The 113,963-nt window shown below is 52.0% G+C and carries 132 protein-coding genes, 1 tRNA gene and 4 pseudogenes (1 of these 137 running past the window's edge); 26 read left to right on the top strand and 111 right to left on the bottom strand.

The window, feature by feature from the left end; genetic code table 11:
- Positions 1-272: the 3' portion of a TetR/AcrR family transcriptional regulator gene (locus SD70_RS02925; protein WP_041045483.1), read on the top strand. The gene continues 328 nt to the left of window position 1, outside the view; only the last 272 of its 600 coding nucleotides appear in the window; the start codon falls outside the window, past its left edge; the stop codon is at positions 270-272.
- Positions 273-420: 148 nt separating this feature from the next.
- Here the strand turns inward: SD70_RS02925 and SD70_RS02920 are convergent, their stop codons facing one another.
- The gene (locus SD70_RS02920; protein WP_041045620.1) at positions 421-897 is read right to left on the bottom strand and encodes a divergent PAP2 family protein; all 477 of its coding nucleotides are present in this window, start codon (positions 895-897) and stop codon (positions 421-423) included.
- A gap of 201 nt (positions 898-1,098) precedes the next feature.
- Here SD70_RS02920 and SD70_RS02915 point away from each other — a divergent pair, with 201 nt between their 5' ends.
- On the top strand, positions 1,099-1,977 hold the full coding sequence (locus SD70_RS02915; RefSeq protein ID WP_041045481.1) for an aldo/keto reductase: 879 nt from the start codon (positions 1,099-1,101) through the stop codon (positions 1,975-1,977).
- Between the two features lie 86 nt (positions 1,978-2,063).
- Here SD70_RS02915 and SD70_RS02910 read toward each other — a convergent pair whose 3' ends face one another.
- The 11 genes and pseudogenes from SD70_RS02910 to SD70_RS02860 form a co-directional block, all read right to left on the bottom strand.
- Complete coding sequence (locus tag SD70_RS02910; protein WP_041045479.1) at positions 2,064-2,327, bottom strand: HPr family phosphocarrier protein; 264 nt, start codon at positions 2,325-2,327, stop codon at positions 2,064-2,066.
- A complete protein-coding gene (ptsP, locus tag SD70_RS02905; RefSeq protein ID WP_041045618.1) occupies positions 2,324-4,051 on the bottom strand; it encodes a phosphoenolpyruvate--protein phosphotransferase in 1,728 nt (575 codons plus the stop codon). The genes SD70_RS02910 and ptsP overlap by 4 nt, the downstream gene beginning before the upstream one ends.
- A 29-nt stretch (positions 4,052-4,080) precedes the next feature.
- A complete protein-coding gene (locus tag SD70_RS02900) occupies positions 4,081-5,244 on the bottom strand; it encodes a mannitol-1-phosphate 5-dehydrogenase (RefSeq protein WP_041045477.1) in 1,164 nt (387 codons plus the stop codon).
- Positions 5,241-5,678, bottom strand: a complete 438-nt coding sequence (locus SD70_RS02895) for a PTS sugar transporter subunit IIA (protein WP_041045475.1) — start codon at positions 5,676-5,678, stop codon at positions 5,241-5,243. Before SD70_RS02895 ends, SD70_RS02900 begins: the two co-directional genes overlap by 4 nt.
- Entirely contained in the window at positions 5,675-7,741 is a 2,067-nt protein-coding gene (locus SD70_RS02890) for a BglG family transcription antiterminator (RefSeq protein WP_041045473.1), read from the bottom strand. Before SD70_RS02890 ends, SD70_RS02895 begins: the two co-directional genes overlap by 4 nt.
- A 75-nt stretch (positions 7,742-7,816) precedes the next feature.
- Entirely contained in the window at positions 7,817-9,253 is a 1,437-nt protein-coding gene (locus SD70_RS02885; RefSeq protein ID WP_041045471.1) for a PTS mannitol transporter subunit IICB, read from the bottom strand.
- 170 nt (positions 9,254-9,423) lie between these two features.
- Positions 9,424-10,065, bottom strand: coding sequence for a CBO0543 family protein (locus tag SD70_RS02880; RefSeq protein WP_156157866.1), 642 nt, complete (start codon positions 10,063-10,065; stop codon positions 9,424-9,426).
- The gene (locus SD70_RS32765) at positions 10,014-10,457 is read right to left on the bottom strand and encodes a CBO0543 family protein (protein ID WP_052486993.1); all 444 of its coding nucleotides are present in this window, start codon (positions 10,455-10,457) and stop codon (positions 10,014-10,016) included. The genes SD70_RS02880 and SD70_RS32765 overlap by 52 nt, the downstream gene beginning before the upstream one ends.
- 178 nt (positions 10,458-10,635) lie before the next feature.
- A pseudogene (gene bluB / locus SD70_RS02870) lies at positions 10,636-11,280 on the bottom strand (5,6-dimethylbenzimidazole synthase).
- Positions 11,281-11,461: 181 nt separating this feature from the next.
- Entirely contained in the window at positions 11,462-12,394 is a 933-nt protein-coding gene (locus SD70_RS02865) for a manganese-dependent inorganic pyrophosphatase (RefSeq protein ID WP_041045467.1), read from the bottom strand.
- 163 nt (positions 12,395-12,557) lie between these two features.
- Positions 12,558-13,966, bottom strand: a pseudogene (locus SD70_RS02860) (MATE family efflux transporter).
- A gap of 211 nt (positions 13,967-14,177) precedes the next feature.
- Here SD70_RS02860 and SD70_RS02855 point away from each other — a divergent pair.
- Positions 14,178-15,689: a sulfatase family protein gene (locus SD70_RS02855; RefSeq protein WP_041045465.1), complete on the top strand. Its 1,512-nt coding sequence runs from the start codon at positions 14,178-14,180 to the stop codon at positions 15,687-15,689.
- Between the two features lie 255 nt (positions 15,690-15,944).
- Here the strand turns inward: SD70_RS02855 and SD70_RS02850 are convergent, their stop codons facing one another.
- Positions 15,945-16,814: an RNA polymerase sigma-70 factor gene (locus SD70_RS02850; RefSeq protein WP_156157871.1), complete on the bottom strand. Its 870-nt coding sequence runs from the start codon at positions 16,812-16,814 to the stop codon at positions 15,945-15,947.
- Between the two features lie 40 nt (positions 16,815-16,854).
- Positions 16,855-18,153: a phytoene desaturase family protein gene (locus tag SD70_RS02845; RefSeq protein WP_041045461.1), complete on the bottom strand. Its 1,299-nt coding sequence runs from the start codon at positions 18,151-18,153 to the stop codon at positions 16,855-16,857.
- A 252-nt stretch (positions 18,154-18,405) separates the two neighbouring features.
- On the opposite strand from SD70_RS02845, the gene SD70_RS02840 reads away from it, so the two are divergent.
- Positions 18,406-19,812, top strand: coding sequence for a SpoVR family protein (locus tag SD70_RS02840; RefSeq protein ID WP_041045459.1), 1,407 nt, complete (start codon positions 18,406-18,408; stop codon positions 19,810-19,812).
- Positions 19,813-19,943: 131 nt separating this feature from the next.
- Here SD70_RS02840 and SD70_RS02835 read toward each other — a convergent pair whose 3' ends face one another.
- The 5 genes from SD70_RS02835 to SD70_RS36745 all read right to left on the bottom strand — a co-directional run bounded on the left by SD70_RS02835 (position 19,944) and on the right by SD70_RS36745 (position 26,170).
- A complete protein-coding gene (locus tag SD70_RS02835) occupies positions 19,944-20,825 on the bottom strand; it encodes a carbohydrate ABC transporter permease (RefSeq protein WP_052486992.1) in 882 nt (293 codons plus the stop codon).
- Between the two features lie 13 nt (positions 20,826-20,838).
- Positions 20,839-21,807 (bottom strand): ABC transporter permease, encoded by a 969-nt coding sequence (locus SD70_RS02830; protein ID WP_041045457.1) that lies wholly within the window; start codon positions 21,805-21,807, stop codon positions 20,839-20,841.
- An 81-nt stretch (positions 21,808-21,888) separates the two neighbouring features.
- Complete coding sequence (locus SD70_RS02825; RefSeq protein ID WP_041045455.1) at positions 21,889-23,535, bottom strand: extracellular solute-binding protein; 1,647 nt, start codon at positions 23,533-23,535, stop codon at positions 21,889-21,891.
- A 233-nt stretch (positions 23,536-23,768) separates the two neighbouring features.
- Positions 23,769-24,017, bottom strand: a complete 249-nt coding sequence (locus SD70_RS36750) for a helix-turn-helix transcriptional regulator (protein WP_197080917.1) — start codon at positions 24,015-24,017, stop codon at positions 23,769-23,771.
- Positions 23,909-26,170, bottom strand: a complete 2,262-nt coding sequence (locus SD70_RS36745; RefSeq protein ID WP_052486991.1) for a PDC sensor domain-containing protein — start codon at positions 26,168-26,170, stop codon at positions 23,909-23,911. The genes SD70_RS36750 and SD70_RS36745 overlap by 109 nt, the downstream gene beginning before the upstream one ends.
- A 252-nt stretch (positions 26,171-26,422) precedes the next feature.
- On the opposite strand from SD70_RS36745, the gene SD70_RS02815 reads away from it, so the two are divergent.
- Positions 26,423-26,881 carry a RidA family protein gene (locus SD70_RS02815; protein WP_041045453.1) on the top strand — a complete coding sequence of 153 codons (459 nt, stop codon included), beginning with the start codon at positions 26,423-26,425 and terminating at the stop codon, positions 26,879-26,881.
- 215 nt (positions 26,882-27,096) lie between these two features.
- Here the strand turns inward: SD70_RS02815 and SD70_RS02810 are convergent, their stop codons facing one another.
- From SD70_RS02810 to SD70_RS02780, 6 genes are all read right to left on the bottom strand, one after another.
- Complete coding sequence (locus tag SD70_RS02810) at positions 27,097-27,486, bottom strand: DUF350 domain-containing protein (protein WP_041045451.1); 390 nt, start codon at positions 27,484-27,486, stop codon at positions 27,097-27,099.
- Positions 27,486-28,169, bottom strand: a complete 684-nt coding sequence (locus tag SD70_RS02805) for a hypothetical protein (RefSeq protein ID WP_052486990.1) — start codon at positions 28,167-28,169, stop codon at positions 27,486-27,488. Before SD70_RS02805 ends, SD70_RS02810 begins: the two co-directional genes overlap by 1 nt.
- Positions 28,166-29,383 (bottom strand): glutathionylspermidine synthase family protein, encoded by a 1,218-nt coding sequence (locus SD70_RS02800; protein ID WP_041045449.1) that lies wholly within the window; start codon positions 29,381-29,383, stop codon positions 28,166-28,168. Before SD70_RS02800 ends, SD70_RS02805 begins: the two co-directional genes overlap by 4 nt.
- A gap of 863 nt (positions 29,384-30,246) precedes the next feature.
- The gene (locus tag SD70_RS02790) at positions 30,247-30,459 is read right to left on the bottom strand and encodes a hypothetical protein (protein ID WP_041045447.1); all 213 of its coding nucleotides are present in this window, start codon (positions 30,457-30,459) and stop codon (positions 30,247-30,249) included.
- 166 nt (positions 30,460-30,625) lie between these two features.
- Complete coding sequence (locus SD70_RS02785; protein ID WP_041045445.1) at positions 30,626-30,853, bottom strand: hypothetical protein; 228 nt, start codon at positions 30,851-30,853, stop codon at positions 30,626-30,628.
- A gap of 118 nt (positions 30,854-30,971) precedes the next feature.
- Entirely contained in the window at positions 30,972-31,238 is a 267-nt protein-coding gene (locus SD70_RS02780) for a hypothetical protein (RefSeq protein ID WP_041045443.1), read from the bottom strand.
- Positions 31,239-31,609: 371 nt separating this feature from the next.
- On the opposite strand from SD70_RS02780, the gene SD70_RS02775 reads away from it, so the two are divergent.
- A complete protein-coding gene (locus SD70_RS02775; protein WP_041045441.1) occupies positions 31,610-32,380 on the top strand; it encodes a DUF2087 domain-containing protein in 771 nt (256 codons plus the stop codon).
- Between the two features lie 57 nt (positions 32,381-32,437).
- Here the strand turns inward: SD70_RS02775 and SD70_RS02770 are convergent, their stop codons facing one another.
- The 4 genes from SD70_RS02770 to SD70_RS02755 form a co-directional block, all read right to left on the bottom strand.
- Positions 32,438-33,238, bottom strand: coding sequence for a DUF817 domain-containing protein (locus SD70_RS02770; protein WP_041045438.1), 801 nt, complete (start codon positions 33,236-33,238; stop codon positions 32,438-32,440).
- Complete coding sequence (locus SD70_RS02765) at positions 33,235-33,831, bottom strand: TetR/AcrR family transcriptional regulator (RefSeq protein WP_231571013.1); 597 nt, start codon at positions 33,829-33,831, stop codon at positions 33,235-33,237. The genes SD70_RS02770 and SD70_RS02765 overlap by 4 nt, the downstream gene beginning before the upstream one ends.
- 130 nt (positions 33,832-33,961) lie before the next feature.
- Positions 33,962-35,500: an ATP-binding protein gene (locus SD70_RS32755; RefSeq protein ID WP_052486987.1), complete on the bottom strand. Its 1,539-nt coding sequence runs from the start codon at positions 35,498-35,500 to the stop codon at positions 33,962-33,964.
- 181 nt (positions 35,501-35,681) lie between these two features.
- Complete coding sequence (locus tag SD70_RS02755) at positions 35,682-37,631, bottom strand: DUF2334 domain-containing protein (protein WP_041045436.1); 1,950 nt, start codon at positions 37,629-37,631, stop codon at positions 35,682-35,684.
- 441 nt (positions 37,632-38,072) lie between these two features.
- Here SD70_RS02755 and SD70_RS37480 point away from each other — a divergent pair, with 441 nt between their 5' ends.
- Both SD70_RS37480 and SD70_RS02745 read left to right on the top strand, forming a co-directional pair.
- Positions 38,073-39,125: a M15 family metallopeptidase gene (locus SD70_RS37480; protein ID WP_041045435.1), complete on the top strand. Its 1,053-nt coding sequence runs from the start codon at positions 38,073-38,075 to the stop codon at positions 39,123-39,125.
- 854 nt (positions 39,126-39,979) lie between these two features.
- The gene (locus SD70_RS02745; RefSeq protein ID WP_041045433.1) at positions 39,980-41,527 is read left to right on the top strand and encodes an ATP-binding protein; all 1,548 of its coding nucleotides are present in this window, start codon (positions 39,980-39,982) and stop codon (positions 41,525-41,527) included.
- A gap of 190 nt (positions 41,528-41,717) precedes the next feature.
- Here the strand turns inward: SD70_RS02745 and SD70_RS36740 are convergent, their stop codons facing one another.
- Positions 41,718-42,167 (bottom strand): hypothetical protein, encoded by a 450-nt coding sequence (locus SD70_RS36740; RefSeq protein ID WP_052486986.1) that lies wholly within the window; start codon positions 42,165-42,167, stop codon positions 41,718-41,720.
- A gap of 159 nt (positions 42,168-42,326) precedes the next feature.
- Between SD70_RS36740 and SD70_RS02735 the strand changes: the two genes are divergently transcribed.
- Entirely contained in the window at positions 42,327-43,277 is a 951-nt protein-coding gene (locus SD70_RS02735; protein WP_041045431.1) for an AraC family transcriptional regulator, read from the top strand.
- On the opposite strand, the gene SD70_RS02730 is transcribed toward SD70_RS02735, so the two are convergent.
- A complete protein-coding gene (locus SD70_RS02730) occupies positions 43,278-44,168 on the bottom strand; it encodes a sensor histidine kinase (protein WP_052486985.1) in 891 nt (296 codons plus the stop codon).
- The gene (locus tag SD70_RS02725; RefSeq protein WP_041045429.1) at positions 44,165-45,421 is read right to left on the bottom strand and encodes a 7TM-DISM domain-containing protein; all 1,257 of its coding nucleotides are present in this window, start codon (positions 45,419-45,421) and stop codon (positions 44,165-44,167) included. The genes SD70_RS02730 and SD70_RS02725 overlap by 4 nt, the downstream gene beginning before the upstream one ends.
- A gap of 178 nt (positions 45,422-45,599) precedes the next feature.
- On the opposite strand from SD70_RS02725, the gene SD70_RS02720 reads away from it, so the two are divergent.
- Positions 45,600-46,334 carry a response regulator transcription factor gene (locus SD70_RS02720; protein ID WP_041045427.1) on the top strand — a complete coding sequence of 245 codons (735 nt, stop codon included), beginning with the start codon at positions 45,600-45,602 and terminating at the stop codon, positions 46,332-46,334.
- Positions 46,335-46,506: 172 nt separating this feature from the next.
- Here SD70_RS02720 and SD70_RS37475 read toward each other — a convergent pair whose 3' ends face one another.
- Together SD70_RS37475 and SD70_RS37470 are read right to left on the bottom strand one after the other, a co-directional pair.
- Entirely contained in the window at positions 46,507-47,457 is a 951-nt protein-coding gene (locus tag SD70_RS37475) for an MFS transporter (RefSeq protein ID WP_231571000.1), read from the bottom strand.
- Positions 47,448-48,116 carry an MFS transporter gene (locus SD70_RS37470; protein ID WP_231570999.1) on the bottom strand — a complete coding sequence of 223 codons (669 nt, stop codon included), beginning with the start codon at positions 48,114-48,116 and terminating at the stop codon, positions 47,448-47,450. The genes SD70_RS37475 and SD70_RS37470 overlap by 10 nt, the downstream gene beginning before the upstream one ends.
- Before the next feature lie 229 nt (positions 48,117-48,345).
- On the opposite strand from SD70_RS37470, the gene SD70_RS02710 reads away from it, so the two are divergent.
- A complete protein-coding gene (locus SD70_RS02710; protein WP_041045425.1) occupies positions 48,346-48,990 on the top strand; it encodes a TetR/AcrR family transcriptional regulator in 645 nt (214 codons plus the stop codon).
- Between the two features lie 57 nt (positions 48,991-49,047).
- Here SD70_RS02710 and SD70_RS40160 read toward each other — a convergent pair.
- The 4 genes and pseudogenes from SD70_RS40160 to SD70_RS02685 form a co-directional block, all read right to left on the bottom strand.
- Positions 49,048-49,434 (bottom strand): annotated as a pseudogene (locus SD70_RS40160) (protein prkA); the annotation flags it as partial.
- A 15-nt stretch (positions 49,435-49,449) separates the two neighbouring features.
- Positions 49,450-50,910 carry an S-layer homology domain-containing protein gene (locus SD70_RS40155; protein WP_052486984.1) on the bottom strand — a complete coding sequence of 487 codons (1,461 nt, stop codon included), beginning with the start codon at positions 50,908-50,910 and terminating at the stop codon, positions 49,450-49,452.
- Positions 50,911-51,154: 244 nt separating this feature from the next.
- The gene (locus SD70_RS02695; RefSeq protein ID WP_041045421.1) at positions 51,155-51,490 is read right to left on the bottom strand and encodes a YolD-like family protein; all 336 of its coding nucleotides are present in this window, start codon (positions 51,488-51,490) and stop codon (positions 51,155-51,157) included.
- A 250-nt stretch (positions 51,491-51,740) separates the two neighbouring features.
- Positions 51,741-51,947, bottom strand: coding sequence for a hypothetical protein (locus SD70_RS02685; protein ID WP_041045416.1), 207 nt, complete (start codon positions 51,945-51,947; stop codon positions 51,741-51,743).
- A gap of 170 nt (positions 51,948-52,117) precedes the next feature.
- Here SD70_RS02685 and SD70_RS02680 point away from each other — a divergent pair, with 170 nt between their 5' ends.
- The 13 genes from SD70_RS02680 to SD70_RS34465 all read left to right on the top strand — a co-directional run bounded on the left by SD70_RS02680 (position 52,118) and on the right by SD70_RS34465 (position 58,434).
- Positions 52,118-52,345, top strand: a complete 228-nt coding sequence (locus tag SD70_RS02680) for a hypothetical protein (protein ID WP_041045414.1) — start codon at positions 52,118-52,120, stop codon at positions 52,343-52,345.
- A gap of 26 nt (positions 52,346-52,371) precedes the next feature.
- Positions 52,372-52,716, top strand: coding sequence for a hypothetical protein (locus tag SD70_RS02675; protein ID WP_041045412.1), 345 nt, complete (start codon positions 52,372-52,374; stop codon positions 52,714-52,716).
- 18 nt (positions 52,717-52,734) lie between these two features.
- Complete coding sequence (locus SD70_RS35730; RefSeq protein ID WP_156157864.1) at positions 52,735-52,884, top strand: hypothetical protein; 150 nt, start codon at positions 52,735-52,737, stop codon at positions 52,882-52,884.
- 43 nt (positions 52,885-52,927) lie between these two features.
- A complete protein-coding gene (locus tag SD70_RS35725) occupies positions 52,928-53,086 on the top strand; it encodes a hypothetical protein (protein ID WP_156157863.1) in 159 nt (52 codons plus the stop codon).
- A 132-nt stretch (positions 53,087-53,218) separates the two neighbouring features.
- The gene (locus SD70_RS02670; protein WP_041045410.1) at positions 53,219-53,536 is read left to right on the top strand and encodes a hypothetical protein; all 318 of its coding nucleotides are present in this window, start codon (positions 53,219-53,221) and stop codon (positions 53,534-53,536) included.
- A gap of 24 nt (positions 53,537-53,560) precedes the next feature.
- Positions 53,561-53,743, top strand: a complete 183-nt coding sequence (locus SD70_RS02665; RefSeq protein WP_041045408.1) for a helix-turn-helix domain-containing protein — start codon at positions 53,561-53,563, stop codon at positions 53,741-53,743.
- Complete coding sequence (locus tag SD70_RS02660) at positions 53,740-55,614, top strand: DNA cytosine methyltransferase (RefSeq protein ID WP_082053084.1); 1,875 nt, start codon at positions 53,740-53,742, stop codon at positions 55,612-55,614. The genes SD70_RS02665 and SD70_RS02660 overlap by 4 nt, the downstream gene beginning before the upstream one ends.
- Positions 55,615-55,806: 192 nt before the next feature.
- On the top strand, positions 55,807-56,082 hold the full coding sequence (locus tag SD70_RS02655) for a hypothetical protein (RefSeq protein WP_041045407.1): 276 nt from the start codon (positions 55,807-55,809) through the stop codon (positions 56,080-56,082).
- Between the two features lie 15 nt (positions 56,083-56,097).
- On the top strand, positions 56,098-56,289 hold the full coding sequence (locus SD70_RS02650; protein ID WP_041045405.1) for a hypothetical protein: 192 nt from the start codon (positions 56,098-56,100) through the stop codon (positions 56,287-56,289).
- An 84-nt stretch (positions 56,290-56,373) separates the two neighbouring features.
- Positions 56,374-56,607: a hypothetical protein gene (locus tag SD70_RS02645; protein ID WP_041045404.1), complete on the top strand. Its 234-nt coding sequence runs from the start codon at positions 56,374-56,376 to the stop codon at positions 56,605-56,607.
- Positions 56,608-56,784: 177 nt separating this feature from the next.
- Positions 56,785-57,015: a hypothetical protein gene (locus SD70_RS02640; RefSeq protein ID WP_041045402.1), complete on the top strand. Its 231-nt coding sequence runs from the start codon at positions 56,785-56,787 to the stop codon at positions 57,013-57,015.
- 698 nt (positions 57,016-57,713) lie between these two features.
- On the top strand, positions 57,714-58,037 hold the full coding sequence (locus SD70_RS02630) for a hypothetical protein (protein ID WP_041045398.1): 324 nt from the start codon (positions 57,714-57,716) through the stop codon (positions 58,035-58,037).
- Entirely contained in the window at positions 58,015-58,434 is a 420-nt protein-coding gene (locus SD70_RS34465) for an ASCH/PUA domain-containing protein (protein ID WP_082053083.1), read from the top strand. The genes SD70_RS02630 and SD70_RS34465 overlap by 23 nt, the downstream gene beginning before the upstream one ends.
- Before the next feature lie 77 nt (positions 58,435-58,511).
- On the opposite strand, the gene SD70_RS02620 is transcribed toward SD70_RS34465, so the two are convergent.
- The 3 genes from SD70_RS02620 to SD70_RS40150 form a co-directional block, all read right to left on the bottom strand.
- Positions 58,512-58,913, bottom strand: coding sequence for a phage holin (locus SD70_RS02620; protein WP_052486983.1), 402 nt, complete (start codon positions 58,911-58,913; stop codon positions 58,512-58,514).
- A 105-nt stretch (positions 58,914-59,018) separates the two neighbouring features.
- Positions 59,019-59,885, bottom strand: a complete 867-nt coding sequence (locus tag SD70_RS02615; protein WP_041045397.1) for a glycoside hydrolase family 25 protein — start codon at positions 59,883-59,885, stop codon at positions 59,019-59,021.
- On the bottom strand, positions 59,872-60,441 hold the full coding sequence (locus SD70_RS40150) for a hypothetical protein (protein WP_394297931.1): 570 nt from the start codon (positions 60,439-60,441) through the stop codon (positions 59,872-59,874). The genes SD70_RS02615 and SD70_RS40150 overlap by 14 nt, the downstream gene beginning before the upstream one ends.
- A gap of 138 nt (positions 60,442-60,579) precedes the next feature.
- On the opposite strand from SD70_RS40150, the gene SD70_RS40145 reads away from it, so the two are divergent.
- On the top strand, positions 60,580-61,170 hold the full coding sequence (locus tag SD70_RS40145) for a DUF559 domain-containing protein (protein ID WP_394297932.1): 591 nt from the start codon (positions 60,580-60,582) through the stop codon (positions 61,168-61,170).
- 478 nt (positions 61,171-61,648) lie between these two features.
- Here the strand turns inward: SD70_RS40145 and SD70_RS02605 are convergent, their stop codons facing one another.
- The 43 genes from SD70_RS02605 to SD70_RS02405 form a co-directional block, all read right to left on the bottom strand.
- On the bottom strand, positions 61,649-61,891 hold the full coding sequence (locus tag SD70_RS02605; RefSeq protein WP_041045393.1) for a hypothetical protein: 243 nt from the start codon (positions 61,889-61,891) through the stop codon (positions 61,649-61,651).
- Positions 61,892-61,896: 5 nt separating this feature from the next.
- Complete coding sequence (locus tag SD70_RS02600; protein WP_041045391.1) at positions 61,897-62,250, bottom strand: hypothetical protein; 354 nt, start codon at positions 62,248-62,250, stop codon at positions 61,897-61,899.
- A gap of 25 nt (positions 62,251-62,275) precedes the next feature.
- A complete protein-coding gene (locus SD70_RS02595) occupies positions 62,276-63,226 on the bottom strand; it encodes a C1 family peptidase (RefSeq protein ID WP_082053082.1) in 951 nt (316 codons plus the stop codon).
- Positions 63,227-63,703 carry a hypothetical protein gene (locus SD70_RS02590; protein ID WP_041045389.1) on the bottom strand — a complete coding sequence of 159 codons (477 nt, stop codon included), beginning with the start codon at positions 63,701-63,703 and terminating at the stop codon, positions 63,227-63,229. It lies immediately after the preceding gene.
- A gap of 15 nt (positions 63,704-63,718) precedes the next feature.
- Positions 63,719-64,306, bottom strand: a complete 588-nt coding sequence (locus SD70_RS02585; protein WP_041045387.1) for an XkdW family protein — start codon at positions 64,304-64,306, stop codon at positions 63,719-63,721.
- A gap of 19 nt (positions 64,307-64,325) precedes the next feature.
- Positions 64,326-68,258 (bottom strand): hypothetical protein, encoded by a 3,933-nt coding sequence (locus tag SD70_RS02580; RefSeq protein WP_041045385.1) that lies wholly within the window; start codon positions 68,256-68,258, stop codon positions 64,326-64,328.
- Positions 68,259-68,280: 22 nt separating this feature from the next.
- The gene (locus tag SD70_RS35720) at positions 68,281-68,760 is read right to left on the bottom strand and encodes a hypothetical protein (RefSeq protein ID WP_156157862.1); all 480 of its coding nucleotides are present in this window, start codon (positions 68,758-68,760) and stop codon (positions 68,281-68,283) included.
- 5 nt (positions 68,761-68,765) lie between these two features.
- Positions 68,766-69,587: a hypothetical protein gene (locus SD70_RS02575; RefSeq protein WP_041045383.1), complete on the bottom strand. Its 822-nt coding sequence runs from the start codon at positions 69,585-69,587 to the stop codon at positions 68,766-68,768.
- Between the two features lie 20 nt (positions 69,588-69,607).
- Positions 69,608-70,723 carry a baseplate J/gp47 family protein gene (locus tag SD70_RS02570; RefSeq protein ID WP_041045381.1) on the bottom strand — a complete coding sequence of 372 codons (1,116 nt, stop codon included), beginning with the start codon at positions 70,721-70,723 and terminating at the stop codon, positions 69,608-69,610.
- Between the two features lie 2 nt (positions 70,724-70,725).
- Positions 70,726-71,577: a hypothetical protein gene (locus SD70_RS02565; RefSeq protein ID WP_041045379.1), complete on the bottom strand. Its 852-nt coding sequence runs from the start codon at positions 71,575-71,577 to the stop codon at positions 70,726-70,728.
- Positions 71,574-72,005: a hypothetical protein gene (locus tag SD70_RS02560; protein WP_041045377.1), complete on the bottom strand. Its 432-nt coding sequence runs from the start codon at positions 72,003-72,005 to the stop codon at positions 71,574-71,576. The genes SD70_RS02565 and SD70_RS02560 overlap by 4 nt, the downstream gene beginning before the upstream one ends.
- 13 nt (positions 72,006-72,018) lie before the next feature.
- On the bottom strand, positions 72,019-72,762 hold the full coding sequence (locus SD70_RS02555; RefSeq protein ID WP_041045375.1) for a LysM peptidoglycan-binding domain-containing protein: 744 nt from the start codon (positions 72,760-72,762) through the stop codon (positions 72,019-72,021).
- A gap of 13 nt (positions 72,763-72,775) precedes the next feature.
- Complete coding sequence (locus tag SD70_RS02550; protein ID WP_041045374.1) at positions 72,776-73,513, bottom strand: hypothetical protein; 738 nt, start codon at positions 73,511-73,513, stop codon at positions 72,776-72,778.
- A complete protein-coding gene (locus SD70_RS02545; RefSeq protein WP_041045372.1) occupies positions 73,510-74,985 on the bottom strand; it encodes a hypothetical protein in 1,476 nt (491 codons plus the stop codon). Before SD70_RS02545 ends, SD70_RS02550 begins: the two co-directional genes overlap by 4 nt.
- A gap of 21 nt (positions 74,986-75,006) precedes the next feature.
- Complete coding sequence (locus SD70_RS02540; protein ID WP_041045370.1) at positions 75,007-77,733, bottom strand: glucosaminidase domain-containing protein; 2,727 nt, start codon at positions 77,731-77,733, stop codon at positions 75,007-75,009.
- Between the two features lie 23 nt (positions 77,734-77,756).
- Positions 77,757-78,077, bottom strand: a complete 321-nt coding sequence (locus SD70_RS02535) for a hypothetical protein (RefSeq protein WP_156157860.1) — start codon at positions 78,075-78,077, stop codon at positions 77,757-77,759.
- 55 nt (positions 78,078-78,132) lie between these two features.
- On the bottom strand, positions 78,133-78,492 hold the full coding sequence (locus tag SD70_RS02530) for a hypothetical protein (protein ID WP_041045366.1): 360 nt from the start codon (positions 78,490-78,492) through the stop codon (positions 78,133-78,135).
- Positions 78,493-78,547: 55 nt separating this feature from the next.
- Positions 78,548-78,979 (bottom strand): hypothetical protein, encoded by a 432-nt coding sequence (locus tag SD70_RS02525; RefSeq protein WP_041045364.1) that lies wholly within the window; start codon positions 78,977-78,979, stop codon positions 78,548-78,550.
- Between the two features lie 17 nt (positions 78,980-78,996).
- Positions 78,997-80,739 carry a hypothetical protein gene (locus SD70_RS02520; RefSeq protein ID WP_041045362.1) on the bottom strand — a complete coding sequence of 581 codons (1,743 nt, stop codon included), beginning with the start codon at positions 80,737-80,739 and terminating at the stop codon, positions 78,997-78,999.
- Between the two features lies 1 nt (position 80,740).
- Positions 80,741-81,031: a hypothetical protein gene (locus SD70_RS02515; RefSeq protein WP_041045360.1), complete on the bottom strand. Its 291-nt coding sequence runs from the start codon at positions 81,029-81,031 to the stop codon at positions 80,741-80,743.
- 12 nt (positions 81,032-81,043) lie between these two features.
- Positions 81,044-81,685 carry a hypothetical protein gene (locus tag SD70_RS02510; protein WP_041045358.1) on the bottom strand — a complete coding sequence of 214 codons (642 nt, stop codon included), beginning with the start codon at positions 81,683-81,685 and terminating at the stop codon, positions 81,044-81,046.
- Between the two features lie 5 nt (positions 81,686-81,690).
- On the bottom strand, positions 81,691-82,092 hold the full coding sequence (locus tag SD70_RS02505; RefSeq protein ID WP_041045356.1) for a hypothetical protein: 402 nt from the start codon (positions 82,090-82,092) through the stop codon (positions 81,691-81,693).
- Positions 82,089-82,517, bottom strand: coding sequence for a hypothetical protein (locus SD70_RS02500; protein ID WP_041045354.1), 429 nt, complete (start codon positions 82,515-82,517; stop codon positions 82,089-82,091). Before SD70_RS02500 ends, SD70_RS02505 begins: the two co-directional genes overlap by 4 nt.
- A gap of 11 nt (positions 82,518-82,528) precedes the next feature.
- Positions 82,529-83,692 (bottom strand): hypothetical protein, encoded by a 1,164-nt coding sequence (locus SD70_RS02495; RefSeq protein WP_041045352.1) that lies wholly within the window; start codon positions 83,690-83,692, stop codon positions 82,529-82,531.
- On the bottom strand, positions 83,659-84,012 hold the full coding sequence (locus SD70_RS02490; protein ID WP_041045351.1) for a hypothetical protein: 354 nt from the start codon (positions 84,010-84,012) through the stop codon (positions 83,659-83,661). Before SD70_RS02490 ends, SD70_RS02495 begins: the two co-directional genes overlap by 34 nt.
- A gap of 34 nt (positions 84,013-84,046) precedes the next feature.
- Entirely contained in the window at positions 84,047-84,916 is an 870-nt protein-coding gene (locus tag SD70_RS02485) for a hypothetical protein (RefSeq protein WP_041045349.1), read from the bottom strand.
- 29 nt (positions 84,917-84,945) lie between these two features.
- Positions 84,946-85,704, bottom strand: coding sequence for a hypothetical protein (locus tag SD70_RS02480; RefSeq protein ID WP_041045347.1), 759 nt, complete (start codon positions 85,702-85,704; stop codon positions 84,946-84,948).
- Positions 85,705-85,722: 18 nt separating this feature from the next.
- A complete protein-coding gene (locus SD70_RS02475; RefSeq protein WP_041045345.1) occupies positions 85,723-86,043 on the bottom strand; it encodes a hypothetical protein in 321 nt (106 codons plus the stop codon).
- A 63-nt stretch (positions 86,044-86,106) separates the two neighbouring features.
- Entirely contained in the window at positions 86,107-86,922 is an 816-nt protein-coding gene (locus SD70_RS02470; protein WP_041045343.1) for a hypothetical protein, read from the bottom strand.
- Positions 86,923-86,926: 4 nt separating this feature from the next.
- Positions 86,927-87,628, bottom strand: coding sequence for a hypothetical protein (locus tag SD70_RS02465; RefSeq protein WP_041045341.1), 702 nt, complete (start codon positions 87,626-87,628; stop codon positions 86,927-86,929).
- A gap of 3 nt (positions 87,629-87,631) precedes the next feature.
- Positions 87,632-87,961, bottom strand: coding sequence for a hypothetical protein (locus SD70_RS02460; RefSeq protein ID WP_156157859.1), 330 nt, complete (start codon positions 87,959-87,961; stop codon positions 87,632-87,634).
- Between the two features lie 13 nt (positions 87,962-87,974).
- Positions 87,975-89,333 carry a hypothetical protein gene (locus SD70_RS02455; protein WP_156157858.1) on the bottom strand — a complete coding sequence of 453 codons (1,359 nt, stop codon included), beginning with the start codon at positions 89,331-89,333 and terminating at the stop codon, positions 87,975-87,977.
- Positions 89,334-89,342: 9 nt separating this feature from the next.
- A complete protein-coding gene (locus SD70_RS32740; protein WP_052486982.1) occupies positions 89,343-91,313 on the bottom strand; it encodes a zeta toxin family protein in 1,971 nt (656 codons plus the stop codon).
- A 41-nt stretch (positions 91,314-91,354) separates the two neighbouring features.
- Positions 91,355-92,023 (bottom strand): AP2 domain-containing protein, encoded by a 669-nt coding sequence (locus SD70_RS34460; RefSeq protein ID WP_041045335.1) that lies wholly within the window; start codon positions 92,021-92,023, stop codon positions 91,355-91,357.
- A 75-nt stretch (positions 92,024-92,098) separates the two neighbouring features.
- A complete protein-coding gene (locus tag SD70_RS02440) occupies positions 92,099-92,701 on the bottom strand; it encodes a hypothetical protein (protein ID WP_041045333.1) in 603 nt (200 codons plus the stop codon).
- Positions 92,694-92,936: a hypothetical protein gene (locus tag SD70_RS02435; RefSeq protein WP_041045331.1), complete on the bottom strand. Its 243-nt coding sequence runs from the start codon at positions 92,934-92,936 to the stop codon at positions 92,694-92,696. Before SD70_RS02435 ends, SD70_RS02440 begins: the two co-directional genes overlap by 8 nt.
- Positions 92,926-93,441, bottom strand: a complete 516-nt coding sequence (locus SD70_RS34455) for an HNH endonuclease (protein WP_082053079.1) — start codon at positions 93,439-93,441, stop codon at positions 92,926-92,928. Before SD70_RS34455 ends, SD70_RS02435 begins: the two co-directional genes overlap by 11 nt.
- Before the next feature lie 60 nt (positions 93,442-93,501).
- The gene (locus SD70_RS35715; protein ID WP_156157857.1) at positions 93,502-93,657 is read right to left on the bottom strand and encodes a hypothetical protein; all 156 of its coding nucleotides are present in this window, start codon (positions 93,655-93,657) and stop codon (positions 93,502-93,504) included.
- Positions 93,650-94,849 carry a hypothetical protein gene (locus SD70_RS02425; RefSeq protein WP_041045329.1) on the bottom strand — a complete coding sequence of 400 codons (1,200 nt, stop codon included), beginning with the start codon at positions 94,847-94,849 and terminating at the stop codon, positions 93,650-93,652. The genes SD70_RS35715 and SD70_RS02425 overlap by 8 nt, the downstream gene beginning before the upstream one ends.
- A gap of 35 nt (positions 94,850-94,884) precedes the next feature.
- Positions 94,885-95,451: a hypothetical protein gene (locus tag SD70_RS02420; RefSeq protein WP_041045327.1), complete on the bottom strand. Its 567-nt coding sequence runs from the start codon at positions 95,449-95,451 to the stop codon at positions 94,885-94,887.
- A gap of 60 nt (positions 95,452-95,511) precedes the next feature.
- Positions 95,512-97,140, bottom strand: coding sequence for a hypothetical protein (locus tag SD70_RS02415; RefSeq protein ID WP_041045325.1), 1,629 nt, complete (start codon positions 97,138-97,140; stop codon positions 95,512-95,514).
- A gap of 396 nt (positions 97,141-97,536) precedes the next feature.
- Complete coding sequence (locus tag SD70_RS02410; RefSeq protein WP_156157856.1) at positions 97,537-97,848, bottom strand: hypothetical protein; 312 nt, start codon at positions 97,846-97,848, stop codon at positions 97,537-97,539.
- Positions 97,849-97,869: 21 nt separating this feature from the next.
- Entirely contained in the window at positions 97,870-99,009 is a 1,140-nt protein-coding gene (locus SD70_RS02405; protein WP_052486981.1) for a DNA-methyltransferase, read from the bottom strand.
- 120 nt (positions 99,010-99,129) lie between these two features.
- Between SD70_RS02405 and SD70_RS02400 the strand changes: the two genes are divergently transcribed.
- Positions 99,130-99,669, top strand: coding sequence for a hypothetical protein (locus SD70_RS02400; RefSeq protein ID WP_041045321.1), 540 nt, complete (start codon positions 99,130-99,132; stop codon positions 99,667-99,669).
- A gap of 630 nt (positions 99,670-100,299) precedes the next feature.
- Here SD70_RS02400 and SD70_RS35710 read toward each other — a convergent pair.
- From SD70_RS35710 to SD70_RS35690, 27 genes and pseudogenes are all read right to left on the bottom strand, one after another.
- Positions 100,300-100,408: transfer RNA gene (locus SD70_RS35710), tRNA-OTHER, on the bottom strand.
- Between the two features lie 469 nt (positions 100,409-100,877).
- A complete protein-coding gene (locus tag SD70_RS02395) occupies positions 100,878-101,138 on the bottom strand; it encodes a hypothetical protein (protein ID WP_041045319.1) in 261 nt (86 codons plus the stop codon).
- Entirely contained in the window at positions 101,122-101,367 is a 246-nt protein-coding gene (locus SD70_RS02390) for a hypothetical protein (RefSeq protein ID WP_041045317.1), read from the bottom strand. The genes SD70_RS02395 and SD70_RS02390 overlap by 17 nt, the downstream gene beginning before the upstream one ends.
- A 14-nt stretch (positions 101,368-101,381) precedes the next feature.
- On the bottom strand, positions 101,382-103,070 hold the full coding sequence (locus SD70_RS02385) for a hypothetical protein (RefSeq protein WP_041045315.1): 1,689 nt from the start codon (positions 103,068-103,070) through the stop codon (positions 101,382-101,384).
- A 21-nt stretch (positions 103,071-103,091) separates the two neighbouring features.
- On the bottom strand, positions 103,092-103,259 hold the full coding sequence (locus tag SD70_RS35705) for a hypothetical protein (RefSeq protein ID WP_156157855.1): 168 nt from the start codon (positions 103,257-103,259) through the stop codon (positions 103,092-103,094).
- Positions 103,260-103,263: 4 nt separating this feature from the next.
- Positions 103,264-103,929: a hypothetical protein gene (locus tag SD70_RS02380; protein WP_041045313.1), complete on the bottom strand. Its 666-nt coding sequence runs from the start codon at positions 103,927-103,929 to the stop codon at positions 103,264-103,266.
- Positions 103,930-104,296: 367 nt separating this feature from the next.
- Entirely contained in the window at positions 104,297-104,680 is a 384-nt protein-coding gene (locus tag SD70_RS02375; protein ID WP_156157854.1) for a hypothetical protein, read from the bottom strand.
- A 162-nt stretch (positions 104,681-104,842) separates the two neighbouring features.
- Complete coding sequence (locus SD70_RS35700) at positions 104,843-105,001, bottom strand: hypothetical protein (protein WP_156157853.1); 159 nt, start codon at positions 104,999-105,001, stop codon at positions 104,843-104,845.
- An 18-nt stretch (positions 105,002-105,019) separates the two neighbouring features.
- Positions 105,020-105,241, bottom strand: a complete 222-nt coding sequence (locus SD70_RS36725) for a hypothetical protein (RefSeq protein ID WP_197080914.1) — start codon at positions 105,239-105,241, stop codon at positions 105,020-105,022.
- Positions 105,163-105,605 (bottom strand): annotated as a pseudogene (locus SD70_RS02370) (XF1762 family protein). Before SD70_RS02370 ends, SD70_RS36725 begins: the two are co-directional and overlap by 79 nt.
- 4 nt (positions 105,606-105,609) lie before the next feature.
- Positions 105,610-105,870 carry a hypothetical protein gene (locus SD70_RS02365; protein ID WP_041045309.1) on the bottom strand — a complete coding sequence of 87 codons (261 nt, stop codon included), beginning with the start codon at positions 105,868-105,870 and terminating at the stop codon, positions 105,610-105,612.
- Entirely contained in the window at positions 105,871-106,614 is a 744-nt protein-coding gene (locus SD70_RS02360; protein WP_041045307.1) for a metallophosphoesterase family protein, read from the bottom strand.
- Positions 106,615-107,005: 391 nt separating this feature from the next.
- Entirely contained in the window at positions 107,006-107,422 is a 417-nt protein-coding gene (locus SD70_RS02350; RefSeq protein ID WP_041045303.1) for a LytTR family transcriptional regulator DNA-binding domain-containing protein, read from the bottom strand.
- A gap of 75 nt (positions 107,423-107,497) precedes the next feature.
- Positions 107,498-107,746, bottom strand: a complete 249-nt coding sequence (locus tag SD70_RS02345) for a helix-turn-helix transcriptional regulator (protein WP_041045301.1) — start codon at positions 107,744-107,746, stop codon at positions 107,498-107,500.
- Positions 107,747-107,851: 105 nt separating this feature from the next.
- Positions 107,852-107,977: an AgrD family cyclic lactone autoinducer peptide gene (locus SD70_RS34450; RefSeq protein WP_082053077.1), complete on the bottom strand. Its 126-nt coding sequence runs from the start codon at positions 107,975-107,977 to the stop codon at positions 107,852-107,854.
- Positions 107,978-107,981: 4 nt separating this feature from the next.
- Positions 107,982-108,506 (bottom strand): accessory gene regulator ArgB-like protein, encoded by a 525-nt coding sequence (locus SD70_RS02340; protein ID WP_041045299.1) that lies wholly within the window; start codon positions 108,504-108,506, stop codon positions 107,982-107,984.
- Positions 108,503-109,162: a hypothetical protein gene (locus tag SD70_RS36720; RefSeq protein WP_052486980.1), complete on the bottom strand. Its 660-nt coding sequence runs from the start codon at positions 109,160-109,162 to the stop codon at positions 108,503-108,505. The genes SD70_RS02340 and SD70_RS36720 overlap by 4 nt, the downstream gene beginning before the upstream one ends.
- Positions 109,163-109,641: 479 nt before the next feature.
- Positions 109,642-109,902, bottom strand: coding sequence for a hypothetical protein (locus SD70_RS02330; protein WP_041045297.1), 261 nt, complete (start codon positions 109,900-109,902; stop codon positions 109,642-109,644).
- A gap of 17 nt (positions 109,903-109,919) precedes the next feature.
- Positions 109,920-110,048, bottom strand: coding sequence for a hypothetical protein (locus SD70_RS39095; protein WP_269432401.1), 129 nt, complete (start codon positions 110,046-110,048; stop codon positions 109,920-109,922).
- 107 nt (positions 110,049-110,155) lie between these two features.
- Positions 110,156-110,674, bottom strand: a complete 519-nt coding sequence (locus SD70_RS02320) for a hypothetical protein (RefSeq protein ID WP_052486979.1) — start codon at positions 110,672-110,674, stop codon at positions 110,156-110,158.
- 297 nt (positions 110,675-110,971) lie between these two features.
- Entirely contained in the window at positions 110,972-111,259 is a 288-nt protein-coding gene (locus SD70_RS36715) for a hypothetical protein (RefSeq protein WP_197080912.1), read from the bottom strand.
- Positions 111,256-111,522: a hypothetical protein gene (locus SD70_RS36710; RefSeq protein WP_197080911.1), complete on the bottom strand. Its 267-nt coding sequence runs from the start codon at positions 111,520-111,522 to the stop codon at positions 111,256-111,258. The genes SD70_RS36715 and SD70_RS36710 overlap by 4 nt, the downstream gene beginning before the upstream one ends.
- Entirely contained in the window at positions 111,506-111,682 is a 177-nt protein-coding gene (locus tag SD70_RS35695) for a hypothetical protein (protein WP_156157852.1), read from the bottom strand. The genes SD70_RS36710 and SD70_RS35695 overlap by 17 nt, the downstream gene beginning before the upstream one ends.
- Entirely contained in the window at positions 111,675-111,929 is a 255-nt protein-coding gene (locus SD70_RS02310; RefSeq protein WP_041045292.1) for a hypothetical protein, read from the bottom strand. The genes SD70_RS35695 and SD70_RS02310 overlap by 8 nt, the downstream gene beginning before the upstream one ends.
- A 207-nt stretch (positions 111,930-112,136) precedes the next feature.
- Positions 112,137-113,087 carry a DEAD/DEAH box helicase gene (locus SD70_RS02305; RefSeq protein WP_156157851.1) on the bottom strand — a complete coding sequence of 317 codons (951 nt, stop codon included), beginning with the start codon at positions 113,085-113,087 and terminating at the stop codon, positions 112,137-112,139.
- 143 nt (positions 113,088-113,230) lie between these two features.
- On the bottom strand, positions 113,231-113,674 hold the full coding sequence (locus SD70_RS02300; protein ID WP_041045290.1) for an XF1762 family protein: 444 nt from the start codon (positions 113,672-113,674) through the stop codon (positions 113,231-113,233).
- Positions 113,675-113,737: 63 nt separating this feature from the next.
- Positions 113,738-113,896 (bottom strand): hypothetical protein, encoded by a 159-nt coding sequence (locus SD70_RS35690; RefSeq protein WP_156157850.1) that lies wholly within the window; start codon positions 113,894-113,896, stop codon positions 113,738-113,740.
- Between the last annotated feature and the right edge of the window lie 67 nt (positions 113,897-113,963).

Genomic DNA, 113,963 nt, shown 5'->3' with positions numbered 1-113,963 from the left:
TTTATTTGCATCTGCAATCTCTGCCGGAAGAAGACAAAGTGCTGTCCAAATACAGCGAAATGCTCAATCGGGAAATGGCGGACCAATTCGAGGTGCAATGCGGGATGTTCGCCGAACTTGGGACCGAGGAGCCGCGGCTAAGGTCGCTGTACTTCTCCTCCACTCTCCATGGAGCAATGCTCATGATTACCACCTATCCGGAGCATTACCCTGTCCAGGAAATAAAGGAACAAATGATTTGCGAATATTGCTCCGTTCCCCCTCCGCGCTGAATGCGGATCCCGGAAGCTGCGGCGCAAACCCGGCAAAAACGGGCCTATGTGAGGAGGCGGCCGCCTTCCCCGGCTTCCGCCTCCTTCGTTCCATTCGATGGCGCGGCCCGGCGCTTCGCCATCGGCGGAATGCCGGACCGTGCTCAACTTACCGGCGGGGGCGCAGCGTGCCCGTCTCCGCCCAGTAGCTGGCGATGCCGGTCGCGGCCCCGACCAGAGCGCTGGCAAGCACTTCGCGCGGCAAATGGCCAAGCCTCTCCTTTAGCGCTTCTTCGCGGCGGCGGTGGTAGACGCCCGGATGCAAGTTAGCCAGCTTCTCGACCTGGGCGTCGAGACCGTTGAGCTCTACGGCCATTTCCCCGGCATGCCGCCGGATGCCCATGGCATCGTACATCACAATAAGGCCGAACACCGTACTTATGGCAAAATCGGCCGACGACACTCCTTTCTTCATGGCGAGGTAGGCGGCGAGCGCCGCAGCTCCGGCCGAATGCGAACTCGGCATGCCGCCGCTCGAAAACATTTGCGACCAGTCCCATTCCCCTCGGCTCCAGTAATGAATCGGAAGCTTCAGCACCTGCGCCAGTCCTACGCCGACGAGACCCGTAACGAGAGCTCTGCCCAAGCCGACCATCCTTCCCTGTTGAAAATGTCCATCGGGATTAGAATGCAGATTCCGGTTCCATTTTATTGCATTGGGCTTTGGCAGTTTTCGCCAACGGAGATGTCCGGGCGGAAGCTACATATTTTTATGAAAAATCGGCACCTGCTTTTCTCCAATAAATGGGTTATACTGGACGTAAAATAACGAAAGGAGATGGTGCGTATGTTGACACGTCCGTTAGGCCGGCTCGGCCGGGAAAGCTCGGTTGTCATGTTCGGCGCTGCCAGCCTCGGCTCGGTCACGCAGGAGGAGGCCGACGCATCGATCCGTCTTGCGCTCGAGCAGGGCGTCAACCATTTTGACACTGCGGCCAGCTACGGCGATGCCGAGCTCAGGATGGGTCCGTGGATGCCCAAAATTCGAAGTGACATCATCCTTGCGACGAAGACGGGCGAACGCTCCAAGGAGAAAGCGAAAGCGGAAATTCACCGCTCGCTCGAAAGGCTGCAGGTCGATTCGGTCGATCTGCTGCAGCTGCACGCCGTCGGAGATATGGAGAACCTGGACATGTGCACCCGGCCCGGAGGCGCGTTGGAAGCGCTTCTCGAGGCCAAGGAAGAAGGGCTGATCGGCGCAATCGGCATTACCGGCCACGGCCATCAGGCGCCCGCCGTCCATACGGAAGCGCTGAAGCGGTTTCCGTTCGACACTGTTCTGCTCCCGCTCAACTACTACTTGTACTCGCTACCCGACTATCGCCGTGACTTCGACATGCTCGTCCAAGCCGCCGAGGACAGCGGCGCAGCCGTGCGCGTCATCAAGGCGATCGCCAAGGGGCCGTGGGCGCCGGATCAGGCGCGCCCGTACGCGACATGGTACGAACCGTTCGATGTGCAGGAGGTGATCGACGCCTGCGTTCACTTCGTGCTATCGTTCCCAAGCGTCGTCGGCTTCGCCAGCGCCGGGGACATCCATTTGTTCCCGAAAATTTTGGATGCGGTGAAGCGTTACGGGTCCATGGACCGGGAACGCACAGAGCAAGTGCTGCAAGGCATCAGCGGCTATTCGAGCCCGTTCGGCGCACCGACGTCGATCGCATAAGCCGGTTTTCCCCATGCAAAATAGGGCCGTCACCGCGCAGCGCGCAGGACGGCCCTATTTGGGCTTCGGCAGCTTTCCGTTACCTACTATTCTTCAAAAATTTTGGTCAGCAGCTGTCCGAGCTCGGCCAGCGCTTGTTCTTCTTGCTCTCCGTCCGCTTCCAGCGTAACCACATCGTTCTGTTCGATGCCGAGCGTGAGCATGCTCAGCGAGCTTTTCCCATTTACCTTCTTATCGTTCTTGCTCACGGTGATCTTGCAAGGAAATGCGCTAGCCTGCTGCACGAACAGCTTCGTGGGGCGCGCATGAAAGCCTGAAGGATTCAATACGGTAAACGACCTGGATATCATTCGGAGGCACTCCCTTTCTTCGCTTGAACAAACTGCTCGATTTCCGTTTGGCTTCTCATCGCAAGCAGGCTGTCGATATAAGCGGCCCACTCCGTGCGGGACGTCTGCATAATGAATTCGCGGGCGGGCAAGATGAAGCCGGCGCTCATGCTGAACTCATACAGGCCCATTCCGAGCAAAATCGGAATCGCTCTCGCGTCGCCGGCCATCTCGCCGCACATGCCGACCCATTTGCCTTCCTTATTAGCCGCCTGGATGACCATGCGGATGAGCCGCAAAATCGTCGGATGGCACGGCTGGTATAAGTACGACACCGTCTCGTTCATTCTGTCGGCGGCCATCGTATATTGGATCAGGTCGTTGGTGCCGATGCTGAAGAAGTCCGCTTCCTTCGCGAACATTTCGGACGCCAGCGCCGCGGCGGGCACTTCGATCATCATGCCCACTTCGATCCGCCCCGACACTTCCACGCCTTCCTGAAGCAGCCTCTGCTTCTCTTCCTCCAGCAATCGTTTGGCTTCCATCCATTCTTCCACGACCGCGATCATCGGGAACATGATCTTGAGCTGGCCGAACCGGCTTGCCCGGAGCAGCGCCCGCAGCTGGGTACGGAACAGGTCCTGACGGCTGAGACACAGCCGGACGGCCCGAAGGCCTAGGAAGGGGTTGCTTTCCACCGGCAGCTTCATGTACGGCAATTCCTTATCTCCGCCGATATCCAGCGTCCGAATGACGACCGGCTTGTTTTCCATCTTCTCCAGAACATGTTTGTAGATCTGATACTGTTCTTCCTCCGTAGGCAAAGAGCTGCGTCCCATATACAGAAACTCCGTGCGGAACAACCCGATTCCTTCGGCGCCGTTCTCCAGCACCTTCTGCAAATCATCAACGCTGCCGATATTGGCGGCCAGTTCAACCCTATGCCCGTCTTTGGACACCGTCGGCAGTCCGGCAAGACGGCGAAGCTCTGCCCGCCGCCGCTCGTACGCTTCTTTCTTGCGCCGGTATTCCTCAAGCTCCTCCTCAGAAGGGTTTACCAGTACTCGCCCCTCTACCGCATCCAGAATAACGGTCATCCCGCTGCGGATTTCGGACGTTTCGGCTCCCGCGCCTACAATCGCCGGTATTTCCAGCGAACGGGCCATGATCGCCGAATGGGACGTGCGGCTGCCGATTTCCGTAACGAAGCCTTTCACGTAAGCCGGCTTGAGCTGAGCCGTATCCGAAGGAGTCAAATCGTCGGCAATGACGATCGTTTCTTCCACGATGTCGGACACGGCCGTATGCGTTTGTCCGCGCAGGCGGCCGATCACTCTGCCGGAGACGTCTCGCACATCGGCGGCGCGTTCCCGCAGCAGCTCGTTATCCATCGCGCTCAGAATATCAATGAAGCTTTGAGCTACTTCATACAGCGCATATTCGGCATTCACGCCTTCGTTCTCGATCTTCTCCAGCGCAGCGTCGATCAGATCGGGATCTTCCAGCAGCATGATATGAGCTTCGAAAATTTCCGCTTTCGCCGCGCCGAGCCGCTGTTCCGTCAGCTCCCTGATCTTCCCGAGCTCCACGCGCGCTTCCTCGACGGCTGTCCGAAGCCGCTCTTGCTCGCTCTTGGCATCCCCGATCTTCTCCTTAACCGGCACAAACTCCGCACGCTGCATCCTGTACGCCTTCGCAATGGCAATACCGGGGGACGCGGCCACTCCGGTCAGCACTCTCGTTATCATGTTCGCCATTGTCCCTGCTCCTTTCCTCACTTGCGAACGGCTAACCGCTGCAATCGTTCATATTCGCGAATGACACTTCGATGAATCGGATGCTCCTCGCCGATCGCAGTAAATTTACTGATCGCCGCAGCGAGTCCATTCGCCCTGATCTCAGCTTGAATTTCCTGCGCTTCCGGATCTTCCGGGTAATCAAACAACAATGCTGCAGCCATGGCCCCCGCCAAATGAACCGGCGCGGTCCCCATTTCGTACAGCTGCAGCGCCGGACGAACGAGCCGGTCGTTCGGGGAAAGCTTGCGTATCGGCGAGCGTCCGACCCGCACGACTTCGTCCGTCAAATGCGGGTTCTGGAATCTCCCCACAATTTTGGCGACGTACTGCTCGTGTTCGGTTCGGTCGAATCCGTACTTGCCGATCAGCATCGCTCCCGTTTCTTCAAGCACAGCCTGCACCTTGGCCACGATGCCGGCATCCGCCATACTATCCTGAATCGTGCCATATCCGTAAATGTACCCTAAATAAGCGGCACAGCAATGTCCTGTATTCACGGTAAATAATTTGCGTTCGATATAGGGCTCCAGCTCGTCCACATAGTGGACTCCCTGGATCGGCCGCGCGCCGGGAAGCATCCGCGACCGATCGACGACCCATTCGCAGTATGGCTCTACCGTTACCATGAGCGGATCCTCGTGGTGCTGAATCGGCACGATCCGGTCCACCGCGGCGTCCGGGAAAGCGACGATGGCGTCAGCCTTGCTGCGCAACTCTTCATTCAGCCGTTCGTACACGTGTTCCTTCAGCTGCGTGCTTCCTCCGATCGCATTCTCGCAAGCGATGACATGAAGCGGACCCGCTCCGCCGCTCTCGAGCCTCTTCTCAATGCCTCTGGCGATTCCTTCCGCAATATGCTTCAGCACATTGACGCCCACGGCCGTTGTCACCAGATCCGCCTGCGCCACAGCTTCCGCAACCCGCTCCGGCTCTTTGCCGTTGATCGCGGTCACGCCGCTGACTACGATCTGCTCTCGTTCGTCATTAGCCAGGTTGACGACATATTGCTGCTTTTCCTGCAGCCGGGACACCAACTCGTCGCTTACATCTACGAAGACGACCTCGTATCCCGATTGCGACAACAATAGCCCGATAAACCCCCGGCCGATATTTCCCGCTCCGAAATGGACCACCTTCATGCTTCCAGCCCGCTTTCGAAAATCGAAATAATCTCCTCCGCCGTGCTTGCTTTCACGATTCGCTCCATATTTTCTTCTTCCGAGCAGATCATCGCCACATTCGTCAGGATGTCCAGGTGCTCGTTCCCCGCCGCCGCTATGCCAATCACGAGGTATGCCCGCTCGCCTTCGCCGAAATCCACACCCCCCGGTATTTGCACAATCGACAATCCGGTCGAGGCAATCAACTCCTTCGAATCCTGCGTCCCGTGCGGAATCGCAAGTCCGCTTCCCATGTAGGTGGACAGCGTCCGCTCCCGCTCGAACATTTTGTCGATATATTCGGGAGCGGCGTGCCCGGCATCCACGAGCAGCTGGCCCGCCAGGCGAATCGCTTCGAATTTGTCTTTCGGTGCGGCGTTCAGTTTCAATTTATTGATCGCTAAAATACTCATAGCAGGTCTCTCCTCATATCCGTGTTTATATTTATAAAGAACGCAGCAAGCTCCTGCGACAAAAATTGCTGAATCGCCTGCCGCGTACCGGTCTCCAGCAGCAAGGCCATCTTCTCGTTCAGCAGGAACGAGCTGATCTCGCTAAGCACCTCCAGGCTTTCCCTGGACAGATCTTGCGGACCAAGCATCAGCAGCAAATGCCGGACCCCGGCGGAGCTATCGTCCTCCAAGGGAAGATCGTCGCTTAAACGGAATAAGGTGAAGCTGGGCCTGGCAATATATTCGCTTCTCGTATGAAACAGCGCAATGCGGGTGTCCGGAATGACTTGGGTGCTGAGCTTCTGCCGTTCGATGAGCAACTGTACGACCGCCTCGAAGTTCCGCATCCCGTCGCGATCGGCGATTGCCCCGCATGACCGCCGCAAAATGTCACGGAGCGAACAACCGGACGGATCCAGCTCATAGATCTCGAATTGATCGATGAGCCTCACGATCTCGTTCAAATACTTCTGGAGTCGATACAATTGTTCCAGAGCAGCCGTCCCATCCGATTTTGCCGCGTGCCGCGAGCGGTTCTCCTGCAGCGTAACATCCCGGATATACGAGCGCAATGTTTCGGCCTCATCCTTTGTCAGGAGAGGACTGAGCTTGATATAGCGGTCCGGCTCGATGGGAAGATCCACTGTCGAGATGATGAGGTCATACGATTCTTCAGGAATACGGGAAGCCTCAAACCACGAAACATGGCCGACGATTTCGATTTGCGGCAGCTCCTTGCGCAGACGCACGGCCAGCATTTTGGACGAACCGATGCCGCTGGTGCATACGATGATCGCTCTGACGCTCCGTCCGAGCTGCTTAAGCCGCTCCATCGAAGCGCCGAAATGCATAACCAGGAAGCCGATCTCTTCATCCGGCACATCGATGCCGGCCATCGAATCGTTCACCGCCCGGCGAATGCTGTCAAACAATTGTTCATAGTCTTTCTTAATTTGCGCCAGCAGCGGATTGCGGATGATCGCTCCTGCCCGCAGCCGTTCCATGGCGCTATCCATATGACTGAGCAAGCCTTCGCGCAAAGAACGATCCATGCCGAACGGCGCCTGCAATTGCTGTTCCATATGGGAAATGAGCCGTCCCGCCTGCTCCCTGCTGCTCAGCTCGTTCTTGGCCAAAAGCAGATGATGGTCCGATACGCCGGCCCGTTCGTACAGCTGGGCCAGATGACAAGCTTCGGCTTCGGGCAGCTCCAGCAGCAGCGCGTCCGACAGACTGCTCAGCCATCGCCGCTCTTCTTCGCTCAAGCTCTCCGCCTTGCATCCGTCCTCCGCTTCCATCAGCTTGCCTTGCCGCATTCGATGCACGGCTACCGTGATTCGGATCAGAAGCTCGGTATACTCGCTTTCGGACAGCTCGTTCAGGCGCTTGTCTTCCGCTTGCCAGAGAGCTTCTTCAACCGTCATCAAATGTTGTTTGCCAACAAAGCCAAGAAGCTTTGCCGTAACAAGGGACTGATTTTGTGCCGGCTTGCTGCCGAACAAATCGGAATCGTCCAGGTAATTGCCGGCCAGCTCGCAAATCGCGGACCGCACCCGCTGCTCGGGGCCGGTAATTTGGACCCCGTAGCCCCTTCTTCTCACCAGCTTCAAACCGCGCCCTGCGATCCAGCTTTCCAGCTCATCCAGATCGTGGCTGACCGTCGGCACTGCGACGCCAAGATTGTGGGCAATCGCGTACAGCTTTAACGGCTCCGACTCTTCCAGCAGCGTCATCAGAATCAGCAGCTTGCGTTCTTCCGAGGAGTAATCCGCCGCTCCTCCTGTTATAGCGAGCTGCCTCAGCTCCTCCAGCTTATTTGGCGGAGCCTCGAGCCGGATCCCCTTGCCCGATCTCTTGTGCAGAACCGCCCCGTATGCGGCAAGCATCGGCTCCAGCTCGGACAGCTCCCTATGCACGGTTCTGACGCTTACCTTGATGTCCTTGGCGATTTCTGCGGCTGTAATCTCGTCCTTGCGACGCAAGAGGAGCTCCACAATTTGGCGCTGCCTGCCTGAAACTTGCATGCGAATCTTCCTCACCGGCAAAATGGGCTTAACGCCGGCTACGGCCAGCGTTAAGGGAGAAGCTTTCTTCAGCTATTAGCTCAGACGTTTGACTAATTCGTCGTATTCCGGGCTTTTCAAGAAATTATCGATGGAAATATGTTCGGCCTGCGGCGCCTTAGCTTTGGCGCGATCGGTTAGCGATTTATGAGTTACGACGATGTCGGCGTCGCCGGGAATTTCATTGATTGCGGTATTGACGACCGTAACGTCGGATCCCGCTTCCTTCAGCTTCTTTCGCAGAATGGAAGCTCCCATGGCGCTTGAGCCCATACCGGCATCGCAGGAGAACACAATTTTCCGAACCTCCGTCTTGTTCTTCGGTTCTACAGCTGTGTTGGCGTTGGCGCTAATTGCTGCGGCAATCGGCGCGCCTTTGATCTGCTTCATTTTTTCCGTTGCAGTCTGCAGATCGTCTCCCTCTTCTTCTTTCTTGCTTGTTTTGAGAAGCAGCGCGGCGATCAGGAACGATACCGCGGCCCCGGTGACGACGCCGGTAAACACCGGCAGCAGCCCGCCCTTAGGCGCCATGGCGATGTAAGCGAAAATACTGCCGGGAGAAGGCGGCGCCACGAGTCCCGCGCCAAAAATCGAGAAGGTGAACGTGCCGACTACACCGCCGGCCATCGTCGCCAGAATCAGCCGCGGATTCATCAGGATGTACGGGAAGTAAATCTCATGAATTCCGCCGAAGAAGTGAATGATAATAGCGCCCGGAGCCGATTGCTTCGCGGAGCCTTTGCCGACCAGCCAGTAAGCCAGCAGCACGCCGAGACCGGGACCGGGATTCGATTCGAGCATGAACAGAATCGACTTGCCGGCTTTGGAAGCCTGATCCAACGCAATCGGACTAAGCACGCCGTGGTTAATCGCGTTGTTCAGGAACAACACTTTACCCGGCTCGATTAGCAGGTTGGCCAGCGGCAGCAGACCGGCGCCCACCAGCACTTGCACTCCTGACGCCAGCGCCTTGCTGATCATCTGCACCACCGGACCGACCACCGTATAGGCAAGCAAGGCGAGAATGGCGCCGATAATGCCGGCGGAGAAGTTGTTGACGAGCATTTCGAAGCCGGAACGCACTTTGCCTTCGATCGACCGGTCGAATCGCTTCAACACAAAGGCGGAGAGCGGACCTACAATCATAGCCCCAAGGAACATCGGGATATCGGTCCCTATGACGACACCCATCGTAGCAATCGTACCGATGACGCCGCCGCGAGTGCCGTGCACCATCTGCCCGCCGGTATAGCCGATCAGAACAGGCAGCAAATACGTTATTATCGGACCTACAAGCTTAGCCAGATGTTCATTCGGGATCCAACCCGTCGGAATAAATAATGCGGTAATGATCCCCCAGGCGATGAATGCGCCGATGTTCGGCATCACCATGCCACTCAAGAAGCGGCCAAACTTCTGGACTTTGACCTTCATGTCCCCGGAAGTTTGAGCTTGCGCTGCTGCTGTAGCCATCGGGATAACCTCCTTTATGTTATGTTAGTGAACCGTTTTGTAATCGACTACGTGCATATCGTACTGCAAAAGCGCTTTCACGTTCAATCAAAGGAAAACGTCATTTCGTCATGAACGATGTTGACAACAATTTAGTTTGTTTTCGGCAAGCCGCGCCCCACCCTAACACGTCAGCGTTTGCCGAAGCTGTGCAATGAACCGAACGCAAACCATTTATAGAACCAATATCCTAGCAATAATGTAAAAGCAATGGTTATCCACGAGTAATACCCGGTCCATTTGATGTAAGCAACAAGCAGCGTGTTCCTTTCCAGAATCACTTCAACTAACGTCAATATCGTGGGAAAAGCGAGAATATAAACGATCTTCGGCCAAAAGCTTCTCGTTTTGGGATAATGCAGATTGAAAACGGCGCTAATCACGGGTAAAGCAAGGAATTCGTAGGTGAAGCTTGTACTGACCGCTTTATCGAAAAACCTGCTCGGGTAAATGATCAACCCCCATTGCACGGCGGCCAAACCGAAGAACCATGTCGGAAGCTGCAGAAAAATGTAACTGATCCATGCCTCCCGAACATTGGCTCTTGGCACAAAAATAAGGAGCAGCAATACGGATATGACCCACACTGACGCTTCGATGAGCGCATTCATGTTCATCGGTTCATTTCCTCCCGGGATAAAGGCTGCCGGAAAAACCACTTGGTAAACCAGTAACAGAACATGAAAGAAGCGGCCACCAACACGAATTGATAAAAGCCGTTCTAACGAACATACTCCTGCAAATCCGTCAGCTTTTGCATGAAATAATCCCAAGCCGCCATGATCATCGAGCCGGCCAGCGTGAACCAGACTTTCCCCGAACGCGATCTTTTGGGAATAAGAAAGTAGTACAGCACCGCTACGCCGGGATAAATGAAATAGTCCCCGACGAAATCTCCCCGGGTCGCTAACGGGAATACCCGGACAGGGCATACGGTCAATCCATAGTCGACGAGCAAGGTGCCGACCGCCCATGTGATGACCTGCATGTTCAGGAAGCCGACCCATGCTTCCCGTACACGGTTTGCCGGAACTACGACGAGGAGCGCGACAACCAGCAAAGCGCACGTAACGGCATCCCATAAAAATTGATATCCGATAAAAACGAAAGGTGCATGGCCGTTCTTACTCCTGCAGTGCCCGAGAATGACTGTAATTTTTCCCACCCGAGGCTAATCCATGCATCTCGGTAACGGATGGGCCAGAGACGGCGGTGAAACTCAGGCAAGTGGGACGATCTGAATATGGATTCGAGCCAGATTCCTCCAGGGTACGCTATAGCAGCACATGCCCTCATACAAATAGAGCCGTCCCCGCGCAGCGCGGGGCGGCTCTATTTCCCGGTTATGGCTGATTTCCCCACTTGTCCTGAAAGATGAGGTTTTTCAAATTTTTCCTCTTCTCCCAATTGGCCGATTCCAATATCGGTTTCGATGGATAATGCTCCGTATACCCGACAGACAGCAAAGCAACCGGTTCAATATGCGGAGGAATACCTAAAATATCGCGCACGTCATTTTTTTTTGTAAAAGCTGACCCAGCCCATGGCCAAACCTTCCGCGCACGCGGCCAGCCACATATTTTGAATGGCGCAGGCAGTGGATAAAATGTCGGTTTCCGGGATCGAGTTTCGTCCCAGCACATGAGAACCTCCCCGTGTAGGATCGCACGTAACGCATATGGTCAGCGGCGCTTGCTTGATCCCTTCCACTTTCAGACTCAAAAACTGGTCCTGGCGATCGCTTCGTAATGAATGGCAAGCGCTCTTCTCTCTTTGTCCGCCGCCCATGCGAGCCGCGTTTTGATTTCTTCCTGCGCGACCAAAATGAAGTTCCAAGGCTGCATGAAGCCTACCGAAGGGCCATGGTGGGCTGCATCCAATATATTTTCGATAATCTCGGGAGGAATGGGATCGGATAAAAACGTTCTGATATCTCTTCTCGCATATATGATTTTGTACAGCGCTGCTTTTTCTTGTTCGTTAAACACCTTGCACACCCCGTTTGCGAAAATGCCATTCTTACTGACAATTATACAGAAGAATAAGGCGTTACGACAGGGAAAAGCGCTGCCGCTATACTTGAGAGCCACTTCTCCAAGTCCAAATGCAAAAATAGGGCCGTCACCGCGCAGCGCGCAGGACGGCCCTATTTTTGCTGATGGCTTTCCGTTACATATTGTTGAACGTTTCCGTCAGCACCGGCACGATCTGCGATTTGCGCGAGACGACGCCTTTGAGGACGGCTTTGTTGTTTTCGAGCTTGACGTTGTACGCTTTCTCGACGGCGCCTGCGGCGCGGCCGAGCGCGATTCCGACGGAGTCGTTGTTCAAAATGTCCGTGACGACGAACAGGAACAGATCGAGCCCCTTCTTCGCGATAATATCGTTCAGAGCGGCTTCCAGCTCGCTCTGGCGGCTGAGCACGTCGTTCACGTCGACGGCGTTCACTTGGGCGATCTCGACTTTGGCGCTGCCCATCGAGAACTCCTTGGCGTCGAGGGAGATGAGCTGGGCGATCGTTTTGTCGCTCAGGTCGGCGCCTGCCTTCAGCATGTCAAGGCCGTACGCTTCGGCGTTCACGCCGGCGATTTCGGCGAGCTCGCGCGCTGCGGCAACGTCTTCCGGCGTGCATGTCGGAGATTTGAACAGCAGCGAATCGGAGATGATGGCCGACAGCATCAGTCCGGCAATTTGCGGGCGGATGGCGACGCCGTTCTCCTTGTACAGCTTTTTCAAGATCGTAGCCGTGCAGCCGACCGGTTCGGCGCGATAGTAGAGCGGTGCGCTCGTCTCGAAATTGGCGATGCGGTGGTGGTCGATCACTTCGAGCACCTGCACCTGGTCGATGTCGCTGGCGCTCTGCTGGCGCTCGTTATGGTCGACGAGGATGACGCCTTTGGCTTCGTTCGCAACCGTCTCGACGAGACGGGGCGCATCGGCTCCGAACTTGTCCAGGGCGAACTGCGTTTCGCCATTGACGCTGCCGAGCCGCACCGGCTCAACATTGTGGCCGAGCTGCTTTTTCAGATCCGCATAGGCGAGCGCCGAGCAGATCGAGTCCGTGTCCGGATTTTTGTGTCCGAAAATCAGTATTTTGTCCATCGGATTACTCCCTCAATTCGAAAGTTTTGGCGAGAAAAGTATACCCCAGACGAACGCGTTAGGCAAGCGCCGAAGCAGCGGCGCGAAGGCCGGAACCCGAGCGGCCGCCCGGCGTTCGGCCCGTTCCCGCCCCGCTCCGCAGACGGCCTGCCGCAGCGTTCCTCTACGCCGTGCCGCCGCGGGGCGCGGGCCGGCCGAGCATGCACGCCTTTTTCCAGTTGCCGAACCGGTAGTACAGCAAGTTCAGTCCGGCCGCTACGGCGAAGCTGATCGGGAAGCTCCACCAGATCGGGTTGAAGCCGTAAGCGTGCCCCAAATACGTTGCCAGCGGAATGCGCACGAGCAGCAAAGTAATGAACGCGATAACGAGCGGCGCGACCACGGCTCCCGATGAACGGACGACGCCGGCCAAAACGTTGAAAATGCCGAACAGAATAAAGGACCAAAGCGAAATGTCGTTGATCTGCATGCCGAGATCGATCGCTTTGCCCGCCGGCAGGAAAAATCCGAGCACTTCGCGGTTGAACAAATGGAGCACGAGCACGAGCAGCCCGGTCAGCCCGACGTTGAAGCCGACGCCGATCCACGTAATGCGCGACACGCGCGACCACAGCCCGGCGCCGATATTTTGCGCCGCCATCGACGTGGCCGCCCCGCCGATGGCCATAGCCGGCATCTGCACGTAGCTGGAAATTTGCATCGCCACCCCGAATGCGGCGGCGGCTTCCGAACCGTAAGAGTTGATCAAATGAATGAGCAGCAAATTGCTCACGGACACGACCACCATATTGAGCCCCATCGGCACGCCCTTTTGCACGGTTGTGCGGATAATGCTCCAATCGAAGCGCAGCAAATGAACGTCGGCCCGGGTGATGCGCAGAAAATATTTTTTGCGGTACAAATGCAGGATGAGCAGCACGAAGCTGATGAATTGGGCGATGAATGTGGCGGTGGCGGAGCCGGCGATGCCCAGCCGCGGGAACGGACCGTATCCCTCGATCAGGAGCGGATTCAGCCCGACGTCGAGCACGGCCGACAGCAGCAAAAAGTAAAACGGCGTCTTCGCGTCGCCCGCGCCCCGCAGCACGGCCATCACCAGGTTGAAGCCGAACATGAACGGAACTCCGGCGAAAATAATGCGCGTGTACGAAACGGCGAACTGTTTCGCGTCGGGCGGAGTGTTCATCAAATCGAGAATCGTCCCGGAAAACAGCAGCCCGATGCCGCCGACGATGAGCGACAGCACCAGAAAGAAGACGATGCTGGTGCCGACGACTTTTTTCGCTTCGTCAACCTGCTTCGCCCCGAGATTTTGCCCGATCAAAATGACGGACGCCATCGCGAGTCCGAAAATAGCGCTGATCAGAAAAAACATAATGATGTTGCGTTCGACGTAGCGGCTACCGCCGTCTCGCCGAGAAACTGCCCGATCCACACCGTGTTGATCGAGCCGTTGAGCGATTGCAGCACGTTGCCGAACAAGATCGGCAGCGAGAACAGAAACAGCGTTTTGGCGATCGGCCCTTCAGTGAGCGAGGGACGAGCCTTTTTCGGTGGTGAAGACGGGTTCATGTACGGTCTCCTTCATTAGCCAGAAATCTGGAATATTCCTATATTATACCTCGGTCCCAACCCGATGAACAGTTGCGCCGCTCGTCCAAATCGGACGCTTCGTGCCAAGCCTCACAAATTGATAACCCCGACACAACAAACTGTTATTTCCGGCAAGATCAGCTTGCTATATGATTTGGCTATCCGCAAATAGAAGGGAGCACGAACGCGCATGCAAAAACCTAACATTCTGCTTATTACAAGCGACCAGCAGCATTGGAATACGATCGGGGCGTTCAATCCCGAAATTTCCACGCCGAATCTGGATCGTCTGGTCAAGGAAGGAACGACGTTCGCCAGAGCGTACTGCCCGAACCCGACCTGCACGCCGACCAGGGCTTCCATTATTACAGGCATGTACCCGAGCCAGCATGGCGCCTGGACGCTCGGCACGAAACTGCTGGAAGACCGCCACACGGTCGGGGAAGACTTCAAGCAAGCCGGCTACCGGACGGCGCTTGTCGGCAAGGCGCATTTTCAGCCGCTGCACGGCACGGAAGAGTTCCCGTCGCTGGAATCGTATCCGATTTTGCAGGACCTGGAGTTTTGGAAAAAGTTCGACGACGATTTTTACGGCTTCGAGCACGTGGAACTCGCCCGGAACCATACGAACGAAGCGCATGTGGGGCAGCATTACGCCATCTGGATGGAAGAGAACGGCTGCATGAATTGGCGGGACTATTTCCTCCCCCCTACCGGCACGATGGACAAATCCGTGCTGCACAAATGGCCGATTCCGGAAAAGTACCATTACAACACCTGGATATCCGAGCGGACGAACGCGCTGCTCGACACGTACAAGCAGAGCGGCGAGAACTTTTTCCTCTGGGCGAGCTTCTTCGACCCGCATCCGGATTATCTCGTCCCCGAGCCGTGGGACACGATGTACGATCCGGACAAGCTGACGATTCCGACGGTGACGCCGGGCGAACACGACAACAACCCGCCTCATTTCGGGATGACGCAGCTGGACGATCCGGACTTCTCCCATTTGCGGGAAACCGGCAGAGGCATTCACGGGTATCACTCGCATGTCAAGCTTCCACCGAGCGAGCGCAAAAAGCTCGTCGCCACGTATTACGGCATGATCAGCATGATGGACAAGTATATTGGCAAAATTTTGGATAAGCTGGACGACCTCGGGCTTGCGGACAATACGATCGTCGTGTTCACTTCCGACCACGGCCATTTTTTCGGCCAGCACGGCCTTCAATACAAGGGCGGCTTCCATTACGAGGATCTGATCCGGGTGCCCTTTCTCGTGCGCTACCCGGGCAAAGTGCCGGCCGGCCGCGTCTCCGGAGCGATCCAGTCGCTCGTCGATCTGGCGCCGACGTTCCTGACCATGACGGGCATTCCCGTTCCGCATGCGATGACCGGGGTCGACCAGAGCGGAGCATGGACCGCGCAGCAGGACAAAGCGAGAGACCATGCGATCTGCGAATTCCGGCATGAGCCGACAACGATCCATCAGAAGACGTATGTGGACGAACGTTACAAAATCACCGTCTATTACAATCAGACGTACGGGGAAATATTCGATTTGCAGGAAGATCCGAACGAGCTGAACAATCTTTGGAACAAACCGGAATTTGCCTCATTGAAAACGGAGCTGCTGCTTAAATACGCATGGGCCGAACTGGGCAAGGAATCGATGCCTATGCCGCGGATTTGGCACGCTTGATTAGGGGGACGGTGCCGTCGCGGCACCGCCTTTTTTGCCGCGACGGCAAACTGAACGCGAGTGGAGGTTCATAAACAAATAAGCTCTCCGGAAACGAATAGGGATCGTCTGGAGAGCTTATTTGTTGCAAGCTTTCTGATACAATGGATAACTCTTAGCAGGTGATCAGCTATGCAATGGGGAGAAGTTCGCAAGATATACCCCGACCAATACGCAGGTTAAACAACTTATCAAATACAATGTGAAATCATCTAACTAATGCACATGTGTCAATTTATCCGGGTTTGCAACAAAGTAGAGATTATCAATGCGGCCATCCTGAACCTTGAATGAAATGACAGCCCACGTTTTTTTATCCATATATACGACGATTCCAGGCAGGCTATTTACCATGGCGATACGGTAAGTTAAATGTTCAGTAAACTTTTTCCAAAAATCCGTTACAGAGCGGGAAATTCGTATGTGCCCATGAAGGGGTTGCAGTAGAGCTTTGCCGCCCCCGTCTGTCAAGAGTACCGCGTCCGTCGATAGAAATTTCATGATTTGGGCCGCGTTACCCGAAGCAAGGGCATACATGAATTGCTCCACCAAGCTGGTGGTTTGCTCCTGATCCAAGCGGTCCGAATGATCCGGATCATATTTGACACGAAGACTGCGTTTAGCTCGATGAAATATTTGCCGGCAGTTAGCGCTGCTCTTGCCAACGATGCCGGCAATCTCCTCATAATCGTACTGCATCGCCTCGCGCAGCAAAAATACGGCTCGCTCCACATAAGATAATTGCTGCAACAACAGCAAGTAAGCGGTCGATACCGACTCCTTCTGCAAGTATGATTGCATCGGATCCGTTTCATCACTTGCTGTTGTCACGAGAGGTTCCGGCAGCCAGGCCCCGACGTAGTGTTCCCGCTGTTTGCTCGAAGAACGAAGCAGTTCGAGACAGCGGTTCGTTACGATTTTGCACATGTATGCTTTCATATTTTGAATGTGGTCAGAACCGGATTTATATATGGTTAAAAAAGCTTCCTGAACAATATCTTCCGCATCCATGACACTGCCCAGCATTCGGTAAGCAAGGGAAAACAATACCGGTTTGTATAGGGAATATAATTGCTCGGTTTTCATGTTTTCCAAGATGACGGCCCCCCCGCTTTCTTCCTGTCACTCACACCACTATGGTTTCCCGCCCGGACTTACGGACTGCCTCCATATCCTTTAACACGCGCCGCGCCGCTCGTCTTCCGCTTGCCGCCGCAGCATCTGCCAAATTTTCTCCATGGGTAGCCCACTCTCCCGCCACGTAAAGCCCTGCAATTTCGGGTACGGCCGGGCCCGGAAATCGATCTTCCCTGCCTAAGTTCATAAAGTCGTAGGCTACCGCAATATTGGGGAGGTATTGCCTGGCGACGACTTCCTTCTGCCAGCCCGGTTGGATCAAGTCCAACGTCCGTTCGAGGAATCGCTCGTCAGCTTTTGCATCCGTTCCGCCAGTGCCATTTTGTTTCGTAATATTCACCACCGAAGTGCCATCTTCACTTAGTCGAGTAAATTTCGATTGATTAATGAAGTACACGGGTTGATCAAGACCCAAAACCGCAAAATGATCCGGTGCTGAAAGCCGCTTCAAAGAAAGAGTCAAACTTGCCGCCTCAATGACACGAGCCTGTTCTTTCCAGCGTAAAACCGACTTGCAACCCGCATCTCCCAAGAGCCGGGACGTTACTGCCGGTGGGATGGCGGAAATCACATGCGTGACGTCCATCTCCTGGCCGTCGGCAAACTTTATTTTACGAACGGCCCTATCATGCTCGATTGCCGTCACGTTTTTTCCTGTGATCATGGAGACGCCCGACCGAACCGCTTTTTCGTAAAGCTGATCAACTAAAGTTTGCCAGCCATCTTGAATATAGACAATGCTATTCTTTTTGGTCGTGCGTGCTATAGAACGTAGGGCGGGACCAGCCAGCTGGTGATCTATGGCTTGTGCGTACGAATTGGTCCTTAGCATTGCATAAATGATATGACGAGTCATCGGATCGCTAAATTCTTGTTCAATATAGCTTCGCAGACTGATCGCCGGCACTGAATCGGCATCGAATTTCGTCAACGTTTTAAAAAACTTCATAAACTGCATCTTACCTGACCAGCTCAGTTTTCGCGAGAGCAAAAAATTATACATATGGGTTACCTTATTGTCCCATAGGAAGGATACGTTCGTCCCGGGAGACCCTCCTTCCATTCTTATACCAAAATCTTGAAAGATTTCATGCAATGCCCCTCCCTTGATTATGGCATGCGAGCCAATATCGAAGATAGCCCCGTTTTTCTTGACAGATATTGCCCGACCGCCAAGCTGGCTGGACTTCTCGAAAAGGATAACGGACTTGCCTGCCTGGGCCAAATCAATCGCTGCCACCAAACCCGCAATGCCTCCACCAACGATTGCCACATCAAATTGTTTCATCGTCCATACCTTCCTTCGCTGTTTAGTCTTTCATGAACTAAGATGGAGGGTGTAGCGGATTTGTGACATGATTCGTTAATCTTTCTTTGGGGGGAAGTTCTTCCGATAGTTCAACAGTAAGCCATCCTTCGAAGAGTTGCATTCGTATTCAACAAACAGTAACCGGCGGCCATCAAAATGCCCAAAGTTGTTTTCAATTGCTCCTCCCTTCATACAAATACAATATGGCTCTATTACGGGAGGGGAAGCAGCATGAACAAGGACGAAATCGCGCAGCTCGAGCGGGCCATCGAGGAAATCACCGACATCGCCAAAGGCTTCGGGCTCGACTTCTATCCGATGCGATACGAGATTTGCCCCGCCGACATTATTTACACGTTCGGGGCGTACGGCATGCCGACACGGTTCAGCCACTGGAGCTTCGGCAAAAACTTCCACCGCATGAAAATGCAATACGATTTCGGCCTGAGCAAAATTTACGAGCTCGTCATCAACTCCGATCCGTGCTACGCCTTCCTGCTCGAGGGCAACTCGCTCATCCAGAACAAGCTTATCGTCGCGCACGTCCTCGCCCATTGCGACTTTTTCAAAAACAACGCCCGTTTCTCGCGCACGAACCGCAACATGGTCGAGAGCATGGCGGCGACCGCCGAGCGCATCCGCGGCTACGAGCTCGAATACGGCGTCGACGAGGTCGAGGCGTTCATCGACGCGGTGCTGGCGATCCAGGAGCACATCGACCCGTCGCTGACGAAGCCGTACCGCGAGTCGGAGCAGCGCTACGACAAGGCGCGCGGCCGCAGCGGCGGCAGCAAGGCAAGCGAGACGCACCAGGCGGCCAAAGCCCGCCGCACCGGCTACGAAGACTTGTGGGAGCTCGACGACCGCGCCGCCGGCAACGCGGACAAGGATGCGGAGCCGGAGAAGCGTTTTCCGCCGCAGCCGGAAAAAGACTTGCTGCTGTTCATCGAAGAATATTCGACCGTGCTGGAAGATTGGCAGCGCGACATTGTGACGATGCTGCGCGATGAGATGCTGTATTTCTGGCCGCAGCTGGAGACGAAAATCATGAACGAAGGCTGGGCGTCGTACTGGCACCAGCGCATCTTGCGCGAGCTGGATTTGACCGAGGACGAGACGATCGAATATTCCAAGCTCAACTCCGGCGTCGTGCAGCCGTCGCGCCACAGCCTGAATCCGTACTACCTCGGGCTCAAAATTTTCGAAGATATCGAGAAGCGGTGGGACCGGGACAAAATTTTCGAAGTGCGCGAGTTCGACTCCGACCAATCGTTCATTCGCAACTACATGACGAAGCAGCTCGTCGAAGACCTCGACCTGTACATTTTCGAGAAACGCGGCCCGGAATGGAAAATTACCGACAAATCGTGGGAAAAAATTCGCGACCAGCTCGTCTATTCCCGCGTCAACGGCGGCTTCCCCGTCATCTACGTCAAGGACGGCGACCATGCCCGCCTCGGCGAGCTTTATTTGATCCATTCGTACGAAGGCGTCGAGCTCGATCTCAAATACGTGGAACGGACGATGCCGTACATTTACCGCCTGTGGGGCAGGGGCATCCACCTGGAGACGGTCGTGGAAGACAAAAAAGTGCTCTTCACCTACGACGGGAAGAAGCACCAGAGGCGGTTTTTGTAAATGGAAATAACCGGGAAATTGACCTATAGCGGAACTACGTTCCGTTAAGCCTTAACCGAATATGCCGGATATGGAAAAATGGAGCGGCCCCCCCTGCCGAAAGCGGGTGCCGCTCCATTTTCGCATACAACTCAACCCTTCAGCGCCCCGACCATGACACCTTTGACGAAGTACTTCTGCACGAACGGGTATACGCACAAGATCGGCACGGTAGCGACCATGATCGTCGCGTACTTGATCGTCTCCCCGATCTGGAACCGGTCCGCGTTCGAAGCGTCGGTAGCCATGCTTTCGGTCGAATTGGAGATCAGAATCTCGCGCAAAATGAGCTGCAGCGGATACAGCTTATGGTCCTTGATGAAAATGGCGGCATAAAACCAGCCGTTCCACTTCTCGACCGCATAGTACAAAATCATAACGGCGATGACCGGCATGGAAAGCGGCACAATGATCCGCATCAGGATCGTCCAATGGTTCGCTCCGTCGATTTTGGCCGATTCCTCGAGACTGTCCGGCACAGCTTGAAACGCCGTGCGCATAATGATCAGGTTGAACGTATTGACCGCGAACGGTATAATCGTTGACCATAGCGAATCGATCAGCCCGACGCCTTTCACGATCAAGTACAGCGGGATGAGGCCGCCGCTGAAAAACATCGTGAGCACGATGACGATCATGAAAAAGTTGTTCCACAGCACGTTTTTGCGCGACAGGACGTAGGCGCCGAGGGCGGTGACGATCAGGTTGACGGCGACGCCGAAGACGAGAATGAACAGCGTGTTGCGGTAACCGGTCAGAATGCCGGGGTTTTTGAACACGCCGGCGTACGCCTCCAGGCTGAAACCGAGCGGAGCGTACAGAAAGCCGCGGTGGGCGACGAGCCGCCCGGCATCGCTGAACGAGGCGAAGGCGACGTAAAACAGCGGATACAGCGTCACGATCACCAGCACGAGCAGCAGCGCATGAATGAACCAGCCGAGCAGCGTATCGAACAAGCCGAATTCTCTTCTCATATACTCGCCCCCTTTACCACAAACTGCTGCTGCTCAGCTTGCGCGTCAAACGGTTGGCGGCGATGAGCAAGAGCAGGTTTACGACGGAATTGAACAGGCCGACCGCCGAGCTGTAGCTCCAGCCGAATTCGAGCAGCCCTTTGCGGTACACGAACGAAGCGATGACGTCGGCCGTCTCGTAGGTGACGGAATTGTACAGCAGAATGATTTTCTCAAAGCCGATATTCAGCAGGTTGCCCATGCGCAGAATGAACATAATGGCGATCGTCGGCATAATGCCGGGCAGCGTAATGTACCACATCTGCTTCAGCCGGCTTGCGCCGTCCATGCGCGCCGCTTCGTACTGCTCCTGGTCGATGCCTGTCAGCGCGGCGATATAAATAATCGACTCCCAGCCGATTTTTTGCCAAATTTCGGACAAGACGTAGATCGGGCGGAACAGTCCCGGCTTCTGCAGCATCGCTTGGCCGTCGTACCCGAAATGCGTGAGCAGATTATTGATCACGCCGTCGTTGTTCGTAAAGCTGACGATCATGCCGCAGATGACGACGAGCGAAATGAAGTGCGGAATGTAGCTGACCGTTTGCGCGAAGCTTTTGAAATAGCGGCTGCGCACCTCGTTGAGCAGCAAGGCGAGCACGATCGGCGCCGGAAAGCCGAACAGCAGCGTATAGAAGCTGATCAAGACGGTATTTTTCAAAATCCGCCAAAAATAATAGGAGCTGAAAAAGTCTTTGAAATTGGCGAGGCCCACCCAGTCGCTGCCGATGATGCCTTTGATCGGAGTGTAGTCCTTGAAAGCGATCAGCGCGCCGTACATCGGGGCGTAATGGAAGACGGCGTAATACAGGACGACCGGCAGCATCATCAGATACAAGTATTTATTTAATGCAAAATCGCGGACGAACCGCAGCCCGAAGCCGCCCTGGCGGCGGGTTCGGACTCCGGCGGAAGCCGCAGCTGGCGACGCGGTCTTGGCCATCCGTCTCTTCCGCTCCTTCCTGCTATGTCTTAGTGAGCAGCGAAGAGAGCCGGCGCTCTCCCCGCTGCTTGATGTGCTGCTTTACCGCTTGTTGTAACGGTCGAGAGCCGCTTTCTCGATTTCCAGCGCACGGGCGATTTTGAGTGATTTCATCTTGTTCACGTACGCATCGAAGCTGTCCAGCGATTCGGCGCCGAGAATGATTTTGAGCGTCATCTCGTCGACGAGCGTGTTGACGTCGTTCATAATTTTGGCGAATTCGGTGCTTTCTTCGGGCGTCGGCGTAATCGGCGGCAGCTGGTGCTTGTCGACGTCCGTCTTTTGCCACGTGGCAACGGCGTCGCGCTGCGTTTGCAAGGCCAAGTACTGCTCGATGTAGCGCTTATCCTGCACGAAAGGCCCGTTGTAGTTGCCGCGGATGTAGAGGCCCATCGCTTGCGACGGAGCCAGCTTATCAGGGTTCTTCATCAGCAGATCGGTATAGCGCGGATAGCCGTTGTCCATCTTGTAGCTGACGCCTTCCTTGCCGAAGTTGAAGAGCATGTGGCCCGCTTCCGTATACCCGTAATCGAGCATCTTAACGGCGAGCTCCGCGTTTTTCGATTTGGCGGATATCGCTACCGCACCGGCAGTGGAATAAGCGAAATCTTTTTGCCCGAACGGGGCGATATCGCCCTTTTTCAGCACCGGGTACGGAGCCCCGATGAGCACCGCCTTCGGATCTTTGCCCTGCACGATCGGCTGCCAGCGGCCGATGCCGCCGCCTGCGTTGCCGACTGTCGCTCCGGTGGCGTTGTTCGCGAAGTTGGCGTCCATCGCCTTCGTGTCGACAGTGGCGATGTTTTTGTCAAGCAGCCCTTCGGCATACCATTTGCGGAACGTCGCCAGGAAGTCTTTGTAGCCCGGCTCCATCGGTCCGAATTTGATCGTGCCGTTATCGAGGTAAAAGTCCTTGGTCACGCCGAATGCGCCGGCGAACGCCCCGTTCGTGAAATCGTTGAGAGGGCGGGGCTGGCCGACGAACGAAATAGCGGCAGTTGCTCCCTTCTTCTCCTTAAACGCCTTCAGCGCCGTATACCAATCGTCGATCGTCTCCGGCACCGGCAGCCCGAGCTCGTCGAGCCAGTCCTTGCGGATGATCGGGCCCTGGAACACTTTCAAATAATCGTCGCCGCGGATGAACGGGAACACGTAGTAGCTGCCGTTATCGGTTTTCACCATCTTGTCGACTTCCGGATGCTCCTTCAAATATTTCATCAAATTCGGCGCGTTTTTGGCCAGCAGATCGTTCAGCTTCAATATATAGCCGTCCTTGATCGCTTTCTCCGGCCCGCCGGGGAAGCCTTTCGCCCAATCGAACTCGATGAGGTCCGGCAAGTCCCCGGTGGCGAGCATAACCGTAAGCTGCTCCTTGCCCTTCGTCGCCGGTATCGTCGTGAATTTGAGCGGCACGCCGGTCTGCTTTTGCCATTCCTGGAAAAACGGCACTTCCTCCAAGGAGCCTTTCACCCCGGTCAAGTTGCCCGTGAGCTCCGCCCAATACGTTAACGTCTTGTCGGTCTTCAGCGGATACGTGACAGCCGCGGATGTCGTCCCGGCGGCTGCGGCGGGAGCGTCTTTGCTTCCGCCAGCGGACGGCTGCTCGGACTTGCCGCCGGACGAGCAAGCGGCCGTCAAGCCGCTCAGAGCCAGCGCTGCGGCGAGAACAGGGATAAGCTTCTTTCTCATGTACGGACCTCCTAGTGCGAATTTGTTTATTTTCTTATTTTCCGGAGGATGCCGGCACGCTTGCGGCCGATTTCCTCGCAGCTTTATTTTATGTTAGCGCTTACAATTCAACTATCTCGAATATCGCCAAACGAATCGCGAAAAAGAAAGAAGCCGATCGGCAAAATATCCAACCGCTTCCTTACAGTCCGTCATGAGAATCATCAATTTCGCCAATCCGATCGGCAAAATGTTCAGCCGCTGGCCGCATCCCCGCCGCTCTTCCACCCTGCAGCCGTTTCTTTATATTTGCCCGGGGTGATGCCTTCGTATTTCTTGAACGTGCGGATAAAGGCGTTGACGTCGTTAAAGCCGACGCTACCCGCTATTTCGTTTACGTGGCTGTTCTTCGCGGCGATGAGGCGCTTGGCCGCTTCGATCCGCGTTTTGTTAATAAAGTCGAGCAGCCCTTCTCCGGTATGATCTTTGAACAGCTTGGACAAGTACGTCGCTTCATATCGAAGTGGGCGCCGATCATCGAGATGTTCAGATTCGGATCGTGGTACCGCTCGCGGATGAGCGCCGCGATGTCCCCGATCCGATTGTTCAGGGCCGCTTGCCGGCTCGCCTGCAGCTGATGCTGCCGCTTCGCGGCCGTGTAGTCGCACACCGTCTTCAGAAACTGCGTCATTTGCTGCTGCATGTCGCGAATCGTCTCGCAGGCGGTAAGCCGCTTGATCAGCTGCGGATTTCGGACGAGGAAGCTGTCGTGAATGTTGCCGAGCTCGCTGACCGCCTTGATCATCGTGCTGACCATGTTCAGCATCAGGCATCTGGCGAAGGCGACGGAAACGGCCGGGCGGTCGAAATTGCCGGCAATAATTTCGTCCAGCGTCTGCTTCGCCTTGTCAAAATCGCCGATTTTCAAATAATTGATCAGCTGCTGCTCCACCTGCAGCGGGTAGTAGTAGCCGAATCCGCTCTCTTCCGACGATAACCGGCGCAGCGCTTCGTAAGACAGTATTTCCTTGCTGCCCACGACGAGCTTGTATTCCATAGCGTCCAGCGCTTCCTGATACGCTTGCGGGATCCCTTCGATGCGGCTGTGGACGGAGCTGATCGACAATGTGAGATGAATGGCGTAATGGTCGGCGAGGAAGCGCTGCGCTTCGCGCGCGATGCGCTGCAGTTCGGCCCCGCGCTCATCGCTTGGCGTTTGCCGGAAATTGACCAGACACGCGAGCGAGTCGTCGATTTCGGCCACATAGCCTTCGTTATGCTGAGCGACGATTTCTTCAACCACATTGGTAATAATAAAATGCAGCAGCCTCCGCTTGTCGCCGTACTCTACGCCTTCGACTGTGGCGTAAAATTCCTCCGCGGACTCTGCGTAAAGAAGGATGACGGCAAAATCGTCGGAGACGAAGCGCATATGGAACGCGGCGAGCGACTCGGCGACCGGAATCGAGCCGTCGGGCCTGCCCTTCAGCAGCCTCGCCAAAAAGTTGCTGCGCAAAATGTGTTTCTGGCGCTCCATCTGCAGCTGCATCGTATCCATTTTAACGAGCGTCTTGTCAAACGCCTGCTGCAAAAATTGGAACTCGTTCCCGCCCGCTCCGCCGAAGCCGAGATCGGCCTTGCCGGAGAACGCCTGAACGAGCCGGCGCACCGGGTTGTAATTGCGGCGCACGAAAAACGTCATCAGCAAGACGCCGCCAAGAATGCTGACCGCGCTGCCGGCGATCGTCAAATTGCGGATCAGCTCCGCCTTCCCCCAATACAGCGTGCTCGGAATCATGGAGACGTATTTGAGCCCCGAGCGTTGCGATTTCATGTACAGCACTTCGTAATTGCGGTCCTGGATGGTGGCGTACACGATCCCGGAGGACGACACCATTTTGTCGAAGGGGATCGCCTGTGCCGCCGCTGCATCCGAATTGGACACGAGTACGCGGTTGTTCTCGTTCAAAATGAACACGTGCCCTTCGCTGAACAGCTCCACGTTCTCGATCGCGCCAAGCATGCGCTCCTGATCGACCATGATGACGTTGGCGGCGGGAGAGCTGTTCTTGTCGAGCGTGTAGGAGCTAATGTAGGCGACGCTTTTGTGCACGGCGCCTTGATCGTCGATCCGCTCGACCGGCACGAAGCCGTGGAAATCGTTACGGCCTACGGTGCCGAGCCAATCCTCGTAAGAAAGCGATCCGCCGCCGTGCAGCAGGCTGTACGCGTAAGCGCCTTCACGAACCTTTGACGGCATAATGACGGTGTTGGATTTTTTCAAATAGATGTAGAAACTGTCGATAAGCGTGTAGGCGGATTGGTAGGTTTTGAGATCTTGCGAAATTTGGTAGGTGTCGTAATTGTAGTCGGCGGGGTGGGCCAAATATTTGTTGGAGTATAGCAAGTCTTGCACGCGGACGTTCCAGGTGATTTCGAAATTGAGGCGCTGCATCGCCTGAAAATAGTTGTCCATTCCTTCGCGCACTTGGCTGAGGAGGGAGCTGTTCGCCTGATGGATTTCGCTCTTCAGCGTGCGGCTGGACACCGTAAAGACGTAAAAACTGATCACGAGCGGAAGCAGCAATATCGCCAAATAGGAAATGAGCCAAGTAAGCACTACGCTGCGGCGGCGAACCAGCATTCTTTTGAACACGGCAGTTCCCTCCTCTTGCGAGTCTACTTGTATTTTACCTTGTCGACCCGGCGCTCGTATAGATCAATATCGAGCTATGTTGACACTGGCCCGTTTCGCGGGTATTATGTTTCTAATTATAGGAAAAGCTTCTATTCGGAGCCTTTTGCACGATGCATGACCCTGCGGAAGAGGTAGCTTTTCATGCCGAATCAGGGAGCACTTCAGAAAGTTTATACATTCTGATTCGGTTGGAAGGAGATGGTGGCGGACATGCCAGACGAATCGGTGGCGGAGAGACTGCATAGGCTTGGGATCGTGCTTCCGGAAGCGAGCAATCCCGTGGCAAATTATGCGAATTTCGTGGAGATGAACGGCTTTCTTTTCGTATCGGGCAAAGGGCCGTCCGGGAACCCGCGGGGCAAGCTCGGCAAAGAGTTCACGACCGAGCAAGGGTACCGCTTTGCTCGCATGGCCGGCATTGAGGTGCTTGCCGTCGTCCAATCCGCGCTCGGAACGCTCGACAAAGTAAAAAGAGTCGTGAAAGTGCAAGGATTCGTGAATGCCGACCCGAACTACGGCGAGCATCACATCGTGATGAACGGATTTTCGGATTTGATGGGAGAAGTGTTCGGGGAGAAGGGCGTCCACGCCCGTTCCATATGCGGGGCAGTGACGCTTCGCGACAACTTGCCCCTCGTGGTCGATACTATTTTTGCGGTGGAAGAGTAGAGAGTACGTGGAAATACTCATGGCGGCTCGGTAGGGAGCCGAAACGAGATAGGTTGATCTTTACGGAAAATGCGGAGCGGAGGGTGGAAATGATCCGAAGCGACGCAGGTCGCCTAAGAAAGTATGGCTGCGCTGCGGATTGCCCTATTTTCCCCAAAAAAAAGGCCGTCTCCATCCGGAGCCGGCCTTCCTTCGCGACAGCCGCGGCCGACGTATCAGACGATGAGGCTGGATACCGCGAAGGCGACGCCGATGTACACGCAAGCCAGCAGCAGCCCGACGGCCTTGTTGCCGTCCTTCAGCTGATCGGATAGCTTGATGCCGGGCGTCAGCCAATCGAAAATCCAGTACGACAACACCAGGCATGCGTAGCCGACCGCAAACCAAAGCGCCATATGCCCGATCGATGAGTTCGTATACGCCGCCACGCCGAGAATAATGGCGATGCCGAGAAATTGCCCGCCGAACGTCAGCCCGACGGCAACGTTGCCTTTGTTCAGCTCCTCGATATCGTTGAACGGGGTCATTTTGCTCAAAATGACCATGCCGGCGAGCTGCAGCAGCACTATGACGACAAAACTGACAAAAACGTTAACGGCCGTCATCACGACGCCCACCCCCTGAATTTCGGATACGCCTTATCGTAATCGTTGAAATCGTGCACGATTTCGAGCGACGCTTTCACCTGCTTTTTTGTCTTGAAGTCGTTGTAGCGCGCCTCGTCGATCGGCTGCTTGACGTTTTGCCCGGACGGGAGCGTGATAACCGCAAATTCGCGGTATTTGCCGTCGAGCTCGGTTTTGTATACGCCGACGAGCTCCACGTCCGTCTGCACCGTTTCCTTCAGCTTGCCGAGGTCGGCGCCCGCCGCATCTTGCTGCCGGAACGTTTTGATCGGCTTCCAGGCTGTCAGCGTGACGTCGTTCTTCCCGTCCGCCTGCGTCGTCATTACCGCGTTCATGACCGACAACACCCATACGGAATCGCCCGTTGCGTAATTGTCGTCGTTAGGCACCAGCTCGTTGTCCGGCTGCAGCGACATGTCGCCGTTAATGAGGTCGCCGACTTTTTTCTGCTCGACTTTGTAATCCCACGGAACGACCTTGCTCGCTTCCCCTTGCTTCGCCGTCTGCGAAGCCTGGACGCTCTTCGTGCCAGACGAACCGCCCGGCGGCATGGCGGCGTTCTTGCCCTTGTCCTTGGAGCCGAACGAGCTCGCCACCGCCGTAATGATGACGACGATGAGGACGCCGATCAAGACCGCGCTTACGATCCGCTGTGCATTCATTCCCTAACCCCCATCGCTACAAAATGACTCGCGTTGCCCGTAATGAGTCCGCCCGCCCGTCCGACAATGCCGCACGGCTCCCCGTCGATGACGAACATGCCGGTGAGCAGCCGCATCGGCTCGGCGTGCAGCCCCACTTCCGGCAAATCGGCCCGGGCCTGATAGACGCGCCGGAACCAGCGGCTCGTATCGTACCCGTCCGCGTCGCGCGCATCAAGCTCTCCTTTCGCGCCGTACAGCTCGACAGAGCCTCCTTCGCGGCCGAACATCGCCTTCGAAACGTAATTGCCCGCCAGCACCGGCTCGTTGTACGTGGGCAGCATGTAAGCCTCGATCGCCTCATGCTCTTCCGGGCTGAAAAGCGGTACCCCGATCTCGTGCAGCCCCCAGATGACGGCCTGCAGCCCTTTGGACTGCAGCAGCACGGCGTGATACGAGTTGGAAATCGCGACATGGCCGGTTTCCGCCGCGTAAGCGAGCGCCTCGCCGCCGTCGTCGATCCCCATCCATTCTTTCGGGTACAGCATAAATATCCGCTCGATCGGCTGTCCGTCGCCGTCCTTCAGTACGCCTTCGTCGATCGACAGCGACAGCGTGTCGAGGCAGCGCATCGCACGCCCGCTATGGCGGACGAGCATGTCGATCGTCCCCGAATCCTCGAGGTGCGTGCCGTAGCCGGCGCAGCAAGCCGCCTCCGGCTGCTCGGCCGCCCACGCCCGGCGCAGCAGCTCCGGCATGCGCCCGTTGACGCAGCGCACGCCTTCCGCGGCGTGCTGCGCGCACAGCCACGGCGTCGCTACGGACGCTTCGACGTATGCTGTCGGCGTGTCCGCGTTAAGCTCCAGCAGCCTGATGCCGCCGCCGGACGACACCGAGAAGTCGAATCTGGCGTAACGGCTCAGCCGCCCCGGCTCGCTTAGCGGCAGCCGGTCCAGGCCGTCCCACAGCACTTCGGGAACGGACAGCAGCTCGTACAAGTCACGACGTCCGTGCACGAACCGCGCCGCTTTGTCGAACACTGTCCAGAGCAGCGTCGCCGCGTGTACAAGCCGCTCGTACGTGCCCTTGTCGATTGTTACGAGCTGATCGATCCAATACGGCTGGCCATCCTGATCGGCCCATGTAAACCCGAGCTTCCGCAGTTCCTCCACTCGAGCCGGGCGATCGGCCGCGGGTTCGGAGACGACGCGGAACACATCGCCTTGCTTGCTCATCGCCGCCTCCTTTAGCCGCCGGACGACGAGCTGAAGCCGCTCGAACGGCGCCGATGCTGCCGGACGACGCCGACGAGCTTTTCGACGAGCTGGAGAAGCTGCCGCTGGACGTCGAAGTCGACGGCGCCTTCGTGACCGGATGACGAACGGAAGATGAGGAGACGGAAGTCGCGCTGCTGCCCGCTTTCGCCGCGGATCCCGTTGAAGCCTGGCTCTTGCCCGTCGAGAACGAGCCGCTTGACGCCGACGTCTGCGGCGGCCGCACCGCCGAGCCTGCGACCGGCTTGCTCCGGAACGTGTCGGAGTCGTAGGATCGCGCCTGATAAGGCTGGCTGTTGCCCGCGTACACCGTAGAGTGCGACTGGCTCCACGAGCTCGTCGAAAAGACGCCGCCGTTGCCGACCAGCAAATGGTACAGCAGCAGGTCGTCCCAGCCGATCCCGCCGCCTCCGCCGGAATGGACGATCACCGTGTTCGTTCCGCCGCTGCCGCCGCTTGACGCCGCGCCTCCGGCGCCCGCGGCTGCGCCTTGTCCCGCCGCTGCGGCGCCATCAGGCTTCTTCCCGTCCGGGAGCGCAATATTCCAGTCGATCGCCGGATCGTAATAGCTTTTGACGGCTTCCGACGACCATTCCACCAGCTTCGGCTGCGGTTTGCCGGCGCCGTCGCCGCCTTCCGCGCTGACGGCGGGCACGGCGAGCAAATTCGCCGCAAGCGCCACGCCGAGCGAGGTAGACAGCACCTTCATCGGCTTGCGGCCGGATTTCGCCGGGCCTGCGCCGGTGCCTTTTTCGCCGCGCTGCTCTTCAGGTTGCTTCATGCTTGTATCCTCCGTTCTTGTAACGCTCCGTGTCACTGCCGCCCTAATGCCGGACCTCCGCCGCCACCGGAACGACGAGCACTTCCAGCGCTCCGGAGTCGAGGTTCAAGCGGCCTTCCAACATTTCGTACTCCTGGCCGTTCACTACAATATAGTTCGCATGCTCCAAAGAAGCGAGAAGCTCCGCCGTCCAATTCCGTTCGTCGATAGCGGCCGGCTCTCCCGCCGCCAGCTTTTGCATCAGTCTGACTTTCATCGCGCGCCTCCAAATCGTTCCAGTAGTCGATTGCATACGACTTAACCTGTTATTTTCATACGAACGGAACAGCACAAAAGTTGCAGTAATTCGACTCCATTGCCCATACTACAAAAAAAATCCGCCACTCCACGAAGAAGGAGCGGCGGATTTTGTCGGCTATACTTCAATATAGCGATAACGCTACGGTATCTTGCTCGTTGAAGGCGTGCAAGATCGCTTCGTTGTCGATGATTTCAATGCTGATCAGCGTATCGAGGCACAGCTTGACAGCTTTTTTGCCGCTGACCAGCTTGCGGTTGAGCGTCTGGGTCAGCAGGTTCATTGCTTTATCGCTAAACTTGGTGAAATAGACGGGAATTTTGCGGTCTTGCACGTTAATGAGCAGCTTCATTCCGGCAACCTCCTTCACGGATCCCTTCGATACTACTACCAAAACCTAGCATCATTGTAATAGAGAAATCTTAAAAAGAGATGAAATTTTGTTATCAATTTTATGACAGTTACGACAACTACCGCTCAAGCCTGGACATCGCCGCCTGCACAAGCTCGTCGAACAGCTCGTCGTCTTCCTCCAGCGCCGCTTCCACCGCCTCGATATGCGCTTCCTCTCCGGATTCGCGGGCGAAATTCAGGCTGTATGCCCAGTCGTTGGCGTTCTTGCTCTGCAGCGTTATTTCATAAGCGTGCGGATGGCCTTCCGCCGCGAATTCGACATGTCCCAAATAGCCGTCCTGCTTCGAGTACGACATGTCCGCCGTATCGATCCGGATGTTCATGCGATGTCCCTCTTTCTCGGTTACGTTTGCTTACCATATTCTACCTAACTTTATTCTCCTCCATACACGATTTTTCCTGCCGGCGGAGCATATAAAAAAACGACAAATCGGCATACAACCGCGATTTTGACAAAAGTGGCGGCCGCTTCTTGAAGGCTGCTTTCCGGGTCGCCGGTTCGGGGCGGCTTAAGTCAGATTGCAGTACGGGTGGGCGCGATCGGTTGGCCAAGCACTATGGGCCCCCGCCCGCGGAGCGCGATCCGATGGGGGACGAAAATGGAAGCAAGGCAAACAAGTTTCCCTTTCGTTGACATTCACACAAACGAACTATATGATCGTTTATACATAAACCAAACAAGCAGGTGATTCGATTGAACGATCAAATATCGGATCTGTTCTGGTCGGCGACGGTCGAGGAATTGAAAAGGGGCTACGTTCGTGTTGCGGAGACGGACAGCTTCGTCTGCCTAGTATGCGGGCGCTCTTTTGCGCGCGGCATCATCTATAAGGATGGAGATACGTTCTACGAAGCGGAAAAATATGCCGAAGTCCACATCCGCAAAGAGCACGTCTCCATGTTCCGCTACTTGCTGCAGCTCGACAAGAAGCTGACCGGCCTTACGGACCTGCAAAAAACGCTGCTCGACTGCTTTCACCAAGGCCTCAGCGACGCGGACATCGTCAAAAAGCTGGGCGGCGGCAGCAAATCGACGATCCGCCACCACCGCTTCACGATGCGCGAGAAGGAGAAGCAGGCCAAGCTGTATCTCGCCATCATGGAGCTCGCGCAAACGAAGGCCGAGCCGTCGGGAACTTTCATCAACGTGCCAAGAACGGCAACGATGCTGGACGAACGCTATGCGATTACGGAGCAAGAGAACGAAGACATTCTCCTCTCCTATTTCAAGCAAGGGCCGGACGGACCGCTTGACCGCGTACCAAAAAAGGAAAAGCGCAAGGTGGCCGTGCTGAACCATATCGCCGGCAAATTCAAGCGCGGCGTCAAGTATTCGGAGAAGGAAGTCAACGACGTGCTGAAGCAGGTGCATGACGAGGAATACGTGACGCTGCGCCGCCTTCTCATCGAGTACGGGTTTATGCATCGCCTGGACGACGGCAGCTCGTATTGGTTGAAGGATTGACGGGAGAGCTGCCGCCGGGCGCGTATCCGGGGCCTGCGAGGCGAAGCGGGCCGGGACTCAGGCGTGCGGCGGCAGCTCCACCCCGGAGCGGCGGCTCAGCCCGCGTTTGACGTGTTTGAGCTGGGCCACGATGATGAAGCTGACGATGACGAGCAGAAACCAGGAGCTGAGCTTGCCGAGCGACACGAACGTCCACGCGGCTTCCTGATTCGGATAACGCCAGGCGCCGAGGAACGTGCCGATATTTTCGGCGAGCCAGACGAAAAAGCCGATGAGCAGAAAGCTCAGCGTAAGCGGCATGCCGTAGCGGGCGCCGCCGACCCGGAACGTTACCGACGTGCGCACAAAAACGGCGAACAACAGCGCCGTCAGCACCCACCGCAAATCGGGAATGTAATGATGGGTCATGAAGTTCAAATAAATGGCGGCGCCCAGCGGAACGGTAAAGTAAGAGCGCGGCCAGTGCAGCACCTCGACGTCGAGCCGGCGCCACGCTTGGCACAAGTAGCTGGCGACGCTGGCGTACATGAAGCCGCTGTACAGCGGAACGCCGCCGATTTTGGTGTAGGCGTCCTGCGGATAAGTCCACGAGCCCATCCGTACTTTGTATAGCTCGAGGGCAAGGCCGATCAGGTGAAAGACGCAAATCACTTTCAGCTCGTCGAGCGTCTCAAGCTTCGTGCGCACCATGAGCCACTGCAGCGCAATGCAAATGATGAGCATCGCGTCGTACCGGGGAACGTGCGGAATCGGCGCGATCTGGAGAAGGAAAAGGGCGGCGAAAATGGCGGCCGGGAACAGACAGGACAGCGCCTGCTGCATGCCGAACCGCCATAGCTGCGCGAAGAAACGGATCATTGCCGCAAATACCGGAACAGCATGTCCTCCATGCCGTTCATCAGCCCCTTGTATTCGTCCTGCTCCCCGTGGCTGAGCAAATCTAAAGCGATGCCGTCGCGCAGCGCCCAAAACATCGAGGCTGCGACACGTTCGTCGGCGTCGGCACGGAATTCGCCGTTCCTTTTGCCTTCGGCGATGAGCTCGGTCATGAACGCGAGCGCGCTTTCGGCGTGCTTTTGGATGGCGGCTTTAAGCTCTTCCTGGCGAGACGCGCGCAGCGAATATTCGATATGGAAGCTGAGCAGGCGGCGCAAATCGCCGAGCGGCTGGTCGGTCAGGCGCCGGATGAGATACCGCAGCTTCTCCGCCGCGGACGTCTCCGGCCCGAAGCTCCCGCGCAGCGATTGGGCGAACCGGTTCATGCGGCTGTCCATAATTTGCGTGTAAATGTCGTCCTTGCTGGTGAAGTAATTGTAAATGGCGCCCTTGCTGATGCCCAGGTGGCGCACAATATCGTCAATCGTCGTCGCGGCGTACCCTTTCTCCGCGAAGATGTAGAGCGCTCCTTCGAGGATGGCGGCGCGTCGTTCTTCCTTGTAGGCTTCGGTCACTCTCGGCAAGCGGTATTCCTCCTTCATTAGAACGATGCGTCCCTAATTCTGACTATACCGTGCGGCGAGGATGGAATGCAACCGGGCCCGCCCGCCGGGACGGCGCCTAAATGTTGGTTGAAGCCGTATTTTACATGGCCGCCTGATTGCTGGATTCTTTGAATATCGCTTGCTGCAAAGTGCTTTCGACCGTGATTTTGTCCGTTAACTCCTTGCCGATATTGAGGATCAGCTTGGCCAGCTTGGCCGAGATTCCGGTTAGCACGGCACTGCATCCCATCAGCTGGATGCCGTCGATAATCCTCAGCAGCAATTTGAAGATTTCCGCATCGAGCACGGTCGTTCCCGACAAATCGATAAATATTTTTTGAATGCTGCGATGTTCAAGTTCTTGAAGCAACTTGTCTTCCATGAAACGGATGCGGCTTTCATCGAGCGTTCCGATGAGGGGCAGTACGGCGATTCCATTGAAAATCGGTATGAGGGGAACGTTCAGCTCGTCAATGATGGCCTGCTTTGATTTCAGGATTTCGTCCCTGTACTTGGTGAAGCTTACGTTGAAATGGATAATGAAATTGTCCAGAGCGTCGCTGATCCGGTCGGACAATTCAAACACTTCTTCCGCCGAGATGCCTATGTATAGATGATACTGCCGCAAAAACGACCAGGTCACTTTGCGCAAGGCGTAAAACCATTCCATCTTCGTCATGATCGGCACGTCGGATTTCGCCCATGCCAGCCCGCGTTCCTGGGCAAGCTGGATGATTTCCTGGGTCAAGCCGTCATGAACCAAAGACATGATTTGATTCGCATGATCGACCAAATCCCGGGTCGTGACGAATTTGAGGCCGGCCACGATTTCGAACGTCGTTTTCGCTTCGGCTTCCAATTGCTTGTTGAACAATAGTTGATTGGCGGCAAAAAATTGCCTGACGTCCATTGATTTGTCGATGACCAAATGGGTTTGCATCCGATCCTCCAGCGTTTTATTAAGCAGCGGGATATGAAAGGTGAACTTCGTTCCCTCATTTTCGACGCTTTCGACTTGAATCGTGGCTTTATGTTCGTTGAAGGCCGCATATACTTGCGGCAATCCGAGTCCTGTTCCGATATCCGCTTTCGTGGAGAAAAACGGGGTTCCGAGCAGCTCCAGCTTGTCCTTCGGTATCCCTTTGCCGGAGTCGCGAATGCTGAAGCACACTTTATCGCCTTGTTTGAAGTGCTCGACAGTTATCGTGCCTTCGCCTTCGATCGCTTCAAACGCATTTTTAAACAAATTGAAAATGGCCCGCTTCAGCTGGTTTCGTTTGCCGTAAATCAAGCAGTTCGTATTGTAGAACCGTTTTTCGACTTTTACCCGGTACATTTCGTTGTGAAACAACGACAAGGTGCCTTCGATGAGCTGGCACAAGTTGATCTCGGAAAGCTTTTCGTCATTCATTTCGGGTTTGGCGACGACCAGCAAGTTTTGAACCGTGGAAATGGCTTGTTCCAATTCGGAGTTGATGACATCCCAATAGCGGCTCTCGTATTCTTTTTGCATCAGCTGCAGGAAGCCTTTCACTGCCGTCAGCGGATTGCGAATTTCATGAGCGATTCCCGCCGATATTTGTCCGATAGTAGACAGCCGCTGCTGCGTGTCGTCCGGTTTCTTATCGTCTTCAATCATGTGGAAAGGCTCCGTTCTTTATCATTTCTTAATGTTTATTCTAGCTGTTTATTCTAGCATATTCCGGAAAATTGCGCATTAGTACCTAAGGGACTATTTCGGCGGAGAAATGTGCCTGGCGCCGCAGGCAAAAAGGCCGCGATGACCGGGCAGGGCGGCATCACAGCCTTTTTCCATCAGCTTATTTCCCGGCCAATACCGGCGACAGCCTCGTTTCGTATGACAACGCCGCATCGGCAACGGGCTCGTCATGTTCGAACAGGGCGAGGTCGCTCTTGCCGTTGCCGTCCAGATCGGCGACCGCGAGCTTGCCGCCGACGCCGCCCCACGGGCCGAACGACGACAGCAGCGCGAAGCTGCGGTCCGGCCCTTGCAAGTAAACGGTGTACGTACGCCGCTCGGTATCGAAGCAAACGGCATCTTCGCGACCGTCGCCGTTAAAATCGCCGAGCGCCAGCTCGCCTCGTTCGGCCGGCACGCCGAGATCGGCGGTTTGCATCGTCCAGCCCAGCTCCTTGAGATCCGGAGTGAAGCCGACGAGCGTCGACGAATCCCGCCGCGACAGCACGAGCGCCGGCGCCTCCGGACGCCCCAGCCCCCCGGCGTCGCTGCTGATCATGAATCTTTTCTCATGCTTCGTTTTGAAGCGGAACGGCGTGAGCGGCTTGGCTGTGTCCCCTTTCACGTATACGCCTTGCAGCGCCGATTGGTCGGCAGCCAGCGCAGCTACGACGAAGCCGCCTTTCGTTTGCGGCAGCACAAACAGTTCCCGCGCCGCGCCCAGCGACACCTGCCACGTCTGCTTCAGCGCTAACGCTGCACCGCTATTGGCGTATCGCTCCAACACTTTGCCGGAGCCGCGCAGCACCCACAGGTCGCTGAAGCGGTCGCCCCGCGCGTCGCAGAGCGCCATGACGGAGCCTGGCGCATAAGGGATCGTGGCCCAGCGCTTCGCCTCCGGCGCCGCATCGTAACGGTTTCTCCCCAAAGCGCCGGAAGCGGCAGTTACTGCGCCGCTCGTCCGCTCCCACCGTATCAGATCGGCGGCCGCATCGCCGTCGATGTCGCCGAGCAGCGCCTGCTCGCCGCCCGGTACGCCGAGCGACGCCATCGCCGCCGGCGTAAACGGTACATAATCGTGAATGGAATAGAACAAGTAGCCTCGCGCCTTCAGCTTCGCCGCCAGCTTCTGCAGCAGCGTGCGCGCCTTGTCCGGATACCGGTACTCCGGTATTCCGTCGCGCAGCACGGGCAGTCCGGCATTATCCGTCACCTGCTCCAGATGCTTGAATTCGAGAAATGGGTGGTAGAAGAAGGAAACGATATTTTTCGATTTGCCCAGCTTGTCGAGAATCAAGTTTTCGTCTTTGTTATACGGTATATACGAAAACGGCGTCGGCACGTTCACCGCGCCGAACCCCCGCCCTTGCAGCCGCTCGCTGCGATATTGCGCCTCCGGCGCATTCCGGTTCGCGTGCACGTCGGCTTGATACAGCAGCCCGAAGTAACGGCGGAATTCGGCGTCCTGCTCGGCCGTCGTATGATAATGCGGCGCCTCCCAGAAGCGCGGCGGCAGTCCCGCAGCGTTCATAATCCGCAGCCCTTCGCGCAAGCGGGCGTCGGCGTAAGCGGCGGCGTCCGTATCTGGCAACCCCTCGACGTTGAATTCGTTGCCGATGCCCGATTCCTGAAACCCGTCCTTGCGCGGTGCGTTGCCTGCCTGGTGCGTATAGCCGTGCATCCCGACCGACGCGCCGCGCTGCACCGCGGCGCGCAGCACGCGTCCGAACGCGGCGGTCAGCGGGTCGCCCGCATCGTCCAGCGACCGGTCGTAGACGGAGCCGCCATCGCCATAGTTCAGCCAACGCGGAATAACGGCCAGATGAACGGGAATGTTCCGCGCCTGCATATATTCAATTACGGCCCGCAGCTTGCCGAGCTGCTCCAGCGAGTCATACTGCCCGCCGGGGCCGACATCCTCGAGCCGCAGCATGACAAATTTCGGCATCGTCGTCTCGCCGACGGCGGTAATCATCGCCTCGTCGGGGACGAGGAAAAAAAGCAGCAGCGCTGCAACCAATACATGCGATAGCCGACAACGATAAATCCGCGGCTTAGGGCGACGCGCCATCGGCACATTCCTCCTCTGATTGTAAGCGCTTCCGATTGCTGTAAACCGAAGCGCTGCGCTGGTCGAAGTTTGTCGTTTTTGATTCGACGCCGAAGCGGCAAGTTCCTGCTGCCATGCGTTCACACAATGTGGATTTTTATGGAACGGGAACGCGAATGCCGCCGGCCGGTTGCCTATAATCGAGAGCTGCGGCAGGACGCAGGATGGCATATGGGGCGCAGAGCGACTTTTGAACTCGCGTTCCCGCCTTTTGGTTCATTCATGGGAACGCGAGTTCAACGGAGCCGCAGCCCCATATGCCGATCCGGAGTTCTGCCGCCCTTCTCGCCGTACGCCAGGCATTTTTAAGGTAAAATTAAGGTGCCTTCGGGAAATCGTGCTATAATAAAACCTTGTCATCATGCGATCCACCGATCAACCGCACGAAAAGGAGCTGCTCCCGTGAACCGATTACCGCTCGCCCGCAGGACCGCCGCTGCTCTGCTGTTGTCTGCCGCCCTACTGGCAGGATGCAGCAAGGCGGCTCCGAGCCCGTCTGACGCAGCAGCGCCGCCCGCCGGCGCCACTAAGCCGTCGGGCTCTTATATCGCACTGGCCGTCGAGCCTGGAACGTTGTCTTTATCGCCTGGAGCGAAGAAGCAGGTAACCGTATCCGGTGTCAAAAAAGATCAGAGCAAACAGCCGCTAGCCGGCGACAAAAGCTTGACGCTCAGCTCCAGCGCGCCCGACATCGTAACGGCGGCGGCCGACGGAACAATTGCTGCATCCGCCCAAGCGAAAACCGGGCAAACGGCCATCGTCACCGTCCAATACGGCAGCCTCAAGAAAGACATTCCGGTCACCGTCAAAACGTCGCTCGACGATACGATCGCCACTGTCGGCGGGGTGCCGACCGTAACGAACCCCGACGCGCTCGACGTCGTCGTCAACAAGCAGCGCAGCATGCCGGGCACATACATACCGAAGCTCATCGAGCCGAACGTGCCGTTTACCTTCAAGGAAAAGAGCGAGAAGCGCATGATGCGTCCCGAAGCGGCCGGAGCGCTCGAGCAGCTGTTCGCCGCCGCCAAAAAGGACGGCATTCAGCTGTACGGCATCTCCGCTTACCGCTCGTATGCGACGCAAAAATCGATCTTCGGCGGAAACGTAAAATCGCAAGGCGAGCAAACGGCGTCCCAATTCAGCGCCAAGCCCGGACAGAGCGAGCACCAGACCGGCCTCGCCATCGACGTCGGCGACGGCAATCCCAAGTGCGCGGTCGAGCAATGTTTTGCCGATTCCCCTGCGGCCAAATGGCTCGTCGCTCACGCTGCCGATTTCGGCTTCATTATCCGTTATCCGAAAGGCAAGGAATCAATTACCGGCTACGAGTACGAGCCTTGGCATATTCGCTACGTCGGCGTCGACGTGGCGAAGGAGATCGCCAAGCAGGGCATTACGCTCGAGGAGTATTTCCAGGATGCCGTCGCCGCCGGTACGAAGCCGAAGCAATAGCGGAGAAGCTGGGTCCCGCAGCTGAGCAAGGATGCGACTCTAGTATGCAATCACCGCCTGCCTATAGCCGCCAGGCGCAATCGCACGCCGCATGTGCAGGGCACCGGAACGAATCTGCAGCTTTATACTGTGAGGCACAATGCTCTCCACCGCCAAATGTCGCGGAGGGGAGCATTTTTGCGACGGTCCGGTTCTCGCCCGGCAATCGCTCTAGCAGCAACTAGGAAAACTCTATCTAAAATCCCGGCTATTCTCAGAAATCCGGGAAAATGGTAAAATCATTATGAGATTGTAACAGGTTGATTGAGAGGGCGGGCAGAGGCCTGATCCGGAGGGCGGTTCCATTATTAGGATTGCATGAGCTCCATGCCCGCACGCCGCAGCGGAAATTACCTTAGCAGCGCGACCTTAGAGGAACGTTGTTCCGTTATTGCACGCATAAAGTGACACCGGCTGCACCTTAACGGAACGAGGTTCCGCTATCGGTCCGGAACAAGAGCGATTCCCGTTTAAAAGGCGGTAATAACGTACCGCTGTTCCGCTAATTTCGGGAAATCCCTGGGAAATGGAACGATAACGGAACAATTTTCCGCTATCGGACGAGCGACCAACCGAAGTTTTCCAGCTTAATAGAAATGCCAAGCAAAACTGCAAATTTGACCGGCCGACCTCGGCACCCAATGCACGCAAATATAGTACCGTATATCGTATTCACGGCCGGTCTGTCCTCATTCAAAATGTCATTTACTAGGTTGAATGCCACAGCGTATAATGATACTGTTCCACTGGGACAGTCCGATCGATGACGCTTCCGGCAGCGCAAACTATCTTCACGACAGACAGGAGCTGGGCGAATGAGAAAAATTCCGGTCACCCGAGACGGCCGCAAGGACTCGGAAATCTTGCTCATTTCGTCGAGCGATGTCGTCAAGGTTGAAAGCTTTCGCGAAAATCAACTGCTTATCCATACACTGGACGAAGTATACTATTTCAGCGCTACGCTCGACTCGTTGGAGGAGTGGCTCTATGAAGACGGCTTCCGTCTCATCGACCGCACTAACATCGTCAACATGAATTACGTCGTCAATTACGACAGCAACAGCGGTGTCGTAACGCTCGGCGTCCCTGGCCGGAAGCGGCGCAAACAAGCGTCTGCGGCGCGCATTCACCGCGACCATATCATCAATGTGATGGAAATGCTGCGCATCGCCAGCGCCGCCAAGAAGGAAGGGTATCCGGAAAACGATCCGTCGCACGATCAGCTGCGCAAACTGATTGAAGAAAGCCAGGACGATCCGTATTTGCGCTCGTATTCGATGATCCATGCGGTATACGAACGCAATCGGGCGGAAAAACGGCTGGTCGAAAGCGAGCAGCGCTACAAGTCGCTGTTCGAGAACAATCCGGACGCCGTCTGCTCGCTCGATGCCGGCGGGCGCATTATTACCGTCAACCCGGCGATGGTGAAAATCACCGGCTATGCCGCCGAGGAACTGACGCACAAGCCGATCGCCGATTTGCTGCTGCCCGGCGAGTCGACGCGGTGGGAGAAGCATTTTGCCCTGGCGCTCGAGGGACAGACGCAATATTTCGAGCAGACGTTCATCCGCAAAGACGGGCTTGCGTCGATTATGAGCTTTATTCACGTGCCGATCTATGTGGACGGCGGTATTAACGGCGTCTACGTCATCGCCAAAGACATTACCGAGCGCAAAAGGTCGGACGAGCTGCTGATCAAGTCGGAGAAGCTGTCCGTCGTCGGCCAGCTGGCCGCCGGCGTCGCCCATGAAATCCGCAATCCGCTCACGTCGCTCAAAGGCTTCGTGCAGCTGCTCAAATCGAAAGTCAACGATTACGATCACTATTTCGATATTATGCTGTCCGAGCTTGACCGCATCAACTTTATCGTCAGCGAATTTCTCGTCATCGCCAAGCCGCAAGCCGTCAAGTTTCAGGTCAAGGACACGGCTTCCATATTGCTCAGCACGGTCGCTCTCGTCAACACGCAGGCCATTATGCAAAATGTGGAAATCACTACCCGCTTGAACGAGCCGCTGCCGTCCGTGCTGTGCGACGAAAACCAGATCAAGCAAGTGTTTATCAACGTGCTGAACAACTCGATCGAAGCGATGCCCGACGGAGGCGTCATCGTCATCGAAGTGTTCGCCAAAAACGGCAATATCGTATTCCTCTTCACGGATCAAGGCGTCGGCATTCCCGAGGAGCGAATTCCCCGGCTCGGCGAACCTTTCTATACGACGAAGGAAAAAGGCACCGGCCTCGGCCTCATGGTCAGCTACAAAATTATCGAAAACCATCACGGCCGCATGTCCATCACGAGCGAGCTCGGGCGAGGCACGACGGTTGAAGTGTCGCTGCCGATCGCGCAGCCGGAGCCTTGACCCGAGGATATAGAGCGCTAAGGAGACACCGCCAAAGCCGTCCGTTCCAGGCGGCTCCCCGATTCTCGCACGGAATCGGCCCAAGTACAGGCTCAGCTGTTCCTTTCTGATGGAGCAAAGATAAACGGCAATCCCGTCCGCCTCCCCCCTGGAAGCGAACGGGATTGTTTGCTGAGCGCGGCTAGTCCGGTTAAGGCTTCGTTGTCGTCACGGTCGTACCCATCGCGGGTGTAGTCGTTACCGTCGTGGCCCCGTACGGATACATCCCCGGATAATAACCTTGATATGGCGGATAACCGGGATAGCCCGGGTTACCCGAATACGGCGGATAGCCGTAATAGGGGGCGCCATACGGGTAAGGATAACCGCTCACTGCGCCGAGCAAATACGGAACGGCCAGCCCGGCAGCGAACGGAGCGATCCACCCCCAGCCCCCGCCGTGGTGATGCCCATAGCCTCCGTGGCCTCCGTAACCGCCGTGGCCGTAGCCGCGATAGTCGTGGTAGCCGCCGGCCCCGGCGTAAGCGACTGGTGCCAGCCGCTGCGGCTGCGCAGTTTTTTTAGCGGCTGTTTTCGCGCTTTTCCCCGCTGCGCTCGCCGCCGGCTTCGCCGCTGCCGTGATCGTCTTGCGTTTCGCCATTTTCGTCTTCCCTCGCATTATGTCCATAGGATAAAAGCCTACAGTATCATATGAGCATTCGCCCGGCCGGTGAGCGCAAGGCTGCAAAATAGGCGCCTGTTCCGCCCGGGCGCCAACCGTGATATGCTTAAAGAACAAACCTGACGCGAGGTGATTTGTATGGCCGCCGCCCCTAAATCGTACCCGTACCACGCCATGGAAAAACAGCCCCACGCCCTTGACAGGCTGGAGCTGCAATTTCGCTGGGGGCGTTACGGCATCCGCATGCTTCGCTTCCACCTCGCCATGTTCCAGAAAGGGCATACGATCCCCGATCATCAGCATTCCGAATACGAGTTTCACTTCATATGCGGCGGCAAAGGCGTCGTCACGATGGGGGGCATCGACTACGAGCTGAAGGAGGGGCTATTTTACTTGACCGGTCCGGGCGTCGTTCACGCGCAATACGCCGATGCGCGGGACCCGATGCGGGAGCTGTGCCTGCACATCGACATCGACCGGCCGGAAGCCGGGGCAGCGCCTACCTCGCCGGCCGGGGAACGGAGCGGCGAGGGCGATACCGCCGAGGCCGACGAATGCATCGAGCGGCTGCTCCGGCTGCCCCCGGTGCCGATGCCGGACCGGCACGACGCCGCCGCCTGGTTCCCGGTGGCGCACCGTGCCTTGCTCAGCCACGAGCCGGGGCTGTCCGTCACGATCCGGCAATGCATTATGCAAATTATGCTGCGCGCCGCCTATGCCGGCGCCGACGAATCGGCGGCAGAGCCGCCGGCGCGCGATATGAACGAGTACCGGTTCCGGCTCGCGACCGATTTCATCCAGGACAACTTCCGCCGCTGCATTACGCTGGATACCGTTGCGGAACGCATCCATATAAGCGGCCGGCAGCTGCAGCGCATTTTCGCGGAGCGCGGAGGCACGACGTTCAGCGAATACGTGGAAGGTGTGCGGATGGCCAAAGCGTGCGAGCGGCTTGTCCAGACGAACGAGCCGATCGAGCGCATTGCGCTTGAGCACGGCTTCTCGACGAGCAACTATTTCCATCACGTGTTCAAAAAGCGGTTCGGCTGCACGGCCAAACAGTATCGCGATCGAAGCAAATTCGAATGATCAAGACTCCGTCTCCTCATACAGCAGCAAGGTGAAACCAAAAACGCTGCCCGCTCCTTCCCGGTTGTGGACCCATAAGCTCCCGCCGTGGTACGTCACAATTTCTTTGGCGATGGCAAGGCCGAGGCCGCTCCCGCCGGGCGCCCGGTCTTTGCCGCGGTAAAACCGCTCAAAAATGAACGGGAGATCTTGCTCGGCAATGCCGCTGCCCGTATCTTCCACTTCGACGACAAGCTCTTGCGCCGGCTCGCCGCCGCGCTGCCCTTGCCGGACGGCGAAGCGAAGACGAATTTCCCCGTTCGGCGGCGTGTACCGAACGGCATTCGATATCAGATTGGTAAGCACCTGATCGATGCGTTCCGGATCGAGAACGACGCTGACATGCGGGGCAAGCCCTTTCAGTCCGTCCTCGCTCCAGACGAAGCGCAAGCCGCTGTGAACGACGTCCGGCTCATGCTTCTGCCTTGTCCTCTCCAAGAAGACGGCTACCGGAACGGTGCGAAAATGCAAATCGGGCTGGCCGGACTCAAGCTTGGAAAGCTCGAACAGATCGGCGATGAGGCGGCTCAGCCCGATCATTTTGCTCAGCACCAGCTGCAAGTAGTGGCGCTGCTCCTCGGCCGTCGCGAACAGGTTGTCGAGTATCGCCTCCACGTAACCGCGAATCGAAGTCATCGGCGTCCGCAGCTCGTGCGAAATATTGCTCAGCAGCTTCCTTCTGGCAGCATCCATGCGCACGAGTTCGGCAGCTTTGCGGGCCAGGTTCTCGTTCGACTGCTTCAGCTCTTCAGTCCGGTTGGCGATGCTCGCCTCGAGACCGCGGTTCAGCTCCTGCAGACGCTCGTTAAGCATGCGCACTTCTTGCGCCTGCAGCGCCAGCTGCTGCGTCATCGATCTTCCGAGGCAAGCGCCCGCGAAAATTTCAGCGACAGCGCCGCCGAGTGCAGCATAATGAAGACGGTGAAACCGAGCGGCGCATATGACCCGGTGCGAATATAGACGTTGAAGTACATAATGTCGTTCACCACGGCCACGCCATAAATCAAGGCGCCTATCGACGAGAGCAGCGCCCCTGCCCGGCCGCGGCGCACGGCGCGCAGCAGCACCCAAATGAAGTACGCGGCTGCAATCACGATAACGGCTTGGTAAGACGGAATCGTCCGGGTAAAGACGGACGGCGGGGTCGCCATCATGACGGCAGTGTACGCGAGGCCCGCGGCCGTAATGAGCCGGACGGCCCAGACCGACATTTCGCGCGGGTAAAGCTCGCGGATAAACAAAGCAAATAACGGGAGTCCGGCAAAGGCCCCCAAATATTCGCACCGCAAGCGGCAAGCCCAAGATATTTGCGGGAACAGCCTATCGAAAAACAGCTCGCCGACGAGCGTCGTGCGCACGGCCATGATCAGGCAAAACGCCCCGAAATAAAGCGCGGAACGGTCCCGGCGGCGCATCGCGAACAGCGCGAGATGGTAAACGGCCGTCATGAACAGGCCCCCGAAAAGCGCCATATCGAGCGCCAGCCTGCGCTCGTGCGCGCCCTCAATTTGCTCCGGCGTACCGAGCTCAAGCGGCTCCCACAAGCCCCCCAGACGATGCTCGAAATTGGCCGCCTGAATGACGATTTCGGCCCCGTCCGGCTGCGCCGGAAACAAATACGTTCGCGGCCCGACGTACGGCGCGGAGGAAGCGCGGCTCGTTCCGACCTGGCCGAGCCCGCCGAGCTGGACGCCGTCCACCCAGAGCCGGTACGAAGTGTCCGCTTCCTTGACACGAAGCGCCAGCAGGCGCGGAGGGTCGTTCCAGCGGATGCGCAGCCGGAACGTGGCGTACCCTTGGGCCGGCTGCCAGCGATCGCCCGATGCGCCGTTCCAAGAGGAGGGCAAGCGGATGGTGCCCAGCTCCCCGGCCGCGGCTGCGGCGCCGAGCTGCTCCGGCGTGAGCAGCCGCCGCCAGCCCCAGTCCCATTCTCCCGCGAGCCGGACGATGCCGCCCTGCTCGAACCGCCACCCGCGCAAATCGAGTTCGCCCCGCAGCGCATGCGGGGACTCCCGGGTTGGCGGCACCCCGGCAAACAGACCGATCAGAACGAAGGCAACCGCTATCAAGCAGAAAATAGGAAGCCAGATGCGGGCTTTTCTCATAGCTCACCACCGTTCAAATGTAGTCCTATGTACCTATTAATTCGGTAGTTCTTTAAGACCATTTATCGACATCATTCTACCCCATTTTTGCATATTTTTCTTGCTTCCTCAACCGGAATTTGACATACTTGAATTATGTTGCATAAAGAGAAACAGCGGCGGAGAAATGAGGGAGATCATGGCCGGAGACAAAATTCTCGTAGTCGACGATGACGACGAAATTCGCAACCTCATTGCCATTTACTTGAACCGGGAAGGATTCGAGGTCATTGCCGCTGCGAACGGAAACCATATACGCGAGCTGTGTCTCGAGCACGAACCGCAGCTTATTATGCTCGATCTGCTGCTGCCTGGCGACAACGGCTACGAGCTGTGCCGGACCGTACGCAGCATATCGGATGCGCCCGTTCTTTTCGTCAGCTGCAAAGATGAGGAGACAGACAAGGTGATAGCGCTTGCGCTGGGCGGGGACGATTATATCACGAAGCCGTTCAGCCCCGGCGAGCTTGTCGCCCGCGTCAAGGCGCATTTGCGCCGTTACCGCAAACAGGAGCAGTCGCTTGCCGCACAAGTGCCGACGCTGCGCTTCAAAGGGCTCGAGATCGACGTTATTGCCCGCAAGGTGAAAGTTTCGGGCAAGACGGCGCCGCTCTCGTCCACCGAGTTCGAACTGCTGTACGCGCTCGCCAAACAGCCGGACCGCGTCTACAGTCCGGATCAGCTGTTCCGCCACATATGGGGAGTCGACGCGGCCGGCGACGTTCGTACGCTGCAGGTTCATATGAGCAACCTTCGCAAAAAGGTCGAGAGCGACCCGCGCAATCCGAAATACATCATCACGCTGCGCGGCATGGGATACAAATTCAACGGCCTGGCATGCGACGAAACCGTTGCCGACGCGCGGCGGCGTTAATGCCCGGCCGTCGTTCGCTTGCCGATTCAGAATGTTTAAGTTCGATAAAGCGATATAGCGAAACGGAAATCATTCTGAACGGCGATAAAAGCTTCCTTGCTTACGAAGTAAGTTTTGCTCCGCAAAACTTGCAGGTCGCTCATCTTCGAGATTACTTCGATAGGAGTTTTTCTCACGTGCCGCTCGCTGCGGGGGAACCGCCGCTAGAGCCGGATTTTGCAATATGTGGCTCCTTCTTTTTGCTGCGGTTGACAAAAAGAAAAATGGCCGGTATGCAAAGGAACAGCGGGAGCGCGGAATACAGGAACGTATCGGCAATCGCCCTGACCAAAGCTTCTTTCTGCACCATTCCCGCCAGCACATAGACGGCCGCTCCTTGCGCCGAGCCGCTGTCCATGCCGGAAACGGCGAACCCTTTGCTCATGCCGGCAATAAAATTTTTGACAGCTTCGGAATCGCCCGTCACGTTCTCCGCGATTTTGGCGTTTGTCAGCACTTGCCGGTTGACCATAATCGCGGTCAAGACGGCGATCGATAGCGAGCCCGCCACCTGCCGGATCAAATTGGACAGCGACGAGGCGCGGCCGACTTTATCTTTGGCGACGGCGGCGACGGCGTTCATGCCCACCGTAGTTAAAGGCATCATGCACAAACCGATCCCGAGCCCGCGCACCGTCAGGATGAGCTCGAGCCAATGCCTGGACGTATAAGCGGTCAGATGATGCAGCTCAAAAGTCATCGTACTCAATAAAACAAGTCCAGTCAAGCCGAGCGGAACGACGCCGACTTTGTCGAACAGCCTGCCGCTCACCGGCATCATGAACGCCATGGCCAGCGACTGCGGCAGCATCGTGAGGCCGGTCTGCACCGGCGATTCCGCCAATATGTTTTGCAAATACAAGGGCGTGAGGAAAATGCCTCCGTACAAGCCGACCGTGACGAGACAGCCTGCGATGAGACTGATCGTGAAGACGGGGTTTTTGAACAGGCGCAGGTCGAGCAGCGGCTGCTCTTTTCCGGTTTCCACCCAGATCAGAAGCAGCAAGCTGAAGAAAGCGATGAAAAACAGGCTTACGATAAAGAGAGACGTCCATCCTTCCGTCTGCCCTTTGCTCAAGGCCAAAAGGAGCGTCCCGAAGCAAATGACGGACAGCACGCAGCCGGGCAGGTCGAACTGCAGGTCGGTTTTTTCGGCAGCTCCTTCAGCGCCAGAGCGCACACCAGAACGGCGAATATGCCGACCGGAACGCTAATGAAAAACAGCAGCCGCCAATTGAAATGCTGGATCAAATAGCCGCTCAGCGTAGGGCCGATAGCCGGAGCGGCCATCATCGCGACCCCCCACAGCCCCAAAGCCATGCCGATCTTCTGACGCGGAACGATGGCATAGACGACGGTCATGCAAATAGGGCCGATAAACCCGCCGAACAAGCCTTGCAAAATGCGCAGCAAAATGAGCGACGTATCGCTCCATGCAAGCCCGCACAAGAACGACCCCAAAGTAAAGCCGATCAAGGTAATGACGAACACTCGCTTCGCGCCGAACCGGTCGGCCATATAGCCGCTCATCGGCACAACGACGGCGGATGCCAGCATATAGCCGGTGAGCACCCATTGAATCGTCTGGGTCGTCGAGCCGAACACGTTGACGAGATTCGGCAATGCGACGTTTAACAAGCTGTTGTTGAGCACGGACACGAATGTGCCCAGCACGATTGCCGCGAGCGCTACCCAATTGATCGATGCCGCCTCTTCCGAGCGCGGTACATTTGCTTCTGCCATCCTTTTGACCTCCTGCCGCTAACCGTTATGTACGTCGATGTTTACTATGTAAACATTCGAATGTAAAGAGTCGTTCAGGTTTGTTGTCAAGCAAAACCCTTTATGCTACGCTAACTTTATTATCCTTGGCAGCTACACGATATGTTTACAGCGCAAACTTATTATAGAATCCCATGTTTACGAGGTCAACATATTTTCATGCGCGTACGATCCCGGAGGTTGCATATTCATGCCGAAATCCGACCAACCGAAACCGAAAAAGCAATATCATCACGGCAACTTGCGGCAGGCGTTAATCGATGCCGGCCTGGAGCTGATTGCCGAAGGGCATGGGGCGCAAATCGACCTGCGCAAAGTGGCGCGCAAAGTCGGGGTCAGCCATACGGCCCCCTATCGCCATTTTGCCGACAGGAACGAGCTGATGGCCGCTATTGCGGAGGAGGGCTTGCGCAACTTGGCGGATAAAGTGCACCGCAAGATCGAGACCGTTCCCGACGACTTTTTATCGAAGCTGGAAGCTTTCGCCCGGGAATACGTCGAGTTCGCCATCGCTCATCCGCAGCTCATGCGGGAAATGTTCAGCGGCATCAACACCGACTACGACGCTCACCCGACGCTGCGGCAAGCGCTCCTCTATTTGTTCGAGCCGCTCGTATCGACGCTCAAGCAAAGCCAGGCCGCCGATGAAATCGCCAAGACGGAATACGTGCATTTGACGCTGATCATCTGGTCGATGATTCACGGCTTTTCCGCCCTGGTCGTGGAAAACTACGTGATCCGAAAGTCGCTGCAGGGGACCGAAGCGATCGACAACATGGTGCATTTGTGCGTGCAAACTTTGTATCACGGGTTGGCCCGGAAAGACACTTTATGAAAATGAAGCCGCAGCCCCATGCCGGGTCTGCGGCTTCATTTTGCATGTCGGGCCGTTCTAGCGGTTAAGCAGCGAGCCGACGTACCTGAGCAGCTCGTTGGCGCACACCGGGCAGTAGCCGTGCTCGTCGATCAGCTGCTTTGTCACCTCGTTAATGCGCTTCAGCTGCGTCTCGTCGGGCGTCTTCGTGGAGGTGGTGATTTTCACGATATCTTTCAGGTCGGTGAACAGCTTCTTCTCGATCGCCTCGCGCAGCCGTTCGTGGCTCGAATAATCGAACTTGCGGCCTTTGCGGGAGTAGGAAGAGATGCGGATAAGGATCTCTTCGCGGAACGCCTTTTTCGCGTTCTCCGATATGCCGATCTGCTCCTCGATCGAGCGCATGAGCCGCTCGTCGGGGTCCATTTCCTCGCCGGTGACCGGATCTTTGATCTTAACTAAGTTTCGGAGATATGTACGTCATTGATTGGCAGGAGCATTGTAATACACAGCTTTTGTTACAGTGGAAGTTTCATTCAGATTATCAACGGCTTTGACCATAATTGTGTTAGAGCCATTTTTTAAAGTCAGATATTTGGAAAATTGCCCGTAAAATAAGTCCACATTCACATCATTGAGATAAAGATAGATCTTAGGGTTGTCATCATTCTTATCTTGGGCCCTTCCCGATATAATTAAGGTTTGATTCGATGTTGTGCTTGGAATGTCACTATCGATAATTATTTTTGGACCATCCGCGTTTAGAGTTACTGTTTTAGTTATTTTATTCTCCTTACCATAACTGTTTTTCGCTCTAAGAGTAATTGTATTATCTCCACTCTGGAGTGAATAAATTTGATCAAATTTTTTCGTATATCCCTGTTTCGTTACCGTAAGGCTGTATGTGTTTAATTTATCGTTATTCAAATATAAGGCGGCATCTTGATCATATATGTCCGAAATCGTGCCCGTTATGTTTATTTGGGACGATGAGGTTGTATCTGGAATGTCAACATTGATAACCGGTGCCGGTATTGTGAAGTTTAGGTCTTTGCTTATATGTGCCGTTTTCCCGCCTTTTGAAGCGGTAATATCGAAAGTATAGATGCCCTCTTTGTCAAAATGGAACACAGCATCAAAATTACCTTTATCGTCCGCTGTAACCGTGTGATCATTGATTGCTACGGAAGCACCTGGTTCAGTCTTCCCTCCTACCTGGAAAGAACCAAGATAACCAGCCACTCCAAACACATCGGCTTGTAATTGCAAAGGTGCGTTTGCATCCGCATTTGATCCTTTTATTGAGCGATAAATAAGAGTTGCCGCTTCGGCTCGCGTTACTGGTCTATCTGGGCCGAATGTTCCGTCGTCGTACCCGTTAATTAAGCTTCTCTCCGTCGCGATCGCAACATAATTTCTGAGACTGTAAGAGATTTTATCAACGTCTGAAAATTTTTCGCTGAGGATATTTTTATCCTTCAGATCGGTGGCCGACAATCCTAGTGCCTTTACAAGGGCGACCGCCACATCTTCACGAGTTGCAAAGGCTTCTGGGTCAAAAAATGCCCTTCCGTTAGGAGGATAGTATCCGGTTAAATAATCTTTTGCCGTCTCGACATATTGATAGGACCATCGATTCGGCAATACATCCGCAAAATCCGCATGTGCCGGGTTTATAAGATCCATATTGAATGTTGCTGAAACGAGTTTCGCAAATTCTTCTCGAGTTACAGATGATTGAGGCTTGAAAGTCCCATCACTATAACCAGAGATTACTCCTCTCTTTGACAAGTCGTTAACGGCTTGGTAAGCCCAGAAATCTTGCGGGACATCTTGGTATCCATTGTTCGAGGTAGAGACGGTAGCAGCTGCAATGCCGTACGGAGAATTCATCATATTTAACATAAGACATACGGCAAGTAAAACTAAGAATTTTTTCATAAATCCTCCCATGGATATTTTTGTATTTACATATTTATTATACAACCATCGAAATTCCTTCGTCATTAGAATTCTAAGACCGAATGGATCTAAGGGTAATGGAATTCACGTGATATAAAGTGCTTACCATCTTTGTTTGATATTAAAAAGCGTATGACTTTACATCATACGCTCGTTCATCTCCTATATTGTAGCTAACGGTCGCTGGCCACAAACGTAAATAGCGTCCGACCTCACCTAAAAATTAATCCTCGACCAAGGCTTTCAGCACGTCCTCAAACGGTACCCAGGTTACTTCTTCACCATGCTCTATCTTAATCCGCCGCATCTGCTGGTCGAGTTTCGTTACGATACCAGCTAACTCATAGTCTTGAAACGGATCATATATGGTCAACATCAGGCGGCGGCCAGTATGCACCGACTCCAATATTGCACGGTTGATCTCATCTCGTTCATCCTCACCTAATATGGGACGCTCATGTCTTTCTTGCATGCGTTTCAGATTTTGAAATCCTTCTTGATACTCAGGGAGGATGAATCGAGTCCCCCATCTTCCATTGCCTTCAAGCTTTTTTCCCATAAGATCGCGCCCCTAATCGATAAATATGCTCAGATTTGAAGATGTTCTTGGTACCTGCTGTTCCCATACCTTCAAAACACGCAATTCCCCAATCCGGACCTCAATGTATTCTGCGGCGCGCAGCGCCTTTATAGCCTCCCTCACCTTCTGCTCGGTTCGGCCGGATAGCCGTGAAACCTTTAGCAAGTCTGGTCGCGACCAGGTATCTCGATAGAGATTCCAGAGGATCATCAACACTTTACGTTCCAGATCAGACAGCACGTCGAATCACCGGCTGCACCGCCAGTATGTTCTCGACCTTGAAAGTACGCGGCGCCTGCCGCACCAAGCAAAATACCTTGACGGCACCTTCGCGAACGCTATGCATTTGTACGATCCGCTTCGTAAATACGCCGCGACGGTCAATGTAGATCAACTCGACGGTCCGACCTAGATATCGTCGCAAATGTTTTTCCATATATGCACCACCTACGGAACATTTGTTCGCAATTATTGTAACAATTATATGCAAACTAGATACAAACTTCAAGTATTGTGATTTTTATTCACAATTATTATTGACAGTGTATTTTTTTCACAATATAATAGGGATAGATGCGATACCGCACTAAGATGGAGGTTAAAGTTATGGCGAATGTTATCTGTTTTCAACCCGCAGCAGCAGCAAAGCAAGAACGTCAGAAAGAAAATGCGCTCATTCAGCAGGTTATGGACTTGGTTAAAGAAATGAATCGCGATGAAATTGCGGAAATGGTTGATGCGATCGAAAACAACGATCAGGGAAGATATTTAGCGGTGACAAATCCGGTTATTGCGCGGAAAGTGATCCGTGAAATCAATACAAAAAGCATATGAGTCTGATATATGGGAGGAAATCCGGTATGTTGAACAGGGCGGGAATCAGAGCAGCTTTATTTGACTATAAGACCGCACGAACACAACATGAGATGATCCTGCAAGATGACGAAATTCAAAATCTTTTCGCCGCTGAAAACTACGAAGGCGCTAACTTCTTGATCATGAGAAGATACCCTTTTGGAAAATGGGAAACCGTCGCCGAAAGAGGTATTGAGTTAATCGAAGTAATGACTAAAGGAATCCCTGATTTTAAAGGATTTGAAGCGGTAGATATCTGGAGAATCCAAAAATATTTAAAGAGCTTCTCGAACTTGCAGAACGGGTTTAGGCAGAGGTCATCTCTACTATTTACGGCCGACGGGCCTTAAACGCGGGAGGGATTGAGGATGGCAAAAGGGTACAAAGAAAAGATGCAAGAGATAATAAGGCGTCTGGAAGATATGCGGGAACGTACCGGAGACGCGGAACAGGCGGCGTATTACTCCGGTCAGATTGAGGGATTACGTAGGGCGATCGAGATTGTCAGAGGCAAATAATCAACGGCCCCTTCGGGGGCCAGAAAGGGAGAGTGAATGAGGAATGAGCAAATTTAAAAAAGGTGATCGGGTTTTAGGCAATGATGGATATGTCGGCACAGTCGTAGACCCTAATTATCTCGGATGTGCGGTGCTTGTGCGCTATCCTGGTGGGGTTGCGACGAATAGCGAGTGGGAGTTGACATTGATTCAACCCGCCTGACGAGTCCGCGGCGGAAGCGGACGAAACCTAACGACATGTCGGCGCGACGGTCGCGGGATTCCGCTACGAGGTAGACGCGCAAGCTGCCCTTCATATAGATCACTCTTTGAAAATCGGAGGATAGATAACTGCATGGAACAAGTCAAAATCGGAACCACTACAGTGGCCGTCAAGCGCGACGGTGATGTGATCCACCTGCTCGACCTTGAAAAGCTGCATGGCGGCATGACGCTTACAAATGCCATGGACGAACGGTTCCAATCCTCTGTCCTCTCGCATCTCGGATTGAACACGGATAATCCCAATCGGTTCACCTGGGTGCTGTACCATACCGACAGTTGGATTACTCGCTACGGTGCCGGCGGTTTCGCTCCCCTGGGCGATCTGGCATATGATGCGGAATTCCGAGACGAGATGCATCGGCTTTATGGTGATGGCGACCTTTATTAAAAAGCATTGTTTGGATGTGATACCATGAGCCGACTCAATCAGATAATTATGGGTGTGGAAGAGGCCGCAAAACTGTGGGGCCTCTCACCTGGTTATATAAAAAATCTGTGTGCCAAACGGAAAATCGATGCCGTTAAGATCGGAAAAACGTGGATAATTCGCAAGGGACAATCCAGACCGGCCAAAGGGAGTAAGGTGAACGTATGAATAACAGACGGAAATGGCGGAAGCGCCAGCGATTAGCCGTAGCAGTCGGAGAATCCCGAAGGATTTGGCTACGAACCCTTGCATCAAATGAGCCTTACTGGCAGGACGAAATCGTCGTCGACAACTTCGCAGGTGGCGGTGGCGCCAGTACCGGCATCGAGCTCGCAACAGGACGCAGCGTCGACGTTGCAATCAATCATGACCGCGCCGCCATCGCCATGCATGAAGCAAACCATCCGTATACCCTTCACTATTGCGAAGATGTTTGGGCCGTAGATCCGCGGACAGTCATGCCGGGGAGGCGCGTTGGTCTGTTGTGGCTCTCTCCTGACTGTACGCATCATAGCAAAGCGCGCGGGGGCAAACCGCGGGAAAAGAAGATTCGTGGCCTCGCTTGGGTTGCACTTCGCTGGGCAGCAACTCGACGTCCGCGCGTCATCATGTTGGAAAACGTTGAGGAGTTTGTAACCTGGGGACCTCTCGACAAGAACGGGCAGCCAATCGAGAAGCAGAAAGGCCGTATCTTCCGGACTTTCGTGAACGCGCTGAAATTTCAGGGATACGACGTTGAATGGCGCGAGCTGCGCGCATGTGATTACGGTGCGCCTACGATCCGGAAACGGTTCTTTCTCGTCGCTCGCTGTGACGGCCGTCCGATCGTCTGGCCGGAGCCGACCTATGGCGCGCCAGATTCACTGGAGGTTCAGGCCGGTAAGCGCCAGCCATGGAGAACAGCGGCGGAATGTATCGACTGGTCAATTCCGGTGCCGAGCATCTTCGATACTTCTGAAGAAATCAAAGAAAAATACGGCATCAAAGTTGTTCGCCCACTTGCAGATAATACTCTACGTCGGATTGCCCGCGGGCTGGTCAAGTTTGTTATCAACAACCCGCGACCTTTCATCGCTCCGACTGAATGTATCTCCACGCCGTATATAACCCGAATCGGGCAGACAGGTTTCGGCGGTGATCGGCTCAGTTATGATCTTCGCGATCCACTAACAACGATTACAACCAAGAACGAGCACATGCTCATCGTTCCGCATATTACCAAATTTCGGACCGGAGCGACCGGCAGCGCAGTTGATGAGCCACTTCATACTATCACGTCCGGCGCCGGCTCCATTCGGCCGGCGGGCGCAGCTCATGCGATGGGACTGGTAACTGCCTTCCTCACGCAGTACCACACGGAGACGAACACCGGTAGTGTACGCGGTCAAGACATCGACAGCCCGCTGCTGACCCAGGATACGAGCAACCGTTTCGGGCTCGTAACCGCGTATATCGCCCGGCACTTTGGCGAATCGATCGGTAGCAGCATGAACGATCCTCTCGGTACAGTGACGGCGGGCGGTGGTGGAAAAAGTGCGCTCATCGCGGCCAACTTGGTCAAATTTCGCAACCAAAACGTTGGTCAACCGGTAGACAAGCCGCTGCACACCGTCACAGCAGGCGGAAACCATCACGGCCTCGTATATGCCTTTTTGACAGCTTACTACGGCGCCAGCATCGGGCAAGAGCTCAGCCAACCGATCGGCACAGTGACTACGCATGACCGCTATGGCCTCGTGTTGTTGAAGATTGACGACGTGCTGTATGAAATCGTGGACATTGGAATGCGGATGCTTGAGCCACACGAACTTTATGCGGCGCAAGGATTCCCTAAGAATTACATCATTAGCGGGTACAATGTGAACGGCAAACCCGTTACGAAAGCAGATCAAGTGGCGCGATGTGGAAACTCGGTGCCGCCGCAATTCGCCGAAGCACTGGTCCGGGCGAATCTGCCAGAGCATTGCACTGGTTCGAAAAATAGGCTTACTTTTGAGCGGTACGCTGAGCAGATTGGCCAACTGCAGCTTTCGATGTGAGGTGAGAGGAATGGATTGGGACAAATTCAAATGTGAGGAATGCGGCCGACGCTTTGCGATAGAGCAACCGAAGAATGACGAGGTTGAGGAACCGCATTGCCCAAGCTGTGGAGGTTCATATTGTCAGCATTTGGGTAGAGCGCAGGAGCCGGTAACAAAATGAATATTAAGTTTCGTGAGGAGTGATTGGAAATGCAAGCTGTAGAAGTTCCGATTGAGTATGACAAATGGGGGCGAATGAAATATCATCCAGAGTTTCATTTCAACCATAAAAAGCCGTATAGCACAAAAGAATCCGCTTATATTGTGCAGAATTATAGACGCGGTGAGGTTAAAAACCTTGCCTTGATCATTGGCCGCACCGAACACTGTATCCGATCGAAGGTTGATTACTTTCGAAAGACTGGGCAATTCGATCGCCTGATGCAATTGGATATCGGTGACTGGGAACCAAACGACCCTAACTAGGAAGGATGAAAATTCATGTTTCAAGTCGCAGAGAAACGCTGCAACGAATGCTTATTTTCAGCAAATAAGATCGTATCGGACGAGCGCAAAGCCGAGGTTTTGGCTGATTGCGCTCTTAACGATGCCCACTTTATCTGCCATAAGGCAACGCTTAAAGGAAAAGACGTTTGCTGCCGGGGTTTTTATGATGGCTATTCGGATTATTGAGTTGAAACGAAAATTTCATATTCCATTGATGTAAGTAAATGGGTGTTGCAAAGTCTACAAAAAAGCGAAGGAGAGTGAAGGAATATGAAGACAGCCAAGGTTAAATTTATACGCGAGATTGAAGCCTTACGGCAAGGCGTTGACACCGATGATGAGAGTCGGGATATGTCGCTCACAGTGTGCGAATGCATGAAATGCCACTGGACGTTTATCGGAGATTGTGAGCGGCAGGGATACGGGTTTACGGATCAGGGCGTTCAAGTGCCAAACTTCTGCCCTATGTGCGGCAGTAAGTTCGACGATGATCTACTGGAATGATTCATATTACTGGAAATTAAAGCACCCATTTCAACCCTAAAATCCGAATACCCTTTATGATCAAGATCCTGCAGCAACTAACTTGATGAGAATCGCCGAGAGATTGGGAGTAGTTAAGTTTGTATCCCTTTCTGAATAGCGAAGTCAAAGCCCCTAATAAGCCTAGGAGGTATCCATATGAATCCCTCAGTACAAGAGATACGAGAAGCGTTACAGAAAGCTACACCGGGGCCGTGGTATGCATATGGTACTGAGGTGTTTGTTGAATCGGGTGCAATTTGTAAGTTATGGGGTGAGAGACCAGGTGGCGAATTTAAGTTCGACAACTATGAAAATAATGCCCATCTCATCGCCAACGCCCCCGAATGGCTCAAGTGGCAGAATGAGAAAATCGAATCCCTCCAATAGCGATTGAAACAGGCTATAGAAGCGTTGGAGAAGATCACGGAAGGCTACCACGCGTTTACATCAGCCGGACTTATTGCACGCGAAGCTCTCTCCCTCATCCGTGGAGAAGTAGGAAAGGAGAATACGAGTGAATCCGAGTCGCTATAAAACAATTAACGGAAATCTCATTGAAGAATTTTGGTGGGCAGGGAAATACGTTGTGTACGTAAATAATCGTCGTTATGAAGGTTCATACGAGTCGGCGTGCAAACACTTTGAAGAAGCAGGAAGCCCCTCTATAAAGGGAGAGTAAACCTATATGCGGCCCCAACTTCGTTGGGCGGATTCGATCTGGGGTTTCTAAGGTGACCTCGATGAATGCTGCACTGTTGAGCCAAAGTCCATCGAGTAAGGTTTGCGCGCAGCGCAGAGGCCGATATCGGGCCAATGAAGGGAAAGGAGATAACCAATGGGATTATTCGTTTGTGACAACTGCGGATGTGTCGAGAATACGGCTCTCGGGCATTATTGGGCTAAGAACATCGTTGCCTTCCCGACGTACCCGCATGGGACTGCCCTCTGCACAGAGTGTATGCCTGATAAGTATGCGGATGGCAGACCGAATCCGGAAGGCGGAAAGTGGCACGGCAAGTTCCCAAAAGTGAAATGGGACGGTAAACGCGAGGTGTTGAATCGCACGGCTGGAAAGGAGATAACCCATGACTTGGGAAGCAATGAGTGAACAAGAACGTGATGCGTGGATTGTAAAAGCAATGGGATGGTCGGAATGGCCGCCGATCTTCCCCACATCCGACATCTCCGCAGCCATGGAAGCAGAAGAAAAGATCATGCAGGATGCTGAAACGCGCGGATATTACTTTTTGAACCTCGCCGACATATTGGACGTTGACGTTGACGTTTCGCCCTCCATTGACGACATGTTGTCCCTTATCCACGCCTCTGCAGCAGACAGATGTAAGGCAATGTTCTTAACTATACAGCATAAAGAAAGGAAAAAGTATGAATCAAACATTCACCATTGAACGTAACGATGCCGGCCACGCGCAAGCTATTTTAAGAGATGGTCGCGTTATCCTATGGCTTCATGCGGGAGCTGTAAGGAACGAGGAAGAGGTTGAGAATATAGTCGATCTTCTAAATTCCGATCAATCCAATAGGGAACAACATTACATACCTAAGTTATGGGACAATATACACGAGTTGAAAACGGGGCCTGGATATTACCGAGAAGTCGCCAGCGGAAGAAAAAAATTTGAAGTTAGGAAAAATGATCGGGACTTTAAAGTCGGTGACTTACTGTGGTTAAGAGAGTACGATCCAGCAACAGGTTATACTGGCGAGGAGACGGGGCGGTTCATCGTTTATATTCTCAACGACCCACAATTCGTGAAAGAAGGATATGTAATCTTGGGATTTTGAGGAGGGACGAGTTTCAATCATTTTTTAAAAAGAATCCCCGCCAACCACAAGGTCTGCGGGGATCACTTTTTACATAATTAAGCTGTTTGGGTCGGCGCCACTGGTGTAACTGGTACCTGTGCCGGTGCATTCGCGCCCGCTGTCTTCGCCTGATAATCTGCATACGCCTTCTCGACTGCACCGCGGAGCTCCGCTTCGGTAAACGATATGCCATAAGGCTTTAAATGAGTGTTGACATAAGACAAAGCATTATCGAGTTTCTGCTCGCCACCCTGCTCCTTGAACACCGTGCCGGCATATGCTACAGCTTCCGCTGCGACTGAGTGCAGCAGATAGCGCTGCACGGACGTCGTATGGGCGTCAATGTACGTATTCAATTTCGTACGGAGTTTAACGATCGCGGCGACAATAAAGGCGGCGACCAGACCGACGACGGCGTTGACGACATCATTCAGATACGGTTGAAGAAAGTCATGCATGAAAAAACATCTCCTTTTGATTTTTTATTTTTCTGCCCGAAGGCAAGTAAAACCGATGAAAAAAAATCCCTGCCTGCACTCAGCAAGGATCTTTTAACACAAGCCTTAAATTATATTGGCTCGGTGCAGGATCGTCACCAAGCGGTAGAAATCGTAGCTTCCACCATCCGGAGTATCGACGAGTTTCTGGCCGTTCGGCAATGTCGTATTCATCGCCGCGACAATGGCATCCTTCGCCCAATCCGGACACGACATGTTGTTTTTTTCGTTGAGTTGCTTAACGGCCCCTTCGAGTTGCACAATCCGTTCGATGTGCGCCTCCGCCGTGTTCAGCAACGTTTGACACTGTGCCTGCAGTTTATTGATTTCGTTAAACACGTCTTCCACCCTCCCGTTAAATTCGTCTAAGTCTACCGGTCCGTCTATACCCGGCACGTAACCTTTCTCCGAATATTGTAGGAACGTCCATTCCGTCCAGCCGCCCCGATCCGCCGGCGTGCCGTCGGCATTGTAATAAGCGTACCAAAGCCGGTAATCCGCCAGAGCATTACTCAGCTTCTCATCGATAAATGACGGGTAGGTGTATACCATCGGCCGGCGACCGGTTACTTTTTCAAATCGTTGAAGGAACGCGAGCGCCGCTTCTGCCGTGTTTGCTGCATCCTCGACATCGACGACCGGGTCAAGTTCGAGCGGTAATCCAGCGATGACCATCGCGAAATTTTCCGCCTCGGCGATGGCCGTCGCTTGATCACCGGCATCGAGATAATGATAGGCGCCCACCGGCAGCCCGACGGAGCGCGCACCGGCAACGTGGGTAAGAAAAGATGAATCGACCCAACTAATGCCCTGCGATGCCTTGGCATAAACGAAGTCGACAATTCCGGAATCGCGAACACGCTGCCAGGAGGAAACCGTCTGATAATGCGAAATGTCAATTCCGCGACTATTATTCGGGTTACGAGATTGCATTTATCTCATCCTTCCGCTCGTGAGCCTTCACCCGCTCAATCGCCTGTTCGAACGTCTCGCCCTTCTGCGGTACCGGGTTCGCGCCGGGGATCGCAAGCTTCTGCATAATCCACTCCGGAAATGGTAGATAATGAATGCCCTCCGCGCTGCCCCCGTCCTCATGATCGACGCCGGTGTGATGCTCCTGGCAATTATGAACAATAATCCCTCCAGCAATAAAAGAATGTGCCCCTTCAACTTCCAAATCGTATACAATAAAGTCATGGACAAACGATCTGTTAAGTTGGCCGGCCGGGACTTTGTTAAAGGAGATCTGCGATGGAAAAACTGTATCATTTGCGGCTCTCGATTCTTCTCCGTCTACTCCAAAGTTAGAACGTGCGGATATCAATGCGGAAACGAACTTAAAAAAAGGATTGCTGCCGATAAGGCTGCGGCCGCGATCCCGGAAGGAGTTGTTGACAGAAGGCCAGCCTCTAAAAAGTGGGACACTCCTGTCATCAAATCCTGCTCCATTTGCGGTCAAAGGTATGCTGTTCCTAAAAGTTTGGAACATCGATATTCCGCTTGTTCTCGTGAATGCACCTCGAAGAGACATTCCAAGGTTCATCGAAAGTTTGAGCCAGTTGCCAAAACCTGCGAACGGTGCAATAAAGTGTTTCACCCGAAACCGGGCATTATCGCCGAAAAGAGAATGTTTTGCTCTGACGAATGCCGACTGTTTACCTTGAATGAATCTAACAGAGAAAGAAGAATTCCTCGTACCGGTAACTGCGAAATTTGCGGGAGCAGTTTTCGTCAAAAGAGAGCTACGCAAAAATGGTGCTCCAGAGAATGCATGTGGAAAGACGCTTCTTACGTCGATAGGCGCTCTAAAAGTCTTGCTAAATTGGCTGAGGATAAATCGTCTACTTGTCTTGAAAAATGGCTTTACGAAGCGTTGGAAGAATGTCAGCTTAACTTCCGGAAATATGTTGCGATCGGAGCGTTTATCGCAGTTGCTTTGCTTATCGACTTCAACATCATTATCGAAGTCGATGGGGCTTACTGGCACAGAAAACATGCCTCTAAGGACGGGCTCCGAGATATGATCTTGGCTAAAAAAGGATTTACCACTGTAAGATTCTCCGACGAGATTTTGAAGAGTAAAAAACTCGCCATTCCCATCCTTTGCGACAGTATAAACGAAATCATCCGCTTGCAACTCTCCGGCGGCCACCCACCCTCGGGAAGTCCATATCGGGTGTTCTGGAGTAGCGAACGTTTCAGGAGAAATTTCGATTAGGTCTCCATCAAATAACCTGGAGAAGGTTCTTGTTACTTTGTGGGGAAGTCCATCGCCACCGATAACAAATTCTCCAGGTTTTATTTGTTCAATTAGCTTTTTCGATCCATCAGCCATCAATACCAAGGCATCCCCAGACAAACAGAGCACCATTTGATTACGCACGTCGTCGACCGTGGTCATCGGTTTGTGCTTGAGTAGGCGACCGTAGCCATAAATGTCCCACTCCTCGCAGAACGCTTTGAGTAAGTCGAAGTCGACGATATTCCCGAACATGTACTCGGCGGCCCGGTGATGTACCTGCAGGTGCGCTTCGGTAACTTCACGGCCGCAAATATAGCATTTGTAATGGCCATCCTCTCTTAACCGGCGTTTCGCGTCTTTGAATTCTTCTGACTCGACCCGGCCGGCATGATCCGGATCGACGACGCGGACCTTGATAGTTCGTGTCTCTGCATGGGCTGCGACAATTTTTTGCTCATTCACTGTTATTCATAACCTCCTTCAGCTGATCATGCTTCTCATGTAAGTGAGCGATTTGCTTTTTCAGGTGCTCGATTTCACGACGATGCCGGACAAAATACTCGTGAACTGCATAGGCCATTCCAAAGGCGCTAAGGTACTGTATGACATTGGCCCATTTATCGAATCCAAAAAGAACCGGCCCTGCCATCTGTAGCAGGACCGTTATCCATAAAACAGGACTTCTGAAAAGTTCCAATTGAATCACTTCTTTCCGATGAAACTAAATAATGCGCCTACCATGCCCACAAGTGCAGCGACTAATGCGGTAATAGCATACCTCCATAGCCATTTAATGTCGTCCTTTACATCGGCAATGTCTTTCTCGGTGTCCTTCCGATCTTCGGTGTTATCCTCGCGCATCTCGTCAATACGGTGATGGGCAGACCTGGCGTGATCCATGGCTTTGTCGGCGAGCGACCTAGCGTTTTCGGCCGTTTCCTTCACAGTCGACATTGCATCAATTTTACCTTCCATTCGCGCCATGCGATCGCGCAAATCCTGACTCTCTCGGCGAGCTTCTCTAAACTCATCCTTAAGTTCCCGGATTTCTTTCACAAGCAGATCCTCCTGCGACATACCGTTATTCACCCCTGTTCATGTCACGCGCCGCTAACTTCCGGAAGCCCAAGAACACGAATTCGAAATCGGCATTTGTGAGCTGGCCGGCTTTATACTTGGCCTCGAAGTTTTGCCAGAATGGGAGCGAGTTGAAAATACCTTCTTTGACGAATAGCTCGATCGCCTGCTCAAAGGTGATGTCGTTCTCGCCGATCCGCGTCGTGGCCGTCCACATGTCCGTAACCAGCCCGTCCGTTGTGAAGTACGTCGCTGGCAGCCAAAAGTAACCGAATTGCCCCCAATTCGCGCCCCATGAGTTCCGGCATAAAATATATTCCACACCGTCTGAAAATGTCTTATATCCGCACGCAAGGACCGCATGATAGCCGAGTAATTTCTCGCTCGCCTTCGGCATCGGAATCATTCCAGAGCTCCATACATCAAGCGATTCGAAAGACTCGTAAACGGCAATGCCAATGACGACCGGCAGTTCCTCGGCCAGTGCAGCCTTTAACGACTGGTAGTCGATGACGCGGTGATATTCGAGCACTTTATAGGCGCCGGCCGATTGCTCGGCGTCAGCCGACGGCTGGTCACGGAAGTGGGGGATGTCGTACGGGCACAGGAGTTCAGGGCTCACACCGCGCTGCTGCAGCACCTTCATGCCGTCGCGGATGTAGGCGCCGGAGTCTTCATCGATCGTCCCTTCGAGCTCACGCTCATGCCAGTATAGAAATAGACGGCTAAGCGCTGCGTAGGGCTTGGCGTCTCGGTTTAGATGGTATTCACGCAAGCCGGACACGATTGCGTTCGCTGTACAACTGCCGAGCGCGCCCTGATCGACTATGGGCGACATGTGCGGTCGGAGATCGACTTCCGGCGGTAGGTCGGCTCCGGTATCGTACCGGTTTGAGCGAAAAACAAAGTCGCGTGTGTCTGGTTTATCCGGTTTCAAATTATAAATTCTTTCCACTCAATAAGCACCTACTTTCCTTAGTTTTGGCGAATCTGCCATGTCAGCCGGTGAGGGAAAACGAACGCCGGGGCATAGATCAATGCCAGCCTTTCGATATGCCCGTACCCAAAGTGTTGAACAGATCACCGGCTGCCAATCTTTCGGTGCCAACAATGCAAGACCGAAAACATATCGGACCAGCTCCCACAGAAGCAGCAAATAGGAGTAGCGTCGCCCATCATACCTCTCGACCTCGGCTACGATTTGCACCCGCTGCTCGTCCGTCAACTCGTCGCACGTAAAAACGTCAACTCTGCCGGCATAAAAATCGAGGCCCTGGTATCCGGCGCGCCGGAATGCCTGAGCCTCGAATAGTTCGTTCGGTTTAACCACGCCCGCAACGTGGCTGTACGGGCTGTGCGTGATGAGCTCGATCGTGTTACCGATCAAGTCTTCGCCGCGGACGAGAATAAGGTCAGCAGGTCGAATGTCCATTACAGATCACGCCTCCTACGGATCGTTAATGACGACCTGAATTGCATTCACACTATCCACGGTCGCGACCGGCGCGTAAATCTGCCGGTAGTAGGCATAGCCTTGATCAAGATACCAATTAATTCGATCGAACACCGCCGTCGATATTTGCACAAATTCATCGTGAGTATGATCGATTCGAGCAAGTTCATCTTGTGGTCGATATTTCACAATTTCCGTCGGATGGTTATCCGCCCACACACGACTTGCCGTCATGTTCTGCTGGTCAACAAGATCGGTTCCGTAAAAATGCGCCTTGCCTGTGCTGGCGAGCACTACCGTCGATCGATATCCTGCCGTTATCTTTGCAGCGACGGCTGCGCTGACTTCTGCTTTCTTGGCAGCTTGAGCAGCAGCGAGTAAATCGGCTTCGGAGGGCTGCATAGACTCCCATGCAGCCTGAAGCTCTTCATCGGTTGGTTGTGGTACGTCGTTTCCGTCTGCGTCTTTCACATTCCATTGGGCGATGTATGGGCCGTTTCCGTCACTGTCGTCTTGAACCATAAAATCACGCAATGGTACGGAATTGGGATGCAGGTATTGAATAGCTTTGACAATATCCACTTTTAACTCCTCCTTACCTTTAAGCTATCTGTGTCTCCTCAAAGAAGCTGATCCTGTTATCAGGATTAGTGCTTATCGTGATAGAAGGTATTACATAAATCTCCACATAGTCGCCCGCGTTGAGACGACATTTGAATGCGGAGACAGGAAAAGTCGAATAACTTAAATTGGAGTACACACCTAGCCAAGCTACCTGATCAACCTGTGTCCCATTTACGTAAACCCACAACTGGGCGATAAAGCTCGCTGCGTTGGAAACGAACCCTAGACCAACAGTAAACAAATACTCCCCGCTGTGCTTTGCCGTGAATCTACCGTTGGAGTCGAGTTCACCGAGGTTGTCGTACTGTTTGTTAAAAACGATCTTTGTAGCAACGTTAGCTGACAAGCTTTGTTGTGCTGTATGGTTAGCCCTCGAACTGCTACGACTAGAAAGCGTGTTGTCTCCCCAAGGGTTGACGACAGGGTTTCCTACTATCATTCCACCACTGAGAGCATAACTATTATTTGTCGCCGATGCAGCCGTTGGTTGTGTCCCCGCAGTTGCGATTTTACCACCAAGGTAAGCATACAACGCATTTTGATTGTTATTACCATTGTTGTTTTCTGAGTAGAGCGTGCCACCCGAGTCTGCGATCAAAGCGATTGTCTGATTCGATATGGTATTAGCAAAAGCGTAGACCGTAGAAGCACCGCTTCTGATGCCCCATTGGGTATTGTTTGAAACCATATTGCAGTATTGCACGTTGACATATGCACAGGCAGCAGTGTCCACACAGTTCCTTGTTGTTGTGGTGAAGTTCATGCCCTTTATGGTTATTCTAGCGCCACAATTTTGCACATAAATGGACTGAACGGAACGGCTGGTCGAAACCATAGAGTCGCCTTGAATCACTAATAGGCCAGAACCAACGATTCCTACAATAAGTACATCTTCTGCGTATGTCCCCGGAGCAATACTGATCGTATACGTGTGATTCAGCACTTGGGGAATCATCGAAACAGCTTTTCCGATGGTCTTAAATGGTCTTGCTGCGCTTCCGTCCCCGCTATCGCTCCCGTTCGTGCCATCTACATAGTACGTTATGCTTTGGAGCGTCTTGAACGGCACTTGGAACGTCCGCGCTGCCAACATCTCTGCAACCGAAAGCCGCTGTCCATAGTCCGCCATAGACTGACCCAACCGATCCAGCACCGTCTTGATATTCGTGTCGTACTCAGCCGTGATCGTCGTAACAGCAGACGGTGTGATCAGGTATTGGTCGAGTGCTTGGTATGTCGCTTCGTAGGTGGCAGTTGGGTCGTATTTTGAGAACGGGATATAAGCCTGTTGTAAACCCCGAATGTTTTGATTCGCCGCCCCACTAGCTATTGCTGCTATCGTTGCCGAAGTATTGGCTCCATTTCCATATAGAGCAATTATCTTGTTGACAGGATGTTTCGGGAAGCTTTGCGTATTTCCTGAACCGTTAAAATACCCTCCAACTGTGTTATTCGTATCAAGAGCTTGTATTCGCTCCCGCAAAATCATCCCTACGCCGACTTCGACCATGTTCGGACCTTCCAGCAGGTGGATCTCGCCCTCCATGATTTCGGTTAGATCGTCCCATGTCGGCGTGGCGAGTTGGTAGGTGATCTTGTAAGGGATGTATGGCGGGCCTCCGCTCGCGTACGATGTAGGAAGCGTTAAGGTAGCCGCTTGGCCATCTGTGATTCGTACCCACGCTTTTGTTCCAGTTCCGTTATAGACGGTTGGATAAGAACCAGACAAGTACATCTTCCAGCCATAGAAATACGCCTGAATCTCTGCTGCTGTCGGCGTGTACGAGTCGCCCCAACCGGTGTCTGCGGAGGAAACTTCCACGTATAGGTAAGAACCATCCATCGCGCATTGATCACCGCTAGTAGGTGAAGAAACGTTGACTAAAATCTTACCATCGTACTTAACTACCGTCTGCTTATTTCCCGATGCTTGGTTGGTGAACGGAACTTTTACCTCTTTGTAACCGGTAGCCGTTGCACTATAAGCCCACGACAAGCTCCCATCCAGCACCATATCCTTGACGAACCGATTCTCTCGCCAGTATCGCCCGTCACGATGATAAATTTCATCTACTACAGACTGGTCTACGTTCGATCCAATCGGGAACGAAACCGGGAACACCATCATGTCATCGTTGCGCTGTTTGAATCCTTTGTCCACGGTGCCGATGTTGAGTCGCCAATTGGACCATGTGAATGTTCCTGTCGGATTTGTGCCTATGAGGAAATAAGCAAGTACAGAAACGGCACCGCTCGGAGCCTGACCGCTTGCAGTCAGCGTATAAGTACCATTCGCAGTCTGTACTGCGCTCGCTGGCTGCGTTCCAATTAGCGCACCGCTCGCGTCGTAAAAATTCAGTTGGATGTACGCGCCGCCTGATCCGCCGTAACCGCTAATCGTGAGGTTCGACGTAAACACGTAGTTTTGCCCTGCCACCACGGGAACAGACAAAGACCTCGCATCGGAACTGCTTGTCGAAGTCTTACTGATGCTCATGGTGTACGGATCGATGATTGTCTTCGTCCCGCCATTAGTGACATCAGCAACGACATTAGAATTATCAAGCAAATTTTCGCCATACCGAATCACATAAAGCCCACTCAGATGCTTCACGTCGTTCACATATGGGTACTTAGCGGCGATTTGATCTTCAGTTAAGGTCGCTATTTCGTTGTACTGCGCTTGCGTAAGTGCGAACAGCCTATACCCATTAAAGTTGGCGTTCTCGGCTGTCCCTGCCGGGATGTACTGACTTGCTCCCGACGCATTTAAAACATGCCCGCGTACTTCGAGGCTTACCGAGTTCGTCGGCGCTTGGAATGCTATATGCTTAGACGTGAATTTGGTCGTATCGGTAAAATCTGCGCTGTTGTCTAGCAGGACTGTGCCGCCACTGGCTCCATTCCAGACAATAGCCCGCATGCGGGCTTGACCAACATTCGGTTTAGCCATCGCCACAAGCAAGTAATACTGCCCTGCTGTAATTGGTACGTAGGGTGCCCCGAAGTTGAAGTAATGATCAACCGCGGTTGTGCCACTCGCTGTGTATTTTAACGAGGCAGTACCTATGGCATAGTTCGTTGTATCAAATGCTTCGGTGACGCTGGACAAGTACATCTTCCCTGTAGTCGCCATGAGGCCGAGCCGCCCGAGCAAATTCACCAACGTCCGTCCAAGCACCTTGAAATTCTGCATCATCCCGGCTTTTGTTGTGGTAATGATTTGCTGTCCGTTTGATAATGAGATGGGCGTCGGTGCGGGAATCGAATTGCTGAAGCTATCTACATACTGCTTTGTGGCGGCTTGCAAAGGCTGTGCAGGGTCGCCAGGGAGCGTAAGCGGACCGGTCATAGGAATGCTGCCATCCGGTAACACCACACCTTGCAAATTCGTAAGTCCATGACCATCACCAGAAAAATAAGATCCGGTTGTATTCGTGGTTGGCATCACTTGGGTAAGCGCGGAATCAGCGATATTATCCACCCAGGTTGTAGATACATTATCATTGATTTGCTGGAGGAAATAGAACGTTGAACCGCCGGCTTTGGTGCGATATATTGCTCTGGCGACAACACCTGTACCGCCAATTGGGATTCCACTCAAATTGACCTGCTGCCCACTTGGCGAAACCGTGTTACTTGCAGGTCCTCCACCTGTGTTTCCTTGCGTATAAAGGGTCCCTGTTCCTACTGGCCCCTTCCAATAGCCAGTAATAAATGCAACCTTATACTGATAGTCCCCTGTCAAATTACCTGTGGTCGTGTTGATTGCAGCTGTTATGGCTCCGGGAGGATTGATTTTCGGGTACGCCTGAATAACACCGACGTCGTTTTCTCCTCTTAAGGCGTCGATTATTTGATTCGCATCCGAAGGATTACCATTTCCACCGACTCGATACAGGTTCGTCAATTGGATCGTCCCTCCTTACTACTTAATTGAATGTGATTTGCCATTGGACAGTTATTGTTTGTGATGCTGAAGGTGTAAATGGTGAGGCGAATTTAGAATGAAACCATCCATTACCGTTTACATCGCTCATTAGGGCCTCAGTCACTTGCGTTGTCACTTGGCCTGCTGGGTACTGAAAAATGAATGTCGTTGTGCCGACTGCCGGCGAATCGGGAGTCGCACTAGACATGGATATCGTGCTATTGGGGATTGGTGTGAATAAACTGGTGTCTGTCTTTGCCGGCGTACCTGATCCACTACCGAGTGAGCATCTACTTGGAGGAAAAACAGGTTGGTAGCCGACGTTATTTTTTCCCGAAATCCACTGACTTAAGGCAGACAGAGTATAGTTGAGCTCGATATTATGGCAAGAAAAAACCGTCTTCTCTCCGGTAATGGTATCCGTAAGAGTGACGGTTACGTTGTCTAAAATATGGACACCTTCTCTGAATTTTTTCGTCAACTGGTTCACCCCCATGTAAATTGATCCCAAATAAATGACTCCCACACCCATGAAGAAGGTCGCAAAGTTGACGTTAAACTTTCCGATAACGTTATTCCATCCGTCAAGCCGCTCGATAGAATAATATTGGCAGTGGTGCCTGCTGCTTTTAAAAGACCAACCAAGTCTCCGATTTGCGAATACGAATATACGAAGCCTTGGGGCGGTGACGAAGGCAATACAACGTCAACGTCAAAGGTTGCAGGTCCGTTATCGGTGACGTTGGCGTTATAACCTAAATCCTGTAGCGTTTTTTTGATCGCCATATTATTGATCCGCGGCGCCAAGGCAAAATCAAATATACGTATCGCATAGAGCTCGTCTGGCTCTCCATCTTGACGATAAATCCCGAACAACGTTTCGCCGAATTCATTGAGCCATGCCCCATCGGATGAGGTTAGGACCATTTCCAATAGAGCTTGATTCTCTGCCCCAAGAGCATCGACCAGAGCGAGAGCCACCGGCTTAAAAAACTGCCAGAGAAATGATGTGAACATCGGAATCGTAAACGGCAACGAATATGTCCCATCAAGTAAAACAAGAGCGGATAATGTGCCCGGCATCAGCGTCGTCGCCGTGAATCCACCAAGAGCATTAATATCCTGAGCCAATGTCTCAAGAGTATATGACCGCAAATTAAACTGGGCCGATGTCGTCGGCCCGGTGAGTTGCATAATATCGTTTTGGATGATCGCCTTTCCACTCGCAGCAGTGATTTGGATGGCCCCCGTCTCTTGCGGATCCCTATTGATGGCTGGGTGCAAATTATTGAAAATTTCTCTTAGCATTACCGCTCAGCAGCTCCCTTCTACGCAGCTGTGACATTCGGTTGGTTTGCTCCAAGCTGCAGCAATGTTCCGGTCGAAGGGACGACATCCGCCGTCGGCGCCAAAAGCTGAAAATTAAGAACGCCCGGCGTGTTTCCGATCGCCAGATTGAGAGCATTTAAGGTCAAAGGAGATCCGATTTCAAGCGATTGCACCAGTTTCGTAACACTGTCCACGATGGACTGCTGAATCATGGCAAACGTATAACCAGGTTTTGGTGTTGCTTTAATGGCAATCGTCAACTGTTGAAGCAGGGCTTTTTGAACAGTCGTCGGTATGCCAGCAGCTTTATAGCCAATCACAATATTGCCACTTGAATCGATATATCCATCAATGACTTGTTGACACTGAGTGACAAGCGCATCAGAGGTATCATAGGTTCCGTTGTCAATATAGAGTGCATTGGAGCCGACTCCTTCCACCAACTGTGCCTTAACAACCTGCTCAGAGACATAGCCATAAGCGTCTATAATTCGGGTCGTCTTCGCCCCATAAGGAATGGAGTTTTTATCGCCGCGGTGTAACGAGTTGATATGTTGTTGGAATCGGTTAGCTCTTTGGTCTTCCGTCTCCAAGTCGGTGCCAGTAATTACTGCCTTGGGATTGGTTACGGTGACATTCTGCAGTCCGGGAATGGGCGTAACAAGATTCGTTATCGTATGGGCGCGCACATTTCCAATGGTGCCTGTTTGCGTGCACACAACACGGACCGAAACCGACGTACTATTTGCCGGCCAATTGATGACGGCAGGCGTCTTGAACTGAATGTTCGTTCCAGGTACCGAAAACGTCGTACCGCTGGGTATGGGCGTGTCCGTTGTTGGGGCTGGTGTTACGGTCAGGGTAACCATGGTATAAGCCGCCTGTGCCGGCAATAATGCAAAATTTTTGAACACCGAATACATGGCGAGATTTTGTGTTTGAGCTGCCTCGTCGGTGATGTTGGAGTAAAGTTTTTTCAGTTCCTGAGCAAATGCCTCAAAACACGAGCGCAGCACGCTTCCCGGATTGATGTCATCTGTCGTTTGAACCAAAGACACGTAAGTATTGATCATATTGGCTACGATTTGCGCCTCATCAAGCGGCGAATAAGGCATCGTTACCTGCCCCCAATCGGTATAGTGATCGGTTGGTTAATCGGGTCTTGCGACCCAACGGGAACAATCGTTGCTGTCGCAAAAAATGCTTCTGGCGTAATGATAAATTCAGATATCTTAGCACTTTGGACTCTTATGTCCTGTAAAGCGCACTGCTCTAAATAATGGCTGGCTAGCGACTTAAAGTATGGAGCCCCAGCTTCACCAAGAATCGAAAACAACGAATTTCCATAGTCAGGATGAAGATTAAGTGCTCCCAATGGAGTTTTGAAACGCATCTTTAACGCTTGGGTCAAATTGTCCGCTCCGCTTATTGTTGAAATATCCCCGTCTTGCTTTTGTAAAAAACCATTATCGTCCAATCTCCAATCAGTTCCAAAAACTAACGTATTCATGCCAGAGTTCTGTTGCGAGTTTACCGGGTATAGTAGTGTATCGCCGGTACGAAGCACCTGCGTAGTTACGTTTTCTTGATTCGCATATATAATGGCAATGGCCGACTGGTCAAAGTTACCTTGGATGGCGGAGGACAAAACAATCGTATTTCCGTTTACGGCTTCTACAATTGCGGAGCCATAGTCATCTCCTTGCAACAAAAAAACAGTATCGTTCGGAGCAATCACGATACTGTTCGAGTTATTTATACGCAACGAAGTCGGTGCACTCACTTTTTCGGTCAAAAATACATTGCCTTTTGGTCGTGCAAATTGATCGATTGGGTTATCAGAAATATAAGGATAACGCAATCGATTGATCTGAATTAGTTCAGATACGCGGTCTCTTGAGCCAAGTAGTTTTGTTGAAACAACCTCCAGCGTATCTCCTTGTGCCACGGTATAGGTCGATAATTTCACGGCGTAACGCCTCCAAGCATGTTATTTAAAAGGTCCGGTGGATTGAATGCAGGGGTTGCATTAAGCGCAATGTCCCAGTTTTGAAAGGAAGAGATACCCTGAAGAACGATAGGCTGCAATGATAATTCCCGAGTTCCAGTTGCCCTTGTTGATTGCGCATAAAAGCCGGTCCACCCTCGCCATGCGGAGTCATATAAATCGTTCATCATCCTCATGACCCGAATCACACAGGCTTTGGGTTCGTTTTGCTGGATATAATCGAATGTTTTCATGGCAGCCTGGCTTATCATGGATACCTGAGAGCAGGCCGTCGGTGAGTAGTCCAATAAATGAACAAATGCCTTCTGAGCGAATAACGTCCAAGCATTCAAGCATGGATAAATAGACAAAACGTATTGCTGCGTAAACTGGGCCGGCGTGGTCGTCAACTCTTCCACCCTCTTAATATGGAATGTTCAGAACAATCCCAGGATTAAAGATATATGGCGGCTGCAGTCCATTTGCTTGTACGATTTTCAGCGGATCGACCCCATAGGATTTCGCAATAGACTGAAGACTATCGTCTCGCTGCACCAAATATGTTCTTGGAGCCGTGCCTCCATATTGAATGAGGCTCTGGAGTGCTTGATTGATGGTATCAGCCGTGATCATCTGGTCATTAATTTGGACTTGCAAACCCAAATAATCCTTCGGGTCTCTTGCCTTTTGCTGCGTATTAATTACGGTCATGTGGAGGATATAGTGATACAATAAAGGTGTCGATCTGCTTTTGATTGCCTGGAAATCATCCAGACTAACCTCATAAACGGTATCGTAGAGATCATCGATCACCAAGCAACTGACCTGCGAAGGATCGTCCGCTTCTTGCATTAGTTTGTGGTACTGTTTATAGGTTTGATTATATAAAGCTTGGAACACTTCAAAACCGTCATTCGGTGCGTTAGGAGCTCTACGTCGCCAACCTGTGTGGCCTTGATAGGTGAGTTTTTGCACACCAAGACCTCCGAAGTCCTGATACGCTCCCTGAAGAGTCTGCGTCGTACTCATCCTCGCCGGGTGATCAGACTGAAATTCACCAGGTTTAATCGGGAAGGTAAAGGAATCAACCAATGTCCCTTTTTTTAACAATCGTATCGTTAAATTTCGATTAAACTGCGTCCGTGGCGGATCATACTGATTCGGCATAACCGTCATCCTCCTATCCGCTTATCACTTTGCTTGAACCGCCCGTAATTGTACCAGTGTAGATGGTGCCGCCAACGTTTACTTGTACCGAGTCCCCGACGCGCGCCACACCTTTCGTACCACCGGCTAATGAGAGCACACCATTTTTAATGCTGATATCGAATCCTTGTGCAAGATGTATAGTGATGTTGATATTCGGGGCACCGGTAGGAGGATTCCATGGCTGCCCTTCGCTTCCAATCGGCTTAGGAGAGGTATCCGGCGCCGCTATGATGTAGGAACCATCCGGATAGTGAGTTTCATGATGTCCCGTTTTATCGATTAAGGAGTACACCCCAGATTCATGCCGGAACATGGCCAAACCTTGCTCATTTATGTGCATTTGCGCATCCAGCGGAAATGAAAATCCAATGACGCGCGGCGATAACGTATCACCTTGAACGTAAATAATCGTTGCAATTGTGTCGGCCAGGTGCGTCAAAACCCCGTCGTCTATGACTCCCGAGGGTGTATTTTGGGGGGCATTATTTTGCACCGAAGCTAAGTATCTGAATCCTGCCACCGTATTCGCCGAATTGAATAATACCCGCACGCGGCGAAGTGGTTGTCCATTAAAAAGCCGAATGTCTACTGTCGAATCAGCCGGATTAATAGCCATAACCTTTCCTTCATAAGCAAAACCTGCTCTAGGATCAATTGGTATTCCGGAAAGAGCAGCGTGGGTATGCGCTGCCGAATCACCCATCTTCATTTCAATTCGCGCCCCCTTGTTACTCCAACCGTGGTTTGAAAATTATATACATTATCGTTCCCAATCGAATCCGTCTGCCCGATCGTAATCACGTGATCGACTGATTCGATGTAATATTCTTCATTCGTGCTCGTATTCAAAAAGTATCGGCCGATTCGCATATGCTCGTTTCCTTTCATCCGAATAGTGCCGTTATACATAAATGGCGTCCAATTAAACGCCTTCACCAGCCATCGGTTCAACTTGAGAGTTAAAGCAAGACCGGTATCAAAGTCATTCGTCTGAATGCATGGTGAGCCCAGTTCTAGTTTTTGAAAACCATATCGATATAGATGGTCTAGTACCACATGTGGATTCGTAATTGTGGTCGGATCGGCTTCTTCAGCCAATGAATCGATTCCCTCGCTTGCGATAGCTTGGGCCTTGAATGCAAACTGATCGATCAAGTACGTACTGGGATAAGTGAAGAAGTACGAGTATGTCTCACCGTCGCTTTTCCCGACATCCTCCTCGATAATGTCAATGTCCGAAATTACCGGGTAAAGGAAGTAGTCCTTATCCGGCTCCGACTCCGGGAAAATGTATTGACCGTCTTCACCTTTGAACGGCGTGTTCCGGTAGAAAAAAACAGCACCGTCAGTAAAATCGTCGATGATCCATTCACACCATGGAGCGTTACCGAACTGCTGAACCAAAGAAAACGCCTTGCCTTGAACTTGCTGAATCTGCAGCCAGTTGATTTGATATTCCGGCAGCACGGTTGGGATGCATTTTAGTAAAGGCATTTGTGGATTGATCTGCTGCATGACGCGCACTTGCGCATTGAGCATTTTATCGGTAATGCCTTGCATTAAATCCCCCGGGGCCACGGGGCCGCCAATGTCCTGTGCTCCGATGCCGTAGTTTTCAGTCAGCATAGGGAACATAAGTCCGGCGGCCGGGTCCGTATCGACACCCCCGAGGTTGGTTTGTCCGGGCAGACTCACCAAGTAATTAATATCATATTGCTTCCACAATTTTCCGTAATTCTCACCATTGATCGTAATGACCCGGTGCAGTTTACCCGACTCGTCCATGATCCTTGTCCGCCTGACGTTTGAGACTAATGCGCGCATCATAACCGGCGGCACTTTCAAATAGCGAGCGTATTGTATTTCAACATAGTCTTGTGCCTGAACGAACTTATCCCAGCGTTTTTGAAAACTAAGCAGGAGGGAGAAGCGCCCAGCCGGCTCACCAAGCCCCATATGAGTACGTAATTGCATAATGTACGGCGTAACATCGTAAGCCGTACCATTGTGATAAATCGTTACCTTCAATTTGATCGTATATTGATCAGTCCTCACATTGCTTAGCGTGCCAGCGTTAAATAGAATTCCCGGGGACTTTTTAAGCGTGACGCTCGGAAACGTATAAAAAGTATTGCTTCCTGAAGAGATTCCTGTACCAATACCAGAATCCTCAGCCGCCATAATCGTCACCCTTTTCACCGTTTAGATAGCAATTCCTGTGTAATCTGCTGAGAGTGGTGCTTTGACTTGTGTCGTACTGCCGTCTGGCTGCTTGACGTTGATCGTCACCTCGCCTTTAACCGTGATAGATCGCTGGGCGGTTCCGATCGCACCTCTTAACTTGCTTGCATAATCAGGGTCTTCAGCATATCCGGTATTGCCCATGATTTTAGCCAATTCGTCGTCACTAGCGCCATTTCTTGCTGCATCCAAGAGCCCTTTGTATCGCTTATTTTTGATTAGGAAATCGGCGTATCCGTCTGAAAAATCAGACAATGACGAGTAGCCAGCATAAGTGGAATCCGGGCCAGCTGCTGCACCGTCCCATGGCTTAATCCCGGCAAAATTCAAGTCCATTTTGGCTGCTTGTGAAGTTCCCCACCCGCTTTCATGACCCCATTGCCCCAGGATGAACTCCACAGGAAGTCCTGTTCTCATAGAGGCTTTTTGAGCATAAGGAAGCATTTTTTTCACGAATGAGCTGGCCGAACCAGTAAAAGCAGATGACCCGCCTCCGGCTCCTGCCGGTCGCATAGCCACTCCGCCGCCTGACATCGGCATGCTAACCAATTGCAGCCCGCTACCGCCTCCGCGGTAAACAAGATCGTTTGCGGTGAATCCTTGCCCCCGATAAACCAAGTCATTCATTGGCTGGGGCCCTTTGGTATTGTCTACAGCCAAATATGGCTTAAGCTGCCCCATATATGGCCCCAGTGCCACGATGGTGCTGGCTACGATTGGTGCCAGTGTGCTGCCGCTCAGTGAAACCGTGGAACCGACGACGCTCGAATTGCTTGGATTATTGGATGCCGATTCGTCCGTTTTGTTACCTTTGCCCGTTAACCGTTGCCAAAGTGAAGGTCGATCGTCCGTCCATTTCTCCATGTGGAAAGGATCATGCCCCATCTTATAACTACCCTTCGAATGGCCGAACATCCAATCCCATGCGGAATCAGCCCAGTCATTTGCCGAGAATAGTGCAGTTATTTCAAACATTCGCGACAATGCACTCGCTCCTCCGCCAAGTGGTGCCTTTGAGGTCGGAATGTTTCCTCCGGGAAGCGATGGAGTTCGTGGAGGCGTAGTGGATGGCCTCGCTGACGTTCTTGGTATATTCGGCTCCGTCGGTGCAGTTGGTCCGGTTGGACCAGCAGGACCTCCTCCGCGCTTAAAAATCTTTCGTCCAAATTTATAAGCGCCGTATCCCATGTTTAATGCCATGAGTCCTTCGGCTCCATATACCGCAGCCGGCCCGAAATGATCAAGCAAACCTCCCTGAATCGAATCTATATAACTCCTACCTTGAAGCGTTTCTTGGCCGGCCATATTACCCGCATGCGTTTCTCCTTGAGTCCGATTTCTCGCGGAGTCGACATCGTTTTGAGGCACTGGAGCCGGTGGGGTTAACGCTGACTTTGCAAAGTCATCGATCGCTTGTTGATTAAAGGTTCCGTCCGGAGTCATAGCGGAATCGAGAAATTGACGGAGTTGGTGTTGATTTCCGCCTCCCATTTGGCTCATCAGGTAGGCTAACTGATCCTTGTCTTTCGTATACTTCGAAAGCGAGCTCATTACAGATTTTAGATTGGTAGGATTGCTAAGACCTTGTGAAGCCAGATCCATAAGCTGAAAATATCCCATACCGGGGTTCGCGCGCTGCAGTGCCTGTATAATAAGACCCTGCCCGGCGTAACCTCCACCTGGGCTGGTAATCATATTGTTTAGACCCTGTATGACAGTTCCCGCATTGCTGATCAATCCCTGATTACCGCTGCGGTTAATTAGCGTCAGGAGGCCGCCAAGTTGGCGAATATCGCCGGCTTGGCCAGATTGAGAAACCCCCATCTGAATCACTTGGGAAAGCTGATTGAGGAGTTGCTGCTCCCTTCCTTGCATATTTCCGCGGTTAACTGCATTGGCAACCAGATTCGCATATTCTTGGGGACTTAATTGCTGATTCGACCCACCGGTCACGCCAGCTTGAAACATGCCCGCAAAGTTCTGAACAACCGGCGATAAATCAAGTCCAAAACGGCGTCCAGTTTGCAAGATGGACAGCATTTGCTTTTGAAATTGACCGCTATCCATTCGTCCGGTTGCGCCGCCATAAGTAGTTGCGCCTTGCAATAATGCTGTATCGTCATATCCATATCCCTGTAGGCTATTGGATAAATTGATTCCGTATTTAAGAGCACTTCCGCTTGGCGACATCCTTTTTGCTAGGTCACCATATCCGTACGACAACTGGGTGCCGGTTGAAATTCCCGATCGAAGTGTACTTAACAGATCGAACGCAACAAGCCCCGCACCGATCCGGCTTGCATATGTCATGCCTCTATCGAATGCAGACGCCGGGCCGATACCAAATCGATTATGCATCCAGCCGCTACCCGGATTTTGGTATGTTGGAACGCCAGCCAGGTCCCGTTGCATAGAACTGATTTCTCGGCTATACTGACTGAATTTGTCAGATTGAATGCCCCGAGTTCTGGCCATCCTCTCGGCCAATTGAAGCATTTGCTGCATATATCGCAGCTGTTCACGAAGTTCTTTGGTTTGTGCTTCGGACCCCCAGCCTTTTTGCTGTTGGTCTATCACCTTACCGTTCATTTCTTTCAGACTTTTAGAAACGGAATTGAGGGCGTCATCGACCTGCTTTAACCCCGTAGATTTTACGTCCAGTTTAATGCCGATTTGTTTATCAGCCATAATCTCATCCCTCTCTTCCGCCTCTAATTATCCGAGAACTCTTCTTCCAGGTTTACAGGCTCAAAGTCGGCCTCTGATGGCGAGATACCTAGCGCGCTTTCGCTCATGCGCCTACCTTCCGGTGCATTCCGCGGAATTTCAAAATCAATGAACTCATTTTGCTGTGCGAGACTAACAATGTGTTCGTATTCGTCCTTGTCCATCGAAAACGCTCTGCTGAATTTCCCGTCATCTTGCTGTAATGGCTGCATATTCCTGGCTTCTTCCAGCCAATTTTGATGAGCCTCTGAAAGCAAAAACTCATATTCAAACTCGTACTCCGTCAGGTTATTTGTCTGCTCCACAGGGAGCCGCGGGACATTATACTTGACTCGGTACAGATACCGATAAGACTTACAATCAATTTTTGCCCATTTGCGCTTGTTCTCCTGCCACATCTCTTCGAAAGGAGTTTTGCCACTCTTCCACCTTTTGGAAAGCATCGCGCAGTGCATCTTCGTCGTACAAACCATCGTAATCCCAGGAAGTCGGGTCATTTTTCACTCTGGTCAAAGAAGGGCACTTTGTCATAACCACATCCATCCTTGCGAACATGTCCGCCAGTTCAGCACCATTTTGAGAAATCACGGTCAACCCACCAGCATAAAATGAGCGTCGACGTTCTATGTCCAGCTTCTTTTGCAGCGAAGGAATCTGTACTTCGATTTCACCCAGTTTTGTCGGAAGTACAGTTGTTTGTTTTTGAGTTAAGATATCCACTTAAAAACTCCTCCCGTTTGTAAAGAATGAGCAAGGCTCCCGAGGGAGCCTGCCTTTATCCCAGTAATGTACCCGACAAATCGCGGGCTCTGAACGATGCGTCAAAGGAAACAGCGCGTCCCGTGTTGATAGCAATGTCAATCGAAGCAACACTGCAGTCACTTGCCTTTAACAACCATGCACCAGAAGTACGATTGAAAACACCGATATCGAACACTTTGCCTTGAAGAATATCACGTACGCTGGAAGAAGGTACGATGCCCGCACTCAAGAGATTTTTTTGAATCAATACGATACCTGAGGCGGATACGTTCACGTGAGCAATGCCTGGCACATATTCAACAACGACGTTATCCCCAATACCCGACTCGTCAGTAAGACCAAAATCGCCTGAAAATCGAGCAGAATTGACGATGCCAATTTGCTGGCCATCGAATTGAATCACAAGTAGGTTGGCTGACTGAACCTGTTTATTGATCGTTGCCACTTGCTATCCCTCCATCGTTAGGCCGCATTTGAGGAGTAGAGGCCGAATTTCGTTGTAATGCCTGCAAAGTTTAAGGGAGCCGGGATTGTCGCATTGAAGCTAGAAGTAACTGCGCCTTGGCTTAAATTAACTTGAATGTTTCCGTATGATTCAGCCAAAGTATCACCGACAAGGACCTGTTCTTCAAACAATTGCCGGCACTGGCTATCGATTGCAGAAGAAACCATACCTACCGTGACCGGCGCCCCGTCTTGTCCGATCAATGCATCTACCGCATCACCGACGCGGATATTGACATAATCCTCGGTACATACGCATGAGATTTCCACGTTGACAAGCTTCTTGTCCTGCAGCCAGGTGGTTACACTGCGAACAAAGCGGAATGCATTCCCTTGCGTATTCGAGAAGAACTTAATAGCCATTACGCCATTGTCCGTAAGGTTGTCGTAATCCGAATCAAGCAAAGTTTGCTGCAAAGTTCCCTCAAGCCCTTTGCACGCTATCACTTGTCGCGTCAGGGCATTTGTGATCTTCATGCTGGACAGAATGCCGGCTGCCTGCGCGGCCGCGATATACGGATCGTAGGTCGTCAATGTCAGCGTGAACGGATCGATGTCCTGAATTCCCGGCCATACCAGCGTAGTGCGACGACTATTCAGCAACTGGGCGCGGGCGAGCACTTGTGATACGGTCTCTCCTTTTACGCCGCCGACGATCTGAACACGATTTTTACGCGTCTTCGGATCGCTCATAAGCGCACAATGCGCATCGCCCATTGCATGAATCGAGGAATCGCCTGAGATTGGAGTAATAATGCGCGCTGCAGATTCATTTTGGAGCGCTTTATACGCATCCGACCAGTCCGTATTTGTAATGGTTCCGTTGGAACCGCCAGTGAAATATGCCGGCGCCGACATAGTAGAAGGCAACAGTCCGGTGTTTGCGGTGCGGGTAGCCGTTACAATACCAGTCGAATTGTACCAGTTCACAAGCGATTGCAGTGTTCCAGTAATCGTCGCAGCCGACGCTTTGCAAGGAACTGCTGTTGCGTCATCCATCCCATTCGCCGTGGCGCTATTCGGATTGGCTGTTAGCAGCGAAGCCGTCCAACCAGGCTGCGAATTGATATAATTAATTAACTGTTGGACGGTTGTGTACGTCGCAAAACTCGCCGTCCATTGAACGGTTTCCGATCCTGAAGCGCCGGAGAGACCTTGCATTTGGTTGCTGGCATTCGATACAGTCAGAAGTCCCGATGCCGCCGCGCCTGTATATTGCACACTGATAAGGGATTGATAAATATTATCCTGCGTTATCGGCACACCACCGGCCGGTGTAATAGTTGCCTTTAGTCCTTGAATGCTGCCGGCTTGCACCTGCGTCGAAATCTGCTTGGTGTAGTCGCCATAATCAACTGACGTCAGCGTTACGACCGTAGTAGCCCCATTGACCAGGTTATATGTGGATTGCAGAGCCGGATCCACGCGGACGAACTTGACCACCCCTGGAGTTCGGTTGTCATCAGTGGACGGCCTCAGAGCACGCAATACTGCGGTCAGACCTTGCCCCGAAACCAGCAGTTGCTGCGCTTGGGTAGGGTCAGTAATCGTCAAAACAGTTTTTGGCTTTCCACCGCCGGAACTCCCGATTAGAACGAGTTCCCTAATATTCGTATTCGGAGGCGCCGATATTCCGGAATTATCCGCAACGACAATCGTACCAGGCTGCGAAATGGTTTGCCCCCCGTAAGTCCACGGCATTTTACCTCACCTCCCGTTTGCTGAACTCTACAATTTTTTGATGCCAGACGGATTCCAACTCGGCGAAATTCTTTTCCTTTTCTTGCTCATGATAAAAGCCGGCCATGAGTTCGACTCCATACTTCAATCCAAATTGGTCGGCGAATACTCGAAGTGGCATGTACTCAGCATCAGCGTCCGCAAAATTCGCATTCGCATCTACACCCGCCATATCCCCAACAGCGGCGGTCTTTTGATCGGGCGAAACAGCAAGTGCCGGGTCTTCAGTCTGCTTGTTCCCTTTGACTGTCATAGCGAACCTCCCTTATCCTTGATAAGTCTCAAATGAACCGCTCACGATCGATGAGGTTATTGGTGTTGCACTGGTGGTGAAGACAATGTCAAACTCGGCGTTAAGAAAAACGCCGCGTGCAAACGTATAGGTAGGAAGGAAAATCGGCTGCGGTTCATAATCGCCGATTCGGATAACAATTTCATTCATGCCTCCACCATCATCGGAAGCGAACCAATCATATTGAGTCAAAAGTGCCCAAAGGCATACTTGTGATAGCCATATGATAAGATCCGCATTTGGAGTAAAGATGGTTGCTTTGATCGAACCGTTAAAGCGCGCGCCGCGGGCATTTACAACGTTTCCTGCATCATCCGAAACCGTGTAATATTGTAGGCCGATACCCGTTTGCCCCTCGATTTGACCACCTTCAGCGACTGTAACGCCAATAAACGGCAGTTGCTCCGGGGCCGCAGGGAAACCCGGAGCAATAATCAGCCGATTTTTATTCGCAATATTGGCCGCGGTAAGGTTCAAATTTCCAAACCAACCTTTGGCTGCAGCGAGTTCATTGGCATTTAAAGCAGAAAGAATGTCATCCAGGAGGGCAGGATTTTGCTGCACCTGCTGAAATCCGCGCTGCAACGCTTGAAGGACATATGTCTCAGCCATCATGTTGTTCACACCTTCTGACTAATCGCATAAACATCAATCGTACCGCTAGTATAGGACGAAATCGATGCGCGGATTGCTTTGTATAATCCGGAATACTGCTTTATGCCTTCAGCGTTGATGGTGTCGAGTGTAAACCATTTTTGCTCATCCAACGTTGCTTCAATCAAAACCGATGCGGAAAATGCTCCATTTGACGAACTAACTTGGATGGCCAGTTGGTTACGACCCAGCGTTTCAATGTAATCCGTGAGTGGCAAAGGCGTTACCGCAGTTGCACCTTGAATTAACTGAAATTCAAGAGGAAAGGCGGCCTGATAAAAGGCCGCCTGAGCAGTTACAGCACCGGGTCCCGGCATATACGGAAGTGTAGCACTGCGAGCGTTAGCGTTGACAGGCGTGAGGATCATTGCTGATCACCGGTCCCTCCGCCGCCTTCTCCTTGACCTTGGCCTTGAGATTTGGCCTTATCCTCGTCTTCCTTGGCCTTTTGCTCAAGGTACGCTTGAACCAGCGGAAGAACCTCGTCCTTCTTGGTTGCTTGGCCGAGATCGATGCCGTTATCTTTCGCAAACTTTTTCAATTGCGGGACGTTCATGTCCTCCGGTTTCAACTCTGGGGTTTGCTCCCCGCCGCCAGAGCCGCTTCCGTCCTTACCACCTTCTTTCGACGGCTCTGCCATAACGGCGGCTTGAAGCTGCAGGAGGTAAGTCCCTACAGCCTCATCTTCCACTTCGGCATGACCAGATTCATCGAATGTAACGGTGAACGGAGTATCAGAGCCCGGCACGGTACCGATAACTTCCTTATGATGCTTAGAGAAGAGTCTCAACATTTACGCCCCCCTTAAGCCGTATAATTGGTTTTCCCAATATTTACGACCATGAACTGACGCTCCGGGACCTTCATTGCCAAGGTGTGCAGGTACAGAAGGCCAAACGGAATTGTCGTGCTTTGAATGGCCAAAGGCAGCTTGAGCAGCGGCGCCATTTGGGCAATGACTAGGTTCTCCGGGGAGCGCTCGAAGAACACTGCAACATCCGTACCCGGCATGACGCTATTGTCGTCAATAAAGGCTGTTGTTGCGGCACCAGACTCGGCGACTTCGCCGATCCATTGCGCATCAGAGCCGTAGGATTTAAGGCCGCGGTATACGCGATATCCGATCGCACCGGTTACTTTGGTGATCGTTACCGTTACTACTTGGCCGGCCGCCACGACGACCCCGGTGCCGTAGGTGTATCCTACGGATTCGCCCTTCTCGTTGAAGGCGCCAACAGTGTAGTATACGGTACCGGCATCGGAAGACAACCAGTTCGATACTACCCCGCCTGTCGGAGCACTTGCGCTTGCTGTGACCGTCGAAACTGCGGTAGGAGAACCCGGGTCGGCCGTGGTCAGGGGAGCTTTGCCACCATCAACCGGCTCGGTAAATACGTCTTGGATGAACGGAATGAAGCCGATTTGGGTATTGTATCCGTTGATCGGCGTACCGGCAGTATAGCCACCATCCCGATTGTCGCCGAGATCACGACGCTCAGCTTGCGATTTCAGAAGCTGCAGCGTTTGCAGCGGATCTGGCGGAATGAAGCCCGCCACATTGGATGCATCGACAACAAAGACTTTCGCCAGCTCTGCGGCAATTTCCGAAATGACGTCAAAGTTCATCGGCTTGCCGTGCAAATCGATGATGTTTTTAGGAAATACCTTGCCAGAAGCCGCGCGAGCTTTCAATTTTCGGTAAGTCCCGTCGTAGAAGATGTCGTTTCCGTTCGCATCTTTGATTGTATTGTTACCCCAAATCAGAGCGCGCTCGACGCCGCCAAGCAGTTGCATCGTACCGTCATATTCTTCTTCTTCGACCGGGTTATCGAACATTCCGCCAAGCGCGCCGGCCAGGTTGGCAATCACGGTCGTCCCGCGCTGAATTCCGAAGAACCGGACGAACTCCGTGTTTCTCGCCCAGGAGGACAGCCCTACCGGACCGATGCCGCCTTCTGCGAAGCCCATGGCGCCACGGTCGACCCGTAGGTATTTCTACGGTTCCATTGATAAACCGGGTTGATAGAAGGAACCCTCTCGATCCAGCGCTGTTTGACGAGGTGCCGCTTATCGAACAGCACCGACGACATAATGCTGTCCAGATTTTGCAGTACCAGGTTGCTGCCGTCAGCAAATCCGGGGATACCGGAGGTTGCGAGAGCCTTGGCCAGCGGTTGGGACAGTTGACTCATATAATCGTCAACTCCCGACCAACGGGGGCCGAACGCCGATTTGCAAAGCTGGTTAAACGTCTTCGCTACGAACTTTTTTTCGAGAACTCCATTCATTGTTCAATCATCTCCTGTTTTTGTGGATTCGGCCTTACAGTTTTTCACGGACGCTTTGCGGAAGGCTATCGACAAATTCCCGAAGCTCGGAATCGCTCCGCAGGTAGGACAGCCGCGAAACAGTACGGGGGTCGACCATGCCCGCATTCATCAGGTCAGTAAGCGAATCCTCAATCTCGGATTTGCTCAACTTGCGTCCTTTACCGCCCTCACCTTTGTTGAGAACGACAAAGCCGGTTGCAGGGCTTGTGGCTGGCTGCTTTTTCACCAGTTCCAGGTCGGCTGCCATCGCTGCTTGAGATTTCAGCAACTCGCGAACAGCTTTCGCAAGGATGAGGTTTTGCTCTTGCACTTCCTGAATAGTGGCGACGGCGCCATTCATCGACTTGCCGAGGGCTTTCATGGATTTGGCTAGTTCTGCGAGAGCCGGTGTAGCGTCCAAGATGTCACCAAATTCATCTTCGACACTCTTCTCGAAGCGGATCTCATCGAAGTGCATGGACTTGGAAACGGCGTTTTGCAGCGAATCCTTTGGCTTGCGCTGGCCTCTATTGGAGATGATGTCGTCGCCGTTTTTATCAGCCGGATCATCCGGGTCCTCATCTTCCTCTTCGAGGTCTCCGCCGTTTGCATTTTTATCCAACTCGTCTTCATCGTCATCGTAGTCGTCGTCCTCATCGTCGACCGGTTTCTTTTTGGTCGCCGATTTAAAAAGACGGTTCAGAAAAGAGAGGCCTTTACCGCTGAATGTCACGGCGTCGTGCGCGCCGCCGGAAGTGTTTTCGCCGAGTTCTTCCAGATGCTTTTCCAACTTTGTTTTTCCTTCGCCGGCTGCGGCGAACATTTGCAAATTGAGAGCTCTCGGTTCATAACTGCCTTGAACAACCTTCAGAATCTTTTCCAATTTGGATCGCTCCTTTTATTTGGTGAGAATTAAAAAATCCCGCACTTGGCGAGATTTTTGACAAACTTATAAGCTTCATCCTCATCATGTCCATGACATTTGACGAGATGGAGATAGGCGCTTCTAGCACCCTTAACGAACCTGCCATGTTTGTCATAGCAGCCATTGTCGCATTTCCCCCATAAAATCTCGTCCAGCGGTACGCCGGTCAGCGCCTGCTTTGCTCGCTCGCCGGGATCCTGATTGTCATCGATTTGCTGCAACTGCAGAGCAGAAGCCGATTGCGTGCTCAGGGACTTAACCAGTTCCGCGAACGTATCGACGTTGGCCGGCTTCGGCGTTAATGCCACATCATCCACGCGGGTTTTCAAAAGCTTTACACCCTTAGTTTGATGAATCGCTCCCTCGACGCTAAAGCCATGATTGCGGTTCGGGTCATCCTTCTCGGCTTTCATAAGGTCCCAAGCTGCGCGTCCGGGTTCGGTATCATAAAGCTCACAGAGGTGCCAAAAGGCAGGTCCAGAAATACCCTTGCGAAGCGCGCTGCCGTCAGATACGATCTTCGCCTCGACTGGCTTGCCGAGAATGTACTGGGGGCCTTTCATATGATCCCAGTTCAAATGACCACTATCCAAATATGGACCGAAATCCATGCCGGAAAGGACCATTTCCTCCTCATGCTTGTCCAATCGTTCTGTGGCGGCCACGCCTTTCAGGAATCGTTTTCGCTCGCCCTTTACCAACTCTTCATCGCGTTCGCAAGGGACGAAAAAACGCCAGCTGTTCATATCCTCTCTTCCCCCCCTTTAGAAGACCAGCAGCGTTAAACTCGCGGAGGCGACGGTGCATTTCAGGTAAAGATTGTTGTCGTCGGCAGCTGTGCCAATGTAAACATCAGCAGCTACGTTTTTTCCGATCACGATATAGCCTTGCGGCGTATATCCGAGACCGTGCGGCACAGTATCTTGCGTATTCGCTGTGGCGTTGGAGGTATAATTTACAATGGCCCCCCCCAGCTTAAATAGGCTGTCGATGATTTCCCCTGCCGACTTCCCAGAGCCGATTGTGCCCAAACCAGGAATGCTCTGGTTGAATTTCGTTTTTTGTTCTCTTGTTAACCCTTGCATGCTTCATCACCTCCTTCGCAGGATTAAATGTATGCATAAAAATAGCCCATCCCGAAGGATGAGTTATCTAGCACCAAATGCTTTTTCTGCAAGGTCCATTAGATTTTTTTCAATCAATGGCATGCAGTAATTATAAACTGCTTCCACAACTGGATTGGGTGAGAGCCCCGGATGTATCCACGAATTCGGCGCGCTGCCGATCTGCTTGTAACCGTTTCGCGTCGGCTTCATTCGTGGTGTACTTACACGACGAAAGGTAAGGTATTGGGTCTGTCGAACGTCGCCAATACGGTACATGCCCTGATAGATGCTGCTTTGATGCTGGTACCCTGTAAAGCTTGTGTTAGGCATCATCCCCGATTCAAGCGAGTCCGCCCATTTCATGACACCATTCTCATCCGGCATGCTGCGCTTCAATTGTTTGGCCGAAGCGTAAATTTCATCCGGCATTCGCATCTTAACCGAAATCCCGCTGTTCGCCTGTGGCGTGAAATGCCGGAAGGGAACCGTATTAAACCGTCCCCGGCCGTCCGCCGTCGGCCGTGATTTGGGCCCGTTCAATAGCCCCGGCTTCATGTCATAGGGACCGTATCCCGTCTCGATCAGCTCCGCGCCGTCATCATAATTGACCGGCATAACGACGCCGTAAAAGAATTCGGGAAATTTCATCGATTCGCCCGTCGACAAGCTTTTGGCATATGCAACGTCGTTCACCGGTCGAGTCATACCGGGCAGCACAGTTCCCTGTACAGCCGATACCCAGACATCACGAACGTATTCTGCTGCCGCTACGATGCCTTGCTGCAAAATGGGGAGGTCTGGTTCCAGTTCGTCGTATATCTCGTTCCATTTGGAAAAGTCCACGTCGATCGTAAACACGGAATCACACCCCTGGGAAAACGATGTGTCTTTTCCGCAGAATAACTCTTTGCCCCAAATTGGTACCGCGTTCCCGTCGCGGCTGCGGAGGAGTAAAAACGATCCAATCGACAAGTGCCTGATATTTCAAGGAGTAGACGACGCCGGCAGCCGGCACATGAGCCCCTTGCCAGGTAATCTGATTCGCCGGCGTATTTTTGTCGTAAACAAAATCGACGCCTGAATTGTAAGCCGTGACTGTTCCGGATGCCGGATCGACGGCAATACATTGCATCACATTCATCACGCCATAGAGAGTAGAATCAGAAGCACCAGAGCCGCGGCTAATCAATTCACATTCGAACGGGATTCCTTGTGGCCAAGTTAATTGAATTTTGTCGTAATCCGAGAGAGTCACCCGGAGGTCTGGAGAAAAGACTAGATCGCCCGGCGCTGCAATACCGCTATTCAGCAAATCCTTGTGCTGGTTGATATTCTCGACAACGCCGATTATCTTCCCGCCGTCTAGCCATACCCAGCCTATGCCTTTACACGCTGCGCAGCTGACGTTTGCCCGATTCGGATCATACAGATTACTGCCTGTAGGTTGAACCGAGCTCGCGCATGTGCATTTCATGCCGGTGTAATAGTGGACCTTTTCACCATGCTTCATAATGAATTCCCGCTGAGCGCTAATGTTGAGTCCCGACGTATTATCGAACGGCATGATTTACACCTTCTTTTGATGTCTTCCAATCCATGTTTGCTTACGCTCGATTTTGCGTTGAACGGAACGGAGAGTGCGGCCGAGCTCTACCGCAATTTCTTTGTAGTACAAATCCGTTTCATAAAGAAAGTGCAGGAGTTTACGTTCCTCCCCAAGCGTCCAAGCCTTCTCCGGTTTCTTTCTTATTGGTTTGCCATGAATCTCAGGATTAAAAGTACTTACAGCAATCGTATCACCGCATTCTGGACAAAATCGTTTCCCGCGTTTGATGCGAAAGACAGCAAACCTGAGTTTGCAGTCAGAACAGTAAAAATGACGAACTTGTGGCATCATGATGCCCCCAAAATTAAATCGATACAAACTGAATCCCGCCAAAACGTGTGCGCATTTTCGGGATATTCTCAGTCAGCCATTCTTTGTAACTGCTGAAGTGTCCGCCGTAAACGCCATACATGGCCGACGACGTATATCCGGCACTTTCGCTTACGCCGTCCCTCGATGTTGCCTGCGAAGCATAGCCGGCACGATAGGCAGATCCCGCGGAGTTAAGCAATTCGAGTGTGACCTTCTTGCCAATGGCTTCCCGGATAATTTCACGATCATTGTTTAAATCCCGTAAACCGGCTGTGATCCGGTAATGCCAGAACCCCGGGATGCTCGGAAAATTGAAAAGGTACTGCAAGACGAAAATGCTGTTGTAGAATGTCCAGATGACCTGCGCACTCATTGATGGCACCAGTTCCACGATACCGGTCCGCTCATCCCATACCGTCCACGCCCGCGGCACAACGGCAGCCTGAGTTTGATTCATAAATCCGGTAACGGCCGCATCCAACACATTCGGATAGGGAATCTGAAACGACATCCATTTGTTGTAGTTCCGCGGCCGAATATAGGTCTGTGGCATACCCACATCATCGCAGTAATTGCTTCCAGGATCCGTATCGATGATCATCGGCTCGATTTTCGTTATGATGTCCTGCTGTATCGTATTGGCGGCCTTCCGAGCCGCACGTATGATGTCCCGATCGGTGATCTTGCCGTTATCGATGACCAGCGTCTCCGTTATAGGTTGTGTCCCGGCCGGCAATAACCATGGGTAGACGTTGACCATGATATAATCGCCTTTATCCGCATCCAGCAGGAGAAGGCTTTGTGGCGCCAGCCCGTTGATCGCTACCGCGGCCCCACCGTTCCATAAAATCGTTTTGGCCACCGGATCGAATGTCATATCAAAGGCGCCCTTATAATGGCCGGCCGATACCTCCGTTACTTCGACTCCGGAAATTTTCACAGGCTGTACTTTCGGTTGCAGAACTTCGTACAGCTGGAAGTTAACCCCGAACGCCCATATACCCTTGATTTCTTTCACCGGTACGATCGATACCGCGAACATGTTGGATTTGTTGATGTTCTGGTTCGGATCCGTCACCTGAACGACGTAATCGCCCGCCTTAGCCCGGTAAATGTTCAACGTATCGTAGGTATCTCGGTTGAGGTCGAACGTTACCTGGTACTGCGTGGCGGCTGTCAGGGTTAGCGTTTTTGTCACTACTACACCGTATCCGTCCAAACGAAAAAGAGCCACCGAAAGGGTGGCTCCTGCAGTCGGTGCCGTTACCAGGATGATGGCTGTTATAATGGCCAGTTCATCGTGGTAACGGCTATATTCAGTTTTATCCGTAAAAACCTGTGTGACCTGCAAGGGGTCCACCTACTTTCGTATAAAAAGTCCGCCTACGGACTTCCGGACAAATAAAAAATGCCTTCCAACGTCTCGTCGGTGAGCATCTAGGATTGTTGTTTTTCTGCTTCCTGCTTCTCTTTCAAAGCCTTTTTTAAAGTCCTCAGAATCCGTTCCTCTTGTCTGACGTCTTCCGGAGGCTGTTGCGTCAGATCCCAAGTTGGAATGCCTTTCAATGAGAATGGGTTTTTGTCCTCTTGGGACATCATTAGAGTATTTTTCATAAGAATCAAATCCTCCTTCCTTCTTTAATATATCATAGGTTTCCGAAGGTTTCCAGCCAACTCCATGTAATACATAATGAGGATCCACAAAACGCTTTTCTTCTTTGAACCGTTCAACAGCGCGCCGGGCTGCCTTTTCTGGTGAAAGTTCATTCAAATGTAAGTGGACTTCATAACCAAGCTCTTTAAATGTATTGAGTATATCTCTTAGCTTTTCGGCCCTTCTTCCTACGATGGGCAACACTATATTATCCCCATTCCGGAGAGCCTTAATCAAAACTCCTTCTTCTCCTTCGATGATTTCGGAAGATTCCTCATGAACCGCATTTGCACCAAGCCCACCTTCAAATTCTGGCAACTCTTCTTTGGCCTTGTCTGCATCAATCAATAAAGCACCATGCTGCTTGGCAAGCGGGTCAGCTAAGACTGAAGATTTTCCGGCTGCTGGTGGGCCGATCACAATATCGATTCTTCTATTTTTCTGCTTTGCTCCTTTACCATATAGTTTATCGACGATTTGCTTTCTTAGTTTGATCCGTTCAGGTGTATTGATCAAATGGGTAGAACTCAACTTCTTTACGTAATTCCGAGATGCAATGACTTCCGGCGTATCGTAAGGCGTCAGCTTCTTGCTGGCTTGAGTAACCGGACGACTCTTTAGCTTTTTCCCTTTCATCCAGTCCGGAATATTTCCCTCGATGATTTCGCCGTGGCTATTGATTTTAACGTGATGCCCGCGGATAGTCACCCACCGGCCCTCAGAATCATCCCCATTCTTTTTAATCAGCAATCGGCCGCCGGCAAAGACAGTGGACTTGCCCAGGTCATTCGAAACCGACGGCAGCAGCTTCTGGCTTTTGATCTGCTTCTCCGGATGCAGCAAGATGGTAACCGTATGGCGCCCTTCGGTTCCATCCGGCGGAAGATCGATCGTGCTATTTTTCCACACGATGGCGTCATAGCCACGCCGGACAAGATCGTTTTTGAACTCCTTGATGTACCGCGGGTTGTCCATGAGTTCCGTCATGTCTTCCCGGGTCACGTTGCTCTTCTTGCTGCCTAATTTCAAATACCGCGGGGCGATATCCGGATTGTAAAAAAACTTATCGAAATCGTCGGTATCAGCCTCGAGCGGGTTTTGGACAAGAGCCTGCACCTCATGCACATAAGGCCCATAATATTCCCGGGCCTTCTCCGGATCGCTCGTAAACCAAGAGCCGATCTGATTGTAATTCTTGATTGGCCGATCCCCGACGAACTTCAAGCTCTTTTCCCATGTGGCATGATACATGGTTAGCGTGTGCGTAGGGTCCGTCATGATTGGCGATCCTTCAGCATTCTTCCAAATGCGTCGGTACCGCTTTTCAGCTGCTTGGACACGCCGCTCGTTACGGCCGCCGACGATGCAAGGAACGTGTGTGAATTTTAATCTCTTCGATGCCTCTAATCGATGATGTCCATCATGCAAAACGTAATCTTTATAGCCAATTATGATAGGATCCAAATACTCGCCGTTATTGATTTTATCTATATTTTCTTTTACTTTTTCCTCATCAATTGCTTCATCAGTCTGGAAAGGGGTGTTAATTCGATTTACCGGAATATAAATTGGATCCTTAGAATGATGCACTTTGTAAGCGTAACGCTCAGATGGATAATATGTTTTTTCTTCTTTTTTGGATTTAACGAAAACTCGTCCCTTTCTTTTAATGAACACAAAATCACCCCTTCCCCTGAAAATAAAAAACACTCAATCACTTAATCGAGTGTTTGTTTGCCCCAATACTTGGATTCTGCAGCTAATCGCATTTCCTTGGCTTCTTCTAATGTATCCGCACATCCAAGGCTTATTCTTTTGTTTTCTACAGAAATTCTAACCCTGTACTTATTCAATCGTTTATGCCAAGTAACACCGGGAATGTTCGTTGTATTATCTCTTCGAATTCTTTGATTTCTGGTTTGCTCAGTTTGTATTGACCATTTGCAATTGGAAGGTTCGTAATTCCCATCGTTATTTTTCCTATCAATCGAATGCTTTGAAGATGGCTTCTTACCCATATCCTGAAGGAAATTCTCGAAACTTTCTTTCCAACGATCGCAAACAGTAATTCCACGGGCACCATATTCTTTAAATCGATGGTTATTTTTATTAAAACACCGTTCCTTCATTCTGATCCAAGTAGCATACTCTGCTCGATTCTCTTTTGAGAGTCCGTGCTTTGTGATCATTACTTTAAATACGTCTTTTTCTAAGCATCCACATGACCGACTTCGACCGTTTTTCAAATATTTCCCTGTGACTTCTCTTTGCGTACCACAGTCACAAATGCAAACCCACATTACGCAGCCATTCTTTGGTGCGTCTGCCCTACGTAAAACAGTCCATCTACCAAATCTCTGTCCAGATAATTCCAGCGCTTTTGGCATTTTACTCACCCTCTAACGGAACCAATTATCTATCATGATTATATCATAATTGGTTCCTTTCGAAGGAGAAGTAGTCTATCTCGAGCTGGCTTCCACCGCTACCTCGTTACTTGGTTTCGGTTTACCCATACGGTGTACCGGCTGCTTACCGTCTTTGTTATACAGCTTCCTTGCATTGTAGAATGGACCGATTGTGACTTTGCCGTCCGCATTCACTGAATAATCGGCAATGTAGTAACGACCATCTTTTTGAACGACGACTTCATTTTCGTAGACATCCTCAACCCACGGATAATCCACCCAATAATTTCCGTCTTTGCTCTTTTGGCCGTATTTTTGCTGAACGATGGCCTGCAATTCGCTACGAAGATCGTTATAGCTCATTTTCCCGAGAGACTTTTTCATATTTCCATGCCCTTCGCCTTTGAATTGTTCCAGCAGTTTCTCCGCCCGGCGCTGAGCTTTTGCTTTCAGTTCTTCCGAGATATTCGACTGCGGGATTCGCGCCAATGCATTGTCCAAGTGTGCCTTATCGACGTTGCCGTTGTTGTCCCGCACCGGAAATTTACGCTTGCTTCTCGGTTCGGTAAATCCGTCTTCCTTCTCGCCCCCTGGCAGTATAATCAAGAATGCGGAGTCTGGGAGGCTATCAATATAAGCTCGCGTCCACTTAGCCATTGGATGCACGCTCCTCTACCGGCTTCGGCCGGCTATATCCCTTTTGCATTTGACCATGCGGCCCAGTAACGTCGTATTCCTGCAGCCGCCCCTCACGCACCCATTTCCGCAACTGCTCCCGCGTGACGCCGGAGGATTGCTTTAAGATGCTGGCCAGTACCGGTTGCCCGGTCTCCTGCTGGAAATGATCGCAAATCGCATATATTTTACCTATTGATGGTGTATTATTTTTCATTTATAACTTTCAACCTCTCTTTCCTTCGTTTCCATCCTTCACGCATTTTCCTCTTGTCCTCTTCAGATCGCTTCTTTCCGTAACAAACACTATTCGTACCTCTTCTTTGCTCGCTCATTATTTTTCGTTCTTCCTGCGAATAGACTTTTCTAAAGCAAGGGTTATTAGAACCTTTCATCCTTTGACTTAACTTTGCCCTGTACTGTGGAGTATGTAATCTCCCTTTAACAACAGCGTCATGGACATTATCGTCATTTGTACCAAGGAAAAGATGATCAGGATTCACGCATCTTCTATTATCACATTTATGACAAACAAGAAGGCCTTCGGGAATCGTCCCGAAGGCTAATTCATAAGCTACTCTGTGTGATAACTTCAATCTTCCATCAACTTTTATATGCCCATACCCATGGGTGTCGATTGAAGCGGCCCATTCCCAGCAGCCATTCTCTGATTTCTTTACTTTGCTCCAGTATCTTTCTTCAAGCGGAACTATCCGTTTCATTTCCTCAGCCCCCAGTTGACAGACTCGCCGCAACTGCAATTGTAACTAGTAGTCCTCGAATCAACCGTGATGCTCTTTCCGCAGCTCGGGCAATTCGTCGTTTGCGTTTCTCCTTTGATCAGAACTTGTTCCGGTCGTTTCCCCAACATCGTTTTTCACCTCATTTGATTTTGTAATGACATCGATATGGCTCCAAATGTCCCAAATTTCAATCACCCGGGCCGCCTCCGACTGGTACGAAGTCATAGCCGGCTTTCTTACGGACCGGATAACAATGCCCCCAGGGGTGACAAAGTGCATTAGCCACCCAGCCGCCTTCTTCTCCGATCAACCCCGCACGCAGCCCGGTCTGCATGCCGCCGGTCTTCATGACGTTGTTCATGATCTCGGAGAGTTTGAATATCTTCGGCGTGCCGTCTGGTTCGAGATAGAGCTCCTTGCAGTATTTGCACGCCGTCGACTGCACATGGTAATAGACCTCGATGTCTTCCGGATCTCCGCCGCCTTCAACCTGAATGTTGACCAGCCGGCCGAGGTTGGTTGCAAAACGAACCTCACTGACTGCAATGCGGTCCCAATCCCGGCCGATGTCGGCCGCTTTGAATCGGTTCTTAAGCTCAGTCGCGAGTTCTTTCCAGCCGCGCACCTCTTTATTGGTACTGAGCATCTGCTCGACCTCGGCCGGCGTAAAGCCTTGATCGTTGTACGTGGTATGTTTCAGTTCGCCGCTGAAATATTTCTGCACGATGGACTGCAGGCTCGCCTTGTGATTCTGCACTAGCACATCCTCCGCGACGTCAGCTAGCTTCCGGCCGTACCCCTTGATGTATTTTCCGGCGTTCTGTTTGGCCGCCTCCAGCACCAATTGATCAAGGCGACTCATGCGAAGCTTCTTGGCCAGTTTCATCATCTCGCCGTAGCTGCTGCCGTTATCCAGCACCTCGGCCAGACGGCCGGCCACATAAGCCCGGGTGAGCCACCTATTCAAATCATCGTCAGGCAGCTCAATGCCGGCCTTCTGCCATGTTTTCGGCGTCGTAACGGATATACCGATGGCAACACGAAAATGCGCCTCAATGAGGCGCCGTAGTTCGTCTATTTGTTCGTCGGTGAGGAATGGTGGCCTTGGATCGTCCGCTTTTCTCAGAAACGTGCGTTTTGGCACATTTGCTTGCGCTGCGAACCATAGGGAAACGTTGTCCTGCAACGAAGCAAGGATTGCCCGCACGGATCGGTTCAAGCGTTCAACGATGGTTCTGATATACATTTCCGGAATGGGCTCCTGGTGCTCGTGCTTGGAAAGACGATCTATCACGTCCATTTCGATGCCTTCACCCCGGATGAGACCGGTGAGAGCTTTTGCAAGCTCCCGATCACCGACGTTTTTACGCTTGATGCGAACCTGCAAAAGATTCACCCCCAAAATAAAGAGGCCGGAACGAATTATGTTCCGGCTTGATTAATATCGAATATTTTACGAAGCTCTTCCCGTAATTCTTCTGATCTTTGAACTAAATAAGATGCCTGCGTCATCGGCATATTGAAACCATTGTTATAGTTATATCGATGGAGATGCAAATGATGTGGATCCATATTTTCGCTATAATCTCGTCGAAACGCTAAAATTTCATTCCAAAATGAAATGATACGATGATACATTGTAGTATCGTAACTTTTGATGATCATTTCTTCACTTATTTCTATTTCAAGTGACATCTCGCAAAATGTCTTTGGATTTGATCGTGATCTAATTTCTATAAGTGCATTTTCGATTTGAATTAGCTTGTATTGTATCGCAGCGCTGACTTTCTTCTTAAGCTCTTCATTTTCTCTATCTTGCTTTCGAATAAGTTCCTCGGAAATTTCCTTTTGTCGTTTGGAAATCTCGACGCTCGTCCTGGTTAATATAATCGTCACAATAACGGTTAAGGCAGCTACAACTACACTTAAAATTGAACCGATGGCTTGTAATGCTGCTGAATTATTCGTATTCGTTAAGAAACACCACAAATGAAACAACCCCCTTTGCACAGTATTACGAGATTCGGCAAAAGGAGTTGCGTCACCTGCTTATTCCACGATTTCAATATACAGGTACTTCTCATCGTTCTTGGCTGAGCTTTTCTCGAATTTCTTCGGCGACTCCGGCTGCGTCGGCGACTTGGATTTGGCATCTAGTGCCGACCGCTGCTCCTCTTCATCGCCGATCGGATCAGGTCCATCTCCACCGGCAGCAGCTGCTGCTTCTTGCTGTTTGGCTCCCATGAGCGCCTGCATAGCAGTTATGTAGTTCGCATTGTTGGGTACGTCGCCGTATTCCAGTTCACCTTTCAAGCCTTGCGCGCGGCGTGCCTCGTTGAACGTCATAGCGACTTCTGATTGCTTGTTGATAAGTTCAATGCGGCGCGCCTCGTCTTCTAGGTCGACGTCGTAAATCATGATCAGATCGTCATAGCGCGGCCGGATGATGACGCGCGTTAGCCACTCCGCTTGCCGGTGGCAAATGGAGAGAAAGCCTTCCTCGTGACTTTGCTTAACGAGTTCTTCCTCGCTGTTGTTCCCAATGTTCAGTCCGCCGCTTCCGCCTTTATCAACGCTGAAGTTTACAATACTCGGATGCGCGCGATAGGCAGCCGTCTTAAGCTGAATATTCATCCGCATTAGCTCTGGGAATTGAATGTCCTTCGGCAACTCGCGAATTTTTACGAGTTCCGCTTTAAATTCTTTATCAGCCGGAATCACCGGGATCTTTTGATAATCGCCGGAACCGGTTTGATCCAGTATTTGACGTTGGAAGGCCCCGAGCCCGATCGGATCGACGTCACCATAAAGAAACAGCATGCTCTCAGGGCTATCCTGATTGAACAGTCCATCATTGTAGGCCCAGGCATTGAGCCATGTCACCGTCGCTGCGATCGATTGCTCGAGCAAGCTGCCGGCGCCATACGCCCATTTATTGATTTCGACCGAAGGATTCGAAATGTCGACGCTCATCTCGTCCTTCGTCCACGAGGCCACCGGTGTACCGTCGATGACCTGCACATAGGCAGCGCTGGTGAGATCGATCTGATAGTCACGATAGAAGCGGTCGGCGGCTTCATCCTTACTCTTGATTTTCTTGTCTTGCATATATTGATTAAGCACGAGCAGCATCGGGCGGACAGTGGTACCGTCGACTAGGTGATACATGATCGGGTTGCCCGTCCGGTCCCGGAAGATGACCATGGCTTTTCTGTCGTATGTCAGTTCTTGATCGATGGCGTTCGCAGCGAAATCCACAAATCCGGCGGTATGAACTTCCATATTGACATTGCTGACGATCTTTTCCATCTCTTTGCAGCGCCGGATTACGTCTGGTGTAGGTTTGAAATTCGGGTCTGCGTAATTCTCATGCACAACCCGGAAACCAACTTGCTTGCCGGGTACGATTACGCGCTTGGCGATATGTTTCATTTGGGTAATACGAGCATTGATGATGATCTTATCGATCAAGGATTTTTCCCGAGCTTGCCGCAGCATATCGAACGGCATCGTATCGGCCGGCTTCGTATATCCGTAGCTGACGGCGCCTTGGTTGTAGGTGGCCAAACTGAAAAACTTGCCGCTCGCGGTTCGTTCCTTTTGCGCATCCATGAGACACTTGGCCATCGTCACGCCCTCTGGCACGACGAGACCATTCTGCATCACCCATTGTGTCATGACGATGGCTCCTTTTTACGGTAATTGCTTGATTTTGTTGATGTCGGCATCAATCAGCCACTTGGTTACATCACTTTCCCATGCAGAGCAACGACTGCCATGATTCTCGACTGAGAGCAAACACTTCCGCGGGGCTCCCGGCACCAAATTGGGGCTGCCGTTTTCTATAAAGCACCGTTCAGAAATGGAGCATTGAACAACACGACCACCCATATACTGGCCGTTTGCGGCATCGATCTGACGAACTACGCCATCTATTGGCACTGTTACCATCTCCGTTTCGTATACTTCCGGCGCTGGTCTCGGTTCTGCGGATACCCAGCGCTCTGATAGGCTGCATGCCTCAGCATCCAGCGTAATAATCGTTTGAACGGCATGATCATCGCTCCCCGTTTTTTATTGCCACCCGGCGCCGGACTGAGTTGCTTTGTTGAAGAGCTCCTTGTCCTTTGTTTCCAGTGAAACGTTGATCATATACTCCCTCATTGCTACATCGGCCTGCTGGGCATTTACGACGGACGCGAGTTCGATGTCCTTTTCGCATACCCAATGATCGGCCTTTTTCTTCGGAATGCGAATCAAGTAATTGCGATAATCAAGGAGGTTCACATTTACATAGACAACAATGGCCAATTCATTAAGTGGGAGACCCAAATTAAGCAGGTCCCCCACAATAACCACTTCATCCCCCGGATTGAACTTCATCACGACTGACCTCCGATCGATCAATTAAAAAAGCACTAACTGGTTCGGGTCCTCCGAATCAACGAGTGCCTGATGTTGAATGCTTTCACTTTCTGTTCTTGCGCGCGCGATCTGAACAGATTCTGCATCGCGCTCAATTCCGATATAGTTGAACCCTTCCCTTTTCGCCGCAGCAAGCGTTGAGCCGCTGCCGGCGAATGGATCAACGATCACTCCGTCCGGCGGTGTCACAAGACGAATAAGCCATGCCATAAGGTCGATTGGCTTGACTGTAGGGTGCGTATTGCCTTCCCCACGATCTGCCTTGTTGGCCTTTTTACTCACTTCCTGAGGCGATATGTTGAAGTAGGGGCTGTACCATTCGTCCGCATCGATTGTAATGCAGTTGGCGGGAAATCGTCCTGCTTCGTTCACTTCATAAGCCACAGCACCGTACTTGCCGTAAATGCCATATAGGCCAGTTGTTGCCCTTTGATTTCCGGTCACTCCATAGTCATAACGGTCATTCTCGCCACGCTCTATACGGCACCCGTCGATATTGATAGCCGCTGTACCATACAGTTCGACATTCGCGCAGACGGTACCGGGAAAAGGCTTGCGCGCCATGACAATCGGTTCATGCGCCGGTTTGAGCGCTGTGCCCCAACCATCCCATTGCTTGGCGAGCTCCGTCGCCGGGGCAGTGATCGTATGGGTAAATGTTCTCCCGTTGTCCTTTATCCATGAGCCGGTTTTATCTTGATCTGCACCCGGAATCATTCGTTTTACCGTCGGTCCTTCCGCAATTACTTTCCTATCAGCCCCGGCTTGCTTATCGAACTGTTTGCCGATATCCATCGATTTCGGGAAGCCGGAGAGATAAAGCCATTCGATCATGTCGCGGACCTCGAAACCGGCATCTTCGACGCCGCGTGCGAGCCGGTGATATGTGCGGGTGCCGCTGAATGCAAGCAAATAACCGCCCGGCTTCAGCACACGTAAGCACTCACGCGCCCATTGCTCGCACCATTCACCATACTGCTTATTACCGGCGAATGTGTCCCATCCCTTGGACATAAACGAAAGTCCATAAGGAGGGTCCGTGACGACTGAATCGATACTGTTGGCCGGCAACTGTTTTAGGGCGACCAGACAATCATTATGAATAATCCGATTCAATTCCATCCCAGATTCCTCCTCATCATTTATAGAAAAAGGAACGAACCCGAAGGCCGTTCCCTGTTTTCTCGTTGGTAGTTATGATAGAATTAAAAATCAGATGCCATAAATTAGGAGATGAGTCCATTGCCGCAAATCGTTAAGCTCGATGATTTCGTTATCATGCAAGCCGAATTTAATGAGCAAAACTCAGTTACAAGCCCCCCGACCGGGAGGACTCTTCGCAGATTTGAAGTACGTGCAACGCTTCATTCACAATTAATGTTTAACAATTACAACACAGTAATCGGCAGGAACAGGATTCGTCTGGAGATTCCACATGATGAAATTGACTTAAATGTAAAAGTAGGAAACCATACATCATCGTACAGCGAGCCATTAGGATCTTCACCAATCAACGTTCGTATAGAATTGACTGAAATAGACCCTGATGTGCCAGCAGATCATAACATCCAAGCTGCTGTTGCTTCGGAAGCAGTTATGAACCGACTTCGGATAAGAACGATAATTAGCTTACTGGAAGATGCCGGCATATTCACTCCCGAACAATTTGACCAGAGATTCCAGGAACTTGGACAAAAAGAGCTTGAAACTCGTGAATTGAGAAATTCGATACTTTATGGTATTTTTCCATCCTCAGATCAAGATCCCAAAATAGAAAGCTAAAAAAGTGAAAGGGGATGGTCCTTATGGTCCATTCTCTTATTTTCATCAACTTCATTACGTATAATATATATATTTCGTAATCATTTTTCGCCCCGTGCTTCAAAATCGGCCATTTTCGGCCGTCTAGGTTGATTTCGCTTCCGTGGAACAATGCAAAAAGCGGACCTGAAAACGAAAATCACGATCTCGCGATTGCTCCTTCTAGCTCCGTTTTTCAGTGATGTTTGATCAGCAGCCGTTGCCACCCTCACATGCACCGGACTCGACCCCGGATTATATTGGATGGCAACGTGAGGCACTCTTGTTTCAACACGCCCTATTCTGCTGCTGGCTGTCGCGATGCGCGGGCGACCCCTTCCCTTTTCCGTCTCAAACGGCTACGCACTTACCCGATTGTCAATCCCAACGACCTCTGCGAGGCGGCGTAGAAAACCTTATGGTACTCAGCATATCGCGTTTTATATGTGAGGCGCAGAGGATCGCTATAGGTCCGGCCTGTTTCATCCAGCACATGTTCGGCGGGTCTGCTGCGCGGGTCACCTAACTTGAATGCGGGCAGGGATTTGCACCCTGCGTAGTATAGGATAGGCGTGGGAGGACGCCTCGTTTTACTTCTGGTTTCATTAAGCCTGGGGCGACGGGACTCGAACCCGCATCCGTATCGTGGCATATATATCGTTTCACGGCGTCCCGATCCCCGACATGATCACGATTGTTTTTCCGATTAAACTACATCCCCGCATCCCTTAATGATTCTCCTATACCTGATTATCGTCTACCTATTCCGACACCGCATTAATTGATAAGGGCCAAATTTATTATCCCGCGTGACCCATCGCGGTATATCGGCATGGTCGCATGCACCCGGCGGTCTCACACCCGCCTATAATTCTCGCTTGTCGGCTCTCGCCTACCTGGATGCACACTCAGGGTTTACGTTATGAGGGAACGCCGCCGAACACCCTGAAGGCATTGCCAGCGTTCCCTTGATTCCTTGATATGGGTATGGATTTGCACCATACATGATGCTCTACCGTAAACGAGTGATCATGCCGCCAAGTTGCGATCTTAGTAGCAGGAGCATCCACTCGCGAGCGTCTACCTATTCCGCCACCATATCATTGCAGAGTCGCCCCCACTGATTGCTCGCTCTCTGCCGGCCACCGGCGTTCCCCGGAGTGAATTGAGGCCTCCCACCCTAACTTAAGTCAATCCAGCTCCGTCCTGCGCTCGGCGAGCACCGGCGCCTTCCGGCGATTCGGATCGATGCCATTATGGCAGTCGTCGCAACGGACGGCAGCCGCATGGTGCGAATGGTTCGACAAGGATGAGGCCAGGTACCGCTTGCCGCCCTGCGGAAATTCCCGCTTGCATTGCCCGCATTTAAACGGAAACAGGCTCTCATGCTCCTGCCAAATGACTTTTGCGGAAGCGGCCGGCGGCCGGAATCCTTCAAAAAATCGTCCCACGCTGCACCACCATCCCAGTTTCAGACAAAGGAATAACCTCAATTCTTAATATTCCAAGTTCCTCTGGGATGGAGCCGGGATCACTTGCAGCTGCGATCACGTTTTGGACAACCCCAAGAACGGCATCTCCTTGCGTAACTGTCAAGCTAAGATCCGGGTCTAACCTATATTTTATGGCTGGTATTATGCCTTTGCATTGGGTTTTACATTGAATCTGCAATTCAATCATTCATGCATCCTCCATTACTGATAGAATTCATTGGGCAGCAGCGGCGGCCGGGCGATCTCGAAACAGTTCTGCAGCGCGTCGAGAATATCGTCTTGCGCCGCCTTCGGAGCGTACTGTACCGCCTGGTAAAAGAACTTATAGAAATGCTGATGAATGCGAACATTCGGTAGCCTCGTCATATCAACAAAGCCCTCTTCGTTGTCGAGGGCTTGCCGGATGTAAACTTGTCTGTTTTCAAAGAATACCGACATAGTGACGATTCTTGTGAACTTATCGCCGCGCTGATCGAGGCTCTTCACCGGTATAAGCGCATCTTTGATTGTCTGCTGCTTAAGTGCTTCCTGATAGGCGACGGTTTCAATCCCGACGCGCGCCGGCAGCCACTCCTGGTACTTTTTGATGATGCTATTGACCTGCGTGATAAAGTCGAAATGCCCGTGGAAAACCTGCAACAGAATGATCTTATGTGTCTCGGTAATACCGATTGTAAAGATGACGAAATCGTCCGCCGACTCTTTCTCGCTGATGGCTGGGTCTACGCCCTGCCAGATGGTCATGCGCTCTTCATGATACCACCAGCTGCCGTCGTGGAAGCTGATTTCGTTTTTCGTGTAGAAACGGAACCACTCTGGCCGGAATGCCTGCGAATCTTCATCGATCGGATCATTCTGGTATTCCTGATTGAACTTTAGCGTGCCAAGCTGCTGTTTTAGTTTGCCTAATATATTCAGCGGGAAACGCGACGGCCAGAGTGACGACCCGTCATCCTTGATGGCCTTATATCGCTTTACCCGGTAAATATCGGTCATTGTCAAAAGTCGCGAAAGCATTGAATCGAAGTGAAGGACAGTCCCAACCACAACAAAAAGGCCGTCTTTCGGATGTAACATCGGAATGACGGCACCGGTTAACCAGTTCCATACTTTTTTGCGCTGCAGCGGCGTCTGCACGAGCTCGTCGTTTTCACCGTCGTCGATGATTACCAGATCCGGCCGGGCCGAGCGGCTTTTCAATCCGCGCATACCGGCATTCGTGCCGCGCGCCACGATCCGGCAGGTGTATCCCGGGCGCAGCTTCCCGCGCTTATCCTTGACCTCAATCCCCTTCGCATCCACCTTGGGGAACGTGATGTAAAAGTCGCCGGCGGTCCAGCGCATGCCGTAATTCTCGCCAACCAAGTCCCCAAAATCTTCACGCAGCCGGTCATTTTGCTCAAACTCTATCTTGATTGCACTCGTCATCGACTCAGCCTGCGTGCCAGTATCGCTAATGAGTACTACAAATTTTTTCTTTTTGAAGACAGCCCAATGAATAACCTTCAAGAAACTTATGCGAAACGACTTTGCATGGCCCCGTGGCGCAGCCAATATAAGGCCGCGGTAATGTTCCTTATCCTTCTCTGCATCTTCAACAAGATCGTTGAGCTCGTAATGAAATTCAGGCGTCTCGTCTTCAACGTACTCCTGAAAATAATATCGTGCGAACCATTCGATATCATTCTCGCCGCGCTGCACACGCCAGCGACGAAGCGATTCTTTCACTAAGCTTTGCTCGAGCTCATTGAACCCGCTGGCGAGTTCTAAGCACCGCTCTGCTTCTGCCTCATAATCCGCTTCCAGCCTGGTATAATCAATTTCGATCTTTTTTACTTCGGCGACGGACGCGGCCGTCTGCCTGATGTAATCATGGATTTTGAATAGCACATCAACCGCCACCCCCAAATATCATTCAGGTAGATTGTGTTGTATCAAATACAACTGATCCCCTTCACATGCATACAACAATTCCAAGCCTTCAGACTCAATGAATCGTAAAGCAACCTTCTTTCCATCTAAGTCATTAAGTTTGAATGTCGCCATTTCGAGTAAACCCGGGTCAAATACTGGTTTCATACCCTTATTGACCTCCCATCATTATCCGTTGCTGGTCCACGATCTGCTGCATCCGCGGATTCGCCGCGATCCGCTGTACCGCCCGATCGAACGCGCCGCTCCTGTCCTCCTCCCGGAAAAGCTCCATGAATAACGCGAGGTATTCCTGTATAAGACTGAACTCAAACGCCTTGGCGCGCAAATCGGCGAGAAACTTGCTGTTTTCCCGGAGCTCACGGTTTAGTGCTGTGATCTCGTACACCTTACGATGGAGTTCCTTTTCAAAGGACTGTTGCCAGTCCTGAAGATATTCGATGTAATTAAAGTCCTCCCCGCGCTCCGATAAATTTTCGATGAGCTTATCCATGCGCTCATTGACCATATCAGGCAGGGTATCGAGCATTTGGAACTTCTCTAAAAGCGCTGACGTTGTTCTAAGCTGAAGATTTATAATATCAAGCTCCTGGTTAACTGCTTTAAGGAGCCTGCGCTTGTCTTCGGTTATGATGGCCTTTTTCGTCTGGCCTTCCTTGTACGATTCATACCAGCGACGAACCGCGTTATAGGAAACAGGTTCGCCGGCCCACTCCGAACATTGACGCGCTATTTCACGGTCAGGAAGGTCAGCTTTGTAGCCGTTAATGACGATTTCTTGTAGTCCTAGCTGCTCAACTTTATTCGGCCGTGGCATGTTTCGAAACAACTCCCAACATTACGAAACGTATTACGTAACAATCGAAACGTAACAGTAAAATTGCTACATCTAATGCCTTATAAATCAAGGGTTTTGACGTATTACGAAATAGCGTAACAAAACGAAAATGATTGAAGCAAAGATCTCGAAATCAAGAACAAATACGAACATACGTTTTTATATATATCACTTCATATTTGACCCATCATCATAATGCCCGTCGATAGTCGAGCTCTATTAGAATTGTAGGAAAATCCCTACATTTTCACAGGAAAACTCCTACAAAGAAAGTTCGCTGTCAGGCCTTATCCCATAAGGGATTTCGGCGTTTTTGCGCGTCGGCTAACTCTTTCTCTAATATCTTTTATACAGCCGCGACAAGGGAAGTCAGTTTCTTGCCGGCTTTGAATCTCTTACCCTCGTTAGACTTGACGGCCTTGGCGCCAAACTCCTCTTCAAACCGTTCATAAAGCCATGGCTCGATTTTGCCTTTAACGTACAAGAAAGGGTTCATGAAATAAGTTTCGTCATAACCACTCTTCCAGACACCCAGGGCGTTTTTCCGGACGAGCTGCCGGAGGTATTTGCGAATATCCGACCGGTCCATGCGAATATTGCGGGCCATGTCCTCAACCGTCATAATGCTGCCGTTCGGGTTCACGATCGCATTCGTATTCATTTGCAGATATTCGGCCAGCCGGTTTAGCACTCGCTCTTCCGCCGCTGTGAACAGGTTTGACTTGTACACGTATCGCCACACCTCCGTAAACTTCATAGCGAAACGGTCTGACTTGTGTTTTGAAATGATCTCGCCGGTATCGTCATTTATGACAATTCTGCTTCTGGACAACGACGATCACCTCCAAACAGCAGCATGGTGCTATTTCTTTCCGAGCGAGTCCAAATGGGCTTATAAGCGCACGTCGTCGGCCGCTTTCTTTTGCTGGCCGGCGGGCGGCGCGTAGCTGCAGACAAAATCGAGTGTCGTCCGCGTCTGTTTCGCCGGGATCGGCAGCGTGTTCGGATGGCTGCAGCGCGGACACTTCGCGCGGTAATGGGTATGTGACATCGAAATGTCCTCCATTTTCTAAAACTGATAGCCAACAGTAAAGAAACCAAAATGAAGTTCAAAACAACGATCTTCCCTGTACCACGCCCATCCAAACAGGACAGACGGGAAATCTGCCAATGCAATATATAACCCGTTCAAACCGTATTCAAACTTGTCCATCACTCCGCTATAAGCTCCCATAACGTCTTTTGCCCGGTCGGATGCTTGTCGATACGCGGGCGCGTCGGGCAGTTCCAAGAACCACCCTTTGTTTTGTAGAGTTCCTTCCACCCGGCACCTCGAAGGCTGGTACCAGGTTCCTCTATCAGCGTGTAAGTGATGAGCCGGCGGTAACCGAGCGCCCGGGCGGCGCGCCAAGCAGCTGCGTAAAGCTCGATGCAGCATTTTTCGTACCGTCCGTGCAGCAGCGGGTAACTTCTAGCGTACGTCCGTTATCGAGGTGGCGGGCGACGGGGCGGCCGACCGTGACGACACCGACGACCTTCTCGCCATCTGCGACGGCGATCGAGAACTTATGGCCTAACGTCGGTGGATGGTGCCGGTGATACTGGCGAACGAATTCGCATGCTTCGGCGAAAGTGATTGGCTGAAGTTCGAGCATGGAGTTACGCCTCCACCCATTCCGGCGTCTTAACGAGATGGCTTTTGTAAGCCCGGTCACGTTCGTTTTTCTTACGCTGCCGGCGTATATGCTTCCGGAGTTCCGGGCTCATCTGCTCAACCTTTTTCAGATAGTCGCTTACGGTTGTCGGATCAATTCGCAGTTTGCGACCGATCTCGATTGTCGAGAATTCCTGGTGCACGTACATGGTATAAACCTTCAGCATCATGCTGCCCCGTTTGTGGGGAGTCGCTGGGATCGCCATTTATACCGCCTCCTCCGTCATTATTTTCTGCGGCACCGAGTAGGTTTTGTACCCGTCCTCGGTGATTTCTAAGCAGTTCAACTGGTACCCGAACGCGCATCCGCCGTCGATTCCGATCTTATCGCCGCTGAACCAAATAGCCAAATTATCGTGAATGTTTACGGTTGGCGTATGACCGAACACGACCATCTTGCCGGCAGAATGTGGGTTATTGATGAACTCGCCGCGGATCCAAAGAAAATCTTCCTTCGGCTGTCGGCGCCAATCCTCATGCCGTGTATTAATGCCGGCATGCACGAAAAGATGACGTTCCGTTTCATGGTAAAAAGGCAGTGAACGCAAAAACTCAACATGATGCTTATAATTGCTAAGAATGAACTCGCGAGCCCTGGCAATACTGCCGCGCTGGTTATTCTCGTCGAACCAGTTTAACCCGTAATAGCTCTGTATGGTGCTCATGCCGCCATTCCTGATGAACAGGGTGTCGGCCATAGCGTCATTGTTCCGATTCGTCAGGAAATCCAGGAACATCTGATCGTGATTGCCGCGCAGCGCTATGGCGAGACCATCTTTAACCAACTGCCGAACAAGCTCGATAACCGCCTTGCTGTCGGGGCCGCGATCAACATAATCGCCAAGGAAAATGAGTTGATCCGCCTCAAAGCGGTACTTCACTTCTTCCAAAAGGCGCTGCAGCGGATCGATATATCCGTGAATGTCGCTGATCGCGAGTACCCGTTTCAACTTCGATCATCCTTCAAAGAATTGGGAGGCTTGCCCGCTTTCTGCGTTGTCCTCATTCGCTTTTTATACTCTTGGTACATGTGCCATCTATCTTCGAACGGAATCCGATTGAATTCTGCATCCTCAGACAGCATGACTTCTGCCCATTCTTTCATTGGGAGCAGCACGTCCGGCTTGGTGCAAGAAGGCAGCATGCAAAACTGCTTCACTCCGTCCCATCTTCCCCAGCCACAGCCGCGGCACTTGTGAGGTTGCCTACGAGGGGAATCTGGCTTTTGATCGCCGCGATCATCCCGATTTAAGAATGAATTCACCTCGGGCCCCCCGCTTTCATTTGTTTTGAGGAAACAAAAAGAGCCGCTTAAGTGCGGCCCTTCTTGTCCTAAATTTATCAATAAACCAGTCGATTTCGTGGTTTTGTTTTCTTAGTCTCGGGTGCAGTTGCTGATTTATTATTTAGGTGTTTTACTTTCGGAATGTTCGGTTCCGAAACCGTTACATAAAATGAATCCTTATCGAAACTCTCTTCGAAATACAGTCGTTTTGCATCCCCGTCATACACCGCAGCTTCTTCCATGTTTGCCAGGTTGTTACGATCCAATTTTTCAAAATGATATGGTTTTAGTAAAGAGAAGTACCCATCAATACTATAATCCGGAACATATAATACTTCACCATCTTTCATGTGAACCGTTACGACTGAGTTGTAGGTTTTGATGCCTCGAATATCAGATATGGGGACATTAACGAGTTGATCGGTTCCGTTCGCAAGGCGTCGCACGACCGACAATCGCTCTGTTTGATCCATACTTTCCTCCGTTCCCGTCAACGACCTAGCATCAAATGTACACTCGTTAGCGTACAAAGTCATCCGGCGGGAGAATTACTTCTCCGCCCGCTTGCTCCGTTTTGAAGGCTTGATCTCTATCCACTCATACAAATCATCGATTGAGCAGCCGATCGCACTGGCGATGGTTTTTGCAGTACTGAGATGCATGGAATTTTTAACGCCTGTTGCATAATCAGAAACTTGCTGCCGCGACATGTTGATACGATTGGCGAGATCTTGCTGTGTCATACCAGCTTCTTGTAGCCTTCTTTGGAGCAAGCATCGTCCGACTTTGTAAGCCATCGATGCTCGTCCTTTTTATATGATTTGAATGCAACCTCCCGTGCACACAACCGCCTAATAAATTAGACGACGGGAGGTTGCAAATTGTCTCAGAATCCAAAGGAATCATTTTTTGAGCAAATCTTGCGGGACTTGCGGCCTATGATAGAGAACCGGAGAGGCTACCACCACAAACGCCAATGCGATCAAAGAAAGCATCATCGAGGTATGCTTTGCAGCAAGCTTTTTCATAGAATTATTCACCTCCTTTTCTAAAGGGAATCAACGAAAGGGCTTGTATGAAAAAAGCGATAGCAAACAGATCAATTCGAAACCAAAAGTTGCTCAGTACCATCAATGCTGAGATGCCTTTGAATAGGGGGTAATACTCTTTTGGAACGCGAGTATGCCCTTCCAATCCCGCTGGCGCCAAAAATAAAATTAGCAGCAGGCTAATCCCATTAAAAACCATTACAAGCATAGAGGTAATATGTATGTGCGGCACCAAGCTAACCACAATGGTTGATAAGGCTATGCAGCCAGTCGGGGTACTTAGATGGTGCCCACCTGAGAGAAAGCGCAGCACGCACATTAGAACAAACACGATTAGGGTGTCCACCAATTTCCCAGTTAAAAACCCAACAAGTGACGAGAAGAGGAAAATCGAAATCGCGTTAATCAAGATAATCAACGAAAACCGCATGATCTCAACAGATGTGGTTTCTTCCGGGTTTGCCCTTTTAATTCGCGCGGCTAACCAATGTGCTGCGTTTTCGATCAAGGTTCTCTTTCCTTTCTCGTAGATAAGATCAACAACGGGACAAGCACGACCACCAGGATAATCGTAACGATGTACATCGAGTCTAATTGTTTCGTACCAATTAGGTAAAATGAAATAATATATGCAGCCAGTGCCACCAAAAGCATGATAAGAAATGCAAGATTCACACCTTTAAATATTATGCGTGCCTTTTGACTGTCAGGAATGTAAGAAAATCCGCCGTTTGTTTTCTTTAAGAACCAAGTAATCAAAAAGGTAATGGCAGCTGTCGTTAGCGGTAGTTTGAAATTGTATACATCGGTGTTATTGAGCTCTTCAAGTGAAAGTAGACCAAAATGGTTAAATATAAAAAATACGATGAATTGGATAATGGCATAGGCAATATAGACCTTTACCACCATTATGGCTGCGAAAAAAATCTGGACTCTGTATAGGAGCCACACGAAACCAATCATCAGGAAAAGCTGTATGACGGTTGCAGCAATACCTTGATCGTATTTCATTCTCAAGGTGTACGAAACAAAGCAGAGAATCAAACTAGCAAAGATCGAATTGATGTGATAGAACCGGTAGGAAAATCGAAACATAGCAAACATCAGCGCGAACATGGCCAGGTACTCAATAGTGGATAATAATGAAAACACCGCGAATTGCATCAAATAGGCTCTCCTCACGACTTGGATTTTCCACCATAATATCCTTTGAGCAATCCGCAGGGCCGTCGCTAACTAATGGCTGCTATTAGGTATACTTTGACAAATACATCATAGCACGGATATGCTTCCAAGATACTTTCAACCTGCACTCAACTTACTCTCATTTTTTTCACAAAAAGATTCATGTTAATCTTATTTTGAACCGATACCAAACTTGGCGGCTCGTTAAAAAGTACCCTTCATAAGAATGCCAATAAATGTAGACCCCATCTTTCTCTTTCAATAAGTAAAACCCAAAAATAAAAAACATTATGTTGAACAAGATGCGGAACAAGAAAAATAAAATTCTAACCATACCATCGCACCTCCGATACCTGGATAATTCAACAAATAACCTGTATTTACCTGCTGTAATTTGTCGAATGAGTTAAAATTACCCGGTTAGATAGGACCACTTTGCCTAGGAACAATCCATCCTATTAACGATTTAATAGTTTTATTGCTTCCTCATATGCCGCTTTTAGTTCACGGAAGTGTACATCGTTTCCTTTCTTAATGTCCGGATGCTCCGTCTTAAGTAGTTCTTTCCATCGTGAGGTAAGCTGTTGCTCGTTAGGGACAGAACCGAATCCCAATTTCCAGAAACATTCGGGCATTGGTGGCGGCAGCGCCGGCAAGCCGGCGACCGCCTCATCTATATCAAATATCCCTTCACGTTTTGCCCAAGCAACCTTTTCCATCCATAACACGATCTGCGCTAGACGTCGCTCGAGTAATGAATGGTCTGCTTATCGATGACCCGTTCAAATCGTCTCCGTATACCTTTCGGTGTCGTAAAATCGATGGCTGCGCCTTCCCAGCGGTCATAACGCAACTCATAGCTCATATCCAATTCGTCCATAACGCGCTTCAGCTTATTCTCGTAGAAATCCCTTTCACGAGCATATCGCTTGGGGGGCATATTTTGCTTTGGCAAACTGCTCATCTCCTTTATTAATAATTCCATTCCCGGTCAAGCACCCCGAACATTAAGAGTGAGTGAGCGATGGTTTTAACGCCTTCATTGATTTTTCGGTTGAATGTTGCTTCGCTCATGCTACGCCTAAAGAACAATATCGCGTCTTTATACCTATGACCTTCGATAAATCGATAATGAATGGCCTTTCTGACTTCCGGGTCCAAAATTAATGAGCATGCGCGCTCAACTGACCGAGTATAGATTTTATATTCCAGATATATTGCCTTACGTTTTTCACGGTAGATTACAGCATTGGGTGTCTTGTCGGCATGAGTATCCTCGTCTGCATATCGGCGAGCCGTTTCCCCTTCGACATCAGTCATAAATAATTCGTGCTCATTATCCTCATAGTCCCGCATCAGAATTTTCATAAAGGGGTACTTTTCAAGGATCATTAGCGTCCGTTCAACGTTTTTAACGGTCACTTCAGGGAACAAGGAGATTTGTTGGACGATCGTGCCGGCATCGGAGACTAATTTTGCATCAACCATCATTTCCTTTCATCCCTCTCGCGTGGTAAAATAATGGTTGATAAAGCTTTTTGGACAGGCCCCGCACAGATCCCACCAAAGGATGCGGGGATTTTTTCTTTATCCGAGAAACTTTTCCCTGCATCGCTCCAAATGCTTTGGGAAATGTCGAATGTTTCGAAAATACTTTTTACATATTGGACACTGCATTGGAATATTTGGCTTTGAATCTTTCCTTTTCCTTTTCCTTTTCATTTTACCGCTTCCGTTTCTTTCGAAGGTACCAGACAATTTGCATCACAATCGGGCAAAAAATAGCCATTATGTATTACTCCTTTCTCCTACAGACAGATACTGAGGCCTTCCAGCCTTTTTCGGATCCAACATAATGATCTCTTGTTCCCCACGCCGTAAAAATAGAGCCAGAACGTCGCGTTTTCGCAGTTGATATTGCGCAATATGATCGACCTTGCGTTCCAGGGCGAAACGTTCCGCAATATTCCGATCTAAGGTATAGCTGATCCAATCCGTTTCACATGGTCGATGCGCGCGATAGGCAATAATGACTTCAGGCAGCTTATGAAATTCGGTTAGCTCGCTTGGCTTCATGAGAGACGTTTTTCGCTTCGGCCGCTGTTACGGAAATGTTTACGCCACAAATTCAAATCCGACCAGCCAGAGTAACTAACCCATAGCGTGCTGAGAAAGAACCAAAAAGCGTTGTCATAAAGCCCCAAACACAGTTGGGTAAAACGAATGATGGCGTAAGGTGTCCCTTCGTACTTAATGATTTCGGATGCCACATAAGCATCATATGCGTTTGGCTTAAAATCCGGGGAAATATCTTCCAAAGCATTAACGTGATTTGCCATGACCTTTTCCCCCCATAATGAGCGCCATCAAAGTAGCAAATGGAATAAATCCTCCGGCGACAATTCCAGCGCGATTGCCGGTCGTTGAATTATGATGCATCTGCTTCTCCGTTCCTTGTGTCGTACTTTCAGCCAATTTGCGTCTGCGAGCCTCACCCATCGATTGCAGCTCCTTCCTCAACCTCACCTTTTGCCCATTTGGCGAAGCTGACGAGCGGTATCACAAATATCCGACCGCTGTATGGACCTTTTTCTTGTCTAAACCGAACACCGGTGTCCGATTCGGTTCCTTTGCCATCTAAATGCTTGACGTGGACACCCATCTCCAACACCTTTCTTGCTGTACCGAGCATTCCTTGATTGCCATTGTGATAAGTTTTACCGACTTCTATTTCACGGGGGCTCATTTCAGCCCCTCTCCTTCCTTTATAACCTCTAATGATTCAATGGGATAATAAACCGTCCAATTCATTGCAATGGCAGGGTTATCGATTTTCAAAAATCTTACACGCACTTTCTTGCCGGTCTTAGACAAAGTTCTACCGTTCCGCGCTGTAACCATTCTTACTGCTTATGTCGGACAATATCGACATGTTTCACTTGTTTTTCATCACTCACGTCTTCACGCCCTTCCGGTATTTCGCCATGACACGATCAAGATGCTTACCGACTTCCACTTGAGCGAGCTCGCGATCCTGCTCTGTCTCTCCTTGGCCACCCATGATACCGAGAAACTGCTCGGTTTTGAATCCGAGTGCATCCATCATTTGCTCATCGCTGCCGTCGCTACAGACAAGGTAATAACTGAGCACAGAATCTTTTTGACCAATTCGATGCAAACGGTCCTCACATTGGGAATGGATACCCGGGGACCAGTCGAGCTCACCGAAAACGCTGACGCTTGCGCGCCCTTGCAATCCATCCAGACCGGCCGCCGCTCGCAATGAGATAACGATGAGGTTCGTATCGCCACGAATGAATGCCTTTTTGGCCTCGTCCTTTTCCTTCTCCGTCTCCTCGCCGGTGACAAACACGGGCTTGTACGACTGCAGCTTTTGTTTCCAAATCCGATATACCTCATGATGGTAGCCGTAAAGGACAACGGCCTCGCCGGAATCGAGCAACATACGGACAAATTCAGCCACATATGGCGCCTTTGCAATGCCAGTAGCCTGACGTACCCTTTCACCAATTTGGCGCTTCAGACGTCCCTTTTCGAAAGCCTCTGTGCTTTCGTCATGCTGCCCGATGAGGCGAATGACTTCTTTCATCTGCGCAGAGAAAACACGCTCATCCGAGTCGATATGCTGTATGACACGTCGTTTTGGTGGCAACTCGGACAATACGTCTTCTTTCGTCCGACGAAGCATTAACCCCTCCCGACGTAAGTGCGCGCCGAGCATTTCCGGATCCATTACAACGTCGCTGCCATAACCGTCGCACCATTCCCGAGTGAATGAATCCCAATCTCCAAGACAGCCACGGTCCAGAACGTCCATAATGTTGAAGATTTCCCCTCCTCGTCCGTAGATCGGCGTACCGGAGAGACCGACGACTTCACGCACCACTTCCGCCAAGTTGTTGCGAGGGTTTTTTCTTTTGTCTTTCTAGCCTTCCAATAGTTCGGGATGCTTGAAAATATAGTTCATAGAAATTCTCCTTTACGGCTCGCGCTTATTCGGTCGGCTCGATGGCCTGACGGCCTGAATCATTCTGCTATCTGCTCCCATATCGTCTTCTGTCCAATCGGGTGTTTATCAATTCTCGGCCTTGAAGGTACATTCCAGCTTCCGCCGCTTGTTTTGTACAGTTCCTTCCACCCTGCCGCCCGCAGACTCGTTCCTGGTTCTGATGCAAGTGTGTAAGTAATAAGACGACGGTAACCGAGTGCCTTCGCTGCACTCCAAGCAGCTGCGTACAGTTTTGAAGCAGCGTTTTTGGTTCCGTCCGTACAGCATCGCGTCACTTCAAGTGTTCGTCCGTTGTCAAGGTGGCGCGCTACAGGCCTGCCGACCATGATCACACCGACAACCTTTTCCTCGTCGGCTACTGCAATACTGAACTTATGTCCTTGTGGTGGGATATGGTGACGATGATACTGCCGGACATACTCGCATGCTTCCTCATAAGTGATTGGTTGGAGTGTGAGCATGCTGCACCCCCTTCGTCTTTGCTTCGAATCGACCGAACCACCCAGCGAAGCGGGGGCCGAGGACTATTCCTTTCCTTTACCGTTGTCCAATCCGGCGAGCTTTTCAAGTTGCTTTCTCGCCCAAGCGCCTGCTCCTTCGACATCGACTTGAAAATCAATCATCGCCAGCCTGTATTCCAGCACCTTGCGAGCGACTTCTTCGGGGGATTCTTTTACGGTCACATTTGAACTTCCCGAATACTTCAAGTACGTTTCATTGCCATCGGAACTAGGGAATATTCAGTCGGTG

The sequence above is a fragment of the Gordoniibacillus kamchatkensis genome, assembly GCF_000829455.1.
GTDB classification, from domain to species: Bacteria; Bacillota; Bacilli; order Paenibacillales; family NBRC-103111; genus Gordoniibacillus; species Gordoniibacillus kamchatkensis.
The sequence above is the reverse complement of the archived record's forward strand: the minus strand, read 5'-3'. Positions and strand labels throughout refer to the sequence as shown.

Excerpts from the sequence above, each read along its gene's own strand:
- SD70_RS02725 (WP_041045429.1), bottom strand. The coding sequence starts at position 45,421 with ATGAGAAAAGCCCGCATCTGGCTTCCTATTTTCTGCTTGATAGCGGTT.
- SD70_RS34455 (WP_082053079.1), bottom strand. The coding sequence starts at position 93,441 with ATGAAACGGATAGTTCCGCTTGAAGAAAGATACTGGAGCAAAGTAAAG.
- SD70_RS40155 (WP_052486984.1), bottom strand. The coding sequence starts at position 50,910 with ATGAAAAAATTCTTAGTTTTACTTGCCGTATGTCTTATGTTAAATATG.
- SD70_RS02540 (WP_041045370.1), bottom strand. The coding sequence starts at position 77,733 with ATGGCTGATAAACAAATCGGCATTAAACTGGACGTAAAATCTACGGGG.
- SD70_RS02350 (WP_041045303.1), bottom strand. The coding sequence starts at position 107,422 with ATGGATCAAACAGAGCGATTGTCGGTCGTGCGACGCCTTGCGAACGGA.
- SD70_RS02770 (WP_041045438.1), bottom strand. The coding sequence starts at position 33,238 with ATGATCCGTTTCTTCGCGCAGCTATGGCGGTTCGGCATGCAGCAGGCG.
- SD70_RS02730 (WP_052486985.1), bottom strand. The coding sequence starts at position 44,168 with ATGACGCAGCAGCTGGCGCTGCAGGCGCAAGAAGTGCGCATGCTTAAC.
- SD70_RS02810 (WP_041045451.1), bottom strand. The coding sequence starts at position 27,486 with ATGACGGCCGTTAACGTTTTTGTCAGTTTTGTCGTCATAGTGCTGCTG.
- SD70_RS02435 (WP_041045331.1), bottom strand. The coding sequence starts at position 92,936 with ATGAAAAATAATACACCATCAATAGGTAAAATATATGCGATTTGCGAT.
- SD70_RS40145 (WP_394297932.1), top strand. The coding sequence starts at position 60,580 with ATGTTTTGCTCTGACGAATGCCGACTGTTTACCTTGAATGAATCTAAC.
- SD70_RS35730 (WP_156157864.1), top strand. The coding sequence starts at position 52,735 with ATGGCAAAAGGGTACAAAGAAAAGATGCAAGAGATAATAAGGCGTCTG.
- SD70_RS02885 (WP_041045471.1), bottom strand. The coding sequence starts at position 9,253 with ATGGCTACAGCAGCAGCGCAAGCTCAAACTTCCGGGGACATGAAGGTC.
- SD70_RS02475 (WP_041045345.1), bottom strand. The coding sequence starts at position 86,043 with ATGCAAGGGTTAACAAGAGAACAAAAAACGAAATTCAACCAGAGCATT.
- SD70_RS36715 (WP_197080912.1), bottom strand. The coding sequence starts at position 111,259 with ATGAAGCCAAGCGAGCTAACCGAATTTCATAAGCTGCCTGAAGTCATT.
- SD70_RS02495 (WP_041045352.1), bottom strand. The coding sequence starts at position 83,692 with ATGGGCTTCGCAGAAGGCGGCATCGGTCCGGTAGGGCTGTCCTCCTGG.
- SD70_RS02570 (WP_041045381.1), bottom strand. The coding sequence starts at position 70,723 with ATGCCTTATTCGCCGCTTGATGAGGCGCAAATCGTAGCCAATATGATC.
- SD70_RS36710 (WP_197080911.1), bottom strand. The coding sequence starts at position 111,522 with ATGGCAAATCACGTTAATGCTTTGGAAGATATTTCCCCGGATTTTAAG.
- SD70_RS02365 (WP_041045309.1), bottom strand. The coding sequence starts at position 105,870 with ATGGCGATCCCAGCGACTCCCCACAAACGGGGCAGCATGATGCTGAAG.
- SD70_RS02825 (WP_041045455.1), bottom strand. The coding sequence starts at position 23,535 with ATGAGAAAGAAGCTTATCCCTGTTCTCGCCGCAGCGCTGGCTCTGAGC.
- SD70_RS02645 (WP_041045404.1), top strand. The coding sequence starts at position 56,374 with ATGAAGACAGCCAAGGTTAAATTTATACGCGAGATTGAAGCCTTACGG.
- SD70_RS34460 (WP_041045335.1), bottom strand. The coding sequence starts at position 92,023 with ATGCCAAAAGCGCTGGAATTATCTGGACAGAGATTTGGTAGATGGACT.
- SD70_RS02900 (WP_041045477.1), bottom strand. The coding sequence starts at position 5,244 with ATGAAGGTGGTCCATTTCGGAGCGGGAAATATCGGCCGGGGGTTTATC.
- SD70_RS02405 (WP_052486981.1), bottom strand. The coding sequence starts at position 99,009 with ATGGAATTGAATCGGATTATTCATAATGATTGTCTGGTCGCCCTAAAA.
- SD70_RS02680 (WP_041045414.1), top strand. The coding sequence starts at position 52,118 with ATGGCGAATGTTATCTGTTTTCAACCCGCAGCAGCAGCAAAGCAAGAA.
- SD70_RS02660 (WP_082053084.1), top strand. The coding sequence starts at position 53,740 with ATGAATAACAGACGGAAATGGCGGAAGCGCCAGCGATTAGCCGTAGCA.
- SD70_RS02345 (WP_041045301.1), bottom strand. The coding sequence starts at position 107,746 with ATGGCTTACAAAGTCGGACGATGCTTGCTCCAAAGAAGGCTACAAGAA.
- SD70_RS35700 (WP_156157853.1), bottom strand. The coding sequence starts at position 105,001 with ATGTCACATACCCATTACCGCGCGAAGTGTCCGCGCTGCAGCCATCCG.
- SD70_RS02590 (WP_041045389.1), bottom strand. The coding sequence starts at position 63,703 with ATGGACATTCGACCTGCTGACCTTATTCTCGTCCGCGGCGAAGACTTG.
- SD70_RS02310 (WP_041045292.1), bottom strand. The coding sequence starts at position 111,929 with ATGAGCCCCCGTGAAATAGAAGTCGGTAAAACTTATCACAATGGCAAT.
- SD70_RS02840 (WP_041045459.1), top strand. The coding sequence starts at position 18,406 with ATGAACAAGGACGAAATCGCGCAGCTCGAGCGGGCCATCGAGGAAATC.
- SD70_RS02915 (WP_041045481.1), top strand. The coding sequence starts at position 1,099 with ATGTTGACACGTCCGTTAGGCCGGCTCGGCCGGGAAAGCTCGGTTGTC.
- SD70_RS02380 (WP_041045313.1), bottom strand. The coding sequence starts at position 103,929 with ATGCCACGGCCGAATAAAGTTGAGCAGCTAGGACTACAAGAAATCGTC.
- SD70_RS02630 (WP_041045398.1), top strand. The coding sequence starts at position 57,714 with ATGACTTGGGAAGCAATGAGTGAACAAGAACGTGATGCGTGGATTGTA.
- SD70_RS02555 (WP_041045375.1), bottom strand. The coding sequence starts at position 72,762 with ATGCCGAATCAGTATGATCCGCCACGGACGCAGTTTAATCGAAATTTA.
- SD70_RS02480 (WP_041045347.1), bottom strand. The coding sequence starts at position 85,704 with ATGAACAGCTGGCGTTTTTTCGTCCCTTGCGAACGCGATGAAGAGTTG.
- SD70_RS02805 (WP_052486990.1), bottom strand. The coding sequence starts at position 28,169 with ATGAATGCACAGCGGATCGTAAGCGCGGTCTTGATCGGCGTCCTCATC.
- SD70_RS02780 (WP_041045443.1), bottom strand. The coding sequence starts at position 31,238 with ATGAACATCCGGATCGATACGGCGGACATGTCGTACTCGAAGCAGGAC.
- SD70_RS02910 (WP_041045479.1), bottom strand. The coding sequence starts at position 2,327 with ATGATATCCAGGTCGTTTACCGTATTGAATCCTTCAGGCTTTCATGCG.
- SD70_RS02390 (WP_041045317.1), bottom strand. The coding sequence starts at position 101,367 with ATGATTGAATTGCAGATTCAATGTAAAACCCAATGCAAAGGCATAATA.
- SD70_RS02545 (WP_041045372.1), bottom strand. The coding sequence starts at position 74,985 with ATGGCGGCTGAGGATTCTGGTATTGGTACAGGAATCTCTTCAGGAAGC.
- SD70_RS02670 (WP_041045410.1), top strand. The coding sequence starts at position 53,219 with ATGGAACAAGTCAAAATCGGAACCACTACAGTGGCCGTCAAGCGCGAC.
- SD70_RS02790 (WP_041045447.1), bottom strand. The coding sequence starts at position 30,459 with ATGAAAGTCAGACTGATGCAAAAGCTGGCGGCGGGAGAGCCGGCCGCT.
- SD70_RS02615 (WP_041045397.1), bottom strand. The coding sequence starts at position 59,885 with ATGCAATCTCGTAACCCGAATAATAGTCGCGGAATTGACATTTCGCAT.
- SD70_RS02755 (WP_041045436.1), bottom strand. The coding sequence starts at position 37,631 with ATGGCGCGTCGCCCTAAGCCGCGGATTTATCGTTGTCGGCTATCGCAT.
- SD70_RS02685 (WP_041045416.1), bottom strand. The coding sequence starts at position 51,947 with ATGGAAAAACATTTGCGACGATATCTAGGTCGGACCGTCGAGTTGATC.
- SD70_RS02855 (WP_041045465.1), top strand. The coding sequence starts at position 14,178 with ATGCAAAAACCTAACATTCTGCTTATTACAAGCGACCAGCAGCATTGG.
- SD70_RS02515 (WP_041045360.1), bottom strand. The coding sequence starts at position 81,031 with ATGACAGTCAAAGGGAACAAGCAGACTGAAGACCCGGCACTTGCTGTT.
- SD70_RS02890 (WP_041045473.1), bottom strand. The coding sequence starts at position 7,741 with ATGCAAGTTTCAGGCAGGCAGCGCCAAATTGTGGAGCTCCTCTTGCGT.
- SD70_RS02650 (WP_041045405.1), top strand. The coding sequence starts at position 56,098 with ATGTTTCAAGTCGCAGAGAAACGCTGCAACGAATGCTTATTTTCAGCA.
- SD70_RS34465 (WP_082053083.1), top strand. The coding sequence starts at position 58,015 with ATGAATCAAACATTCACCATTGAACGTAACGATGCCGGCCACGCGCAA.
- SD70_RS40150 (WP_394297931.1), bottom strand. The coding sequence starts at position 60,441 with ATGTTCCAAACTTTTAGGAACAGCATACCTTTGACCGCAAATGGAGCA.
- SD70_RS02655 (WP_041045407.1), top strand. The coding sequence starts at position 55,807 with ATGCAAGCTGTAGAAGTTCCGATTGAGTATGACAAATGGGGGCGAATG.
- SD70_RS02865 (WP_041045467.1), bottom strand. The coding sequence starts at position 12,394 with ATGGACAAAATACTGATTTTCGGACACAAAAATCCGGACACGGACTCG.
- SD70_RS02675 (WP_041045412.1), top strand. The coding sequence starts at position 52,372 with ATGTTGAACAGGGCGGGAATCAGAGCAGCTTTATTTGACTATAAGACC.
- SD70_RS35705 (WP_156157855.1), bottom strand. The coding sequence starts at position 103,259 with ATGAAACCAGTATTTGACCCGGGTTTACTCGAAATGGCGACATTCAAA.
- SD70_RS02800 (WP_041045449.1), bottom strand. The coding sequence starts at position 29,383 with ATGAGCAAGCAAGGCGATGTGTTCCGCGTCGTCTCCGAACCCGCGGCC.
- SD70_RS32755 (WP_052486987.1), bottom strand. The coding sequence starts at position 35,500 with ATGATTGAAGACGATAAGAAACCGGACGACACGCAGCAGCGGCTGTCT.
- SD70_RS02520 (WP_041045362.1), bottom strand. The coding sequence starts at position 80,739 with ATGCCGTGGACTTACGGGGGGCAAACCATTTCGCAGCCTGGTACGATT.
- SD70_RS02835 (WP_052486992.1), bottom strand. The coding sequence starts at position 20,825 with ATGAGAAGAGAATTCGGCTTGTTCGATACGCTGCTCGGCTGGTTCATT.
- SD70_RS02815 (WP_041045453.1), top strand. The coding sequence starts at position 26,423 with ATGCCAGACGAATCGGTGGCGGAGAGACTGCATAGGCTTGGGATCGTG.
- SD70_RS02850 (WP_156157871.1), bottom strand. The coding sequence starts at position 16,814 with ATGAAAACCGAGCAATTATATTCCCTATACAAACCGGTATTGTTTTCC.
- SD70_RS02735 (WP_041045431.1), top strand. The coding sequence starts at position 42,327 with ATGGCCGCCGCCCCTAAATCGTACCCGTACCACGCCATGGAAAAACAG.
- SD70_RS02665 (WP_041045408.1), top strand. The coding sequence starts at position 53,561 with ATGAGCCGACTCAATCAGATAATTATGGGTGTGGAAGAGGCCGCAAAA.
- SD70_RS02300 (WP_041045290.1), bottom strand. The coding sequence starts at position 113,674 with ATGCTCACACTCCAACCAATCACTTATGAGGAAGCATGCGAGTATGTC.
- SD70_RS02505 (WP_041045356.1), bottom strand. The coding sequence starts at position 82,092 with ATGATCCTCACGCCTGTCAACGCTAACGCTCGCAGTGCTACACTTCCG.
- SD70_RS02710 (WP_041045425.1), top strand. The coding sequence starts at position 48,346 with ATGCCGAAATCCGACCAACCGAAACCGAAAAAGCAATATCATCACGGC.
- SD70_RS34450 (WP_082053077.1), bottom strand. The coding sequence starts at position 107,977 with ATGAAAAAGCTTGCTGCAAAGCATACCTCGATGATGCTTTCTTTGATC.
- SD70_RS02785 (WP_041045445.1), bottom strand. The coding sequence starts at position 30,853 with ATGAAGCTGCTCATTAACGTGCAAGACCGCAAAATTCCCGTCTATTTC.
- SD70_RS02440 (WP_041045333.1), bottom strand. The coding sequence starts at position 92,701 with ATGGCTAAGTGGACGCGAGCTTATATTGATAGCCTCCCAGACTCCGCA.
- SD70_RS02830 (WP_041045457.1), bottom strand. The coding sequence starts at position 21,807 with ATGGCCAAGACCGCGTCGCCAGCTGCGGCTTCCGCCGGAGTCCGAACC.
- SD70_RS02575 (WP_041045383.1), bottom strand. The coding sequence starts at position 69,587 with ATGCTAAGAGAAATTTTCAATAATTTGCACCCAGCCATCAATAGGGAT.
- SD70_RS02550 (WP_041045374.1), bottom strand. The coding sequence starts at position 73,513 with ATGAAGATGGGTGATTCGGCAGCGCATACCCACGCTGCTCTTTCCGGA.
- SD70_RS02720 (WP_041045427.1), top strand. The coding sequence starts at position 45,600 with ATGGCCGGAGACAAAATTCTCGTAGTCGACGATGACGACGAAATTCGC.
- SD70_RS02320 (WP_052486979.1), bottom strand. The coding sequence starts at position 110,674 with ATGATGGTTGATGCAAAATTAGTCTCCGATGCCGGCACGATCGTCCAA.
- SD70_RS02500 (WP_041045354.1), bottom strand. The coding sequence starts at position 82,517 with ATGTTGAGACTCTTCTCTAAGCATCATAAGGAAGTTATCGGTACCGTG.
- SD70_RS02490 (WP_041045351.1), bottom strand. The coding sequence starts at position 84,012 with ATGAATGGAGTTCTCGAAAAAAAGTTCGTAGCGAAGACGTTTAACCAG.
- SD70_RS02845 (WP_041045461.1), bottom strand. The coding sequence starts at position 18,153 with ATGAAACAATTTGATGTGGCAATCGTTGGTGGAGGCATTGCGGGTTTG.
- SD70_RS35695 (WP_156157852.1), bottom strand. The coding sequence starts at position 111,682 with ATGGGTGAGGCTCGCAGACGCAAATTGGCTGAAAGTACGACACAAGGA.
- SD70_RS36740 (WP_052486986.1), bottom strand. The coding sequence starts at position 42,167 with ATGGCGAAACGCAAGACGATCACGGCAGCGGCGAAGCCGGCGGCGAGC.
- SD70_RS36720 (WP_052486980.1), bottom strand. The coding sequence starts at position 109,162 with ATGCAATTCGCGGTGTTTTCATTATTATCCACTATTGAGTACCTGGCC.
- SD70_RS02695 (WP_041045421.1), bottom strand. The coding sequence starts at position 51,490 with ATGGGAAAAAAGCTTGAAGGCAATGGAAGATGGGGGACTCGATTCATC.
- SD70_RS02510 (WP_041045358.1), bottom strand. The coding sequence starts at position 81,685 with ATGATGGCTGAGACATATGTCCTTCAAGCGTTGCAGCGCGGATTTCAG.
- SD70_RS02460 (WP_156157859.1), bottom strand. The coding sequence starts at position 87,961 with ATGATGCCACAAGTTCGTCATTTTTACTGTTCTGACTGCAAACTCAGG.
- SD70_RS39095 (WP_269432401.1), bottom strand. The coding sequence starts at position 110,048 with ATGAGCTATGAGTTGCGTTATGACCGCTGGGAAGGCGCAGCCATCGAT.
- SD70_RS02640 (WP_041045402.1), top strand. The coding sequence starts at position 56,785 with ATGAATCCCTCAGTACAAGAGATACGAGAAGCGTTACAGAAAGCTACA.
- SD70_RS02465 (WP_041045341.1), bottom strand. The coding sequence starts at position 87,628 with ATGCCGTTCGATAATACGTCGGGACTCAACATTAGCGCTCAGCGGGAA.
- SD70_RS37470 (WP_231570999.1), bottom strand. The coding sequence starts at position 48,116 with ATGGCAGAAGCAAATGTACCGCGCTCGGAAGAGGCGGCATCGATCAAT.
- SD70_RS02415 (WP_041045325.1), bottom strand. The coding sequence starts at position 97,140 with ATGACACAATGGGTGATGCAGAATGGTCTCGTCGTGCCAGAGGGCGTG.
- SD70_RS35725 (WP_156157863.1), top strand. The coding sequence starts at position 52,928 with ATGAGCAAATTTAAAAAAGGTGATCGGGTTTTAGGCAATGATGGATAT.
- SD70_RS02330 (WP_041045297.1), bottom strand. The coding sequence starts at position 109,902 with ATGGAAAAGGTTGCTTGGGCAAAACGTGAAGGGATATTTGATATAGAT.
- SD70_RS02745 (WP_041045433.1), top strand. The coding sequence starts at position 39,980 with ATGAGAAAAATTCCGGTCACCCGAGACGGCCGCAAGGACTCGGAAATC.
- SD70_RS02895 (WP_041045475.1), bottom strand. The coding sequence starts at position 5,678 with ATGAGTATTTTAGCGATCAATAAATTGAAACTGAACGCCGCACCGAAA.
- SD70_RS02620 (WP_052486983.1), bottom strand. The coding sequence starts at position 58,913 with ATGCATGACTTTCTTCAACCGTATCTGAATGATGTCGTCAACGCCGTC.